Genomic DNA, 113,310 nt, shown 5'->3' with positions numbered 1-113,310 from the left:
TGAACAGGATCGAAAAGATCGTTCACCCCCTCGTCGCCGAGGATCGTAAATCATTCCTCGAGGCGCATCAGGCTGCCGGTTTGGTGGTGCTGGACATCCCCCTGCTTTTCGAGACCGGCGGCGAGGGGATGGTCGACGCCGTGGTCGTGGTCAGCACGGATGAAGCAGAGCAGCGAAGGCGCGTGCTCGACCGCCCCGGCATGACGGCGGAGCAATTCGAGACCATCCTTGCCCGGCAGATCCCGGACGCGGCAAAACGCGCGCGCGCGGATCACGTCATTCGCACCGATACGCTTGAAGACGCCCGCACAGGCGTGGCAGATATTGTGTCGAAATATTCTGGAGACACTAATGCGTGAGATCGTCCTCGACACCGAGACGACCGGCCTTGACCCGTTCGACACCCCCCGCCACCGGATCGTCGAGATCGGGGCCGTCGAATTGTGGAACCAGGTTCCCACGGGGCAGACCTATCACCAGTACATCAACCCTGAACGTGACATGCCGCAGGAAGCCTTCGATGTTCACGGGTTGGGTAATGAATTCCTGTCTGACAAACCGGTTTTCAAGCTGATCGCGCAAGAGTTCCGTGACTTCGTCGGTGATGCGAAGATGGTCATTCACAATGCCAGTTTCGACATGCGTTTTCTGAACGCCGAACTGGAATGGGCGGGTTTGCCGACCCTCCCCTCGGAACAGGCGATCGACACGTTGCTGATCGCGCGCAAACGGTTTCCCGGCTCTCCGGCTTCGCTGGACGCGCTGTGCCGCCGCTTCGGGATCGACAATTCCATGCGTGAAAAGCATGGCGCGCTGCTCGACTCCGAAATCCTGGCTGAAGTGTACCTAGAGCTGACGGGCGGCAAGCAACCTGACTTTGCCCTTGCACCGACCGAGCGCCGCCAAAAGCAAAGCGCCACGGATGAAACGTGGCGCCCGCGCCCGCGTCCGACGCCCCTGCCCTCGAAACTCACCGAGGAAGAGCGCATGGCCCACGCGGAATTTGTCGGGGAACTGGGCGAAGCGGCCATTTGGGCCCGCTTCGCCTAGATCCTGTCGTCAGGCGTCGGCTTTCTGCTGCGCCGCCTGGCGCTGCGCCAGTTGCTGACGGTAGAGCGCCACGAAATCCATCTGGTCGAGGTTCAGCGGCGGGTAACCACCGTCGCGCGTGACGTCGGAGACGATCCGGCGCACGAAGGGGAACAGCATCCGCGGGCATTCGATCAGCAGGAAGGGGTGCAGCTGTTCTTCGGCCACATTCTCGATGCTGAAGATGCCGCCATACTCGATTTCCAGCAGGAAGATCGGCTCGGGCGTGTCGCCCTTTGTCTTGCTTTCGATCTTCAGCTTCATGATGACGTCGTACTGGTTCTCGGTGGAGCGCTTGCGCGCGTCCATGGCGACCTGAACCTGGATGTCGGGCTGAAGCTGCGATTGGGTCGATTTCTGCGCGGCGATGTTCTCGAACGACAGATCGCGCACGAACTGGCCGAGGATCTGCATCTTCGGCAGGGTCGGTTGCTGTTGCGCGCCGTTGCTTTGCGCGGGGGCCGCGCCGGTTTCGTCTTGGGCCATGTCAGCCTCCTTCAACTCATGTTTGGCGCTGATCTATCAGGCGCGAACGAAAGCCTCAATGCTGTGTCCAACCGGATGGCCCGGAGCGTGGCGGAGTATCCTCGACCGTGTAGTCGCCATCGATCACGTCTTCACGGGTCTCTTGCCAACCGCGCTCGGTGCGGACCATCGACTGCACCTCGATCCGTTTGCGCAATTCGCGCAGAACGAGGTTGCGGAACCCCGGGATGAGCAGGGCAAAGCCGACGGCGTCCGTGAAAAACCCCGGCGTCAGCAGAAGTGCGCCGGAAAACAGGATCATCGCGCCATGGGCCAGCGGTTCGGTGGGGTCGCGCAACTCATCGAAGCTGTTGCGCAAACCCTGCAAGGCCTGCGCCCCCTGCGACCGAACCAAAGCCGTCCCGGCAATCGCGGTCAACACCACGATCAACAGGGTCGGTCCCAGCCCGATCAATCCACCGACCTGTATGAACAGGGCGATCTCGATCAGGGGAACCGCAAGGAAGAGTAAAAATAGCCACATTGGTCTTGCTCCGCTCGACTGCGCGTCTTTGACACCCGGTATTCGGGGCCCGAAGATGGACTTGATCCACCCCGTACCTTACATATGTGCTTTGCGATCCTCGATGTAAGACTGCCGACCGCCGCGAAAGGTACCCGAGCATGAACTCCTCTCTCCTGTCCCTGCTGGTTCTCGCAGGAATCGCGATCTTCCTGATCCTGCGTTTGCGCAGTGTTCTGGGCACTCGGGAGGGGTTTGAGAAACCGCCGGCCCGCCCGCAACCTATGGCGCGAGAGCCGCGCCGTGATTTCGAGGTGATCGAAGGCGGCCCTGACAACGACATCATCGACCATGTGGAAGATGGCAGCGATGCCGCCAAGGCACTTGCCGCGATGAAACTGGCCGAGCCGGGGTTCAGCGTGCAGGAATTCCTGCACGGCGCGCGCGGCGCATACGAGATGATCCTGATGGCGTTCGAGCGGGGCGATGTGGACGACCTGCGCCCGTTCCTGGCCGATGATGTTCTTGACACCTTCGAAACCGTAATCCGCCAGCGCGAAGAACAGGGCCTGCACATCGAGGCCGAGTTCGTCGGCGTTCGTGAGTTGACCCTGCAGGATGCGACCTACGATCGCGGCACGCAGGAAGCCGAGATTACCGTGCGGTTCGTGGGTGAACTGACCTCGGTCGTGAAAAACACCGCGGGCGAGACGATCGAAGGCGATCCGGGCGAAATCAAGCGGCAGCGCGACGTCTGGACCTTCGCGCGGACCATGGGCCGGGATGACCCGAACTGGGTTCTGGTGGCCACCGACGGATGACCCATGGGGTGGCGCGGCGGTTTTCTGGCCACGATCTTTGCGCTGGTCCTGTATCCGGGGTCAGCGGTGGCTGACGAACCGGTCCGCTTGCTGCAATTCTCCGATCTCGATGGATGGGCCGAGGATGATCACGCCGCGGCCCTTTCCACGTTCCTGTCCACCTGCCGCGATATCGATGGCGAGGACTGGGCACCGATTTGCGCCATGGCGGAAACGAGCAGCGACGCGCGCACCTTTTTCGAACTGCTGTTCCGCCCGGTTCTGATCGGGGGCGATACGCCCGCACTGTTCACCGGCTATTTCGAGCCGGAGTTGGAAGGATCGATCCGGCGCACGGCGCGGTATCGGTATCCCGTGTATCGCATGCCGCCCGAAGTCACCGGACAATGGCTCAGCCGCGAAGAGATCGAGGAAAGCGGCGTGCTGGAGGGGCGCGGCCTTGAGATCGCGTGGGTCGATGACCCGGTGGAGTTGTTTTTCCTTCAGATCCAGGGCTCGGGTCGTATCCGGATGAGCGATGGCCGCGTGATCCGCGTGGGGTATGGCGGGCGCAACGGGCACGAATACAGGTCCATCGGGCGCGAACTGGTCCGCCGCGGGATTTACGAGGCGCACCAGGTCTCGGCGCAGGTGATCCAGAACTGGGTGCGCCGCAATCCTGCCGCCGGGCGGGAGTTGATGCACCACAACCCATCCTACGTGTTTTTCCGCGAGGTCGAGATCGAAGACCCGTCTCTTGGCCCGTTGGGCGCGTTGAACCGCTCGATCACGCCGCTGAGGACGATCGCGGTCGATCCCCGTTATACGCCGCTTGGCGCGCCGGTCTGGATCGAGAAGGATGGCGAAGGTCCGATGCGTCGCCTGATGATTGCCCAAGATACCGGCGGCGCGATCCGTGGTGCGCAGCGCGCCGATATCTTCTTCGGCTTCGGGGATCAGGCCGGAGAGGCGGCGGGCACGATCCGCGATCCGGGGCGCATGATCGTTCTGCTTCCCATTGAAGAGGCGCATCGCCGCGTCCCAGATGCCTGAGCGATGCGGCGCAAGGGAAAAAAGGGTCTATCCCCCGAGGAGCGAGAGCTTTGGGCACGAGTGGCGCGCACGACAAAGCCGATGCACACGCGCAAGCCGACGGGTGAGCGTTCGGCTGATCCGGACAAGCCCAAGCCGGTGACGACCCCGCAACCCGATGCCGCGTCGCGCCTGCGCGCCTTCATGATCGGGGAAAAGGTTCATACGCCGACCCACGTCACGCATCATCCCGGCGATGACCTGTCGAACCGGATCGCATCGGCCCCCGTGCGAATGGATCATGGAACGCATCGCAAGATGCTGCGCGGCAAGTTGAAGCCCGAGGCGCGCATCGACCTGCACGGCATGACCTTGGCGCAGGCCCATCCGGCGTTGGTTCATTTCATCATCGACAGTTTCGATGCGGGTCACAGGCTGGTGCTGGTGATCACCGGCAAGGGGCGTGGTGGCGAGGGCGATAGCGGCGACGGCCCGATCCCGATCCGGCGTGGTGTCTTGCGGCAGCAGGTTCCCGGCTGGCTCCACGCGCCACCGTTGGGCGCCATGGTTCTCGATATCCGTGAGGCGCACCAACGGCACGGCGGAAGCGGGGCCTATTACGTCTATCTCAAGCGGCGCGGTTAGGGCAGAAGCTCCTGCGGCGCGAGGATGATCTGGGTCGCGTTGCTGACCGTCAGAATCGTTCCCTGGAACAGGTCAAGTTGCTGCGTCGGATCGTTTTCAAGCGACGAATTGACCAAGCTCACCTGGCTGAGCAGTTCCACCATCGCGGGCGAGGATGCTGCGGTGAAATGGTTCATCGTGTCATTCTCGCCACCGCGGAACTGCGACACGTCGATCAGGGTCACGTCGAACTCGGACACGTCGTCGGCGGTGCCCAAGGTGCCCAGGCGATTGCGCTGCCCGGTGATCAGCGCCGACAATTGCAGCGCCCTGTCACGCCGCGAGGTGAAGATGAAGAAGGGTTGCGGCAGGTCCCCGATCCGACGGGCCTGTGTGCGGAACACGTTGATATCCACATCCGGCGACAACAGGATCACGCCCGCGATCCGGTCAAGAACGTCGTGTCGATTGCCGATGCTGAGCTGGCGCAAGACCTCCATCGTCATGCTCGATCCCAGCGAATGCGCAACGAGGACCAGTTCGGCCCCGGGGATGGAGGTGATCTCGGTAATCACCTGTTCCAGACCGTCCCGCGCAAAGAGGACGCTGTCGCGGTCATAGGCATATCCCAGGACGCTCCCGGCGCTGGACCAGGCATAATGTACCGGGACCACGGGAATATCGTAGTCGTGCCGGATCTGGGCCGTGCGATACAGCCCATCGGCAAAGGTCGTGTTGTAGCCGTGAACGAACAGCATGACTTCGCGCTGGTTGGCGGGACGTCGCGAAAGTTCGGCTGCGATGGCCGAGCGGAAATTAGACCGGTTTCCCAACCGATCCGCCGAGGTTGTCAGGAACTCCGTAGCCGGATCGGGCGCGCCACTGCGGCCCGGCTCGACCGCGCCCAGCTCTCGATCAGGTGGAACGCTGACGTCAAAGCGCAGGTAGTCCAGGCCTTCGAGGCGTTGATTGGTAAACTCACCGTCGAGGTATTCGCGGGTGCTGGCGACAAAGACCAGTTCATTCTCCCCGATACCGGCGAATTCGGGCACCAATTGCACGACGGAACGGCCCGCGCACCCGCCCAGGGCCACGCAAAGCGAGATAACGATCAAGAACTGCCGCCGCATGGCCCTACCCTAGCACAAACCTACAACACGTAACGGCTAAGATCGGTACTGCGCGTCAATTCGCCAAGGTTCTCTTCCACGAAATTTGCGTCGACCGTGATCGTCTCGCCACCTCGATCCGGCGCGGTGAAGCTAAGCTCTTCGAAAACGCGTTCCATGACGGTGTAGAGCCGCCGCGCGCCAATGTTTTCGACCGTGTCGTTCACCTGCGCCGCGATCCGGGCGAGCGCCGCGATCCCGTCATCCGAGAAGGTCACGGTAACTTCTTCGGTTTCCATCAGGGCAGAATATTGCCGCGTCAGGGCATTGTCGGTTTCCGTCAGGATGCGCACGAAATCCTCTTCCGTAAGCCCACGCAGATTCACCCGGATCGGCAGACGGCCCTGCAGTTCGGGCAACAGGTCCGAGGGTTTGGCGATGTGGAACGCGCCTGAGGCGATGAAGAGGATATGGTCGGTTTTCACCGGGCCGTGCTTGGTGGACACGGTCGTGCCCTCGATCAGCGGAAGAAGGTCGCGCTGCACGCCTTCGCGGCTGACATCGCCGCCGCGCACGTCTTGGCGGGCCGCGACCTTGTCGATCTCGTCGATGAAGACGATGCCGTTCTGTTCGACGGCGCGCACGGCCTCCTTGGTGACGGCCTCCTGGTCAAGCAGCTTGTCGGCCTCTTCCTCGATCAGGGTGTCGTAGCTGGCGGCGACGGTCATGCGGCGTTTCACGGTCCGGCCACCGAAGGCTTTGCCGAAGAGATCGCCAAGGTTCATCATGCCGCCGGCCCCGCCCATGCCGGGCTGACCGGGGATTTCGAACATCGGCATCGGGTTGGAATTCTCGGCGACCTCCAGTTCGATGATCGTGTCGTCCAACTCGCCGCTGCGCAGCTTCTTGCGGAACATTTCGCGCGTTTGCTCGCGTGCATCCGTCCCGGCCAGTGCCTCGATCACACGGTCTTCGGCGGCCTCGTGGGCCTTGGCCTTGACCTCTTCGCGCATGTGTTCGCGCACCATGATCTGGGCGGCATCCACAAGGTCGCGGATGATCTGTTCCACGTCGCGGCCGACATAACCGACCTCGGTGTATTTCGTGGCCTCGACCTTGATGAAGGGGGCGCGGGCCAGCTTGGCCAGGCGGCGCGAGATCTCGGTCTTGCCGACGCCGGTGGGGCCGATCATCAGGATGTTCTTGGGGTACACCTCGTCGCGCAGGTCATCGCCCAGTTGCTTGCGCCGCCAGCGGTTGCGCAAGGCCACGGCAACGGCGCGCTTGGCGTCCTTCTGGCCGATGATGAAGCGGTCCAGTTCGGACACGATTTCGCGGGGGGTCAGGTCGGTCACGATCTCTGCTCCTCAGGGGTCGGAATGGTCCAGGGTGGGAGGCCGGTCTTGCCCGGAAAGGCGGGAAGGCCGCGCATCAGGGCGCCGCGCAGGGCCTCCCATTGCGCGCCCAGAAAGACGAGGCCGGCACCTAGTAACAGGATGATGAAAAAGGCGTTGCCCTCGATCACCGTGATCGACAGCGCCACGATGTAGCCCACGCCGGACACGAGGAAGGACCGGCGGTCGATGATGACGGCGAAAAGGGCCATGAGCGCAACGAAGGCAACAAGGACAAGCCGCGCCGTAAGGCTTCCCTGTTCGAACAGGGTCAGCGCGACGGTGTTCACGATGGCCGGGGCCGCGATGACATGCAGCCAGAACCCCGAGGCCGCACGCCGGGTGACGCGGTGCGGGTCGCTCATGTCGAACCGCAGGGCGACGATCAGGCCGACGATGCCAAGAAGGATCGTCAGAAGCGCAAAGGGACCATCGGCGGAGAGAAGGAAGATATCCTGCGGCGATGACGGCACCGCGCCGCCCATCGTGGCCAGCCCGAAGGCGACGCCAAAGACGCTGAGCGCGATCAATGCGACTGTGAAGGGAACTCGGAAGAAATAGTAATAGAGCGACAGCATGACGCCCGCACAGGCCGCGGCGATGGTGATGGTGCCCTGAAACTGCGCGTCCATCGCGGCGGCCACGGATAGCCCGAATTGCCCGGCCGAGATGCCGAACATGATCGCCAGCGCGATCGAGGGGGCGACCATGCGGCGCGTAAGCGTGAAGTACCGCGCAAGCAGCGCGATCAGGCCAAAGGCGATCCCGGAATAAAGCATCCCCAGGAGATAGCCGCTGTTGATCGACAGGAGGCTGAGGCCCGTCACCCCCATCCAGCCCGCGAACAGGATGACGAGGCCCACGACGATAAAGATCTCGTTGAAGCCTTTGAACAGTTCGAACGGTTCATCGAGGCCGCTTCGCCGTGCCCGCGCACCCGCGCGTTCCTCGGACAGGACAATCACCCCCGCGGCCTGCGCTTCGGTCAGCATGCCGGACGCCACCGCGGCGCGCAGGTCGTCGCGGGTGATCTCGGTCATTTGCCGATCCGCTCCACGGTCAGGTTGCCGTTGGTGTAGACGCAGATATCGGCGGCGATGCCCATGGCCTTGCGCGCGATGGTTTCGGCGTCGGCATCGGTGTCGATCAGCGCGCGCGCGGCGGCCAGCGCATAGTTGCCGCCCGACCCGATGGCCGCGATCCCGTACTCCGGTTCCAACACGTCGCCCGCGCCGGTGATGACGTACAACTCGCTGCCATCGGTCACGATCAGCATGGCTTCGAGTTTCTGAAGGTACTTGTCGGTGCGCCAGTCCTTGGCGAGTTCCACGCTGGCGCGTTGCAGCTGGCCCGGCGTCGCCTCCAGCTTGGATTCCAGCCGTTCCAGTAGCGTGAAGGCATCGGCGGTCGACCCGGCGAACCCGGCGACAACGTCATAGCCACCGGGGCTGAGGCGGCGCACCTTGCGCGCCGTGCCCTTGATGACCGTCTGTCCAAGGCTGACCTGCCCATCGCCCGCGACGACGACCTCGTCACCCTTGCGGATGCCGACGATGGTGGTGCCATGCCAACCGGGAAACTCATTCTCTGCCATGGGGCCTCCGTTTCTTTGGGCCTATATGGAGAGGGGAACCCCGAGGGACAACCGCAGGCGCCCCGTCAGTTGCCCAGACCGCCGGGCCATCGGCGGCGGCGCGGCACGCGGACGGCCAGCATCGGCATCAGCCAGGGGCCGCGGAACCGGTCGAGGTCCAGCGCCTCGTGCACGCCGATGGTCTCCTCTCCGTTGATTTTCGTTTGCACCGCCGAGCGGTTGTAGAAGGGCGCATCCAGCATCGGCTTGACCTGTCGCGGGGTGTAGCCGTGATCGGCCCGGGTTTCGCGGCGGACCTGCCAGAAGGGGCGGGGCAGGGTGGCCTTGGGCGGCATCTCGATGGGACGGGGCGTGCCGTCCTCGCCAAACCCGATGGCCACGGCCAGATCCGACCCGTCCCGGCGCGTGGCGTCGTAGAAACAGGCCGCGCCGTCGGACAGGGGAAACCGCCCCCAAGTCCAGTAGCTGAAATCGGCCTCCAGCGCGCGGGTTCCGAAATTCGCATCGAAATAGCCATGTCCCGACCATGTCCAGCCGGGCCGGTTCAATTGCACCTCGATATCCGCCTTGGGGGCGAAGGGCCGCCAGATATGCGTGCCGCAATCGGTCAGGGGCAGTTCAACGCTGGTCAGGGCCGAGGGTCGCACGATGACCCGGCCCTGCAATTTCTGGGCGTGGGGCGTCGACAGCTCGTCGATCTCGACGATCAGCTTGTCGCCCTCCCACACCATCGCCGAGGGGCCGATCTGAAGCCGGTCGCGCGACAATCCGAGTGCCTCGGAGCCGCGATCGGTCATCGTCCAGCGTCCGCCGCGCCCATAGGTCACGACATTGAGGCAACAGTGGTTTGCCGGGTCCTTGCGGCCCGACCAGCGATACCAGGGCGAAAAGACCGAGCCTATGAAGCCGATGATCGAGATGGCGCGTTCGCCATCGTCGCTGATCCCGTCGAGATACCACCACGCGTAGCCGTCGCTGGGCACGTCGATGTCGAAGCAAGGTCGCTCAAGATCGCCTCGGCCGCGTGCTTGCCGGAGAGACAGGCCATCGGGATGCCCGCCCCCGGATGCGTTCCGCCCCCGCACAGGTACAGCCCCGGAAGCGTCGTCCGTGCTGTCGGTCGCTGGAATGTGGCCATCATTCCATGCGGGCTCCGCCCGTAGAGGGAACCGTCCGACCCCGGAAAGGCCTTCGCGAAGCGGGCCGGGGTTGTCAGCTTGGACAGGTCGGGCCTCGGGGAAAAGGTCAGACCCATCCTCGCCAAGGTCTCGAACGTATGTGTTCGGCATTGGTGCTCCTCCTCCGCCGTGGCCTGGTGGCCCGCGGGGCCGTTCATGATGATCTCGAACCGTTCCGGTCCGCTTGGGCGGGTATCCCCGCCGCGATCCTGTGCGCAAATGTAGAGTGTCGCATCGCGCGGCATCTGACCCTTGGCGATATCGCCGAATTCGACGCGCGGGTCTTCGCAGAAGAAGATGTTGTGATGGGTCAGCTCCACGCCATAGGGTTCGGCCGCGAAGCCCCAGACAAAGGCCGACAGGCTGCGCGGGCTTGTCGCGGTCGCTGGCAGAAGGTTGCGGACCGCAGGGCCGAGCAACCCGTCGCTTAACGCCTTGGGGTCGCCGTTGAACAGGATCATGTCCGCCGTCAGCTTGCGCCCATCCGACAGGTGGACGGCATGCGCGCGCGACCCCTGTCTCTCGATCCGTTCGGCGCGCACACCGAAGCTGAACCGCGCACCGCGATCCTTCGCAAGGCGATAGACGGCCTGCGCCAGGGCGTTGGTTCCACCCTCGATGCTCCAGACGCCGCGCGCCTCGGAATGCCAGATCAGCCCGAGGACGGCAGGGCTTTGGTAAGGGGAGCCGCCGACATAGGTGGCGTAGCGTCCGAACAACTGCTGCAAGCGCGGGTCGCTGAATTGCAGCGCAAGACTGCGGGCCAGGTTCAGCCCGGGGGCCATCGCGGGGATCAGGCCCGGGTGTTTCATGACATGCGCGGTAAGCGGGCCAAGGCGCGGGGCAGGGGATTCCATGATCGGGGCTTCGAACGCCTCGAACAGGCGGCGGGCCTTTTCGGTGAAGCGCCTGAACTCGCCTTCGGCCTTTGCCCCGGCAAAGCCGCGGACGGCCCTGGCGCTCAGATCCGGGTCGTGATGCAGGTCAAGCGTTGATCCGTCCCGCCACCAATGGCGAGCAAGGATCGTGTCGGACTTCAGCGTGACATGCTGGTCCAGCCGCTCCCCGACGCTTTCGAAAAGCTCTTCGAAAACATGGCGCATCGTCATGACTGTTGGGCCGATGTCGATCGGCCCGGCGACCGAGTCGCGCGTGCGCATTTTGCCGCCGGGACCCTGGCCCATATCGACAAGCTCGACCGCGACGCCCGCATGGGCCAGCAGCAGCGCAGCCGACAGCCCGCCGATGCCGGCGCCGATCACGATGGCGGTTGGAATTCGGTCGGATCGTTCGGCCAAGAAAGCCTCCGAGGAAAGTGTCAGTTATTGTTGACAGCTTGGATGAATATGTCCAGTCTAATTTACACCAGACATGTTCATTATAGAATCGAGCCTTACGGGGGAGCCATGCCGCTGAATCACAGGATCGAGCAGGCCATTACCGCCGCCATCGCCACGGCGCAGGGCGCCGACCGCGCCGCACCTCCGAAACTGGCTTCGGCCCTCGATTACGCCGTCACCCCGGGTGGGGCCCGCATTCGCCCGACGATCTGCCTGTCGGTCGCCATGGCATGCGGCGATGACAAGCCGGCCTTGTCCGACGCCGCCGCGACCGCGATCGAACTCATCCACTGCGCCAGCCTCGTCCATGACGACATGCCGTCTTTCGACAATGCCGCGACACGCCGGGGCAAGCCGACCGTCCATCTCGCCTATTCCGAGCCGCTGGCGCTATTGACCGGCGATTCGCTGATCATCGCGGCCTTCGACGTTCTGGCCCGCGCCGCCGACACCGACCCCGTCCGCGCCATCAAGCTGATCCGCATCCTTGCCGAGTCGACCGGCATGCCCGGTGGCATCTGCGCCGGCCAGGGCTGGGAGAGCGAGGACAAGATCGACCTTTCCGCCTATCACAAGGCCAAGACCGGTGCGCTGTTCACCGCCGCGACCCGCATGGGCGCCGCCGCCGCCGGGGAAGAGCATGACGCCTGGACCGAGCTTGGCGCCCGGATCGGCGAAGCGTTCCAGGTGGCCGACGATTTGCGTGACGCGCTCTACGATGAAGAGACGCTCGGCAAGCCCGCGATGCAGGACGAGATCAATGGCCGTCCGAACGCGGTGTCCGAGCTTGGCGTCAGGGGTGCGATCCGGCGGTTGGAAGATATCCTGTCCGGGGCCATCGCCTCGATCCCGTCCTGTCCCGGCGAAGCGGCGTTGTGCGAAATGGTGCGCAAGACGGCCGAACGCCTGACCCCGGTCGTGCCCGCCCGACAAACGGTGTGAGACCATGGCAGCCGCGGACCAGACGAACCTGTCGCGGCCACGCCTGAGCGACCGCGTCTACGGCTGGCGCATGGCGCTGCTGCGTTCCCGGAAATTCCACAAATGGGCGGCCCGAACGCCCTTGGCCGCGCGGGTCGCGCGCAAGGATGGCGAGGCGTTGTTCGACCTCGTGGCCGGGTTCATTCACGCGCAGGTCCTGCAGGCTTTCGTGGCACTTGAGCTCCCCGCGCATTTGGCCGCCGCGCCGCGGACGGTCGAAGATCTCGCCCTGCGGACCGAGGTGCCGGTCGAACGTATGCGCGTGCTGTGCCAGGCGGCGACGTCACTCGGCCTGATGAAGCGCACGCGGAATGGCCGCTACGCGCTGGGCCGGTTGGGTGCGGCCCTGCCGGGCATTCCGGGGCTGGCGCAGATGATCCTGCACCATGACGTTCTCTACCGCGATCTAGCTGACCCGGTTGCGTTTTTCCGCGACGGATCGACGACCGAGTTGGCAGATTTCTGGCCTTACGTCTTCGGCGCCACCGGCCCGCTCGACCCCGATACGGCGCAGACCTATTCCGACCTTATGGCCGAAAGCCAGACCCTCGTCGCGGAAGAGGCGTTGCGCCATCTCGATCTGTCAGACGTGGATACGCTTCTGGATGTCGGCGGCGGAACGGGGGCGTTTCTTACGGCCGTGGGCCTCGCCTATCCCAAGCTCAACCTTCATCTGTTCGATCTGTCGGTCGTCGCCGAGGGGGCGCGCAGCCGGTTCGAGCAAAATGGTCTGACCGGTCGCACGCAGATCACGGGCGGCAGCTTTCGCTCCGATCCGCTTCCGCAGGGCGCGGATGCCATCAGCCTGATCCGTGTTCTGTACGATCATTCCGACGAAACCGTCCGAAACCTTCTTGGAAAAGTGCACGAGAACCTGCCGGAGGGCGGGCGTGTCATCGTCGCAGAGCCGATGTCAGGCGGCGCGCAGCCCGAACGCGCGGGCGACGCCTATTTCGCGATCTATTGCATGGCGATGCGCACCGGCCGCGCCCGGAGCGCACGGGAAATCGTGCAACTACTTGAGAATGCAGGATTTTCAGAAGTCAAACCGCATCGGACATCGCGTCCGTTCATCACCGGGCTTGTCACGGCCAGGAAGCTGTAAAGAAAGCCTGACGCCCATGTCCATTCTCATTGACAAAACAAAGTGTCAGGTTAAACTTACACCTACCAAATCATTAGCTCGGGGATTCTCTGTCCGCATGCTGGTGAACGACCAAAGGGGAATGCAGAGTTGAACACCACCGCCGTCATTCTCGAAGGTCCAAAGACCCTCGGACTCGGTCAGGTCACGTTGACCGACCCGGGTGTTGACGATCTGGTGGTCGACGTGCGCCACTCGGGCATCTCCACCGGAACCGAGAAGCTTTTCTGGTCCGGGCAGATGCCGCCGTTCCCCGGCATGGGATACCCTCTCGTCCCCGGCTACGAGGCCGCCGGCGAAGTGGTCGAGGCAGGCGCAAACACGAATTTCAAACCCGGCGACACCGTCTTCGTCCCCGGCGCCAATTGCTACGGCGATGTGCGCGGGCTGTTCGGTGGCGCATCGAACCGGCTGGTGACGCCTGCAGAGCGCGTTGTGAAGATCGACGCCGACATGGGCCCGGAAGGTGCGCTGCTTGCGCTTGCCGCCACGGCGCGCCACGCGGTGGCCGGTCTCGATACGACGCTGCCCGACCTGATCGTGGGTCATGGTGTTTTCGGACGTCTGCTTGCGCGGCTGACCTTGGCCGCAGGCGGCAAGGCGCCGACCGTCTGGGAAATCGACGCCGACCGCGCCAAGGGCGCAGCCGGCTACCAGGTCATCCACCCCGACGAGGATGAGCGCCGCGACTACCGTTGCATCTATGATGCGTCGGGCGTGTCCAGCCTGCTCGACACGTTGGTCGGTCGTCTCGCCAAGGGCGGCGAGATCGTCCTGGCCGGGTTCTACCCCGAGCCGCTGCAATTCTCTTTCCCGCCCGCGTTCCTGCGCGAGGCGCGGTTCCGCATCGCCGCCGAATGGACGCGCGATGACCTTGTCGCCACGCGCGACCTCATTACCCACGGGGCCCTGAGCCTTTCGGATCTTATCACGCATTCCGTGCCCGCGAGTGAGGCCGAGAACGCTTACCAGACGGCGTTCGAAGACCCGGCCTGCCTCAAGATGATCCTCAACTGGGAGAACGCCGCATGACCCTCGATGTACCCAACCTCAAAGACTATGACGCGAGGCTGAAGGACGAGGCGGCGGAACCCACGCTGGAGGTCCCGCAATCCGAGCCGACGAAGAAGACCCAGATCATCGCGATCTACGGCAAGGGCGGCATCGGCAAGTCTTTCACGCTCGCCAATCTCAGCCACATGATGGCCGAACAGGGCAAGCGCGTTCTGCTGATCGGCTGCGACCCGAAATCGGACACGACCAGCCTGCTGTTCGGCGGCAAGGCCTGTCCGACGATTATCGAAACCTCGACGCAAAAGAAGCTGGCGGGCGAGGAAGTGCAGATCGGCGATGTCTGCTTCAAGCGCGGCGGTGTTTTCGCGATGGAGCTTGGCGGACCCGAGGTTGGCCGCGGCTGCGGCGGCCGGGGCATCATCCACGGCTTTGAGCTGTTGGAAAAGCTGGGCTTCCACGATTGGGATTTCGACTACGTCCTGCTCGACTTCCTGGGCGACGTGGTCTGCGGCGGTTTCGGTCTGCCGATCGCGCGCGACATGGCGCAGAAGGTGATCCTGGTCGGCTCGAACGACCTGCAATCGCTGTATGTGGCCAACAATGTCTGCTCGGCGGTGGAATACTTCCGCAAGCTGGGCGGCAATGTCGGCGTCGCGGGCCTGGTCATCAACAAGGATGACGGCTCGGGCGAGGCGCAGGCCTTTGCCAAGGCCGTGGACATCCCCGTGCTGGCGTCGATCCCGCAGGATGACGACCTGCGCAAGAAATCCGCGAATTACCAGATCGTCGGCACCGCCGAGAGCCATTGGGGCGACCTGTTCGCCGCGCTGGGCGAAAACGTCGCCAAGGCGCCGCCGATGCGCCCGACCGCGCTTAGCCAGGACGAACTTCTGGCCCTGTTCGACGGGTCGGACACCGGTGCCGGTGTCGTTCTGGAACCCGCCACCGACGAAGACATGCGCGGCAAGGATGCCACGCCGAAGAAATCCCTCGAAGTCGTTTACGACGAGGCCTGAGACCATGACGGACGAGATCAGATACGACGACGCCGACACGGCCGAGATCATCCGGGGCGAATCCCGCGATGACCGTGCCGATGCGGCCGTCCCGTCTCTGCCTCAGGGGGACGGGATGGGCTGCCACGCCGGTGCGGCCGAAATGGAAAAAGCCGCCCGCATGGCCGGCAAATCCGAAATTCTCGATCAGTATGCCGCCGACTATCCGCAAGGCCCGCATGACAAGCCGCAGTCGATGTGCCCGGCTTTCGGCAGCCTGCGCGTCGGTCTGCGGATGCGCCGTGTGGCGACGATCCTGTCCGGGTCGGCCTGCTGCGTCTACGGGCTGACCTTCGTGTCGCATTTCTACGGGGCCCGCCGCTCGGTCGGCTACGTGCCGTTCAATTCCGAAACGCTGGTCACCGGGAAACTCTTCGAAGACATCCGCGATGCCGTGCACGAGATGGCCGACCCCGAGCGTTACGACGCCATCGTGATCACCAATCTTTGCGTGCCCACCGCATCGGGGGTGCCGCTCCGGCTGTTGCCGGACGAGATCAACGGGGTTCGGATCGTCGGTATCGACGTTCCGGGCTTTGGGGTGCCGACCCATGCCGAGGCCAAGGATGTCCTCGCTGGATCGATGCTCAACTATGCCCGACAGGAGGTGGAGGCCGGCCCAGTGCAAGCCCCTGTCTCGGGTAAATCAGACCGTCCGACAGTCACGCTGTTGGGCGAAATGTTCCCTGCGGATCCGATAGGAGTCGGAGGGATGCTCGCGCCACTCGGTCTGGCGGCAGGTCCGGTCGTTCCCTGCCGTGAGTGGCGCGAGCTCTATGCCGCGCTGGATAGCGAGGTGGTGGCCGCGATCCACCCCTTCTACACCAGCGCAATTCGCGAGTTTCAGGCCGCGGGCCGCACCATCGTGGGCTCTGCCCCGGTCGGGCATGACGGCACCGCAGCCTGGCTTGCCGCGATCGGGGAGGCCTATGGCGTCGCCGCCGACAAGGTGGCCGCCGCGCAAAACGCCTTCCTGCCCGCGATCAAGGGCGCGCTCTCTGCCGCGCCGATCAAAGGCACGATCACGCTCTCGGGTTACGAGGGCAGCGAATTGCTGGTCGCGCGTCTGTTGATCGAAAGCGGCGCCGAGGTGCCTTACGTCGGAACCGCCTGCCCGAAAACGCCGTGGTCCGCGCCGGATGTCGAATGGCTCGAGTCCAGGGGCGTCAAGATCAAGTTCCGCGCCAGCCTCGAAGACGACTGCGCCGCGATGGAGGCGATCCAGCCGGACCTTGCCATCGGCACGACCCCCGTCGTCCAGAAGGGCAAGGAGCTGGGTATTCCCAGCCTCTACTTCACCAACCTGATTTCCGCCCGTCCGCTGATGGGTCCGGCCGGTGCCGGGTCTCTGGGGCAGGTCGTGAACGCCGCCATGGCGAACAAGGCGCGCATGGATCACATGCGCGAATTCTTTGAGGGCGTGGGCGAGGGTGACACCGCCGGGATCTGGGAAGGCTCCCCGAACCTGCGGCCCGACTACCGCGCCCAGCATCAGAAGAAGCTGGATAAACTCGCCCGTGCGGCCAAAGCGCAGGAGATGATCTGATGCTCATTCAAGATCATGATCGCGCAGGTGGCTACTGGGGCTCGGTCTATGCCTTTACGGCGGTGAAGGGCCTTCAGGTTATCATCGACGGCCCGGTCGGCTGCGAAAACCTGCCGGTGACGAGTGTTCTGCACTACACCGACGGTCTGCCGCCGCATGAGCTGCCCATCGTGACCACCGGCCTGGGCGAGGAAGAGCTTGGCCGTGATGGCACCGAGGGCGCCATGAAGCGCGCCTGGGACGTTCTGGACCCCGCGCTTCCGAGCGTGGTTGTTACCGGGTCGATTGCCGAAATGATCGGCGGTGGCGTCACGCCCATGGGCACGAACATCCAACGGTTCCTGCCGCGCACCATCGACGAAGACCAATGGGAAAGCGCCGACCGCGCGATGACCTGGATCTTCACCGAGTTCGGCATGACCAAGGGCCGGATGCCCCCGGAAAAGAAACGCGAAGAGGGGGCCGCCCCGCGCGTGAACATCCTCGGGCCGATGTACGGCACGTTCAACATGCCGTCCGACCTGCACGAGATCCGCCGCCTGGTCGAAGGGATCGGCTGCGAGGTGAACATGGTGATGCCGCTGGGCAGCCACCTGGCCGAAATGCGGAACCTCGTGAATGCCGACGTCAACATCGTGATGTATCGCGAGTTCGGTCGCGGCTTGGCCGAGGTTCTCGGCAAGCCCTACCTGCAAGCGCCCATCGGCGTGGACAGCACGACCAAGTTCCTGCGCAAGCTGGGCGAGTTGACGGGCCTCGACCCCGAGCCCTTCATCGAGCGCGAGAAGCACTCGACGATCAAGCCGATCTGGGATCTGTGGCGCTCGGTCACGCAGGACTTCTTCGCCACGGCCAGCTTCGGCATTGTCGCGAACGAAACCTACGCGCGCGGCGTGCGCAACTTCCTCGAAAACGACATGGGCCTGCCTTGTGCCTTCGCCGTGGCGCGTTGCGCCGGGAAGAAGACCGACAACGAGCAGGTCCGCGCCATGATCAGCCAAAAGCGCCCATTGGTGCTGATGGGGTCGATCAACGAGAAAATGTATCTCGCCGAAATGAGCGCGGGGCATGGGCCGAAACCGGCCTTCATTCCCGCCAGCTTCCCCGGCGCCGCGATCCGCAGGGCCACCGGCACGCCCTTCATGGGCTACGCGGGCGCGACCTACCTGATCCAGGAGGTCTGCAACGGCCTGTTCGACGCGCTTTTCCACATCCTGCCTCTGGGCAGCGAGATGGACAGCGCCGAGGCGACGCCGACGACACTCCGCCGCGATTTCCCATGGGACGAGGACGCGCAGACGCTTCTCGACCGGATCGTGGCCGAACACCCCATTCTGACACGCATTTCCGCGGCCAAGACGCTGCGCGATGCGGCCGAGAAGGCCGCACTGGCCAGCGGTGCCGAGCGTGTCCAACGCAATACGGTCGAGGCGCTTGCGCCCGCCGGCTTCGAGTTTACCGAGGGAGACCACAATGACTGACATGACCTCGAACACTCCCGGTACGCGGCACAAGCCGCCCAAAACGGAGTTCATGATCTACTTCGCGATCATCTTCGTTGCGACGTTGCCGCTTGCGCTCCTGACTTGGGCGCTGGCCGCGATCCGCACCGGAAGCATGACCGAAAAGGGGCCGATCAAACGCGCTTGGAGCCAGGCGCGGATCATCACACCGATGATCTTCACGGCCTGAAGAATACTGCCGAACCTGCCGTTCAGAGCCGCTTCAGACCCGGCTGGCAGAGCAAGGCACCACGAGATACTCGGCGTGACGACCGGAGCCGAGACTGAGTTCATTCGAGACGTAGCCACGCTGCGGTTCGGATGGAATGCCGGCAGGGCAATGAGGCCTTGTCGGGGCCCGGCCGCGGGGTTCGCGGCATCAGTCTAACGTTCCGGAGGAAAGTTTATGGCTGACAATACCGACCTGTCCTTCACGGGTCTGACCGACGAGCAGGCCCAGGAGCTGCATTCGGTGTATATGAGCGGGCTCTGGCTGTTTGCGGCCGTTGCCGTCGTCGCCCATATCGCCACGTACATCTGGGCCCCCTGGTTCTAAGGAAGGAGCGACAACATGGCTAAGTTCTACAAGATCTGGCTCATCTTCGACCCGCGCCGCGTTTTCGTGGCCCAGGGTGTGTTCCTGTTCCTTCTGGCTGTGATGATTCACCTCGCGGTGCTCTCGTCCGGCCTGAACTGGATGGAAAATGCCGCCGCATCGGCGGGCTTCGGCGGCTGATCGCCGGACCCGTCCCGTGTTTGCGGGAGTCTGACAAATGCCGCGGGCGGGTTTACGCCCGCCCGTGGCGATCCGACGAAAAAACTGACGGCTGACCGTAACGGGGACACGCCGCCACACGCGGAGACAGACGCATGGCTTTGCTAAGCTTCGAGAAAAAGTATCGCGTCCGCGGAGGGACGCTGATCGGCGGCGATCTGTTCGACTTCTGGGTGGGCCCTTTCTACGTGGGCTTCTTTGGGGTGACGACAGCATTTTTCGCCGTTCTGGGAACGGTTCTGATCTTATGGGGGGCGGCCATGCAAGGCACGTTCAACCCCTGGACGATCAATATCGCACCCCCTGACCTGAGTTATGGTCTCGGGATGGCGCCTTTGATGGAAGGCGGCCTGTGGCAGATCATCACGATCTGCGCCACCGGCGCGTTCATCAGCTGGGCCCTTCGCGAGGTCGAAATCTGCCGCAAGCTGGGGATCGGGTATCACGTACCCTTTGCCTTCGCTTTCGCCATCCTTGCCTATGTGACGCTGGTGATCTTCCGCCCGCTTCTGATGGGCGCCTGGGGCCACGGATTCCCGTACGGGATCTTCAGTCACCTCGATTGGGTGTCGAATGTCGGCTACGCCTATCTGCACTTCCACTACAACCCGGCTCACATGCTGGCAGTGACGTTGTTCTTCACCACCACGCTGGCGCTCGCGCTGCACGGTGGCCTCATCCTGTCGGCAGCCAACCCCGAAAAGGGTGAGGAGATGAAGACGCCGGATCACGAAGACACCTTCTTCCGTGATTTCATCGGCTATTCGATCGGCACGCTGGGTATCCACCGTCTCGGTCTTCTCCTGGCCATTGCGGCGGTGTTCTGGAGTGCGGTCTGCATCATCATTTCCGGCCCGGTCTGGACGTCCGGCTGGCCCGAGTGGTGGAACTGGTGGCTCGACCTGCCGATCTGGCCCGAACCGAGTGTCGTCTATGACAGCACCGGCATGGCCACCATCGGCACCGAAGCCTCCGCCACCGTGATTGGGGGAGAATGAATCATGGCCTACTTCGAATACCAGAACATCTTCACCCAGGTGCAGGTTCAGGGCGAGCCCGAGATGGGCATGGAGCTCAAGGAGAACGTGCTGGGTGGGGGCCGCACCAGCGGTGCGACACATTCGAGCCTGCTCGGCTGGTTGGGCAATGCACAGCTTGGCCCGATCTACCTGGGCTGGGCCGGCATCACCAGCCTCGCCACCGGCTTTGCGTGGTTCTTCATCGTTGGCTTCAACATGCTGGCGCAGGTGGGATGGTCCATCCCCGAGTTCCTGCGGCAACTGTTCTGGCTGGCGCTGGAACCGCCGGGGCCGGAATGGGGCCTCAGCTTCCCGCCGCTCAATGACGGGGGCTGGTACATCATCGCGAGCTTCTTCCTGCTCGTGTCGGTGATGGCCTGGTGGGTGCGCACCTATCTGCTGGCTGTCCAGCACAAGATGGGCAAGCACATCGCATGGGCCTTCCTGGCCGCGATCTGGCTGTTCCTCGTCCTTGGCCTGTTCCGTCCCATCCTGATGGGATCCTGGAGCGAGGCGGTGCCCTATGGCATCTTCCCGCACCTCGACTGGACCACGGCCTTCTCGATCCGCTACGGGAACCTCTACTACAACCCGTTCCACGCGCTTTCGATCGCGTTCCTCTATGGCTCTGTCCTGCTCTTCGCGATGCATGGCGGCACCATCATGGCCGTGACCCGCTTCGGCGGCGACCGGGAGTTGGAGCAGATCGTGGACCGTGGCACGGCCTCCGAGCGGGCGGCGCTGTTCTGGCGCTGGACGATGGGCTTCAATGCCACGATGGAAGGCATTCACCGTTGGGCCTGGTGGTTCGCGGTCCTGACCCCCATCACGGGTGGTATTGGCATCCTTCTCACCGGGACCGTCGTGGACAACTGGTTCATCTGGGCCCAGGAACACAACTTCGCCCCCGAACATCTGGGCGCCTATGGCTACGAAGCCTACGGGTCGTACAGTGACTTCGGCGGCATCGCCCCGACAGGAGAGTGAGCCATGTTACCCAAGTGGTTTAGCAACTGGGACCGGGAGAATCCCACCAATATCTTCGGCCCCGCCATCGCGGTCGGTGTCGCAGGATCGGCGGTGTTCGTGGCGGCGATGCTCGTCACCTGGGGTCAACCCTTCGCAACAGACAGCATGCAGACCGGCCCCCGTGGGTCCGGTATGCACGTGGCCGAATTCCTCACGGATCTGGAGGCCGGCGATCCTACGGTGGCGGGGTTCTTTACCTCGGAACCGGTGGTCCCGACCGAAGGCGCCGAGACGGCCGGTGCTGCCATTGATGGGGCCGAACCGTTGTTGGCCGATCTTTCGGTCGATAACTACAACCGGCTGATCGAAGCCATGCGGAGCTGGACGGGTATTCCCGATCTGTTGGAGCCGGGTCTGGAGAACTACCAGACCACGGTCGCCCGGCGGATGATCCAGATGACCCAGAACATCAACCAGAACTGGGCGGCACACGTTCAGGTGAACGCTGAGGTGGGTGTGACCTGTTACACCTGCCACCGCGGGCAGCCAGTGCCGAACAACATCTGGTACCGGGTCAGCCCCGTGAACGAAAGCGTCGCGGGCTGGAGTGCCAACCAGAACCGCGTGACGATGGTGTCGAACTTCACGTCGTTGCCCTCCGACTATCTCGAGCACTACCTGCTTGAGAATGACGAAGGCAGCTACAACATCATCGCCATCCACGATCTGGCCAGCCGTGTGCAGCAGCAGCCGGGCGACCCGCTGATCCAGCAGGCCGAACGGACCTACGGGTTCATGAACTACATCGCGAACTCGTTGGGTGTGAACTGTACCTTCTGCCATAACACGCGGGCGTTCTACGATGCCGCGCAGGTGACCCCGCAATGGGCCACCGCGACGCTCGGTATCGCCATGGTTCAGGAAATCATCGCGGATTACCTGCTGCCCTTGCAGGAGGTTCTGCCGGAAGAGCGCCTTGGCCCGGTCTATGCCGACATGCCGCTGGCGGCCTGCCGCACCTGTCACCAGGGCGAACAGCAGCCGCTCAATGGCCTGAACGTGATCCGCAACTGGCCCGAGCTGGCCGTCGTCGACGGCGAGCCGGACTACTCGGCCTTCGAGTGAGCCATGCGGGCCGCGGCCCATAGCAGGATTGACCGCGGGCGGGATGCCCCGCCCGCGGATCGCAAGGACCCTTACGTCCCTTCGTGAGGTTAACTGGACCGCGGGCGGGATTCAGACCCTGTCCGCGGCTTTTTCGTCTCTGACGAGCAGGTTCGGGAGGACCTGAAGAATGACCGACAGACCGCAAACCCCCGTTCTCGACCGAGTGACCTATCCCGCCGATCTGCGGCGGCTGAGCGACCCCGAATTGAAACAATGCGCCGACGAGTTGCGGGCCGAGGTGATCTCGGCCGTGTCGGAAACCGGCGGGCACCTTGGATCGTCCCTTGGCGTTGTCGAACTGACCGTGGCGATCCACGCGGTGTTCAACACGCCCTATGACAAACTGATCTGGGACGTTGGCCATCAGTGTTATCCGCACAAGATCGTCACCGGACGCCGCGACCGGATTCGGACCCTGCGCCAGAAGAACGGCCTGTCCGGCTTCACGAAGCGGGCCGAAAGCGACTACGACCCGTTCGGCGCGGCCCATAGTTCCACCAGCATTTCCGCCGCCCTGGGTTTCACCATGGCGCGGGAGCTGGGCGAGGCGACGGGCGACGCGATCGCGGTGATCGGCGATGGCTCGATCAGTGCCGGCATGGCCTACGAGGCGCTCAATAACGCGGGCGATTACGGTCGCCGCCTGTTCGTGATCCTGAACGACAACGAGATGTCGATCGCCCCGCCAACCGGTGCGATGTCGCGCTACCTGTCGAATCTCGCGACCAATTCGCCCTTGGCGGCGTTGAAAGACATCGCAGACGGCGTGGCCCAACACCTGCCGGAGCCGCTGCGCCAAGGGGCGGAACGGGCGCGCGAGTTGGTGACGGGCCATTCGAAATCCGCCACGCTCTTCGAGCACCTGGGCTTCACTTATCTGGGGCCGGTGAACGGGCATGACATGGGCGAGTTGTTGTCCGTGCTGCGCGCCGCAAAGGCGCGGGCCACCGGGCCGGTTCTGATCCACGCGGTGACGGTGAAGGGCAAAGGCTACGCGCCCGCCGAAGGGGCCGACGATTGCTACCACGGGGTCGCGAAATTCGATGTCGCCACGGGCGCGCAGAAAAAGTCGAAACCCAACGCCCCCAGCTACACAGGCGTCTTTGGACAGACCCTGACACGCATGGCAGAGACTGATTCACGCATCGTGGGCGTGACGGCAGCCATGCCGGGTGGCACGGGCCTCAACGTCTTGCAAAAGGCGATGCCCGGGCGTGTGTTCGATGTGGGGATCGCTGAACAGCACGCCGTGACCTTCTGCGGCGGTCTGGCGGCTGGCGGTCTGAAACCGTTCTGCGCGATCTATTCCAGCTTCCTGCAGCGCGGGTATGACCAGATCGTGCACGATGTGGCGCTGCAGAACCTGCCGGTGCGCTTCATGATCGACCGGGCGGGATTGGTGGGGGCCGATGGCCCGACCCATGCCGGCGCGTTCGACATCAGCTTTCTCGCCGCCCTGCCCAACATGACGGTCATGGCCTGCGCCGACGAGGCGGAACTGGTCCACATGATGGCGACGGCTGCGGCGCATGATGACGGGCCGATTGCCCTGCGGTATCCGCGCGGCGAGGGCGTGGGTGTGGACATGCCCGAGACTGGCGAAGTCCTGGAAATCGGCAAGGGTCGCATCATTCAGGAAGGCCACGATGTCGCGATCCTGTCCTTTGGCGCGCACCTGTCCGAGGCGCGCGAAGCCGCCAAGGAACTGGAGGCCAAGGGCCTGTCCGTGACGGTTGCCGACGCACGCTTCGCCAAGCCGCTGGACACCGACCTGATCGACCGGCTGGTGGCTGGCCATACGGCGCTGGTGACCGTGGAGCAGGGCTCGGCACTCGGGTTCGGCGGGCTGGTTCTGCATCATCTGGCCGCGACAGGGCAACTCGATGGACGGTGCCAGGTACGAACCATGCACCTGCCCGATCGCTTCATCGACCAGGCGAGCCCCGGCGACATGTATGCCGATGCGGGGCTTACGGCGGCGGATATCGCGGGCACGGCCCTGCAGGCGATGGGTGTGTCAGTCGCAAACTTCGCGGGACAAGCCTCGGCCTGAGTGCGCCGTTTCGAGATATGAAAAAGGCCGCCCAAGGCGGCCTTTTTTGTTGGATCAATAAGGGGTTTCAGACCGGGTCGGCCGCAGTGAAGATCTTGGTCGCGTGATCCCGCAGGTAGATCTGCAACCACGGGGTAAAGCCCTCGGGCTTGCGCGTGACCTCTTCGGCCAGCGTGTCCAGTGGGTGCCAGATCGTGTCCATCACCTCGTCGGGGTTGGGCTTGGGCTCTACGCCACTGGGCAGTTCGCCCACGAAAATATCGACGACCTCATGCTCGATCAGGCCCCCGCCAACATCGGCCCGGTATTCGACGGTATCGCGATATTCCAGCGTCACGTCGGTCAGGCCAAGTTCCTCGGCCAAACGACGACCGGCGCAATCGAGGCTGTCTTCGCCCCAGAACGGATGTGTGCAACAGGTATTCGCCCAGAGCCCGGGCGTGTGATATTTGCCCATAGCGCGACGTTGCAGGAGCACGCGACCCTCGCGCATCAGGAAGACCGAAATCGCCTTGTGCCGAAGGCCCTTCACATGGGCTTCGAGCTTTTCGACGGGGGTCAGGCGGCCATCCACCCAGGTGGGGATTTCGATTGTCATATGCGTGTCGCCGGGACAATGCCGGCCAGATGAGACAGGTTCTTGAGCCCGATCTTGATATGCGCCATCGGCCGGGCCTTGACCAATTCCTTGTTCATATAGGCTTCGAAGGTCAATTGTTGAACATCGATGTCGTGGCACAGGCTGACGAAACGTTCGCGCCGCTCGTCGGATTTGTAATAGGCGTCCTGCATCGCGCCGAGCACCTTGAAGACGTTCTTATGCTCGCGCATGAACAGCTTTCGGGCCAGTTTCAGGTCGCGGATCAAGCCGGTTTGCAGCTTGGCGGCGGCGGCTGTTGCGGCGCAGCGCCCACCCGCCATCGCGTAGTAGATCCCTTCGCCTGACGAGGGGGCGACAACGCCGGCGGCATCGCCGGCCAGGACCACGTCACGCCCGTTGTCCCACTCATCCAGCGGCTTGAGCGGAATCGGTGCGCCCTCGCGCCGGATGGTCTTGCAATCCTGCAGGCCAGCAGCCACGCGCAGGTCCGCGGTGGCCTTTTTGACGTCGACGGATTTCACCATCGAGCCCATGCCGACGCTGGCGGACTTCCCGTGCGGAAAGACCCAGCCGTAAAAATCCGGGCTGATGCGCCCGTCATAGATCACGTCGCAGCGGGCCGGGTCGTAGTCGCCGACAGGGCCGGGGGCTTCGATGATCTCGTGATAGGCGATCACGTAGGGGATCTTGTCGCCGCCCTTGACCTCGGTACGGGCGACATTGGACCGTGCGCCATCGGCGCCGATTACGATCTTGCAGGTCAGGGCCCGATCCTCGCCCGTGGCCTTGTCGCGGTAATGGACATGGGTGCCATCGGCATCGCGCGTGATGCGGGTGTAGGTCCCGGTGACGCGCTCCGCCCCGGCCTCGGCGGCGCGGACGCGCAGGAACTCGTCGAAATGCTCGCGATCCACCATGCCGACAAAGCCGTTCTCGATGGGAATATCGACCTTGCGACCCGACGGAGAGATCATGCGCGCCGTGGTGATCTTGGCGACGAGCTGCTCGTCGGGAATGTGGAAATCGCGGATCAGGCGCGGGGGAATCGCCCCGCCACAGGGTTTGATCCGTCCATCCCGGTCGAGAAGGGCCACCTTGTGCCCCGAACGCGCCAGATCTTCCGCGGCGGTCGCGCCAGACGGCCCGCCCCCCACAACGACAACATCGTAGAGCATGGTCACTCTCCCGGAACGGCGACCCCGTTCGGGGTCATGGCAGGATGACGCTCCATCACGCGCAGGGCCATGTAGGCCGAGGCGATGTAGAGGAGCGCTTCGAAAAGGAATACGGCGCCGAAGGCGGTGGGGTCGGCCATGAAACCGCGCATGACATCGACCATCGCAGCCCCGGCCAATCCGCCAAAGCCTGCGGCGATGGCCTGTGCCGCACCCCAAAGCCCCATGCGGGTGCCTTCGCGGGCGCTGCGGCCCTCACCGGCCAGCGCCATCATCGAGCCGATGGCCGCCACGGCGAACATGCCGTTGAAAAAGCCCATCAGGACGACGGCAGGCATCAACGGCGCCTCCGGCCCGATCTGGCCCAGCATGGTGATCAAGCCAAGCGCGCCGGCCGAGCCGATGCAGCCAGCGATCACCCAGGCCTTGAGCGAGCCGAAGCGCAGCGCGGTGCCCGCGACGCCGACAAGAACCATGCCAAGGAACACGCCGCCATTCTGCGCACCCGAAAGCGAGGTGGATTGGCCGGGCGTGAACTCGAAAACGAGGCCGGAATAGGGTTCGAGGATCAACTCCTGCATGAAATAGGCGGTCATGCTGAGGAAGACGAAAATGGTGAAATGGCGGGCCTTCCGTTCGGCCCAGATCTCTTTCATGCCCTCGATGAACGGAGCGGCCTCGGCCTCGGCCCGTGCGACGACGGTCCGTTCGATGCCCCAGACGGCCAGGCAGGTGACGACAAAGGCCAGCCCGGTCACGGTGGCGACCACCTGCATCAGGCGCATCGGCGTGTAAGGGTCGAGGAACTGGCCCGAGACACCGGCAGTCACGGCGATGCCCACGATCATCATCAGCCAGGTAATCGTGGCAGCCGCCGGGCGGCGGTGATCGGCGGTCGCGGTCGCCAAAAGCGCCAGAAGCGATGTGCCCGAGGCGCCGACGCCAACGCCGATCGCAGCATAGGCGAGGATCGACGTGATCAGCCCGAGGGTGAAATTGCTGTCCATCAGAACGACGCCATAGGCCGCCGACAGGCCGCCAAGCGCCAGGATTCCCATGCCACCGATGATCCAACGCGTGCGATGTCCGCCCGTGTCGGACTTGTAACCCCACTGCGGTCGCGTGATCTGGATGCTGTAATGCAGTGCCACCAGCAGGCCGGGCAGAACGGCGGGCAGCGCCAGTTCAACCACCATCAGCCGGTTCAGGGTCGATGTTGTAAGAACGACAATGGCCCCGAGCGCCATCTGCACGAGGCCAAGCCGCACAATCTGCAACCAGGACAGCGTCATGGCCAGGCCTCAAGGCTTCTGATGGCGAAGGCCGTGATCATCATGCCGGAGACGTAAAGCGTGACACCGGTGCCGTTATACCACGGGGCTTTGCCCTTCGGGTCCTTCAGGAGAACCCGCATGGCGTAGAATTGCAGAAGCAGCGAAACGATGATCGCAACCGCATACCACGGGCGGTCCCACGAGAAGAGGAGCGCGATGACGATCATCTGCGGCACGGCCATGACGACGCAGGCCAGCTTCGCCGCACGCTCGGGGCCCATCGTCACGGGCAGCGAGTTGACGCCCATCTGACGGTCGCCTTCAAGCGCCTTGAAATCGTTGAGTGTCATGATGCCATGCGCGCCGATCCCATAGAGCAGCGCGACGATCACCACGGGCCATGCAGGAGCCCCCGCAGACAGAACCGCGGCGCCGGTGAACCAGGGCAGCGACTCGTAGGACAGGCCGACAAGGCCCGGTCCCCACCAGCCGGATTTCTTGAGGCGGACAGGCTCGGCTGAATAGGCCCAGGCGGCGAGGACGGCGACGACCGTCGCGCCCCATCCCCACGGGCCAAGGGCCAAGCCAATGACCAGGGCCAGGGCCGACATGAATAGCGCGATCCAAAGGCCCCAACGGCCGGGAATGCGGCCCGATGGGATCGGACGGTGAGGTTCGTTGATCGCGTCCACGTGGCGGTCGCACCAGTCATTCGCGGCCTGGCTCATGCCGCAGACGACGGGACCGGCCAGAAAGACGCCCAGGCCAAGGGCCAACCAATGCCCCGAGGGGGCAACACCCGCACTGATCGCGCCGCACAGGTAGGCCCACATGGGTGGGAACCACGTGATGGGTTTCAGCAGGGTGAGAACCGCCTTCGGCTCCGGCAGTTTTCGCGGCTGAGTCTGGCTGAGGTCGGTCGTTACACTCATGACTGTCAGGATAAGTTGACAGTATGCGACTCGGCAAGTGTAAAATGAACTAGACGCACTATGTCTCAGTCATGGCCGATGCGGTGCCGGTCGGGGCACTCGAAGTCGCAGCTTTCAAGCTCCAGCGTGACGTGGCGAATGCCGAAACGGTGCTGCATGGTCAGCTTCACCTCGTTTCGGATCGACTCGGACCGCGCCCAATCCCGTTCGGACAGGACAAGGTGCGCCTGCAAGGCGGGCCTGTGTTCGTCCATCTGCCACAGATGGGCATGGTGTACGTCGGTGACGCCGTCGGTTGCGGCGAGGGCGTCCAGCACGTCTTCGGTATCGAGATCGGGCGGCGTGCCAAGCATCAGAACGCGGATGACGCCCCCGATTTCGCGGAAAGCAAGCCAAAGGATCGACCCGGCGATCAGCAGGGTCACGATCGGGTCGATGATCCACCAATCGAAGGTGAGGATGCCGACGCCGGCCACGATCACGCCGATCGATCCCGCCGCATCTGCAAGGTTGTGCAGAAAGGCCGCACGAATGTTCTGGCTGTCGCGCGCCATGGCAAAGGTCAAACCCGCCGTGACCAGGTCGACGACAAGGGCGATGCCGGCAATGATCACGACCGTCCAACCGGCAACGGGCTGCGGATCGAGCAGGCGCATAATCGCCTCGGAACAGAGGTAAAGCCCCAGCACGATCAAGGTGGTGTAGTTGATGAGCGCGGCGACGGTCTCCGCCCTCGCGTATCCGAAGGTCATACCGGCATCCGCCGGTTTCCGCGCCACCCGCCGCGCCAGCGCCGCGATGACGAGCGACAGGGCATCGGACAGGTTGTGAAGGGCATCGGCAACCAGCGCGAGCGACCCGGACAGGATGCCGCCGATCACTTGTGCGACGGTCAGCCCAAGGTTGACGGCAATCGCAAGCACAAGGTTGCGATCCCCCTTGGGGCCGTCCAGAGCGACGTGGTGGTGATGGTGGTCATGCGGCACGCGCACATGTATCTCAGCCTGAAAAGGCTACATCAATGCGTTTAATTGCCGTTCTTGTGCAGCAGACCGTATTTCCGCAGCTTCACGTAAAGCGACTGCCGTGACAGGCCCAGCATCTCGGCTGCGGCGACGCGGTTGTTGTCCGTCAGCTCCACAGCCGTTTCGATGCACATCTTCTCAACCACATCCGTGGTGGCCGCGACGATATCCTTCAACGGGGCAGAGCCCACCAGATCCATCACGTTGCGCATCGCGTCATCGGACATGGGCGCAGGGCCTGACGGCGCGGGTGCGCCGGGCTCGCGGATCACCTCCATGCGCGAGGTGTCACGGATCACGAAGGCGAACCCGGTCATACCGGCGCCGGCCAGATGCGTCGCGGACATCTCGATGGACAACTGGCTGCCATAGGCCCCTTCGAACCGCGTCGAATAGAGGCGCATGGTGCCGTTCCGGGCAGCATTGTCGATCAGAACCTTCAGGTCGACACTGCCCCGCGCAAGGTAGTCGCCAAGCGACCGGCCCTTCACGTCCCCAAGGTTCCCTGCATCGCACAGCCCGAGGAACGCTTCGTTCGCCGACCGGATCACGCCATGGCTGTCGGTGACCACCACCGCATCGGGACCGTCGCGATAGAGGCTTGTCAGCGTCTGCGACAACTCGGCGGCCACGGATTCCTGGCTTCCAGCGGCCTCAAGCCGGCAGAGCAACGTCTTGTCGCCAGCCGCGCGGAAGACGGTCGGGTAGATCTCGACCTCGGCTTTGCCGCGCCGCGTGGTTACCGTGACGGCGGCGGCGGCTTCGTCACCGGCCGTCAGAACCAGCCCTTCGAGGAACTCGCCCCGCCGCTTGCCCTCGAATTCCTGCGTGAAGGCAGAGCCCGTCAAGGCATCCGCCTCGGCCCCGAGGATCTGGGCAGCGGCCTCGTTCAGGTCGAGAATTCGACCCGATTCGACATCGACCAGCACGAGGGCATCGCGCACAGCCTCCATGATCACCCGGTAGCGGGTCTCGTAATCACGGTGGCTTTCATAATCCTTCTCAAGCGCAAGCTGCGCCTTCACGAGACGATGCTGTAGCTCTGCAATCGGGCGAAGATCGCGCCCCAACATCAGGATGATGTCGGGATTGCCCGTCTTGTGCATCGTGTAGCGGATCGGGAATTCCCAATTCGCATTGTCGTAATGGTTGACCTCGATCGCGTCGACCTTGGTCTCCTGGCCCTCGCGATAGGCGGCAAGCTGAGTTTCAAGCTTACCGAGGCTGTCCTCGGCCATGAATTCGCGAATGTCGCGGTCTTTCCAATGGTCGAGACGCCCCAATGTGGGGTTCAAAGGGTTGGTGATGACCGATTTGACGGTGCCCTGTGTATCAAGAACGATGGCAAGATCTGCCGCCGTGGTGACGATCTCGTTGAAGTGCTCCGGGCCGATGGGCGGCGTCGAAGGCTGATCCCAGAACTCTGATCCACGTGTGTTCATCAGCATTTTCTATCCCGACACGGAGGAAAACCGCTCATCTGCCTGTGTCTGCATCCACTTCTAAAAGGGTGCAGTTCCCTTTCGTTTCAAGTCCACAAAGACCCAAGGCCGTCACCATATCCGGTGCGACATGGTCCACACCCGTGAGGGACCTCAGGTCGAAATCGGCTTCCAAGATCGAGCCGCCAAGAACAATCGGGATCACGCGCATCGTATTAGACCGAACTCTGTCTACGATTTCTCTTGTCGTTGCAAGCGTTCTGCGCCCGGCAGCCGTGATTCCCAGCATGGCATAGCGCCCGAAACGCACACTGTCGGCGATCTGGCGCGGATGCTTGTCGAGGGCGATATCGACCATGTAGCCCAAGCGCCGCAACTGATCCGCGGCGACGAATATCCCAAGCGTATGATGTTCCGGGCTGGGAACAACCAACAGAATGCGCGGCGCCCGAGCCCCTGGAATCCTGGGCCGCTGATCTTCACCGGCGCGGCCGCCTTTTGCATAGATCACGTTTTGCCAGGCCTGGTCCTTGGCGCCGAGGGCGCGCACGGTTTCCTGCAAGCGGGCTGACCCGATGGTGACCTCGGCGAAACTGATGTCGTCATCGGCCCAACGCTGACCAAGGCAGCGGGCGATATCGGGCACGATGCGGTCGATGATGTCGCGCAAGCCTACCCCGCTCTGCCTCAGGCGCATGAGCACGAGGTGGCGCGCGTCGTCATGCTCATCGAGAAACGCGTCGCACAGAACGCGCAACCGTTGGGCCGACAGGTCGCTGGGGGCGCTGTTGCGGGATGCCATGAGGCGGATGGCCTGGCGGGCGAGACTGCGGACTCCGACCTCCTGCACGCTGCGACGGTCATGCAGGCGCAGATCATGCGTCATCCCGGTGGTTTTCCGGGACGGCATATTGCCATGGTCATCCATCATGATTTCACCAGCCACGGCGCGCATTGGCACCAATCCGGGCACTCGGAAACGCGGACATCCGCGAATTGACTACCCCGGAAAGTTTCCAACATCGCAAGCCACCTGTCAAAGGAAATTGACACAGCAACCCGCTTAGCGATCACCCTTGCCGCTTTCTCATTCTCAATCGGGCAAAGAAATCAATAAAACAAGGCAGATGCTTTGTCGGCTGCTGGCTTTTGCCGCATGGGAAAACCCGTCTCGAAAGTGTAAGTTTTGATTGACACTATCGGGCTTACAGCCCTACCTTTCCCAGACAGACCAAGGGAATCGACGGGAAATGCCGAGCGACACGTTCACCCATGCTCCGTCAAGGCAGCTTTACACACCAGAAGAACGCGCGCGACGCGATGCCACGGTATGGACGACCGTGCAGGGCGTGCTCGCGCCCCTGCAATTCCTGGTGTTCCTGGTGTCATTGGCGCTTGTTATCCGCTTCATGATCACGGGGGCGGGGTATGACCTCGCGACGGCGTCGATCGTTTTGAAAACCCTTGTTCTGCTGACCATCATGGTGACCGGCGCGATCTGGGAAAAGGTCGTGTTCGGTCGATACCTCTTTGCGCCGGCGTTCTTCTGGGAGGACGTCTTCAGCCTTGCGGTGATCGCGCTGCACCTGACCTATGTCTGGTCGCTCTTCGCGGGCTGGCCCCATGACACCCAGATGTGGATCGCATTGGCCGCCTATGCCGCCTACGTCGTGAACGCCGCGCAGTTCCTGTGGAAGCTCCGCATGGCGCGGCTGGAGTCGGAGGGTCGCCTGTGAACCAACCGACCAACATTTCTGGCGCCACCTGCCGCGACGCCCCCATTCTGAAGGAGCGTGGTCAGCGCGAGGTGTTCTGCGGCCTGACCGGGATCATCTGGCTGCATCGCAAGATGCAGGATGCCTTCTTCCTTGTCGTCGGCAGCCGCACCTGCGCGCACCTTCTGCAATCGGCCGCTGGCGTCATGATTTTCGCCGAGCCGCGATTCGGCACCGCCGTTCTGGAAGAGGGCGACCTTGCCGGGATGGCCGACGCGCATGAGGAACTGGATCGCGAGGTCGATCGCCTTCTGTCGCGCCGCCCTGACATCAAGCAGCTTTTCCTCGTCGGCTCTTGCCCGTCCGAGGTGATCAAGCTGGACCTGCACCGGGCGGCCGAACGGCTGACGGTCAAGCATGCGCCGCATGTGCGGGTGCTGAACTACTCCGGCAGCGGGATCGAGACGACCTTCACCCAAGGCGAAGATGCCTGTCTTGCCTCGATGGTGCCGGTCCTGCCCGAGACGGACGAGCGTGAACTGCTGCTGGTCGGCGCGCTGCCCGACGTGGTCGAGGATCAGGCCGTCGATCTGCTGAACAAGATGGGCATCGGCCCGATCCGTGTCCTGCCCGCGCACCGCTCGGCCGAAGCGCCCGGTGTCGGCCCGAACACGGTCTATGCCTGCCTCCAGCCGTTCCTCGGCGATACGTCCGCCGAATTGGATCGCCGCGGTGCGCGGATGATCCAGGCCCCGTTCCCCTTCGGCGAAGAAGGCACGACGCTGTGGCTTCGTGCGATTGCCGACGAATTCGGCGTCGATGACGAAACCTTTGCCCGCGTCACGGATGCGCCGCGCGCCCGCGCCCGCACCGCCATCGCCAACGCCGCCAAGGCGCTGCAAGGCAAGACCATCTTCTTCATGCCCGACAGCCAGCTGGAAATTCCGCTGGCCCGGTTCCTGACCCGCGAATGCGGGATGGAGGCGATCGAGATCGGCCAGCCCTACATCCACAAGGGCCTTGTCGGCCCCGACATGGACCTGATCCCGGCCGGCCCCACGATTTCCGAAGGGCAGGACGTGGACAAGCAACTCGACCGCGTGCGCGCCGCGCGGCCCGACCTGACGGTCTGTGGTCTCGGCCTCGCCAATCCGCTGGAGGCCGAGGGCCTGACGACCAAGTGGGCCATCGAGCTGGTCTTCACGCCGGTGCATTTCTACGAGCAGGCAGGCGATCTGGCCGGTCTGTTCAGCCGCCCCGTGCGGCGCCGTGAGCTTCTGAAACTGGAGGCGGCAAGCGCTTCCAAAGAGACGCGCGAGGTCGCGCGATGAAGCTGACCGTCTGGACATACGAAGGCCCGCCGCATGTTGGCGCTATGCGCGTCGCTACCGCGATGAAGGGTTTGCATTACGTGCTGCACGCGCCGCAGGGCGACACCTATGCCGACCTGCTGTTCACCATGATCGAGCGGCGCAACCACCGCCCGCCGGTCAGCTACACGACCTTTGAAGGGCGCGACCTCGGCACCGACACGGCCAGCATCTTCCGCAATACCTGCCGCAATGCCTATGACCGGTATAAGCCGCAAGCGATGATCGTCGGCGCATCCTGCACCGCCGAACTGATTCAGGATGACCCGGGTGGCCTTGCCGAGGCGATGGATATTCCCGTCCCGGTCGTCGCGCTGGAACTGCCCAGCTACCAGCGCAAGGAAAACTTCGGTTCGGACGAAACCTTCTACCAGATCGTGCGCGCCCTGGCGCAGCCGATGGAGCGCACGCAGGAGATCACCGCGAACCTCATCGGGCCGCTCGCGCTGGGCTTCCGCCACCGCGACGATATCGAAGAGGTGAAAGGCCTGCTTTACGAAATGGGGATCGGCGTGAATGTCGTGGCCCCGTTCGATGCCACGCCCGAGGATATCGCCAAGCTGGGGCAGGCGCATTTCAACGTTCTGATGTATCCCGAGCACGCGGAAACCGCCGCGCGGCATCTCGAACGCACCTGCGGCCAGCCCTATACCAAGACGGTTCCGATCGGTGTCGGCGCGACCCATGAGTTCGTGGCTGAAGTGGCCCAGATCTGCGGTGTAGAGCCGAAAAAAGATCTCAGCCGCCTGCGCCAGCCGTGGTGGTCCAAGTCGGTCGACTCGACCTACCTGACCGGCAAGCGCGTGTTCCTGTTCGGCGACGCGACCCATGTGAAGACCGCCGCCCGCATCGCGCGGGACGAAATGGGCTTTGAGGTGGTGGGCCTGGGTTGCTACAACCGCGAGTTCGCGCGCGATATCCGCAAACTGGCCAAGGATTACGGCGTCGAGGCGCTGATCACCGACGATTACCTCGAGGTCGAGAAGGCCATCGAGGATCTGGCCCCCGAGATGATCCTCGGCACGCAGATGGAACGCCATATCGGCAAGCGGTTGGGTATTCCCTGCGCCGTGATCTCGGCCCCGGTTCACGTGCAGGATTTCCCCGCGCGCTACTCGCCCCAGATGGGCTGGGAAGGCGCGAACGTGATCTTCGACACCTGGATCCACCCGCTGGTGATGGGTCTGGAAGAACATCTGCTGCACATGTTCCGCGAGGATTTCGAATTCCACGACGAGGCGGGGGCCAGCCACCATGGCGGCCACGCGCCCAAGCCGATCGCCGAGGTGCCCGCGCCCGAGCCCGTTGCGACCCAGCCCGAGGCCCCGGCGGAAACCGGGAGCGACGTGATGGTCTGGCTCGCCGACGCGGAACGCGAGTTGAAGAAAATCCCCTTCTTCGTGCGCGGCAAGGCCAAGCGCAACACCGAGAAATTCGCCGCCGAACGCGGTGTCTCGGAGATCAGTATCGACACTTTGTATGAGGCTAAGGCACACTTTGCGCGGTGACAGTGACAATATCCCCGGCTACCGGGTCGTGATCGTCACGCTGGATGCCCACGCGGCTGGCCCCGCTGCCCGTGTGAGCGAACGCTTGGGTAAGGAATTCCCGGGCCTCAACGTCTCGGTCCACGCCAGCGCCGAATGGGCGGAAAACCCCGAAGCGCTGGAAGAGGCGAAGATCGCCATCAAGCATGGCGATATCATCGTCGCCAACCTGCTCTTCATCGAGGAACATATCCGCGCGATTCTGCCGGACCTCGAAGCGCGCCGCGATCATTGCGACGCCATGATCGGCATCATCTCGGCCAAGGAAATCGTCCAGCTGACCCGGATGGGCGACCTGGACATGACCAAGCCCGCCAGCGGGCCGATGAAGCTGTTGAAAAAGCTGCGCGGCTCCAAGGAAGGCAGCAACGGCGCGCCAAGCGGGTCGGGCGAAAAGCAGATGAAAATGCTGCGCCGCCTGCCGAAGATCCTGAAATTCATTCCAGGCAAGGCGCAGGACGTACGGGCCTGGTTCCTGACCATGCAGTATTGGTTGGGCGGATCGGACGACAACGTCGAACAGATGGTGCGCTTCCTTGTCGGGCGCTACGCCACCGACCGCGCCTTTGCCGGGGCCGAGGCCGCTGCGCCCATCGATTACCCCGAGGTTGGTCTTTACCACCCCGATCTGCCGGGGCATCGCATCACGACCGACCCGGCCGACCTGCCGCAGCCGGAGAACCCGGTGGGCACCGTCGGTTTGCTGATGATGCGCTCCTACATCCTGGCCAGTGACACGGCGCATTACGATGCCGTGATCCGCAAGATGCAGAAAGCGGGTCTTGCCGTGCTTCCGGCTTTCGCCGGCGGTCTCGACGGACGCCCCGCGATTTCCGCCTATTTCGACAAGGGCCGGATCGACGCCCTGGTGTCCCTGACCGGGTTCAGCCTGATCGGCGGTCCCGCCTATAACGATAGCGAGGCGGCGGTCGCAGTTCTGAAAGAGCTCGACGTGCCCTACATCGCCGCGCACCCCATCGAGTTCCAGACGCTGGGCCAGTGGTCGTCGTCGAATGGCGGTCTTGGCCCGGTCGAGACCACGATGCTGGTGGCCCTGCCCGAGATTGACGGCGCGACCAACCCCACCGTGTTCGGCGGGCGGCATGGCGTGGATGGCTGCCAAGGCTGTTCGATTGCCTGTGTGTGCAAGTCCGACACAAGGGCGATGGCCCCTTGCACCGAGCGGATCACCTCGCTGGTCGAAAAAACACGCCGCCTGGCCGTGCTGCGCCGCAAGGAAAACGCCGAGAAGAAGGTCGGCATCGTCCTGTTCGGGTTCCCGCCGAATGCCGGGGCCATCGGCACCGCCGCTTACCTCAGCGTCTTTGAAAGCCTGCACAACACGCTCAAGCAGATGAAAGCCGACGGTTACGACGTGGAGGTTCCCGCCACCGTCGATGACCTGCGTCGCGCGGTCCTGGAAGGCAACGCCAAGCAATACGGGCAGGAGGCGAATGTCGCCGCCCATGTCGATGCCGACACCATCGTCCGCAACACGCCCCCGCTGAAAGCCATCGAGAGCGTCTGGGGCCCCGCCCCGGGCAAGATCCAGTCGGACGGGCGCGGCGTTTTCGTTCTTGGCGCACAGCTTGGCAAGGTTTTCGTGGGTGTTCAGCCGACCTTCGGCTACGAGGGCGACCCGATGCGCCTGTTGTTCGAACATGGTTTCGCGCCGACCCATGCCTTCACCACCTTCTACCTGTGGCTTCGGAATACGTTTGGTGCGGATGTCCTGCTGCATTTCGGCATGCATGGCGCGCTGGAATTCATGCCGGGCAAGCAAGCCGGTCTTGGCGCACGCGACTGGCCCGACCGCCTGATCGGCGAAATGCCGAACGTCTATCTTTACGCCTCGAACAACCCGTCCGAGGCGACGCTGGCCAAGCGCCGCTCGAACGCGGTGACGATCACGCACCTGACCCCGCCGCTGGCGGCCTCGGGCCTCTACAAGGGCCTTTCGGAACTGAAAGACAGCCTGACGCGCTGGCGCGCGCTGTCGCCCGATGCGCATGAGCGTGCCGAATTGGCCGAGTTGATCGAAGCGCAGGCCGAGGCCGTGGACCTGACGGAACGCGACCCGGACAAGCTGTGGCTGACGCTGCTGGAAACCGAGGATGCGCTGATCCCCGATGGCCTGCATGTCGTGGGTCAACCCATCGCCGAGGCCGAGTTGCAGGAGCACCTGCGCGTCATGGCTGAAACAGACCCTGAAACGCGGAAAAGGGTCGAACATCTGCTCCGGCAGGAGACCGAGCTGCGTGCCCTGATGCGGGCGCTGTCGGGACGCTATATCGAGCCTGTTCCGGGTGGCGACCTGATCCGCTCGCCCGAGGTGCTGCCCACGGGCCGCAACATCCACGCCTTCGACCCGTTCCGCATGCCCACTGCCTTTGCCTTGCAGGATGGCGCGAAACAGGCGCAGCGCCTGATCGAGGCGGCGGGCGAGATGCCCCGCTCGGTCGCGCTGGTTCTGTGGGGGTCCGACAACATCAAGTCCGATGGCGGGCCGATCAGCCAGGCCTTGGCCCTGATGGGCGCGAAACCGCGGTTTGATGGCTATGGCCGCCTGTGTGGTGCCGACCTGATCCCGCTCGAAGAGCTGGGTCGCCCTCGCATTGACGTTGTGATGACCCTGTCGGGCATCTTCCGTGACCTGCTGCCCTTGCAGACCCGGATGCTGGCCGAAGCCGCCTACAAGGCCGCCACGGCCGAAGAACCGATCGAGATGAACTTCGTGCGCGCCCATGCGCTCGATTACATGCAGAAGATGGGCGTCGGCATCGAAGAGGCCGCGCTGCGCGTCTTCTCCAACGCCGAGGGTGCCTATGGCTCCAACGTCAACGCGCTGATCGATAGCGGCGCCTGGGGCGAGGAAGACGAACTTGCCGATGCCTACGAGGCGCGCAAGAGCTTCGCTTACGGCATGGACGGCAAGGCGCGGAAGAACGCGGGCTTGCTTCAGACCGCGCTGAAAGACGTCGATCTGGCCTATCAGAACCTTGAATCGGTCGAATTGGGCGTCACCACGGTGGACCACTATTTCGACACGCTCGGCGGCATTTCCCGCGCGGTGAAACGCGCCAAGGGGGGGGCCGAGGCCCCGGTCTTCATCGGCGACCAGACCCGTGGCGAGGGCAAGGTGCGCACGCTGCAGGATCAGGTGGCGCTCGAAACCCGCTCGCGCAGCCTGAACCCCAAGTGGTTCGAAGGTCTGCTGAAGCACGGCCACGAAGGTGTCCGCCAGATCGAGGCGCAGGTGACGAACACGCTGGGCTGGTCGGCGACCACGGGCCAGGTCGATCCCTGGGTCTATCAGCGCCTCAGCGAAACCTTCGTGCTCGACGAAGAGATGCGCCGCCGCTTGGCGGAACTGAACCCTCAGGCCTCGGTCCGCATGGCGAACCGCCTGCTTGAAGCGTTCGAACGCAATTACTGGCAACCCGACGAGGCTACGCTCGCCGCCCTTCAGGCCGGTGCGGACGAGCTCGAGGATACCCTCGAAGGCCTCACCCCCGGAATGGCCGCGGAATGAAAGAGGAGACGACCGGATGAGCCCCCTCGATACAAAGAACCCCCCCGCCGCTCGCGCCAATGCGCGCGAGGCAGAGGGTCTTGCCAAACGCGGCCTTGGCGCGCCGCCCGTCCTGAACAAGGGCGAAGATGGCGAAGGCTCGGTGCAGGTGCACCAGGACGCCAGCATGAAGATCGAGGGCGCAACCGTGTTCTCGGTCTACGGCAAGGGCGGGATCGGCAAATCGACGACCAGTTCCAACCTGTCTGCGGCGTTCTCCAAGCTGGGCAAGCGCGTTCTGCAGATCGGCTGCGACCCCAAGCATGACAGCACCTTCACCCTGACGGGCCATTTGCAGCCCACGGTGATCGACATCCTGAAAGAGGTCGATTTCCACGCCGAGGAACTGCGCCCCGAGGATTTCATGACCGAGGGCTATAACGGCGTCATGTGCATCGAGGCCGGTGGCCCGCCCGCCGGCACCGGCTGTGGCGGTTATGTCGTGGGGCAGACCGTCAAGCTGCTGAAGCAACACCACCTGCTGGAAGATACCGACGTGGTGATCTTCGACGTTCTGGGCGACGTGGTCTGCGGTGGCTTCGCCGCGCCGCTGCAACACGCTGACCGCGCCGTGATCGTCACCGCCAACGATTTCGACAGCATCTACGCCATGAACCGGATCATCGCCGCCGTTCAGGCCAAGTCGAAGAACTACAACGTGCGCCTGGCCGGTTGCGTCGCCAACCGCTCGCGCGAGACGGACGAGGTTGACCGCTACTGCAACGAGGTCGGCTTCAAGCGCATCGCGCATATGCCCGATGTCGATGCCATCCGTCGGTCGCGCCTCAAGAAGAAGACGCTGTTCGAAATGCCCGACGACGAGGACATCGTGCAGTGCCGCGCCGAATACATCCGTCTGGCCGAACTGCTGTACGCGGGCACCGACCCGCTTGCGCCTGCCCCGATGGAAGATCGCGATATCTTCGAGTTGCTGGGGTTCGATTGATGGTTGCGACGCCGACATATGGCGCCACGCGCGACCGGGTCGAACACTATTTCGACCGCACCGCGACCCAGACATGGGAGCGGTTGACCTCTGACGCGCCGGTCTCCGGCATCCGTCAGACGGTGCGCGAAGGGCGCGACCGGATGCGCGCGATCATGCTGTCGCGCCTGCCCGCCGATCTGACCGGCAAGCGCGTCCTCGATGCCGGCTGCGGCACCGGGGCCATGACCGAGGAACTGGCCCGTCGCGGGGCCGAGGTGGTCGCCATCGACATCTCGCCCGCACTCGTCGAAATCGCGGCCAAGCGCCTGCCGGCAGACCTGGCCGGCCAGGTGACGTTCACGTCCGGCGACATGCTGTCGGCCGATCTGGGGTCCTTCGACCATGTCATGGCGATGGACTCGATGATCTACTACACCGCCGACGATCTGGGGCAGGCGCTGGCCAGCCTGTGTCCGCGGGTTCGCTCCTCGATCGTCTTCACGGTCGCACCGCGCACCCCGTTCCTGATGGCGTTCTTTGGCGTTGGAAAACTCTTCCCGCGGTCCGACCGGTCGCCCACCATGATCCCCCACGCGCCCGCCAAGCTGGCGCGCATGGCGTCCAAGCATGGCGCGTCGGGCACCATGACCGAGGTCGAGCGCGTCAGCCGCGGCTTCTACATTTCCACCTGCCTGGAGTATGCAAGATGAGTGCGCTGAAACGCATATCCATCAAGTATCTCCCCTTCGCGGATGCCGCGTCGGACGACCTGCCGCTGAGCCAGCTCTTGCGGCTTTCGTTGTTCCAGGTGTCGGTCGGCATGGCGGGCGTGATGCTGCTGGGCACACTCAACCGCGTCATGATCGTCGAATTGCAGGTGCCTGCCTTCCTCGTGGCAATCATGGTGGCGCTGCCGGTGCTGATCGCACCGTTCCGGGCGCTGCTTGGGTTCAAGTCGGACACCTACAAATCCGCCATCGGGTGGAAGCGCATCCCCTATCTCTGGTTCGGAACGCTTTGGCAGTTCGGCGGCCTTGCCGTCATGCCTGCCGCGTTGCTGGTCCTGTCGGGCGATACGGCGAATGTCGCCTATGACATCCCGTGGGCTGGCGAGATCCTTGCCGGGATCGCCTTTGTCATGACCGGCCTCGGCATGCACATGACCCAGACGGCCGGTCTGGCACTGGCCGCCGACCGGGCGACGGATGAGACGCGCCCGCGCGTCGTGGCACTCCTGTACGTGATGCTGCTGGCGGGCATGGCCGTGTCCTCCATCGTTATCGGTTTCATGCTGCGCGACTTCAACGGTCTCGAACTGATCCAGGTGGTGCAGGGCACGGCCGTTGCCACGCTTGTTCTGAACGTGATCGCCCTTTGGAAGCAGGAGCGCGTGCGCCCCATGACCAAGGCCGAGCGCGCGGCGCAAGGTCCGACCTTCCGCGATGCCTGGGCCGATTACGCATCGGGCGGCAGCGCGGGGCGGCTTCTGGCCGTGGTCTTCATCGGCACGATGGCCTTCAACATGCAGGACGTTCTTCTGGAGCCCTACGGGGGCCAGATCCTCGGCCTTTCGGTTTCTTCAACCACGCTGCTGACCGCAACCTGGGCCATTGGGGCGCTTGTCGGATTCGCGCTGGCGGCCAAATGGCTGGCCGACGGCATCAACCCCTACCGCATGGCCGGACGCGGTGTGCTGGCCGGTGTTGCGGCCTTCACCGCCGTCATTTTCGCGAACCCGATGGGATCGACGGGGCTGTTCTTCTTCGGGGCCAGCCTGATCGGTTTCGGCGGCGGCCTGTTCTCGGTCGCGACCCTGACCGCCGCCATGACCATGCCCACCTCGGGCACGGCCGGGCGCGGCCTTGCGCTGGGCGCCTGGGGGGCCGCGCAGGCCACCGCCGCCGGCATTTCGACCGCCATTGGCGGCGGGGTGCGCGACACGATCAACCAGATCGCCACCACCGGCGGCCTGGGCGAGGCGCTCAACGACCCGGCGACCGGTTACTCGGTCGTCTACCACTTCGAGATTCTAATGCTTTTCGCAACGCTCGTGGCGCTTGGACCGCTGGTTCGGACCGTCACGAATACCGCCCGCGGGGAGGCCGGCAAGATCGGGCTCGCCGACCTGCCCACTTGAACCGCCGAAAGGAAAGGAAAGTCCAATGGAAGCTGTATTCTTCGGCAACTTCGATCTGGCGAGCCTGTCGATCTGGCTCTTCTGGATCTTCTTCGCTCTGCTGATCTATTACCTGCAGACGGAAAACATGCGCGAGGGCTACCCCCTCGAAAACGAGGACGGCACCGCCGCCCCCAACCAGGGGCCGTTCCCGGTTCCCAATGCAAAGACCTACGTCCTGCCGCATGGCCGCGGCGAGGTCGTGATGCCGTCGCCCGAGAACGAGGCGGCCCACCGTCGCGAGAACCTCGCGATGGAGCGGACCGCAGTGGCCAATGGCTTCCCGTACGAACCCACCGGCGACCCGATGGTCGATGGGGTCGGACCGGCAGCCTGGGCCCCGCGCGCCGACGTGCCGGAACTCGACGGGCATGGTCATCCCAAGATCGTCCCGATGGGGCAGACCGAGTCCTACCGCGTGTCGGCCGGGTTCGATCCGCGCGGCCTGCCGCTTGTGGCCGGTGATGGCGAAACCGTCGGCACCGTCACCGATTTGTGGGTCGACGCGCCCGAGAGCGTCGTTCGTTACCTCGAAATCGAGCTCGACGAAGCCCATGGCGGCGGCAACCGCCTGATCCCGATCCAGTTCTGCCGGATCTGGCCGAGCAAGGTGAAGGTCTACGCCGTCTACGGCAAACACTTCGCCAATGTGCCCGTCACCAAGTCGCCCAACCAGGTGACCAAGCTCGAGGAAGAGAAGATCTCGACCTACTATGGCGGCGGGACCCTCTACGCCTCGCAAGACCGGGTCGATCCGCTGCTCTGACGCGGCGGACGACATCCAACGACCGGAAGGAGAATATCCCATGTCCCACGACGACTTTCAGACCGAGCCCGTCCGTGGTCTTCCCGAGAACCTGCCCGAGGGGGAACGCATCCTCTGGCAGGGCCAACCCGACTGGTGGGCGCTGACGAAAGAGTCCCTCAGCTTCTGGTGGGTCGCGGGGTATTTCTTCTTCCTGTTCGCCTGGCGTACCATCAGCGGGGCCGCCACCGAAAGCTGGATCGACAGCGCAACGGCGGCCTCGTTCTTCCTGGTCCTGGGCGGGTTTGTCTGCCTGCTCCTGATCATCATGGGCCTGATCCAGGCCAAGACGACCATGTACACGGTCACCAACAAGCGCGTGGCGATGCGTATCGGCGCTGCTTTGACCGTGACGCTGAACCTGCCCTTCCGCCAGGTCGTGAACGCGAGTCTCGGACTGCGCCGCGATGGCACCGGCACGATCGCGCTGGAACTGACCGAAGAGAGCGGGTTCCGCCCCTCCTATCTGAACACATGGCCCCATGTTCGTCCGTGGAAAATGAAGAACACGCAGCCCGCGCTGCGCTGTATTCCCGAGGCGAAGAAGGTGGCCGAGATCCTGTCCGAGGCCGCTGCCACGGCAGTGTCCCACCCGGTGGTCGAGGTGACCTCGAACACCCAGCATGCGGCGGGCCACGGCCCTGTCGCGGCCGAGTAAGGGGGACTGATCCATGGCAACGACCCAAGCCCGTGAAGAAGGCAAACTCGTCAAGCGCGACAAGGAGATGGTGCCCACCATCCTGGTGCGCGCGATGTTCATCCTCTGTCTGTGCGTATTGCTGATCGTCACCTACGCGCGGCTGACCGATCGCCCGCTGGAGGCGACACCGCCGCCTGTCAGCGAAGTGCCGGTCGTGCAGGAGCGCGTCATCCGCATCTTCGGACAGATGGACGGGTCCGCGCGCGTGCTGGACGGGGACGGCAATGTCATTGCCAGCCTGAGCGCCGAAGAAGGGGGCTTTGTCGCTGGTATCTATCGCGTGCTGGAACGCGAACGCGGGGCCGTTGGCCTCAATGCATCCGAGCCGATCCGGCTGGTGCGCTTTTCAGACGGGCGCATCGGGCTTCGTGATGACTACACCGATTTCCGGGCCGAACTTGTCGGTTTCGGAGCGGATAACGAGGCGGTCTTTGCCCGCCTCCTGGAGGAATGACCGATGGGCCTCTTGACCCGAGACTATGAGACCGTGCCCTGCGTGGTCGAAGTCAGCCACTGCTTCGACAGCCTGCATGCGCATGTGAAGTTCCTGAACGGCGCCACGATCAATCCGGGCGACGAGGTGCAAGTCAAGGGCCCGCCCGTGATGGCCCCCTATGGCGAAGTCGTTCGTGAAGAGCGCATGGCCCGCATCACCCGCGCGTCGAAACTCGAACAGCTCTGGACCCGCGCCACCGGCGATTTCGAGTTCATGGAGCTGTGTGAATTCAGCTTTTCCGAAGAGGTGACGGTATGAAGGATCTCGCTCATTCCGCTGACGCCTCGACCGTCGAAGAGGCCATGGCCGCTCAGAACTATGAAAAGGCCATCGTCGATAGCGAGGGCGCGACCGCGCTGGCGATGCAGAACACCCTTCTGACGCCGCGGTTCTACACCACCGATTTCGACGAACTGGATGCGATCGACGTCTCGCCCGTCCGCGAGGATTGGGACAAGCTGATCGACCAGATGCAATCGGACCCGAACAAGGGCCATTTCAAGAAGAACGAGGACTGGGACCATATCGACTGGGACGGGATGGAGCCCAAGCTGAAGGCCGAGTTCATCGATTTTCTGGTCTCGTCCTGCACGGCCGAGTTTTCGGGCTGCGTCCTCTACAAGGAGATGAAGCGCCGCGGCAACAACGAGGACATCGTCACGCTGTTCCAGCTGATGGCCCGCGACGAGGCGCGCCATGCCGGCTTCATCAACGATGCGCTGCGCGAGGCGGGGATCGCCGTGAACCTCGGCTTCCTGACGCAGAAGAAGAAGTACACCTACTTCCGGCCCAAGTTCATCTACTACGCCACCTACCTGTCGGAAAAGATCGGCTACGCCCGCTACATCACGATCTACCGCCACCTTGAGGCGAACCCAGAGCATCGGTTCCACCCGATCTTCAAGTGGTTCAAGGAGTGGTGCAACGACGAGTTCAGCCATGGCGAGGCTTTCGCCCTGCTGATGAAGACTGACCCCAAGCTGACCAGTGGCATCAATGTGCTGTGGATCAAGTTCTTCCTGACGGCGGTCTATTCCACCATGTATGTCCGCGACCACCAGCGTCCGGCCTTCCACAAGGCATTGGGGGTCGACCCGGACTGGTACGCACATGAGGTCTTCACCAAGACTTCGGAGATCTCCAAGCAGGTCTTCCCGATCACTCTGGATATCGAGCATCCGCGCTGGGAAAAGGGCCTGAAGGCGCTGCAACGGGCCAATGTGAATATCGCCGAGGCCAAGGAAAGCGGCAACATCTTCAAGCGCGTGGGCGCAATGGCTCGCGCGGCGGCCGCCTTTGTCAGCCTCTACACCATTCCGGCGATCCAGCACCGCGTGCCGGAATCCACCCGTCTGGAGCCCGCATACTGATGCTCAGCTCTCCCTGGATCGCGGGCCTTGTTGCCCTGTTCCTCTGGTGGTTCTCCACCGGGGTGATCCTGCTCGCGGTCCGGCGCGCGGACCGCGAGGGCGCGCATGCGCGGCTCTGGTGTGTTCTGATGAACCTGCCTTTCCTCGTCCTGGGCGGGGCGGGCTACATCGACACGCTGAACGATTCCAGTGTTGCCGGGGTCTACGTGGCCTTTCTGGCCGCACTGGCGCTTTGGGGCTGGGTGGAACTGGCCTTCCTGACCGGGGTGATCACCGGCCCGGTGCGCGTGCCGATGCAAGACGGTCTGCCGGAATGGGAGCGGTTTATCCGCGCCTGGGGTACGATCGCCTATCACGAGATGCTGCTTGCGGCGCTGTTCGTGGCGATGATCGTGCTGTCCTTCGGGGCCGAGAACCAGTTCGGCCTCTGGACCTTTGGCGTTCTCTTCTTCGCCCGGATCAGTGCGAAACTGAACCTCTACCTGGGCGTGCGCAAGATCAACGTCGAGTTCATTCCCGAACCTTTGAACCATCTTCCCAGCCATTTCCGTACCGCGCGGATGAACTGGCTGTTCCCGATCTCGATCACGGGCCTGAGCTTTGCCGCGGCCTGCTGGCTGGAGCGGATCTGGGCCTCGGACGGGGCGGCCGACATCGTCGGTTTCGCCCTGCTGACCGCCCTGACGGTCCTGGCGCTCCTTGAACATTGGTTCATGGTCCTGCCTTTGCCGGACGAGAAACTTTGGCGCTGGATGCTTCCCGAGCGCCCAACACCAACCCAAGCGATACTACAGAGCGAGGACGCCCGATGAGTTTTGATGCACTTTTCCAGGCCCAGCTGGAGCAACTGAAAGATGAGGGCAACTACCGCATCTTCGCCGAGCTTGAGCGCCAATGCGGAACCTTTCCCAAGGTCGTGAACCACCACGACGAGGGCAAGCGCGACGTGACGGTCTGGTGTTCGAACGACTATCTCGGCATGGGCCAGAACCCAAAGGTGGTGCAGGCCATGGTCGATGCGGTGCGCAGCTGCGGCACCGGCGCCGGCGGCACGCGCAACATCTCGGGCAATGCCTGGCATCACAAGCGTCTGGAAGAAGAGTTGGCCGACCTCCACAACAAGGAAGCCGCCCTGCTCTTCACCTCTGGTTACGTGTCGAACTGGGCCGCCTTGTCGACCCTCGGCTCGCGCCTGCCCAACGCGGTGATCCTGTCGGACGAGTTGAACCACGCGTCAATGATCGAAGGCATCCGCCATTCCCGCGCCCAAAAGGGCATCTGGAAGCATAACGACCCCGAAGACCTGGACCGCAAGCTGGCCGCGCTGCCCGCGAACGCGACCAAGATCGTCGCCTTCGAGTCGGTCTATTCGATGGATGGCGACATCGCACCCATCGCCGAGATCCTCGACGTCTGCGAAAAGCACGGCGCAATGAGCTATATCGACGAGGTTCACGCCGTCGGCATGTACGGCCCGCGCGGCGGCGGTGTGGCGGAACGCGAAGGCCTGATGGATCGCATCACCCTGATCGAAGGCACGCTTGGCAAGGCTTATGGCTGCGTCGGCGGTTACATCACCGGCAGCCACGCGCTGGTGGATTTCATCCGCTCTTTCGCCAGCGGCTTCATCTTCACGACGGCCCTTCCGCCCGCCGTCGCGGCCGCCGCAACGGCGTCGATCCGGCATCTCAAGGAAAGCTCCTACGAGCGCGACATGCAGAAACGCCAGGTCTCCCGCCTGCGCGCCCGGCTGGATGCCGAGGGCATTCCGCATGTGGACAATCCCAGCCACATCATCCCGGTGATGGTGAAGGACCCGGTCAAGTGCCGCATGCTGTCGGACATCCTGATGGACCAGTTCGGAATCTACGTGCAGCCGATCAACTACCCGACCGTGCCCAAGGGAACCGAGCGCCTGCGCTTCACGCCGGGTCCGCTCCATACCGACGAGGATATCGAATACCTCGTCATGGCGCTGAAAACCCTCTGGAAGCAGTGCGCCATCTCCCACGCGGTTGCTTGACGCAGCCAAGAGTCACGGAAACTTGACGAAAAGGGCTGGACCCTAGTGGTCCAGTCCTAGTTATATGCCCCGGGACCGTTTCAGAAGGGAGACCTAAATGACCCGCAAGATTCTCCTCGCCGCAGCCGTGACCATGCTGACCGCACCGGTGGCTTTCGCCGAAGCTCACGGCGCATCGGGCGATCCGGAAGCCGGCGAAGCCGCTTTCCGTCAGTGTGTCGCCTGCCATGTCGTGGTGAATGACGAAGGCGAAACCCTGGCCGGCCGTAACGCCCGCGTCGGGCCGAACCTCTACGGCGTGCCCGGTGAGACCTTTGGTGAAGTCGAAGGCTTTCGCTGGTCGCCCGGTTTCGTGGCCTTGAATGAAGCCGGCATCATGGTGACCGAAGAAAACTTCGTCGCCTATGTGATGGACCCGACCGGTTTCATTCGTGAGACAATGGGTGACAACAGCTTGCGTGGCGCGATGACTTACCGTGTCCGCACCGAGGAAGATGCGCTCAACCTGTACGCATACCTTGCGTCGCTTTCGCCCAGCGAAGAATAATCACGCTGAGCAAGATATTTTGAAAGGGGCGGTCCTGTTCGGGCCGCCCCTTTGTTTTTTGCCTGTTAATCGACCGCTGCGGGTTCCGCGAAGGTCAGGATTTCCCTTGCAACAGCCTCGGGCGCTTCTTCCTGCGCGATATGGCCAACGTCCGACAAGACGTGCAGTTTGGCGTGGGGCATGGCGCGTGCGGCGCGTTCGGCGACGGTGACCGACACCGCCTGATCATCCTCGCCATGGACGAACAGGGTCGGGCACTGGATCTGGCCCAGTGACCGGCTCAATTCATCCAGCGACCATTGCGCCATCATGGCCATGGTCCCATCGACATGAGAGCGGCGTTTTATCAGGCGTTGATAATGGGCAAGCGCCTCATCATCCAGCTCGGTTCCGGTCGCGCCGATCAGGCCCCGAACTTGCGATGGCGACCCGCTGCTAAGCAGAAAGCCGGTCAGCGGGTTCAGCGCCATGACCCGGGCCATGATCGGGAACAACCAACTCGCCGGACCGCGGAAGTTTTCCAGCGCACCGTTCACGACAACCACTCTGTCGGGCTTGGCGATGCCGAGGCGAACCATTTCCAGCGCGATGGCGCCCCCGGCGGAGTGTCCAACGATGATCCTGGGGGTCGCGCCGAGGTGATCCAGTAGCGCGCCAAGATCGCGGGCCACATCGGGAAGGCGCGCCCGCCCGCGCGGGCTGCGGGTAAAGCCGTGACCGGGCAGATCAGGCACGATCATGCGGAATCCCGACTGTAGGAAGGGCACGATACGATGCCAACTATGGGCAGATGCACCCGCCCCGTGCAGGAAAAGCGCGTCCTGGCCGGTTCCGAAATCCTGCACATGCCACCGATGCGGAGAGACGGGCACGATGCTGCTGGCCTCGTGAAAAGGCCAGTCGGTCGGCGGGTAGTCTGCGGTCATGCCGGATCCAGCGCGGTCTCGACAGCGGCGGACACGGCCTTGGCGTCGGCGCGGGGCAGGGGCAGGTAGGGCACGCCCATGTCAAGCGCGAGGGCATCGAGGCCGCGCGTTGGCCGCAAACCGGTGTCGATGACAAGGCCCGGCATGCCCCTTGCGCGCAGGGCGCGGGCCATCAGCGTCGCGTCCTCGGACGCCTGCGCGCGGTTGGCGGTCCCGGTCAGGTCAACGTTGGCGCGGCCGTCGGTCAGCAGCGCAACCGAGGGTGTCAGGCCCTTGCTGCGCGCCAGTTCCGCAAGATCGAGTGCGGCCTTGAGACCCGAGGCGAGCGGCGTGCCACCCCCGCCGGGCAGCTGCGCCAGCCTGCGCTTGGTTTGAACCAGAGACCGGGTCGGAGGCAGCAAAACCTCGGCCCCGTCCCCGCGGAAGGCGACAAGGGCGACGTGATCGCGCCGCGAATAGGCCTCGGCCAACAAGAGCTCGATCGCGCCCTTGGTTTCGGCAAGTCGTGCCAGAGCGGACGACCCCGATGCGTCGACGACGAAGATGATCGCGCGGTCGGATTTTTCCTCGAACTGGCGGATACGGATATCGGACATCCGTACATGAATGCGATCGGGAATCCCCGTCGCCCGACGGCGCAGGGGCTGCCAGGGCGCCGCAGCCCGGAGTGTCGCCACGAGATCCACCCGCGCCTCGCCGCCCATGCGACCAGCACGCGATGGCATGGGCCGCCCGCGCCGGTTGCCCTTTTTCGATGCGCCAGAGCCACTGGCCCCCGGCGCGTTGCGCGCCGCGCGACCGGCTTCCAACCGGGCAAGCAGGTCCGATGGCAGCATGGCCTTCGCCGCCTCCAACAGGATTTCGGTTGGAAGGGGCGGGGTTTCGTCCTCGTCGCTGGCTTCGTCCGGTGCGTCGTCTGGCGTGTCTGGTTCGGGTGGGTCTTCGGGCTCCTCGGCCTCCTCCGGCGGCGCTTCGGGGAACTGCGTCGCGCGCGGGGCGAGGACCAATTCAATGGCCGTGATTAGGTCGGGTTCGTCCACCTCGGTTTCGCCGGACAAGGCGGCCGAGGCGCGCGCCACGGCCAGCGCCTGCAACGGCGCCCTCAGGGACAAAACACCAAGCCGCATGGCCACCTCGGCCAGTTCCGAGATCGCCGTTTCGGGAACGGTCACGTCGGGCAGAAGGCGCCGTGCTTCGACAAGGGCATCCGTGTCGATGGCGAGATCGGGCGCATCGGACAGTCTCTGTTCCGACAGATCGAGATGAATCGCGAGCCGATCCGCCAGCGCGTGTGGGATGCGTTCTTCGGGGCCGGCCCCCTCATCGAGGGCAACCAAAGACAACCCGCGCCTGTCGTCCAATGCCCCGGCAAGCCGGGCGGCCAGACCCGATTTCGCGCGTTCGGCCATGGGCAGGATCAACAGCCCCGGTTCTTCGAGCAAACCGCGTGTTTTCGTCAGCGTGCCGCTATCCAGCGTTGCGGCGAGGTCGACACTCCCGAACAGCGCATCGTCCCCGATATTGGGATGCAGGCGGCGTGTGTTTCGACCCCGCACCGCAAGGTCGAGACCTTGCATGAACCGGTCGCGAACAGGCCCGACACGGGCGCGTAGCCAGATCCCGCCCAATGCAGCAGGGTCGAGCGCAAAGCAGGCCAGCGCAAGGTTGGCCCGTTGCCAGCGCTCTTCGCCGGCGCTCACGCCAGCACCTCCTCCACCGTGCGGGTGACCCGCGTGGTGGTCCCGGCCTCGTCCAGCGGATCGCGGCGCAACCGGTGGCGCAGGGCGCTGGGCGCCACACGGCGCACATGGTCACGGGTCACGGCCGGATCGCCCTCGAACGCGGCGAGGGCGCGGGCGGCACGCAGCAAGGTCAACTCACCCCGCAACCCGTCCGAGCCAAGCGCGATGCAAAGCTCGGCGCAATCGCGCAGGATGCTGTCATCGGCATCGACGCGGGCCAGCGCGTCGCGGGCGGTGACGATCCGGGCGCGCAGGGTCATGTCGGCGTCATGCCAATCGGCAAGGAAGGCCGCCTGATCGCGGTCATAGGCGTCGCGGCGGCGGATCACGTCGATGCGCGTGTCGATATCCTTGGGGCTTTCGACCTCGACCGACAGGCCGAAACGATCGAGAAGCTGCGGCCGCAGCTCTCCCTCTTCGGGGTTGCCCGAGCCGACGAGGACGAAGCGCGCCGCGTGGCGGATCGACAGACCTTCGCGTTCGACAACGTTCTGGCCGGATTGCGCCACGTCCAGAAGCAGGTCGACAAGGTGATCCTCCAGCAGGTTGACCTCGTCAATATAGAGATACCCGCGGTTGGCCTTGGCCAGCAGGCCGGGTTCGAACGCCTTTTCGCCCTGTGTCAGGGCCTTTTCGATGTCGAGCGCGCCGACGACCCGGTCCTCGGTCGCGCCGAGGGGCAGGTCGACAACCGGCGTCGGCTTTTCGACGATGGAATGGTCATGCACCTGTGCCCAGTCGGGCACGTCCCCCTCGGCGGCAGAATTCACCGGGCACCCGGCCACCGCCTTGATCGGCGGAAGCAGGGCGGCTAGGCCCCGCACGGCGGTCGATTTGCCAGTGCCACGGTCCCCGAAGACGAGGACACCGCCGATACCGGGGTCGATTGCTGTGAGGATCATGGCCAGTTTCATGTCGTCCTGGCCAACGATGGCGGAGAACGGGAAAGGTCCCGTCGTCGCGGGTTGGGTCATTCTGCGGCTACCTCGATCGGGTCTGGTGTGGCGGTTTTCGGTTTCTCGGTCAGGGAAGGGGTCTGTCCCTCCCACTCGCCTTCTACGGCATCGACACGGAACCGGGCGTAAAGTTCTTCCTTGAACCATTGGCCGTCGCGGACGGCCTTGATGGCGCGGGCGTGCGGCCCGTCATGGCGGGCAAATTCGGCCATGGTCTTTTTATCGGGCCAGATCGAGAACGTGACCTGTTGCACCCAGGGCACCTCGCCGATGCCGATCTTGAACATGACGTTCGGATCCTTGCCGACGACCTTGGAAATATCGGGCACCTGACCCCAGAACTTGAGGGCGACCTTGGGTTTCACGGTCGCGCGGGTCAGGGCGGCGATGGGTTCGCCGACCTCGATATCCTGCGGCTGGAACGGTTCCTTTCCGCCCCATTTCCCGCGCGCGCTGGCGGGGGTCAGGAAGATGGTCATCGTCTCATCCGCCATCTCGCGATAGCGGCGGAAGACCTGCTGTCCGTGCATGGCGCGCCGTGCGGTGTCGTGATCCGGCCATGTCGCCAGGATCGCGTAGACGGCGGTGTTGGGAATCGGGGTAAACCCCTCTCCCGAGCCGGAGCCGCAGAGCTTGAAGGTTTGAATTTCCGGGATCGCTTTCAACGCGAATCTGGCAGTGGCCATCTGACCAAAAGCCCATAGCCGCGCTGCGACGGACCCGAAGCGAAAAAGGCTCAACGTTACGGATTGCATGGCCGATCTCTCCATGTGTCAACTTATCCTGACACATATGCCGCGGCATGAAAAGAATATTCAATTGCCCGAAGCCTTGGCAAATCCGCGCAGTATCGCATATTGTAAATCTGACTAGACAGTATGAGGCCGAGGCCATGAGCGACCACTCTTCTCCCTCCGTCCCGTCGCGGGCCATTGTCATTGGTGCCGGTTTGGGTGGCCTTTCGGCCGCGATGCGGCTGGGTGCCAAGGGCTATGAAGTCACCGTAGTCGACCGGTTGGATCGGCCCGGGGGGCGCGGCTCCTCCATCACTCAGAACGGGCATCGATTCGACCTTGGCCCGACCATCGTGACCGTGCCGCAGGTGTTCCGCCAGCTTTGGCAGGAATGCGGGCGCGACTTCGACAAGGATGTCGATCTGCGCCCCGTCGATCCCTACTACGAGATCCGTTGGGATGACGGCAGCCACTTCGCCGTGCGCCAGGACGAAGAGGCCATGATCGAAGAGGTGCGTCGCCTCTCTCCCTCCGACGTGCCGGGCTACGAGAAGTTCCTCAAGGATAGCGAGGCGCGGTACCTGTTCGGGTTCGAAGGGCTGGGCCGGCGCCCCATGAACAAGCTGATGGACCTGATCAAGGAGCTTCCGGGTTTCGTCCGGCTTCGTGCAGACCGCTCCGTCTATGGCCATGCCGCCGCCCGCGTGCGCGATCCGCGCTTGCGCATGGCGCTGAGTTTTCATCCGCTTTTCATCGGCGGTAATCCGGTCAACGTGACGTCGATGTATATTCTTGTCAGCCACCTCGAAAAGGAATTCGGGGTGCACTACGCCATGGGCGGCGTGCAGGCGATGGCCGACGCGATGGCGAACGTGATCCGCGACCAGGGCGGCCAAATCCTGCAAGAGGCCGAGGTGGACGAAATCACGACTCAGGGCGACCGCGCCACGGGTGTGATCCTGAAAGACGGGCGCGCCCTCACGGCGGATATCGTGGTGTCGAACGCCGATCCCGGCACGACCTACGAGAAACTTCTGCGCAAACGCACCAAGAAACGCTGGACGCCCATGCGTCTGAACCGCTCGCGTTGGTCGATGGGCCTGTTCGTCTGGTATTTCGGCACGCGCGGCACGCGCGAGATGTGGCCCGATATCGGCCATCACACCATCCTCAACAGCCCGCGCTACAAGGGCCTGCTGCACGACATCTTCATCAAGGAGAAGCTGGCCGATGACATGTCGGTCTACCTGCACCGGCCCACGGTCACCGACCCGAGTGCCGCACCCGACGGCGATGACACCTTCTACCTGCTGTCGCCCGTGCCGAACCTGCACGGTGAGAACGCGGTGAACTGGGAAGAGACCTGCGAATCCTATCGCCAGAACGTTGCAAGCGTGCTCGACCGCAAACTGATCCCCGGCTTCGAAGAGCGTCTTTCGGCAAGCGAAATCTTTACTCCCGAAACCTTTGGCACGCGCTACCTGGCGCCGCACGGATCGGGGTTCAGCCTTGAACCGCGCATCTTCCAATCGGCATGGTTCCGTCCGCACAACATCTCGGAAGAGTTGGAAAACCTCTTCCTCGTGGGCGCGGGCACCCATCCCGGTGCCGGTATTCCGTCGGTTGTGACATCGTCCGAGGTGCTGACGCAGTTGGTGCCGGATGCGCCACGGCCCATCAGCCGTCCCTTGAAGGTCGCGGCCGAATGATCGATCCGGCCGATCTCGACCATTGCCGAGAGGCGATCCGCGAAGGGTCCTACTCCTTCCATGCCGCGTCCAAGCTTTTGCCGGCCTCGGTGCGCGATCCGGCCCTGGCGCTTTACGCCTTCTGCCGTCTCGCCGATGACGAGGTCGATTTCGGCGAGCACAAGCCTGCCGCCGTGCTGGACCTTCGCGACCGTCTCGATCTGGCCTATGCGGGCACGCCCCGGAATGCGCCGGCCGATCGGGCCTTTGCGGCTATCATCGAAGAATTCGACATGCCCCGCGCCTTGCCCGAGGCGCTTCTCGAAGGGTTGGCATGGGACGGGATCGAGCGGCGCTATGCCACCCTGTCCGAGGTGCGGAGCTATTCCGCCCGCGTCGCCGCCGCTGTGGGGGCGATGATGTGCGTCCTGATGCGGGTGCGGGATGAACACGCACTGTCGCGGGCCTGCGATCTTGGCGTTGCGATGCAACTGACGAATATCGCCCGCGATGTCGGCGAGGACGCGCGCGCAGGCCGCCTGTATCTTCCGACCGAATGGCTGGATGAGATCGGTCTGGATGAGGACGCCTTCTTTGCCGACCCGCGGCCCACGCCGCAAATCCGGTCCATGGTCAAGCGCCTGCTGGCCGAGGCCAACCGCCTCTATCACCGCTCCGAGCCCGGGATACGCCGCCTGCCTTTGGCCTCACGCCCCGGCATATTCGCCGCGCGCCACTGCTACGACGCGATTGGCCGCAAGCTTGCCCGGCGCGGCTACGACTCGATCTCTCAAAGGGTCTGCACGACGGGGCGCCACAAGATGGGCCTGCTGGGCCTGTCCGTCATGCGCGCAGCCTGGGTGTCGGTCATGCCGGAAAGCGCCGTGGTCTATGCCAAACCCTTGCCCGAGGTTGCATTTCTTGTTGATGCAGCAGCCCATCCCGACCCGCGCCCGATAGTGCGTGGTGAAGGAATCCTGAGTGTTTTCCGACAGTTGGAGGCTCGCGACCGCGCTGAGCAGGAAGCAGAACGTTTGACGCGCGCGACCGCCTGACCGAGCAATTCGTCGTTCCATACTGGAACGCATCATCGTGAAAGCCTAAGTGAAGCCCATGGATTGGTCTGTCTTCATTCTGTTTCTCGCCGCGTGTTGCGCGGCTGCCGCGACCGGGTCGATGTTTCCGCCGGGCCGTTGGTATCGCGACCTGTCCAAGCCCGACTGGACGCCGCCCAACTGGCTGTTCCCGATCGCCTGGACGTTGCTCTATCTTGGGTCGGCCTATGCCGCGACGCGCATTGCGGTGATGGAAAACAACGCCCATGCCATGGGGTTCTGGGCGATGCAGATCGCGCTCAACACGCTTTGGACGCCGGTCTTTTTCGGACTGCGCCGGTTGAAGGCGGGCGCCGTGGTCATCGCGATGTTGTGGGGGGCCGTGGTGGGCACCATGGTCAGTTTCTTCATGATGGACTGGATCGCGGGGCTTCTTTTCGTGCCCTACGTGATCTGGGTCAGCTACGCGGGCGTCCTGAACCTGTCGATCGTGCTCCGGAACCCGAATACCGTTCCAGCCGCCTGACCACAGGACCATATCAAAAGAAAAGGGCGCCTGTCTGGGCGCCCTCTTTGTTTCTGCGATAGGCCGCGATCAGGCGAGCGTGCGCTCCACCTCTTCGCGTTCGAAGATCTCGATGACGTCGCCGGGGCGGATGTCGTCGTAGTTCTCGAAGGCCATGCCGCATTCCTGGCCGGACTGGACTTCCTTGACCTCGTCCTTGAAGCGCTTGAGCGTCTTCAGCGTGCCTTCGTGGATCACCACGTCGTCGCGCAGCAGGCGCACACCGGCAGAGCGGCGCGCCACGCCCTCGGTCACCAGACAGCCGGCGACATTGCCGACGCCCGAGACGCGGAACACTTCCTTGATCTGGGCATACCCGATGAAGTTCTCGCGGATCTCGGCACCGAGCAGGCCGGAAGCGGCGGCTTTGACGTCGTCCACGAGGTCGTAGATCACCGAGTAGTAGCGGATCTCGACGCCCTTCTGGTTGGCGGCACTGCGCGCCGGTGCATTGGCCCGGACGTTGAAACCGATAACCGGCGTTCCCGACGCTTCGGCCAAGCCGATGTCGCTTTCGGTGATCGCGCCCACACCGTAGTGGATGACGCGCACCCGGACCTCGTCGTTGCCGATCTTTTCCAGCGCCTGAACGATGGCCTCGGCCGAACCTTGCACGTCGGCCTTCACCACGATGGGCAGCTCGGCCACGTTCTCGTCGGCCTTGGCCTTGGCCAAGAGCTGATCCAGCGTGGTCGCAGCACCGGCGGCGGCGCGTTTGTCCTTGGCGGCCTGCTCGCGATACTCGGCGATTTCGCGGGCCTGTGCCTCGGTCTCGACGACGTTGAGAACGTCACCGGCCTCGGGCGTGCCATTGAGGCCCAGGACCTCGACCGGCACCGACGGGCCAGCTTCGGACACGCGGTCGCCCTTGTCGTTCATCAGCGCGCGCACCTTGCCCCACTGTTCGCCGACGACGAAGACGTCGCCCTGGCGCAGCGTGCCTTTCTGCACGAGGACGGTCGCGACGGGGCCGCGGCCCACGTCGAGCTGCGCCTCAATCACTGCACCTTCGGCCGGGCGGTCGGGGTTGGCTTTCAGTTCCAGGATCTCGGCCTGGAGCGCGATGGCTTCGAGCAGTTCCGGCAGGCCTTGGCCCGTCATGGCCGAAACCTCGACATCCTGCACGTCACCGGAAAGCGCCTCGACGATCACCTCATGCTGGAGGAGGTCGGTACGCACCTTCTGCACATCGGCAGCCGGCTTATCGACCTTGTTGATCGCCACGATCATCGGAACGTTGGCGGCCTTGGCGTGATTGATGGCCTCGACCGTCTGCGGCATGACCTGGTCATCTGCCGCGACAACCAGCACGACGATATCCGTCACCTGCGCACCACGGGCCCGCATGGACGTAAACGCGGCGTGGCCCGGCGTATCGAGGAAGGTCAGCACGGCACCCGATTCGGTCGTCACCTGGTAGGCGCCGATATGCTGGGTGATGCCCCCGGCCTCGCCCGAGACGACATTGGCCTGACGGATCTTGTCGAGGAGCGAGGTCTTGCCGTGGTCGACATGGCCCATGATCGTGATGACCGGCGGACGCGACTGAAGATCTTCTTCCTTGTCCTCGACCTGGTCGATCACGTCCTCGACGTCGGCGTCCGAAACGCGAACGATCTTGTGGCCGAACTCTTCGACGATCAGTTCCGCCGTGTCGGCGTCGATCGACTGGTTCTGCGTGACCATCATGCCCATCTGCATGAGCGATTTCACGACATCCGCAGCGCGTTCTGCCATCCGGTTGGCCAGTTCCGACACCACGATGGTTTCGGGCACCTGCACGTCACGCACGATCTTCTCGCGCGGCTCCGACCCGCCCATTGCCTTTTGGCGAGCGCGTTCCTGCTTGCGCTTCATGGCGGCAAGGCTGCGCTGACGGCCGCCTTCGCCACCCGAAAGGGCCTGGTTTACCGTAAGCTTGCCAGAGCGGCGGCCACCACGGTCGCCACCTTTGCCACGGCCACTGCGGTCGTCATCTTCCTTGCGACGCGCGGGCTGCGGGGCGGGCTTGCTGGCACCGCGCGGCTGTTTGTCAGCCTGCGGGGCCTCGGCCGGCGAGGGCGCGGCGGGTTCGGCCGGGGCGTTCTTGCGGGCCTCGGCCTCTTCGCGGCGGCGCTTTTCTTCTTCTTCCTTGGCGCGGATGGCTTCTTCGCGTTCCCGTTCCTCACGTTCCTTGGCCTCGGCCTCGGCGCGGCGGCGGGCGCGCTCTTCCTCGCGCTCTTTCTCTTGCTGCTTGCGGCGCTCTTCTTCCTCGGCCTCGCGGGCCTTGGCGGCCTGCAAGGCCCTCAGGCGGCGCTCAAGCTCGGCGTCGTTAACCGTCTTGCTGCCCTTGTTCCCCTCGGCGTTCTGCGCTGCGGCGCTCTGCTGCCCGGGCTTGGGCATGACCACGCGCTTGCGCTTGGTCTCGACGACCACGCTCTTCGTGCGCCCGCGCGAGAAGCTCTGGTTCACGCGGCCCGAGCGTGCACCGCCCGAAAGTCCAAGGGGTTTTTTTCCGTCCTGATCGCTCATGCGTTCCGTTCGTCCTTCTCGGCGGTCACTCCGCCGTCTGCCTTGCGCAGTCCCTGTAGTTTCGCGGCACCCTCTACTACACGAGGAGCCAGACCACCAGCGGCAAGCGCGCCATGTATCACACTTTGGCGTCCGAATGCCAAACCCAATTCCCGGGCGGTCAGGACGCTGAAATACCGGGCGCCCGTGGGCGTCCAGAGTTTGCTTTTTCCACGCTCCGAGCCATCGCTGGCCTGAAGCAGAACGGCGACCTTTTTCGTGGCCAGCCAGTCCTTCACCTTCTCGAAACCGGCGACCGCCTCGCCGGCCTTGCGGCTGAGTGCGACAAGGTCGGTCAGGCGGCGGGCAAGGCCCGCTTCGATGCCGTCGATCAGCCCGTCCGGCACATTCACTTGCTGCCGTGCAGCACGCGAGAACAGGTTTTTCGCCACGGCCTTTTCCAGGGCCGCGCGATCGGCGCTGACCCAGATGCCCCGCCCCGGCAGCTTTTCCAGCAGGTCTGGGGCCAGTTGACCGTCGGGTCCGACGACAAAGCGGATCAGGCCGTGTTTCGGCGCCACCTCTCCGGTGACGATGCAGCGCCGTTCCGGCCCGTCCGTTTCCTTTTTTCGGCCACCGCGAGACATCCGCGCGACCTCCGGTCCGGGCCCTTAGGCCCGGGCCTCCTCGGTTTCGGCGTCACCCTCGGCTTCGGCGGCCTCGGCGGCGGCCTGTGCCTCCAGCTCTTCGATGGTGACCCAGCCAAGTTGCAGGCGGGCGGTCATCACCATGTTCTGGGCTTCTTCAAGGGACACGTCGAAGGCCTCGAGCAGACCCTCGTCCTTGACGCGTTCGCCATTGATGGTGGTCCAGCCGCCGGCAAGTTCCCAGTCGGCGCAGGTGGCGAAATCTTCCAGCGTCTTCACGCCGTCTTCGCCAAGTGCAACCAGCATTTGGGGTGTCAGGCCGTCGAATTCAACAAGGCTGTCCTCGACACCCAGTTCACGGGCCTTTTCGAGGGCTTTCTTGTTCTGCTCTTCGAGGTAGTCGCGGGCGCGGGCCTGAAGTTCCTCGGCGGTTGCCTCGTCGACACCGTCGATGACCAGGAGTTCATCCAACTCGACATAGGCAACCTCTTCCAGCGAGGTGAAGCCTTCGGCAACCAGCAGCTGCGCGAAGAATTCGTCGAGGTCGAGCGTGTCCATGAACAGCTTGGTGCGTTCCTCGAACTCGGCCTGACGACGCTTGGATTCTTCTTCCTCGGTCAGGATGTCGATGTCGAGCCCGGTCAGTTGCGAGGCAAGGCGCACGTTCTGACCGCGGCGGCCAATGGCCAGCGACAGCTGTTCGTCGGGCACCACGACCTCGATACGCTCTGCATCCTCGTCGAGGACGACCTTGGTCACCTCGGCCGGTTGCAGCGCGTTCACGAGGAAGGTCGGCATGTCCTCGGACCAGGGGATGATGTCGATCTTCTCGCCCTGAAGCTCGTTCACGACGGCCTGCACGCGGCTGCCGCGCATACCGACGCAGGCGCCGACCGGGTCGATGCCGTTGTCATAGGAGATGACGGCGATCTTGGCGCGCGAACCGGGGTCACGGGCCACGGCCTTGATCTCGATGATGCCGTCGTAGATTTCCGGCACTTCCATCTTGAACAGTTCGGCCATGAATTCCGGCGCCGTGCGGCTGAGGAAGACCTGCGGGCCGCGCGTCTCGCGGCGGACATCCTTGATGTAGCAGCGGATGCGGTCGCCGTTGCGATAGGCCTCGCGGCCGATCTTCTCGTTGCGGCGCAGGATGCCTTCGCCACGGCCGATATCGACGATGACGTTGCCGTATTCCTCGCGCTTGACGGTGCCGTTGATGATCGTGCCGGCGCGGTCCTTGAATTCCTCGTACTGGCGGTCGCGTTCGGCTTCGCGGACCTTTTGCAGGATGACCTGCTTGGCCGATTGCGCGGCGATCCGGCCCATCTCGACCGGCGGCACCTCGTCGACGATGACGTCGCCGACCTTGGGATCGTCGAGATAGGGTTTCGCCTGTTCGACGGTCAGCTCGGCCTTTTCGTTCTCGACCTCGTCATCCTCGACCACGGTGCGGACGCGGGTGAAGGTGGCCTTGCCGGTCTTGCGGTCGATCGACACGCGGATATCCAGATCGGCGCCGTAGCGCGACTTGGCGGCGCGAGCGAGGCTTTCTTCCATCGCCTCGATCACGAGGCTGGGGTCGATCATCTTTTCGCGCGCGACGGCCTCGGCCGTTTGCAAAAGTTCAAGCTGGTTTGCCGAAGTAATGGCCATGGGTCTCAGTCCTCCGCCTTGGAAGCCCCTTCGCCGGGCTCTTCCACGATCTCGTCAAATTGGGTTTCGTCGATGATGCCGGCCTCTTTACGGCTCTTCAGCATCTCCTTGATCAGGTCATCGGTCAGCACGAGCTTGGCGTCCGACAGCCAGTCGTAATGCAGGCCGATGGTGACGGGCTCGGCATTCTTTCCCTCGCCGTCGATATTGATGAGCACCTCGTCGCCCTCGACCCCGGCCAGCACGCCTTTGAAGCGTCGGCGTCCGTCGATCATGTCGGTCGTCTCGATCTTGGCCTCGTACCCCTCGAAGGTCTCGAAATCCCTGAGGCGGGTCAGGGGCCGGTCGATGCCGGGCGAGGAGACTTCGAGCGTGTAGGCGTCTTCCAGCGGGTCCTCGACATCGAGAACGGCGGAGATCGCGTTGGAAATCTCGGCGCAATCATCGACCTCGATGCCGCCTTCGGGGCGTTCGGCCATGATCTGAAGCGTCTTGGTGTTTCCGCCCTGCAGGCGGATGCGCACGACCTCGAAGCCGAGCCCCTCGATCACGGGGATCAGGATTTCGGCCATGCGGCGGTCGATTGCGGTTTTGGCGATAAGGTCGGTCATGCCGTCCATGGTAGGTTTCAAACACAAAAAAACGGGCGCGCGGCCCGTTGCTCTTTCCCGGTGGAGCCTGCCGGTTTGGACCCGACGGCACCGCTGTTGAAGGCCATATAGGCGGAATCTCCGGGGCGCGCAAGATGGATGCGCGCCGGGCCGGTCAGCCGCAGGAAATCCGCATGATCATGCCGTCCGGTCCGTAGACGAAATTGATACGGTTCGGCAGGTGATCCATCGTGATCATGGCATTGAAGGCGTGGATGCGCACCGGCCCCTCGAATTCCAGGGCCTCGGCTTCCTGGTAGGGCTGGCCGAGCAGGTACTCGTATTGGGCGGCGCCGCACGTATCAGGACCTTGGTCCCGGCTGGGGCGTTCGGTCATTCCGTCGCTTCCTCCGTTGGCGAAGGCCATGACGGGCATGCAGACCGCGAGGGCGATAGCGAGGGGACGAGTCATGGTTTCCTCCGTTGATTCAATTGTCAGATTGGCACAAGGTCGGGACAAAACAACCCCAAGGGAGGGAGTGGACCATGCGCACACGCGCCGCCGTCGCACTGGAAGCGGGAAAGCCGCTGGAAATCATGGACGTGAACCTCGAAGGCCCCAAGGCGGGCGAGGTTCTGGTTGAAATCAAGGCGACAGGCCTGTGCCACACCGACGATTTCACCCTGTCCGGCGCGGACCCCGAGGGGTTGTTCCCGGCGATCCTCGGCCATGAAGGCGCCGGCGTCGTGCTGGAGGTGGGCGAGGGCGTGACCAGCGTGAAGCCGGGCGATCACGTCATCCCGCTTTACACGCCGGAATGCCGGGAATGCGAGTACTGCCTGAACCCCAAGACGAACCTCTGCCAGGCGATCCGGTCGACCCAAGGCCGGGGTCTGATGCCGGACGGGACCAGCCGGTTCTCGATGCTCGATGGCACGCCGATCCTGCATTACATGGGCTGTTCGACCTTTTCCAACCACACGGTCCTGCCCGAGATCGCGGTTGCCAAGATCCATCCCGACGCGCCCTTCGACAAGGTCTGCTACATTGGGTGCGGGGTGACGACGGGGATCGGGGCAGTGATCAACACAGCCAAGGTGGAAATCGGCAGCCGCGCGATCGTCTTCGGCCTTGGCGGGATCGGGTTGAACGTGATCCAGGGCCTGCGGATGGCCGGTGCCGACCAGATCGTCGGCGTGGACCTGAACCCGGACAAGGCAGTGATGGCCAAGCGTTTCGGCATGACCGATTTCGTGAACCCGACCGAGGTCGAGGGCGACCTGGTCGCCTACCTTGTCGACCTGACCAAGGGCGGGGCGGATTATACCTTCGACGCGACCGGCAACGTGCAGGTGATGCGCGCGGCGCTTGAGTCGGCGCACAAGGGCTGGGGCGAGTCGATCATCATCGGCGTGGCCCCGGCGGGCGCCGAGATCAGCACGCGCCCCTTCCAGCTTGTCACCGGCCGCAGCTGGCGCGGCACGGCATTCGGCGGTGCGCGCGGTCGCACGGACGTGCCGAAAATCGTCGACTGGTACATGGAAGGGAAGATCGAGATCGACCCGATGATTACCCACACCATGCCATTGGAAGATATCAACAAGGGTTTCGAACTGATGCACTCGGGCGAGTCGATCCGCTCGGTCGTGATTTATTAAGGGAAGAATTCCCCGGTCCGGTCGAACCGGGCCCCAACAGGAGGACTGACAAGATGAATTTCAGGAAGATGGCGGCAGCGGGGGCACTGGTGATCGGGGCAACCGGCATGGCCCAAGCCGAAGGGTGGACCGTGACCGATTTCTCGTCGCTGCCGGACCGCGAAACCTGCATGAACTACGCCGAGACCACGATCGGCACCTACCGGTCGCGCTATGGCGCTGACGGGTTCACCGGCCGGTCGGATTGGACCTTGGGTGGCTATGACCTGCGCGGCGAAGTGATCGACGCGCTGTTCATCTGCGCCGACGAATCCGGCCTCGTGGCACCGTTCCTCGTTGTCTACAACGTCGATGACGACTCGAACGCGCGGGAAACCATCGCGGATCGTCTGGGCGATATCTGGGACGAGGTCGTGGTCGGGAACGGTGTTCCGTCGGGCAGCACGGGCGGCACGATCGGCGGCGGTGGTACGAAGTAATCCAAAATGACAAGTGCGCTTCGAATTCGCCGCGCCACCCCAGACGCCAATGAACAGGACAGGTCGGCCTTGGTTGACCTCCTCCTGCCCGTATTCCGGGCCGGCGATACCTACACGGTCGACCCGGAGATTGACGCGGATGGTGCCGTTGCCCTCTGGTGCGCGCCGGAAAAGACGGTGTTCCTTGTCGAGGATGACGCCGGGACCGTTCTGGGGACCTACTATATCCGCCCCAACCATCCGGGCCGGGGCGCGCATGTCTGCAACTGTGGCTATGTCACGGCCAGGCAATCGCAGGGCAAGGGCGTGGCGCGGACGATGCTCTCCCATTCCATCGAGACAGCGCGCGAGATGGGCTACCGCGCGATGCAGTACAATTTCGTCGTGTCCACCAATGCCCGCGCGATCAAGACGTGGCAGCACGCTGGCTTCGAGGTGGTCGGGCGATTGCCGGGTGCGTTCCATCATCCGACCGAGGGCTATGTCGATGCCCTGGTCATGATGCTGGACCTGACCGATGGAGACTGAGGGTCCCTTTTCGATCGTTGGCGAGGCGTTCAGCGCGATCGGGGTACTTCTTTCGGGGGAAATGTGCCGCCCGCGCCACCGGACCTTTTGTTGGAGACACCGCCGGCTGCAGTGCGCCCCCTGCGGCTGGCCGTGCCGGGCATCCTGATCGACATTGCGCCCGAGCAATTGCTGACTGTGCGGGTGAACACAGCCGATGACCAGGTCCCCGGCGCCTTCATCGCGCTGGGCCCCGAGGCATCGGCCTGGTTAGCCGAGACCGCGACAGCGCATCTGGGCGAGGAAATGGCCGTCTCCGTATGTGGGCAGGTCCACGTCCGACGAAGCCGAAGAATCGGCGCGCCTGATCGCCGGTCAGACCCCGTGCCCCGAAGACACCGCTGCCACCGGCGAGGCCAGGTAGCCACGCCATGCCCATGGCAACCAACCTCGCGGAAGGCGGGTGGCCCGCCGGATGCATCCGTGCGAGGCTGGGCATGAAAAACAGGAGACGACATGGCCAATGACACCCCGCTTCTTGCGGTCCTGATCGATGCCGACAACACCAGCCACAAGCACGCCAAGGCGATCTTCGACGAGATCGCCGGGTTCGGCGAGGCAAGCGTGCGGCGCATCTATGGCGACTTCAGCTCGTCACACATGAAGGGCTGGTCGAATGTGCAGGCCGAGTTCGGGATTGTGCCGCATCACCAGCCGGCCAATACCGTGGGCAAGAACGCAAGCGACATCGCGCTGGTCATCGACGCGATGGACCTGATGCATTCTGGCCGGTTCGACGGGTTTGTTCTCGTCAGTTCCGACAGCGATTTCACGCGACTGGCCAGCCGGATCCGCGAGCAGGGGCTGGATGTCTTTGGCATTGGCCAGAAGAAAACGCCCGACGCGTTCCGCAAAGCCTGCAAGCGGTTCATCTTTGTCGAGAACATCCTCGGGTCGGAGGGGGGCGATCCGAAAGCAGACGACAAGCAAGCGGGCGACAAGCGCCCGATCAGCGAGGCGCGGGATCTGATCCACCGGGCGATGGAGGGGATCGGGCAGGAAGACGACTGGTATTCGCTGGGACAGCTTGGCCAGTACATGACCAGCGCCAACCCGGATTTCGACACGCGGACCTATGGAAAGCGCAAGCTGAGCGACCTTGTCGAAGCGATCAGGACGCTGGAGGTCAAGCGCGGACAGGGCAACCAGTTGCTGGTACGCCGGATCGACTAATCCGCGATCTCGCCGAAGGCCCCGCCGGGGTTGCCGGGCTCCATCCGGATCAGGCGCGACTCCGCGACGGCGGCCTGCCTATGGCGCACTGCCTTTCGATAGGCGGCGTCGCGCAGCATCGACACGAAGGCGTCGACGCCGGGGTATTCGGCGATGAAGGCAAGGTCCCAGAGCTTGTCCTGCGGCCCGATCAACATCAGCTCGGGGCGACCGATCCAGACTTGCCGTCCGCCCAGTCGTTGAAAGATGGGCGCGCTTTCCCTGGCATAGGCACGATAGGCTTCGGCCCCTGAACACTCGGTTCCATCATCATAGGCGGCGCGCTCGCGGAACTTGAGCAGGTTCAGCATGTGAACCGGCCCTTCGCGCTGCATTTCGCGGAAGGTGGCGAAACTCTCGCGTGTCGGGTCGATATACCGGGCCATGCCTAGCGACGCTGATATCGGGCGAGAAAGGTCTTGCAGGCCTCGTTCGCGATGAAATCGACATCGGCTTCGGTGACATCGGTTTGCACCCCGAAAACCCTTTTCAGCATCAGGTCCGTGCGGCACAGCTGCGCCAACTGGTCGGCGGCAAGCAGGCTGTCGTCGATATCCAACATCTTCTGTGCGGCCGGGCTTTCGAGATATTGCGCTATTTTTCGATTCCAGCGCCTCGGCCCGCTTTCGTAGAAGACACGCCCGAGTTCGGGAAAGCGCTGGGCTTCGGCCACGCAGATCCGGAAAATATCCTGCCCGACATCGGACAAGACAAAGCCCACCAACGTCTTGCAGATCAGGCGCAAGGCCTCGGGCACCGGAATATCGCAGCCGGCGATGGCAAACTCGATCTCCGATTGCTGGTCGCATTCGGCCTGTAGCACGGCGATGAATAGCTGCTGCTTGTCCGGAAAATAACTGTAGAGCGTGGCTTTGGAGACGCCGGCATCGCGGGCGATGGCGTCGACGCTGGCCCCTTCGAAGCCTTCGCGCATGAAGACGGTGCGGGCGCCTTCGACGACCTGATCGAACTTGCGGCCCTTCTTGACCTTCAGGTCAGCGTTCATGCTGGCGCCCCGTCCCCAATCCTTCCGCGTCCCCGAAGACAAGCGTAAACCAGTCAGTTCAGTTCAGGCAAGGATGACGGCGTGCGACGGACGCCGCGCACCATGTCATCTGGTCAACCGTCATTGGCGCGGCGGATCGCTTCGGCCACAGGGATTGTCCCGCGCTGATCGACCGGGATTTCGGCACGCCGCTCCAACCGGGTGACGCTTGGGGACGCGTCATGGCCAATGTCCTTGTCGGGATGCGCGGACCACTGTGAATCCCACAAAATGATCAAACGGTTCAGTTTGAAAACTCCTCCTCTGTCGCATCGCTGGACAGTCCGCGCGGCGTGGCGTAGCCGAAAAGGCATGGTTGAGATCTTCCTCAAGACATTGCCGTTCTTCGCCCTGATCGGATTGGGGTTTCAGGCCTGTCGCACCGGGTTCTTCACGGCCGAGGCGGCGGCTTACCTGACCAAGTTCGTGTTCTACTTCGCCTTGTCGGCGATGCTGTTCCGCTTTGCGGCGAATCTCTCGCTCGCCGAGATTTTCGACTGGTGGTTCGTGGCGGCCTACCTGTGGGGGTGTTTCATCGTCTACCTGTTGGCCACGGCGGTCGCGATGCTCAGGCGCAGGCCGATCACCGAAGCGGCCGTCGAGGCACAATGCGCGGTGATCGGGAATACCGGTTTTCTGGGCGTGCCGATGCTGGTCGTCCTGATGGGCGAGGCGGCGGCGGGGCCCGTTTTGATGGTGTTGACGCTGGACCTCGTGGTGTTTTCCAGCCTGATCGTCATTCTTGTTACCGGCAGCCGCGAGGGCCGCGTGCGCTTGTCGACGCTGAAGTCGGTCGGGATGGGCCTGCTGAAAAACCCGATGATCGTGTCCATCGTGCTGGGGCTGGCCTGGTCGTCGAGCGGATGGGATGTGCCCGGTCCCGTGAACGAGTTTCTCGGCATTCTTGGCGCGGCGGCGACCCCCGGGGCGCTTTTTGCAATCGGGGCTTCTCTGGCCGGGAAATCGGCCGAGCGCCTGTCGGTCGCCGGGTGGCTCAGCTTCTGCAAACTTGTCCTGCACCCGGCCGCTGTCGCGTTCGCCGCGTTGGTCCTGTTCCCGGTCGCAACCTTCGACGCGGCGGTGATGATTGCAGCGGCGTCGCTGCCGGTCGCCGGGAACGTCTACATTCTGGCACAGCATTACGGTGTCGCGCCGCAGCGGGTGTCGACGGCCATTCTGGTGTCAACGGCGATCTCGATCCTGACGGTCTCGGTCATCATCGGTTGGGTGTCGCAGATGGCGGGGATCACCTTGGGCGGTTGAGCAGGCAGGCCACCCGCGCTACGCCTTGGCGCAAGCAAAGCATGAAAGGGGTGCCCCTGATGGAGACGATCTCGGAAAATCGCTGTTTCGGAGGTACGCAGGGCGTTTACAGCCATGCGTCGGATTCCACCGGCACTGATATGACATTCGGGCTGTTCATGCCGGCCGAGGCCGAAGATGGCCCGGTGCCGGTGCTCTGGTTCCTGTCGGGCCTGACCTGCACCCACGAGAACGCGATGACGAAGGCGGGCGCGCAGATGTGGGCAGCCGAACAGGGGATCGCGCTGGTCTTTCCAGATACGTCGCCCCGCGGCGCGGGCGTACCGAATGACGAAGCGTACGACCTCGGGCAAGGCGCCGGGTTCTACGTCAACGCCACGCAGGACCCGTGGGCCGAGCATTTCCAGATGTGGGACTACGTGACCGAGGAGCTTCCGCGCGCCCTGTTCGATCGCTTTGCCCTGGACGAAGCGCGGCAGGGCATCACCGGGCACTCGATGGGCGGGCACGGTGCCCTGACCATCGCGATGAGTTTCCCGGAGCGTTTCGCCAGCGTCTCGGCCTTCGCTCCGATCTGCAACCCGATGGAAAGCGATTGGGGCCGCAAGCAGTTCACCGCGTATCTGGGCGAGAATACCGCCCTGTGGGAGGCGCATGACGCCACTGTCCTGATGCGCGAAAAGGGGTTCCCCGGTCCGGTCCTGATCGATACCGGCACGGCGGACCAGTTCGGCGACCTGCTCAAGACCGAGGCCCTCGCCGAGGCCCTCGCAGCGCGTCGGCAGCACGCGACCCTGCGGCTTCAGCCGGGCTATGACCACAGCTATTTCTTCATTTCGACCTTCATGGAGGATCACGTCGCCTTCCATGCCGAGGCGCTTTACGGGGTGACCGAATGAAACCCGAAGCCGTGATTTTCGACATCGGCAACGTGCTGATAGAATGGCAACCCGAACGGTATTACGACCGGGTCTACGGTGAAGACCGTCGAAAGGCCCTGTTCAACGAGGTCGATCTGCACTGGATGAATGAACGGGTGGATCGGGGAGAGCCGTTTCGCGACGTGATCTATGAAACGGCCGAGACCTATCCCCATTGGCGGGCCGAGATCCGGGATTGGCACGACAACTGGATCATGCTGGCCACGCCGGTCATCGACCATTCCGTCACCCTGATGCGGCGGCTGCGGGCGAAGGGCGTGCCGGTCCACTGCCTGACGAATTTCGGGGTGGAAAGCTACGCCTACGCGCAAACCCAGTTCGATTTCCTCAACGAGTTCGATATCGAATTTGTCTCGGGCCGGATGCAGGTGACGAAACCTGACCCGCGGATCTACGAGTTGGTGGAAGAAGGTGTTGGCGTCGCGCCCGGTGCCATTCTTTTCGCCGATGACCGCGATGCAAATATCGCCGCCGCCGAGGCGCGCGGATGGCAGGCGCATCTGTTCGATGGGCCGTCGGGCTGGGCCGACAGGCTGGTCGCCGCCGGCCTGCTGACCGAGGAGGAGGCCAAGCCATGAGCATCGCGATGATCGGGCCGGAGGCCGAGGATAAGCTCGACTGGATCGCCCTGACCGACGCGATCGAGGCGGGGCATGCCCTGCCCAGAGCCGAGATCGGGGATACGTTCCTCTATCGCGGCAAGGACACGCTGCTGAGCCGCGCGGCCTGGATCGACGGGTTGGGAAGTCTTGTCAAAACGGCGACGATCCATCCGGGCAATCCGGCGCGCGGCAAGCCGATGGTGAACGGCGGGGTGAACCTTTACGACGACGAAACCGGCGAGTTGTCGGCGATCGTGGATTTCCACCTCGTCACCAAGTGGAAAACGGCGGGTGACAGCCTGCTGGCCGCGCGCAAGCTGGCGCGAAAGGATAGCGAGACGATCCTGATCGTCGGTGCGGGAACGGTGGGCCGATCCCTGCGCGAGGCCTATGGCGCGCTGTTTCCCAAGGCGTCCTTCCTGGTCTGGAACCGCTCGCCCGAGCCTGCGGCGCAACTGGCCGAGCATTATGGGCATACGACCCCGATGACCGATCTGCGCGCCGCCGTGGCCGAGGCGGATATCGTCACCTGCGCCACGATGACGGACCGCCCCCTGATCGAGGGGGCATGGCTGAAACCGGGCCAACACCTGGACCTGATCGGCGCCTACCGCCCTGACATGCGTGAAGCCGATGACGAGGTGCTGAAGCGTGCGCGGATCTTCCTCGACAGCCGCGATACCGTTCTGGGCCATATCGGTGAATTGAAGATCCCGCTGGAGCAGGGCGTCATTTCGGAAACGGACGTTGTGGCCGACTACTACGATCTGCCGGGTGGGGAATTTGCACGGCAGGGCGAAGACGAGATCACGCTGTTCAAGAACGGTGGCGGCGCGCATCTGGACCTGATGGTCGCGCGCTACATCCTGAACGCGGTGCAAGGCCGCTGAGCGGTTTCGCCTGCTGACGCAGGCGACCCGTGCGAGGGGGTTTCACCCCCTCGCGCTCCCCCAGCATATTTTCAGGATAAAGATTTGGGTCAGGTGGACACGGCGACGCGTTTGCGGTCGTGAAGCGGCGTTTCGCGGATCGGCAGGTGGACAATCGCGCTCAGCGCCCCGACGGCCACGCCAATCCACCAGACTGCGGTGTAGTCGCCGTAGAGGTCATACATCCAGCCACCCAGCCAGACACCGAGGAAGCCGCCAAGCTGGTGGCTGAAAAAGACGATGCCATAGAGCGTTCCCATGTAACGCAGCCCGTAGATATGGGCGACGAGCCCCGAGGTCAGCGGAACGGTGGCCAGCCACAGCGCCCCCATGACGATGGAAAAGACGATGACCGTTGCAGGCGTTATGGGGAGCAGGATGAAGATGCCGGCCGCCAGAGTGCGCCCCAAATAGATCAGGGTCAGGAGGTACTTCCTTGGAAAGCGGTTGCCGAGCCAGCCGGCGGTGATCGTGCCGACGATATTCGCCACCCCGATCAGCGCAATCGCAAGCGCGCCAAGGCCCGATGTCGTCGTCACGCCGAGACCCGCCAGGATGCCGGTCGGGTCGATCGGGCCGCAAAGCTCGGTCACGAAGGCGGGGAAGTGGGCGGTGATGAAGGCCAGTTGATAGCCGCAGGAAAAGAAGCCGACGAAGATGAGCGTGAAGGATGGGTCCCGGAAAGCCTTGCCGAGGATGTCGCCCATGCTCTCCTCCAACTCGGCCTTCGAGGCGGCCTCGGGTGCGCGCAACAGCGGCAGGGCAAAGAGCGACGCGAGTACCATTCCCGCGAAGATGAGGAAGACCGTCTGCCAGGGGAAAAGGCCCAACAGGGTTTCGGCGAGCGGGGCGCTCACGATCTGGCCGGCCGAACCTGCGGCCGTGGCGATGCCAAGCGCCACGGAGCGGTGCTCGTCCGAGGCGGCCCGTCCGACAACGGCCAGGATGACGCCGAAGCCTGTTCCGGCGATGCCGAACCCCACAAGAATTTCCAGAAGCTGGTGCTGTCCGGGCGTGACGGCCATGGACGACAGGACCAGGCCCACGGCATAGGTCAAGGCGCCGAGGATGATCGCCCGACGGTCGCCGAACCGTTCCGCGATGGCCCCGAAGATCGGCTGGCCGATACCCCAGGCAAGGTTCTGGATCGCGATGGCGAGGCTGAACTCGGCCCTCAACCAGCCGAATTCATCGGCGATCGGGATCTGGAACACCCCGAAACTGGCACGGATGGCAAAGCTGATCAGGATGATGATCGAGCCGCCGATAAGCACGGGGGTGAAAAGCGGGGATTTGGTCATCAATCCTGTCCTTGTTCGCGGGGTGCAAGATTGAGTGCGCGGCATGCACCGTCAATCAACAAAGCGTGCTGGTGCGCATCAGCATCGGTGATCGCACCGCTGGCGCCGGACGACATCGCGCGCTAGGAACCGACACATGGGACAACACCTGCAAGCGATCTACGATACGCGCGTCGCCGAAGGGCTTCTGCGCCCCGATCCGGCACAGCGCGCGGCGCTGCTGCGGCTTGAGGAACTGCGCGAGCGGCTGGAGGCCCCGCAACGCAAAGGGTTTCTGTCACGCTTCAAACGGGCCGAACCTGCCGGGAAACAGGGCCTGTACCTTTGGGGCGGGGTTGGCCGTGGCAAGTCCATGCTGATGGACCTGTTCTACGCGCATGTCGGCATCAGGGAACGCCGCCGGGTGCATTTCCATGCCTTTATGCAAGAGGTGCAGGCCGCCCTGCACGAAGCGCGCAAGACCGGCGTGGACGATGCGATCAAGCCGGTCGCCGACGCGATTGCCAAGGATCTTCGCCTGCTGTGTTTCGACGAGATGCAGATCACGGATATCGCGGATGCGATGATCGTTGGACGGTTATTTGAAAAGCTGTTCGATGCTGGCGTCGTGGTGGTGACCACGTCGAACAGGCATCCGAGCGACCTCTACAAGGATGGGTTGAACCGGCAGTTGTTCCTGCCCTTCATCGAGTTGCTTCAATCCCGTCTCGAGGTCGACCAATTGGAGGCAATGGCCGATTACCGGCAGGATCGGCTTTCTGGTGAGCCCGTCTATTTCTGCCCGCTGGGCACCGCGGCCAAGAAAAAGGTCGATGCAATCTGGCGCGACCTGACCGGGGGGCGCGAGGAAGAGCTCTGCCTTGAGGTGAAGGGGCGGGAGGTGCATGTGCCCCGGTACTGGGCGGGCATGGCGCGGGCCTCGTTCTGGGATCTGTGCGGTCAGCCATTGGGCCCGGCGGATTACCTGGCACTCGTGGGCGCGGTAAAGCTGTTGGTGCTGGAAGGCATTCCGCGCTTGGACGCCAGCAAGTTCAACGAGGCAAAGCGCTTCGTCACCCTTATCGATGCGCTCTACGAAGGGCATGTCCGGCTGATCGCGACGGCCGAGGACGAGCCGGAGCGCCTGTATCTCGAAGGGGCGGGAAGTTTCGAGTTCGAACGCACCGCCAGCCGCTTGCGCGAAATGCAGGGCGCCGATTGGGGCACCGGGCGCGATCAGCCCTGAAACTTACGCAGGTGGCGTTCCGTTTCTTGTGCATGATCTGTTGACCCGGGTCAGGCGCTTGCTACCCTTTCGACAACCTTTTTGCAGGAGTTTTCCGATGCCGAGCTTTTCCCCGCAGTCCCGTGCCGCCCTCCTTGCGCTTCCCCTGATGCTTCTGGCCGCGCAGGCGGGCGCTCATACCGGAGAGGGGATCAATACCGGCTTTGCCAGCGGCTTCTGGCACCCGATCCTCGGCTGGGATCATGTCGTTGCCATGGTCGCCGTTGGCCTGTGGGGGGCGTTCCTGGGATCGCCGTCCATCTGGATCCTTCCGGTCGTCTTCCCGCTGGTGATGGCCGTGGGTGGCGCGATGGGTGTGGTGGGCATGCCCCTGCCTGCCGTCGAAACGGGTATCGCGCTGTCGGGTGTCATCCTCGGCCTTCTGATCGCCTTTGCCGTGCGCGCGCCGATCTGGGTGGCAGCCGTCATCGTCGGCGTCTTTGCAATCTTCCACGGCCACGCGCATGGGACCGAGTTGCCAGAGGCCTTCAGCCCCTACGGCTACGCCGTCGGCTTCGTCGTCGGAACGGGCCTGCTGCACATGATCGGCATCGCATTCGGCTTTCTCACCAAGTCCGAGATCGGCAAGGCCGCTGTGCGAGGTGCCGGCGGTGTGATCGCCCTGGTCGGCGCGGCGTTTCTGTTCGGACTTGCCTGAGGGCGCGTCTTGAAACGGATCGGGATTGCGGCGACCGCGCTGATCGGCGCGGGTCCTGCCGCCGCGCACAGCTTTGATACCGGGGCGGATGCCTACAACCAGATGGTCGAGGGCACCGGCGTTGTCCTGACGGATCCGGGCTTGCTTATCCCGATCCTCGCGCTGGGCATATTGCTCAGCCTCTGGGACGCGGAGGGTTTGCCGCGTGCATGGCCATTCTACCTGCTAGGGCAGATCGCGGGCGTGATCGTGGCCTCTGTCGTTGGCCCATGGATCACGACCGTGTTCATCGCGCTGGGCATCGTGATCGCGGCACTCGCAGCCCTGCTGCCGCGCCCGACCAAGTCCTTGGCAATCGGCCTCGCGGCATTGACCGGGGTGGGGGCCCTGGCCGTGGGCCTCGAAGGGCATGGCTTGTTCGAGCTGTCGGTTTTCATCCATCTCGGGCTGATCCTTGGGGTCAACATCGCCGTGGCCTTGCCCGCCGGGGCAGCCCGCGTCGCGCTCGACAAGGTTGCTGCCCCTTGGATGCGGATCGGCTGGAGGGTGGCGTCCTCGTGGCTTGGGGCGATCCTGGTCCTGTATCTCGCCTTCGAGATGACCGGCGGCCTTAGCTGAGCGGGACGACCGACTGGCAGGACATCTCGGTGTCCATACCGAAGACAGGCAAGGGCGTATCGGGATCGATGGAACTGGCCGCGATCCAGACATTGTCGATACAGACATCTTGCGCCCAGTTGCCGCCGTTGAAGCCGAACCCGTTCGGCCCGCAATCGTTCACCTCGCCATTGGCGTTCCACGCCTGATAACTTTGTTCGAGGAAGTGACCGCCCATCGGGAATTCGAGATTTGTGGTGTCGAAGAACAGGGTCCAGGTCGTCTCGGTCGTGCGCTGGCGCATGTTCCAAGCGCCGATTGGCACCCCGTCATGATAGCCTTGTATGAAGAAGGCGCTGACATCCTGTTCGGTGATGATCCCGGTGTTCAGCAGGTTGCCCGGTACCTCGATAATCCCTTCCATCGTATAGCCCGAGTTTCCGACCCAGCAGAACTGGAACCGGGCGGCGTGGGCTGGAAGGGCGACCAATGCGATGGCAAGGGCGGTGAATGTCGTTCGGCGCATGGATGCAGAGTGTGGACCCGCCGCGCGAATGGTCAAGGGGCGGCGGATGCCGCCGCCGATAAGGTCGCGCGTTCGTGTTCGTCCGCGTTGACTGACGGTTTGGGAGGGTCTTCGTCGCAAGGGCGGAACGGAGGCACAGCCAAAGCACCGCGACCCCGGCCCAACGACCGCTAACCGTTCTCTTTCAACACGTTTCCAGCAAGGTAAAGAGAACCGCAGATCAAGATGCGCGCTTCGGGCGTTTCGCCTGTGATGGCGGCCAGCGCGTCTTCGACAGACGCGGCCTCGACCGCCGTAAGACCCGCCTCTCGTGCGGCGGCGGCAGTCTCTTCGGCCGAAAGCGTTGCGGTTGCATCGGGGATCGGCACGGCCTGAAGCTCTGCCACCTGTCCCTTGAAATGTTCCAGGTAGCCCGCCGGGTCCTTGGTGTTGAGCATGCCGCAGATCAGGTAGGTGGGCCGATCTGGCAACGTGGCCAAATGCGCCGCGACGGCGCGGCCTGCATGCGGGTTGTGCCCGCCGTCCAGCCACAGTTCTGCCTGCTGCGCCGCATGGACCAGCGGGCCATGCCGCAGGCGCTGCATCCGCGCGGGCCACGTCACGGTGCGCATTGCCGCCTCGCAGGCACCCTCGTCCATGCCGAGTGCGCGCAGGGCAGCCAGCGCGATGCCCGCGTTCTCGATCTGATGTGCGCCGGGAAGCGCGGGAAGCGGCAGGTCCAGCAGGCCGGTTTCGTCCTGGAACACCAGCCGCCCGCGTTCCTCCCAGACATGCCAGTGCTGTCCATGCGCCAGGATGGGGGCACCAAGGCGCGCGGCGCGATCCTCGATCACCTCCAGCGCGTCATCCTGCTGCCGTCCGACGATGCACGGTACACCGCGCTTGATGATGCCCGCCTTTTCCGCAGCGATCTCGGCCAGGGTTTCGCCAAGAAACTGCTGATGATCCATATCCACGGGCGTGATGACGGTCAGGCGCGGCGCGTCGATCACGTTGGTCGCATCGAGCCGCCCGCCAAGGCCGACCTCCAGCAAGGTGTAGTCGGCCGGTGTGCGCGCGAAGGCGAGGAGCGCGGCTGCGGTGGTGATCTCGAAATAGGTTATCGGGTCCGGGCCGTTGGCAACCAGGCATTCGTCGAGGATCGCCGAGAGCGCATCTTCCTCGATCAGATCGCCGGCCAGCCGAATGCGTTCGTGAAACCGCGCCAGATGCGGCGAGGTATAGGCGTGGACAATCTTGCCAGCCCCTTCGAGGCCTGCGCGGATCATGGCCTGGGTCGATCCCTTGCCGTTCGTTCCCGCGATATGGATCACCGGCGGCATGTCACGCTCGGGGTGACCGAGCGCGGCAAGGATGCGCCACATCCGGTCGAGCGTGAGGTCGATCACCTTGGGGTGGAGCGACATCATCCGGTCAAGGAGGATGTCGGATGTCGCGCCGCTCACGAGGTCTGTTCGCTGTCCTGATCCGGCGTCGGCGCCGGTGTGGGCGGTTCGGGTGACACCTCGGGCGGCGGCGGCAGATCCGCCAGGATCGCGGGCGGCAAGCCCATCAGCATCCGGGTGATGGTGATGAGTTCGTCACGCATTTCCTTGCGCGGGGTCACGCGGTCCAGCATGCCGTGATCCAGCAGATATTCCGCCCGCTGGAACCCCTCGGGGAGTTTCTCGCGGATCGTCTGTTCGATCACGCGTGGCCCGGCAAAGCAGATCAGCGCGTTGGGCTCGGCGATATGAACGTCACCCAGCATGGCGTAGCTTGCGGTCACCCCACCCGTCGTCGGATGCGTCAGCACCACGATATAGGGCAGGTTGTTTTCCTTGAGCATCTGCACGGCGACCGTGGTGCGCGGCATCTGCATCAGCGACAGGATGCCCTCCTGCATGCGCGCGCCCCCGGCGGCAGAGAACAGGATCAGCGGACGTTTCAGCATCACGGCGCGTTCGGCGGCGGCGATGATGGCATTGCCCACATACATGCCCATGGACCCGCCCATGAAGCTGAAATCCTGCGCGGCCGCGACGATAGGGGTGCGCCCGATCTCGCCCTCGGCGACCAGCATCGCCTCGGCCTCGCCCGTCTGTTTCTGGGCCGCCTTCAAACGGTCGGGATACTTTTTCTGATCGCGGAACTTGAGCGGATCGTCGATGGGCTGCGGCACCTCGACCTCGGTGAAGATGCCCGCGTCGAACAGCGCCGTGAACCGGTCGCGCGGCGTGAGCGCCATGTGATGCCCGCAATTCGTGCAGACGTTCAGGTTGTCGCTCAACTCGCGATGAAACAGCATCGTGCCGCATTCATCGCATTTGGACCACAGGTTCTCGGGCATCTCGCGACGCGAGAAGATCGAATTGATCCGGGGGCGGACGTAGTTGGTGATCCAGTTCATGCGCGCTCTCAGGACGGGTCTGACGGTTCGCGCCCGAGATAGGCCTCGCAGGCGGGAAATGCAATCATGCGCGGTGACGCCCCGTCAGGCGCGGACGCGCTTCACGACCAGCCGGATGACCAGCCAGATTGCGACCGTGATGCCGATATCCAGAAGGATCAGGGGCGCCATGGCAGGTGAGGCCGGATCGACCGGCATCGTGTAAAGCGCAAGGCCTGACAGTGGCCCGTCGCTGGCCACGAACAGGATCGCGGCACAGTTATTGGCGAAATGAAGCCCCCACGCGGCCCCGATATTCCCGGTCACGGCGGTCAGATCGGCGGCAAGCAAGGCGAACACGCCAGTGGCCGCCACGATGAACCACGTGTTCTCGCCCATCAGGTCGGGTTGGTAATGCGCCAAACCAAAGAGAACGGCCGGCAAGGCCATCCAGATCACGGGCGAGCGGAAGCGCGCGGCCAGTTGTTGCTGAACATAGCCGCGAAAAAGCAACTCCTCGGCCCCGGTTTGCACGAACACGCCCACCAAGGCGAGCGGCAGGAAACTGGCCCAGAGTGACAGGTCGAGATTTGGCGTGGGTGTTGCGCCCTCGGGGCTGGGGATCAGAAGGGTCGCACCATAGACAACGGCACAGACCACGGCCCCGATCGCGAAATGGGTAGAGAGCCGCGCAAATGGCCCGCCGAACAGGGACAGGGCCGGGCGTTTGTGAAGCAGTTTCGCCGCTGCCATCGGCCCCAGGGCCATCCCGATGAAGGTCGCCAGCAACAGAAGCGTGCTGGTCGGGCCGTTCGCCAGGGACATCGAGGCCATCCAGTGTTGCGCACCCTCCGGGCCGCTCGTGATCAGCAGGATCCCGAAAATCAGCAGGATCCCGGCAAAATAGATTGCCCCGGCCAAGAGCAGGCCGACGAACAATCGCCATAGCTGGGGACGCGCCCGTGCGGGCGCCACGAATTCCACGTGGGCGGGATACTGCATCGGCCTGCCTGCCTTTTGTTGTTGCAAACATCCTACTCCGCATCGGGGGGCGCGGCAATCATGCGTAGGCCATGTTGGCCTAACGTTCTTGTGTCGCCGCAGGCCGCCGTCTATTCCGGAGCAAAGCCCGGCCAACCCTCGCCGGGACGCAAGCCTGTAAGCGGAAGGGAGCCAGCGATGTTGAATGGCAAGGTGGACAAGTCGAAATTGCCAAGCCGCCACGTGACGGAAGGTCCGTCGCGCGCGCCGCACCGGTCGTATTTCTATGCAATGGGCATCTCCGAGGAAGAGATTCACCAGCCTTTCGTCGGCGTCGCGACCTGCTGGAACGAGGCCGCGCCCTGTAACATCGCGCTGAACCGACAGGCACAGTCGGTGAAGCTGGGCGTGAAGCATGCCAACGGCACGCCGCGCGAATTCACGACGATCACCGTCACCGACGGCATCGCCATGGGCCATGAAGGGATGCGCTCGTCGCTTGCCTCGCGCGATGCCATCGCCGACACGGTCGAACTGACCATGCGTGGTCATTGCTACGACGCCATTGTCGGCCTTGCCGGGTGCGACAAGTCGCTGCCGGGCATGATGATGGCGATGGTGCGCCTGAACGTGCCATCGGTCTTTATCTACGGCGGGTCCATCCTTCCGGGCCGTCTGGAAGGCAAGGACGTGACCGTGCAGGACGTGTTCGAAGCCGTCGGTCAGCACCAGGCGGGCAACATGTCGGACGAGATGCTGGCCGTGATCGAGCGCGTCGCCTGCCCCAGCGCGGGCGCCTGCGGCGGCCAGTTCACCGCCAACACCATGGCCTGCGTCTCCGAGGCGATTGGCCTTGCGCTGCCGAACTCGTCAGGCGCACCGGCCCCGTATGAAAGCCGCGATCAGTATGGCGTGGCCTCGGGCGAGGCGGTGATGAAGCTGCTGGAAAAAGGTATCCGTGCCCGTGACATCGTCACCCGCAAATCGCTGGAAAACGCCGCGCGCGTCGTGGCCTGCACCGGCGGGTCGACCAATGCCGGCCTGCACCTGCCCGCCATCGCGCATGAGGCCGGGATCGACTTCGACCTGTTCGACGTCTGCGAGATCTTCAAGGACACCCCGTATTTTGTCGATATGAAGCCGGGCGGCCAATACGTCGCCAAGGACCTCTACGAGGCGGGCGGCGTGCCCGTCGTCATGAAGGAACTGCGCAAGGCGGGCCTCATCCACGAGGATTGCATCACCGCCACCGGCCGCAGCATGGGCGAGGAACTCGACCTCATCACCCGTGAAGCCGACGGCAAGGTGATCTACTCGGCTGCAACGCCGATCACGCCCACCGGTGGCGTCGTGGGCCTGAAAGGCAACCTCGCCCCCGAAGGCGCCATCGTGAAGGTCGCTGGCATGGCCGCAGAGAACCAGGTGTTCACCGGTCCCGCCCGCGTCTTCGAGTGTGAAGAAGACGCCTTCGAAGCCGTGAAGGCGCGCAACTACAAGGAAGGCGAGGTCATCGTCATCCGCAACGAAGGGCCCAAGGGTGGCCCCGGTATGCGTGAAATGCTGGCCACGACCGCTGCTCTCTCGGGCCAGGGTATGGGCAAGAAGGTTGCTCTGATCACCGATGGCCGTTTCTCGGGCGCAACGCGTGGCTTCTGCGTGGGCCATGTCGGCCCCGAGGCCGCCGTGGGTGGGCCGATCGGCCTGCTTCAGGATGGCGACATGATCACGATCGACGCGATCAATGGCGAGCTTTCCGTCGCTCTGTCCGACGAGGAGCTGGAGGAGCGCCGCGCCAACTGGTCCGGCCCGCGTGAAACGATCTACGCCACCGGCGCGCTTTGGAAATACGCCCAGTTGGTCGGGAATGCCCGTCTCGGCGCAGTCACCCATCCCGGTGGCAAAGAAGAGAAGCATGTCTACGCCGATCTTTGATCAGTGGCTTCGCCCCGCCGCGCTTGGCTTGTTCTGCCTTGCGCTGGCGGGGTGCGCCGGCGGCTTGGGGGCCTCGGCCCCGCGCGAGGCGATCGTCACCCAATCGGCGATTATCGTCACCGGCCCCGAGGGGTTTTGCGTCGATGAAACGGCGACGCGCGATGATGGCGCGACGGCCTTCGTCCTTTTGGGCAACTGCGCAGCGATCTCGAGCTCCCGCCGCGCGGATCAACCATCGGTCCCGGCGGTTCTGACGGCGGCTATCTCCGCGCCGTCCGACGAGGGCGCGATTGCCGACAGCCTCGGGGAACTCGACGCTTTCTTCCGGTCCGAACAGGGGCTCGCGCTGCTCAGCCGGTCGCAAGACCCTGAAACGGTCACGATTCTCGACACCCGGATCGAGGGGGACATGTTCCTGCTGCACGCAAGCGACGTCAGCGCCGGATCGGTCGTGGGTGTGCAGCACGATTACTGGCGTGCCTATCTCGACCTCGGTCAGCGGATTACCACGCTTTCCGTTCTGGCGCTTGAGGATCGTGAGGTCAGCGAGGCGGAAAGCCTTGCAACCTTGCGCGCCTTTGCCGGCGCGGTGCAGGCGGCCAATGCCGGCCTGGGTGACACCGCCCCCATTGTCGCGCCTGCCGCCCCGGTCGAGGCGGTCGAGCCGCCCCCAAGCGGTGGCCTGTTCAATGTTGGCCTGTTCCGGCGCATATTCGGTTAACGTCTTTTCAAGTTCGCCGTTATATTCCACGCCGACGGGACAGTGTAAGGTTTGAGGAACGAGTGTTCATGGGGGATCAAAAACCAGGCATTCTGGAACGGTTTGGCCGGAGTGATCGGCTGAAACGATGGCAGCGCGCGATGGACGCGCCCCGTGGTGTGTCCGGTTCCACCCTTGCCGAGATGAATGTCGAGATGCGCGAAATGCGCGACAGGTTGGACACTCTTTCATCGCGTGCGCGGAGTGAGTTGTTGTCGCGGGTTTTGCCCAGTGACGGGATCGAACAGTCTGACCAGTGCGATTGGGTCATGCGCCCCGCCCCCTGGCGTGTCGAAATGCGCCCGCGCGGCCTGGTCGGCGTGCCGTCTCCGACGCATCTGCCGGGTGACGTGACCCTGTTCCATGACGCGGCGAATTCGGACCTCAGCTTACGGCAAGACCGCGCGCCAGCCTGGGTTGACGGCGCCATTTTCGGTCTCGTGCTGGAGGTCTACCGGTTTGACGGATCCTTCGTGTCGCTGGTTCATGATCTTCCCGGTGAAGCGGTCGAGGGGTTGACCCTGAACCATTTCATCTCGGTCGATCTTCGGATCGAACGGGAACAACCTGTCGAACTCTATGCCCGGCTGAATGTGCAGCACGGTCCGAATGTCGAACAACTGGTGCGGCAGATCGAGATCCGCGACGGGCGCGGACAGGCCGAATTCGATCTCGCCTATTCCAAGATCAACGAGCAACGAATCGAGAAAGCGTGGCTCGATCTCATTATCGAAAGTCCCGAGATGACGCGGATCGCGCTGTGGGACATGGTGGTTTTGCGCGCGCCGCGCGCCGATGTCTAAGTCGTCCCTCACCGGGGCAGAAGGGTGAAGACAGTGCGGGAAAGACTGCAGCAGGTTCGGATCACGTCGGGTGTTTACGAAGGGATTTTCGAAGGGCCGTTGGAGACAGGGATCGAAGCTGTCCATAACGGCAAGGTTGTCGGCCTTGCCCGCATGGTCGCTGTGCCGGACCAACCCGGGGCCACCCGCGTCACGATAGATCTGCCCTCAGACGTCCTGTCGGACGGCGTGCAGGTGGTTGCCTTGCGCAGCACCACCAGCGGCGAGGTTCTCGACCGGATAACGCTCATGGCAGGCACTGGCCTCGATGAAGATATCCGTGGCGAAGTGGCCCTGCTGCGCGACGAGATCGAGCTTTTGAAAACGGCGTTCCGGCGCCATGTGTCCGCGGCACAGGATTGACCTTGTCTTTGGGCCGGTCTTAGGCTGGCCCATTTCACGGATTGGACCTGCCCGTTGGAAAACGGAGCCTCAAGATGACCGACTCTCACGAAAACGAACACGCCGCCGAGCGCACGCGCCGCCGGCCGCCCTTTTCCGGACGCGCGGCGGCGCTCTTCGGCGTGTCGCTTTCCGTTCTTGTGGCCGCGCTTAGCGGCATCGCGATGTACATCGCGCCGCAAGGTCGGCTGGCAAGCGCAATCGACTGGCATTGGGTGGGCCTGACGCGCGGGCAATGGGAAACCCTGCATACCACGACCAGCCTGTTGTTCGTCGGCTTCGTGGTCTGGCACTTCTGGGTTCACATCGCGGTGTACAAAACGCTCCTCTTCGGCTCGGCTACGCGCAAGGGGCACACGGTCGAAGTCCTGATCGCGGTCGCCGCGGTCGCCATTGTCGTGGTCACCTCCGTTCTCGATTTGCCGCCTGCATCCTGGATCGAAGCCGTTGGCGGGATGTTCAAGCGCGAGTTCTGGGGAGAGGCGATCGGCTCTCATTAAAAGGCCCGGATGCCGGTGACGCCGCGTAGGGGATGACAGACGGCTATCCGCGCGATTACCTGCCGGGCGGGAGGAACCGCCAATGCCTGAAACGCTTTATCCGCACATGCTGGCCCCGCTCGATCTGGGTTTTGTCACCCTGAAGAATCGCGTGCTCATGGGGTCCATGCACACGGGCCTTGAAGAGACGAAGGATTGGCCGCGCGTGGCCACGTTCTACGCGGAACGGGCGCGCGGCGGGGCTGGCCTGATCGTGACGGGCGGCATGGCACCAAACAAGGAAGGCGGCGTGTTTCCCGGCGCGGCGGGGCTGTTCACAGATCAGGACATCGTGAACCATCGGATCGTGACCGATGCCGTGCATGACGCTGGCGGGCGTATCGCGATGCAGATCCTGCATGCGGGGCGTTATGCCTATTCGCCCGATTGCGTGGCCCCCAGCGCGATCAAATCGCCGATTTCACCCTTTCCGCCGAAGGAGTTGGACGAAGAGGGCATCGAGAAACAGATCGCCGATATCGTCACGGCCGCCGTCCGCGCGCGCGAGGCTGGATATGACGGGGTCGAGATCATGGGCTCCGAAGGGTATTTCCTCAACCAGTTCCTCGTCACCCATACCAACAAACGGACCGACCGATGGGGTGGGTCTTACGAGAACCGGATGCGCTTGCCGGTCGAGGTGGTGCGCCGCGCGCGCGAGGCGGTTGGCCCGGATTTCATCATCATCTTCCGCCTGAGCATGATCGACCTTGTCCCCGGCGGATCGACTCACGCCGAGGTCGTTCAACTTGCCAAAGCGATCGAAGAGGCAGGCGCCACGATCCTGAATACGGGCATCGGCTGGCACGAGGCGCGCATTCCCACCATCGCGACAAGCGTGCCGCGCAAGGCCTTCGCCTGGGTGACGAAAAAGCTGATGGGCAAGGTTGGTATCCCGATCATCACCTCCAACCGCATCAACATGCCGGATGTCGCGGAGGAGGTGCTGGCCGAGGGCTGCGCCGACATGGTGTCGATGGCGCGCCCGTTCCTCGCCGATCCCGATTTTGTGGCCAAGGCCGCCGCAGGCCGCGCGAATGAAATCGCGCCCTGCATCGCCTGCAACCAGGCGTGCCTGGATCATACCTTCTCGGGCAAGTTGACGTCCTGCCTCGTGAACCCGCGCGCCTGTCATGAAGCGGAGTTGCAGATCCGCGCGACAGATGCGCCCAAAAGAGTGGCGATTGTCGGGGCCGGGGCAGCCGGTGTCGCGGCGGCCCTGACCGCGGCCGAGCGCGGCCATGCGGTGACCCTGTTCGACAAGGCCGACCGGGTGGGTGGGCAACTGAACATGGCCCGTGAAATCCCGGGCAAGGAAGAATTTCACGGCCTCGTCGACTGGTTTGAAACGATGATCGACCGTCGTGGCATCGACCTGCGCTTGTCGACGGCACCGTCGCCCGATGACCTGCGTGGCTTCGACGAGGTGATCGTGGCGACCGGGGTCAACCCGCGTGACCCGGAGATTCCCGGCCAGGACGGGCCGAATGTTCTGTCCTATATCGATGTCTTGGCGGGCAAGGCACCCGTCGGGACGCGCGTGGCCATCATCGGTGCCGGTGGGATCGGGTTTGACGTAGCCGAGTACCTTGTCGAGGGCGATGAAAGCCCGACCGAGAACCCCGAGTTGTGGCGCAAGGAATGGGGGGTGACGGACCCCGAGGAGCATCGCGGCGGCCTCGCCCCGGATGGTCCGCATCCCGCGCCAGCGGCGCGACAGGTCGTGCTTCTGCAAAGAAAACCGGAAAAGCCTGGAAAGAGGTTAGGCAAGACAACTGGCTGGATCCATCGCGCCAGCCTCAAGATGAAGAACGTCAAGATGATGCCGGGCGTAAATTACGAAAAGATAGATGCGGACGGCTTGCATGTCAGCTTTGGCCCAGACCACGCGGACCCGACCCTGATCGAGGTCGATACCATCGTGCTCTGCGCCGGGCAGGTCGTCGAGCGCAGCCTTGCCGATGCGCTGGAGGCAGAAGGGATCGCCTGCCATGTCATCGGTGGGGCCGATGTGGCGGCCGAACTCGATGCCAAGCGCGCCATCGATCAGGGCACACGCCTCGCCGCCTCGCTTTGATTTTTTTCGGCGGACGTGAAACTCCGGCCGCGCCTCCCTCGTGGTTCCTGTCAGCTCGGCCAAACAAGGCCGGGAAAACAGTCCAAGTCTGGAGGCTATCATGTTCAAGAAAATCCTGATGATCGGCGCACTGCCGGCGATTCCTTTCCTGTTCACGCAGGCGGTTTACGCCGAAGCGCATGCGATGGCGCCGGCTGTCATGGCGTCCGATCAGGACGCGTCGAACGGAATCGTCAGCGCCGAGTCCATCGTGGCGCCCGCCAATGGCTGGTTGGTCGTTCACCGCACCGACGCTGACATGGCCCCCGGTCCGGTCATCGGCCATGCGCCGATCCGCGAAGGGGAAACCGCTGATGTGGCCGCGATTTTGACCGAAGATGTCGCGCCGGGTGACATGTTGATGCTGATGGTCCACGGCGAAGACGGCGGCGAGCGGACCGGCATCTTCGAATACACGTTGGGTGCGACCGAGGATGGTCCGATCCGACTGGATGGCGACCTGGTGATGACCGTCATCACCGCGCAGTAAATTTGGGTTTCGGGGGGCGGTGCTTCTGTGCGCCGCCCTTCGCCCCCCTGCCTCAGCGGGCCAAGAGCTTGCCGAGGCCCATGGCGACGCCCATGTCGCCCGACACTTTCAGCTTTCCCATCATGACGCCCGTCATCGGGTTCAGCTTGCCGCCGAGCAATTTCACCAGGTTATCCTGGCTCAGGCGAATTGTGCAGTCCGTGTCCCGATCATCGGTCGATGCAGAGCCATCGGCCAAAACGATCACGCCATCATCGCCGCAATCGAACTTTAGCGATCCGTCAAAGCTTTTGCCGTTCAGGCCTTCGCGGATCTGGGCGGCAAGATCAGTTAAACCCATTGAAATCGAACCCCTATCAAGGGCCGCAACGAAAACGGCCCACCATAGGCTTAGGCGGGCCGTGAGAACGGGACAATCGCGACGTAGCGGCGCTTATCCTTTCAGGCGCCGGTTCCGCGCGGCCAGGAGCTTCAGGCGAAGCGCGTTGAGCTGGATGAAGCCCTGCGCGTCCTTCTGGTCATAGGCACCGGCGTCTTCCTCGAAGGTCACATGCGCTTCGGAATACAGGCTGTGATCCGACCAGCGCGCCACGGTGCGCGCGGAGCCCTTGAACAGCATCAGCTTGACCGTGCCGGCGACGTGTTCCTGGCTCTTGTCGATCAGGGCCTGGAGCATTTCGCGCTCGGGGCTGAACCAGAAGCCGTTATAGATCAGCTCCGCGTAGCGCGGCATGATAGAGTCTTTCAGGTGGCCCGCGCCGCTATCGAGCGTGATCTGCTCGATCCCGCGATGCGCCTCCAAAAGGATATCGCCACCCGGTGTTTCGTAGATGCCGCGTGATTTCATGCCAACAAACCGGTTTTCGACGAAATCCAGTCGCCCGATGCCATGCTTCTTGCCGTAGGCGTTCAGCGTGGTCAGGATCGTCGCGGGCGACATCGCCTCGCCATTGATCGCGACCGCGTCACCCTTCTCGAAGCTGATCTCGATGTATTCCGGCTCGTCCGGGGCGGTCACCGGATCATCCGTGCGCTGGTAGACGTAATTCGGTGCCATCTCGGCCGGGTCTTCCAGCACTTTGCCCTCGGACGAGGTGTGCAGAAGATTCGCATCGACCGAGAAGGGCGCTTCCCCGCGCTTATCCTTGGCGATCGGGATCTGGTTCTTCTCGGCAAAGTCCAGCAGGCGCGTGCGGCTGGTCAGATCCCATTCGCGCCAAGGGGCGATCACCTTGATCTCGGGGTTCAACGCATAGGCCGCCAGTTCGAACCGGACCTGGTCATTGCCCTTGCCGGTCGCGCCGTGGCTGACGGCATCCGCGCCGGTTTCCTCGGCGATCTCGACCAGCCGCTTGGAGATCAGCGGTCGCGCGATCGAGGTGCCCAGCAGGTACAGCCCCTCGTAGACCGCGTTTGCCCGGAACATGGGGAAGACGAAATCGCGGACGAATTCCTCGCGCAGGTCTTCGATATAAATCTCGCTGACGCCCAGCATCTCGGCTTTCTTGCGCGCCGGCTCAAGCTCTTCGCCCTGGCCGAGGTCGGCGGTGAAGGTCACCACCTCGCAGCCATACTCGGTTTGCAACCACTTCAGGATGATCGAGGTGTCGAGACCGCCGGAATAGGCAAGCACGACCTTCTTGGGTGCGGACATGGGAGGGCTCCGTCAGGCTTTCGTCATTGACCGACGGGGCGATACCGGGTTTTCAGGGGCGGGGCAAGGTGAGTGGAGGTCGAGATGGACTATGGGTATCAGTTGCTGCGCCACGCAGTGCGGCAGGTTTTCGGCAATCTCGGGCAGGCTGCGCGGTTGACGCTGCTGTTGGCGATGGCCCCCACGATCTTTCTGGCCGTGACGAACACCGACCTGATGACAGGCGGGCCCGGTTTCGACCCCTCCAACCCGAATGCCCAGCAAATGCCCGAGGTCAATTGGCTGCTGGTGCTGATCGGCGCGATCCTGAGCGTCGTCGCCTGGGTCTGGGCGGCGGTGGCATGGCACCGGTTCGTCTTGCTCGAGGAATATGCGAGCGGCCCCATCCCGTCGTGGCGCGGCTCCAGCAACGGGCGTTATTTCATCCGTGCGTTGCAGGTGGGCCTGATCCTTGTGGGGGCTATGATCGCGATGACGATCATCATTGGCCTCGTCGTGATGATCCTGCCCGGTTTCGGGGTTGGTTTGATCCTTGGAATCGGTCTGATCATCGGGATCAGCTGGGTGGGCACGCGCGTGGGCCTTGTCCTGCCGGCCGCGGCCATCGACGCACCGCTGTCCATCGGCGAAAGCTGGCAGGTGACGGGGCCTGTTTCGGGCCAGATCCTGTTGCCGATCATCGTAATCGCGCTCGTTGGCGGGTTGTTGTCGCAGGCGGTGCTGGTTCTCTTCGGGGTCGGGATCGTGGCCGTTCTCGTGTCGGCCGTGATTTCGTGGCTGCAACTTCTCGTGAACCTTGCCTTGATGACAACGCTTTACGGCAACCTCGTCGAGGGTCGTCAGCTACACTGAGTCTGGACAGCGCGCCCGCGTTGGGGCACGCCCGTGTCATGACCCAGTTTTCCGATGCCGCCCGCGCCGCCACCGAGGCCCTGCGCGACCTGTTTCCGCCCACGCCGCTTCAGCGCAACGCGCATCTGAGCGAGCGTTTCGGGGCCGATATCTGGCTCAAGCGCGAGGATCTGAGCCCCGTCCGATCCTACAAGATCCGGGGCGCGTTCAACGCCATGCGCAAGGTGTTGGCCGCGACGCCCGAGAAACGCAAATTCGTGTGTGCCAGCGCGGGCAACCATGCGCAGGGCGTCGCGTTTGTCTGTGCGCATTTCGGGGTCGAAGGCACGATCTTCATGCCGGTGACGACGCCCGAGCAGAAGATCATGAAGACCCGGCGTTTCGGCGGGGATGCCGTCACCATCGAGTTGGTCGGCGATTTCTTCGACGACACGCTGGCGGCGGCCAAGGCCCATTGCGAGTCGACCGGCGCGCATTTCCTGTCGCCCTTCGATGACCCCGACGTGATCGAGGGGCAGGCATCTGTCGCCGTTGAATTGCTGGACGACATGGGGGACGCGCCGGACCGGTTGATCCTGCCTGTGGGCGGGGGGGGCCTGTCTGCCGGGATGATTTCGTATTTCAACGCGGTTGGCGCCCAGACGAAGTTCACGCTGGTCGAGCCGGTGGGAGGACCAAGCCTGACGGCAGCCTTGCGCATTGGCGCGCCGCAGACCATCCCGATCACCGATACGTTCGTGGACGGGGCCGCCGTCGCGCGCATCGGGGACCGCACGTTCGACGTTTTGAAATCGGTTGCGCCCGCCGATGTCCTTTTGGCGCCCGAGAACCGTATCTGCGTGACGATACAAGAGATGCTGAACGGCGAAGGGATCGTGCTGGAGCCCGCCGGCGCACTGGCCATCGATGTGTTGGATGATGTGCGCGACCAGATCGCCGGGCAGACGGTCGTCTGCGTGACCTCGGGCGGCAATTTCGATTTCGAGCGCCTCCCCGAGGTCAAGGAACGCGCCATGAATTGGCAGGGCGTGAAGAAATACTTCATCCTGCGCCTGCCGCAGCGGCCCGGCGCGTTGCGCGATTTCCTCGACCTTCTTGGAGCCGACGACAACATCACCCGGTTCGAATATCTCAAGAAGAACAGCCGCAATTTCGGCTCGGTCCTGATTGGCATCGAAACCGGCGACGCAACCAACTTTCCCGCCTTGTTTGAAAGGGTAAACGCCCGCGGATTCGCTTTCCGCGATGTTACAGATGACGAGGTTCTGGCCGATTTCCTGATTTGAAGCGGCTACGCCGCCTCGATCTGTGCCGGCATTCGGGTTTCAAGTTCTGCCAGCGATTGACGAAAGACGGCTTTGACGTCTTCGATATCCGCTGCGAATCCGGCGTTGCAAGTTTCCTCGGCGCGGGCGCAGGCCTCGACCATCGCGACGAGGCCCATGTTCGCAGCGCTTCCCTTCAGGAAGTGGAAATCCGCCGCCGTCTCCGAGCCTCGGGTAAAACGATCGAGGGTGTCTCGCATCTCGGTGACGAACATCATTACGATGTCATCGAAGCTTTCCGGACCGATATCTTCACGCAGGGTCGCGAGGCGGCCCCAATCTATCAAATTCATCAATATCTCCTTCCCCACGCTTGGGACAGTGTCAGGCGTAGGTTGAAGAACTCTTAAACGCGGGCGCCGCGATGTTTCGATTTCGAGCATTTACCGGGCCTTAAGATCACCCGGCCTAGCATTGGTCTACGCCTGCCAGTCGGGCGCACGAGTGAGGTGCGATGTATCCCGAGACTTCGGACCGGACCTATGCCAATGCCTTTCCCGTCCCGCCCCTGGCGGACGGGGTAGGCGGCACGATTCTTGTTCTGGACGACAGCGCCGCGCAAAGGGGAATGCTTTGTGCCTTGCTGAGGCGGTGGGGCATGGAGCCTTGGTCATCGGGCGATCCGGCCGAGGCGTTGGAGCTTGCCCGCGACGCGCGCGTCGGATTGGTCATTTGCGACTGGATGATGCCTGGCATGACGGGTCCGGAATTTTGCCGCCGCCTGCGGGCTTCCGGGCGCGAGGGCTATGCCTATGTCATCCTGCTGACGTCGAAATCGGCCGAGGATGCCTTGGCCGAGGGTTTGGCCGCGGGCGCCGATGATTTCCTCAGCAAACCTCTCCACCCTTCCGAATTGCGCGCGCGTCTGAATGCCGGTGCGAGAATCGTCGCGATGCAGCGCGCCCTTGTGGACAAGAACCATCAACTCGGCCGCGCCTTGTCCGAGATTCGGACGCTCTACGACGCCATCGATGTCGACCTCGAGGAAGCGCGCCGCTTGCAGCTTTCTTTTCTGCCGGACGCGACGCGAAGCTTGCCGGGTGTGGACTTGTCGCTTTGGCTGGAGTCGTCAGGCCATGTCGGCGGCGACATGGTTGGTTGGTTCGAGGCATCTCGTGGCATGATCGGTGTCCACAGCATCGACGTGTCCGGTCACGGCGTGGCCTCCGCGATGATCGGGGCACGGGTTGCCGGTATGCTCTCGGGGCGGGCCCCCGAGCAGAATATCGCGTTGTCCGGCTTGGGCGGCGGCGTGTTTCGCGCCCTTCCACCGGATTTCGTTGCAACGCGTCTCAACGCGCTGATGCTCGAGGAACTGACCGGCGATCGCTATCTCACGCTGGTTCTGGGGATGCTGGATGTGATGACCGGGCAGTTCAGTTTCGTGCAGGCCGGTCATCCCCACCCGATCCTCATGCGCACCGACGGCAGCGTCGAGACATTGGGCAAAGGCGGTCTGCCGATCGGTCTGGTGCAAGACGCAACCTATCAGGTCTATCGCGCGCGCCTGATGCCGGGCGATCGGCTGATATTCTACACCGATGGCCTGACCGAATGCAGCGCGCCCGATGGGACCATGCTGGGCGAAGAGGGGCTTATCGAGCTGAGCCGCAAGTACCACAGGGCAACAGGCGCGGAATTCCTGGAACGTCTCAAATCGGATCTGCGGGCCTTTGCCACGGCGCCCGGGTTCGAGGATGACGCCTCTGCGCTCGTGCTCGACTATCACGGTCCGCCGACCTAGCGGCGTTGACCACGGATTTGCAGCCATTGCGCTACGAAATACCGATCGCCGGAAACGTCCAGTTCGGACAGGGCGACAGTCCACGGCAGGAACACCGCGCTGTGCCCGGGTTCGGTCGGCGGCGAATGCCTACGCCCCAGTCGGGCGACATAGACATGGCACTGCTTGTGCGCGTGGTAGCCGTATTCCGGCATGAAAGTGTACCGGTGGAACATCCCCAACCGACGCGGTGCGGCAATGGAATACCCGGTTTCTTCACGCACTTCCCGTGCAAGAGCGACCAAGGGCGCCTCGCCAGGATCGATCCCACCGCCGGGCAATTGCAATTCCGCGCGCGGTTCTTCCTGGAACGTGGCCAGAAGTCCGTCGCCGGCATCAATGATGGCATAAACACCAGGGCGCGGCGCAAAGCGGATCGCCCGGTCAGGGACAGGTCCGAATCGACGGTTCATGGGGGTCCTCCTGTGTCATGCGTCTTCTTGCCAGCCCGGACGCATCAGCGAAAGTACCACCCTCGCCAAGCCTGTTCGCTTGGGCTATGGGACGCCCATGAAACAGGATGTCTCCGACATGATCCGCGCCACCGCTCGGCGCGTTTTGCAGACCGAGGGTCGCGCCGTCACCGCGATGGCCGAGAGCCTTCCAGAAGATTTCGCCGATGCGGTGCAGGCCGTGCTCGATACGAAGGGGCGCGTCATCCTATCGGGTATTGGGAAATCCGGTCACATCGCCCGGAAAATCAGCTCGACCTTCGCGTCAACGGGCACACCATCTGCCTTCGTCCACCCCGCCGAGGCCAGCCACGGCGATCTGGGAATGGTCACACCGGGGGATCTGGCGATCCTCATCTCGAATTCGGGCGAAACCTCGGAGCTGCGGGATATCGTGGCCCATGTCACCCGCTTTTCCATCCCGCTGATCGCGATTTCAGGCCGGTCCGGGTCCACGCTCATGCAGGCAGCGGATTTCAAATTGCTTTTGCCGCCCGAGCCCGAAGCTTGCAGCCTCGGCATGGCGCCCACCACATCGACCACCCTGACGCTGGCCCTTGGCGATGCTCTGGCCGTTGCCGTTATGGAGCGCCGCGGTTTTCTTGCCGAGCAATTCCATACCTTTCATCCCGGCGGAAAGCTGGGCGCGCAATTGGCGAAGGTTTCGCAGTTGATGCACGGGACCGAACGTCTGCCGCTTGTTCCGGAGACCGAGTCCATGGCCGAAACGCTGGTGGTGATGAGCGAGAAGGGCTTCGGGATTGCTGGCGTGACCGAGTCCGAAAAACTGGTCGGTGTCATTTCGGACGGTGACCTTCGGCGCAACATCGCCAATCTCATGGATCGGTCCGCCGGTGAGGTCGCAACGCACAACCCGCGCTGCATCGGGCCTGATATGCTTGCCTCCGAAGCCTTGGCCATGATGTCGGAAAACAAGATCACGGCCCTTTTCGTTGTCGATTCCGACAGGCGCCCCCTCGGTATCCTCCACCTCCACGACTGCCTGCGCGCCGGATTGCTTTGAAGACATGGCCTTGGCTGCGGCAGACAAAACGCCCCGCCTGAAAGACAGGCGAGGCGTTTGCGGAAGCGTTAGATTAGCACCACGGATTTAGTTGTCGGCTTCGGCGCGGATGCGAGCGATCGTGTCGGCTGCATAGGCGGGTTCGCTCGGGAACACCGTAACAGTGTCGGTGCTGATACGGTCAGAGGGCGTGTCCGCGCTGCTGTTCGCGATTTCAACGGCGGTAGCAAGTGCACTGTTTTCGCCAATCTTGACCTGCGTGCCAAGTTGAACGTTGTTGATGCGCTCGGCGTTGGTGTCCACGCTTTCGTTGTAGATCTCGATGGCGGTCGAGAGAGCTTCGCTTTGGTCTTGCGCGAAGGCCGGAGCGGCGACGGCGGCGGCGATGGCGGTAGCGATGACGGTGCGTTTCATTTTCAATCTCCTTTGCAACGGGCCTCGTCGATCAAGACCGCGTTTCTCACGTTGGTGACGGTATCGTCCGTCGGTGGAGATGAATTGATGGCTTCCCGACCCTGTTTCAACACACGCCAGAACGAACCATTCGTTATTTTGGTGCAAAAATGAACATATTGGGCGAGCCCGTGCACCAAGCACACGGCCGCGTGTAAATCAGTCGCGCGGCCGTGATTACACGTTCAATTTTTCGTTTGGTTACGGAACGTTATCTTCCGACGCCCACATAGGCTTCGAACCCGGCGCGCTTGGCGTCGCGCGGGGAATAGATGTTTCTCAGGTCCGCCATGCGGGCGGTGGTCATCTTCTTGGCCATCTTCTTAAGATCGAGGGCGCGGAACTCGTTCCACTCGGTCAGCAGGACCACGACATCGGCCTTGTTCACCGCCTTGTAGGGGTCGTCCATCCACTGCACACCGGGAAGCAGGTCTTCGCCTTCGCGCTGACCCTGGGGATCTACCACACGAACCTTGGCCCCGCCGCCAACCAGGGACGGCACAATCGTCAGGCTGGGGGCTTCGCGCATGTCGTCGGTGTTGGGTTTGAAGGTGACGCCCAAGATCGCAATCGTCTTGCCGTTGAACGACCCGTCACACAGGTCGCGCAGCTTCTCGATCATCCGGTGCTTCACGTCCTCGTTCACACGAATGACCGTCTCGGTGATCTGCATCGGAACGGAATGATCCTGCCCGATCCGGGCCAGTGCGCTGGTGTCCTTGGGGAAACACGACCCGCCATAGCCCGGCCCGGCATGGAGGAACTTGTTGCCGATCCGATTGTCGAGGCCCATGCCCTTGGACACTTCCTTGACGTCCGCGCCGACACGTTCGCACAGGGCGGCGATTTCGTTGATGAAGGTGATCTTCGTCGCGAGGAAGGCATTGGCGGCGTATTTGATCATCTCTGCGGATTCGAGGTCGGTCGTGATGATCGGGAATTCACGCAGGAACAGCGGGCGGTAGATCTCGGCCATGACCTCGCTGGCGCGGTCGCTCTGCACCCCGACCACGACACGGTCAGGGCGCATGAAGTCGTCGATGGCCGCCCCTTCGCGGAGGAATTCGGGGTTCGAGGCGACGTCGAATTCTGCCGCGGGGTTGGCCTTGGCGACGACTTGCTTGACCTTGCGGTTCGTGCCGACGGGAACGGTCGACTTCGTCACGATCACCGCATAGCCGGTCAGGGCCTTGGCGACCTCTTCGGCGGCAGCCATCACGTAGCTCAGGTCGGCATGGCCATCCCCGCGCCGCGTAGGCGTGCCCACGGCGATGAACACGGCATCGGCCCCGTCCACGGCAGTGGCCAGATCGGTGGTGAAGGAGAGGCGCCCGGCCTCGACGTTCTTCTCCATCAAGGCGTCCAGACCCGGCTCGAAGATCGGGACCTGGCCCGCATTCAGCATCTCGATCTTGCGCGGATCCTTGTCGACGCAGATCACGTCATGCCCGAAATCCGAAAAACAAACACCAGAAACGAGCCCAACGTAGCCCGTGCCGATCATGGTGATCTTCATGAAATCCTCCTACCGATTTCCAAGTCCGGTTGCCCCGTGGTCAAACCGATCCACGAAAAGCGATGCCTTGTTCAGGGGGTGAAATCTACCAGTTGCAGAGTGTCCTAAGCGGCTCGATCGCCGTCTCGAGGCCTTCGATGGAGAAGCTCGCATTGAGGGTTCTTCCGGTGAAGGATGTGGCGCTGACCAACAGCCTTTCATGTTCGAACAGGCCGCGGATCAGCGGGATGGCCTCGGCCCCGGTGAAAAGACCAAGCGCACGGTTGTTCGCGGATACGTCGGCCTCGAGCGATACCGGCGCTTGGTCATCGACCTTGTAAATCAGCGTGCCGTAGTCGCCGACATCGGACATGAAATTTTCGCCGAATCTCACTTCGAACTGGGTCGTGTTCTCAAGACAGGACAGGACCAGTTCGGCCGGCGCAGAGCGTGCGAAGATGCCGGGCAGATCCTGGAAGGATGGCGACGACATGACCAAGGCGTTCTGGCTGCCTACCGGCGGAACGACCTCGACGATCTCCCATGGGCCGGCCTCCGAGAAGGTCTCGATGCATTCGACGCCGATCGTACCTTCGTCGCAGAAGGGTAAGTCATCGTAGGCAAACGCGGCGGCGGGGAGGGTGACCAAAGTCGCAAGAAGGAAAGAGATTGATAAAAAACTACGCATAATCATCGGTCTCCGCATGGAAGCTCTTGTCCAAATCTATTGGTACGCTGGATACACCACGGCAACTTGCCGGAACAGAAAAACATGCGCCCACCGCCGGCCAATCGGGTCTTTTCAATAAACGCGGCCCAACCACGGACCAAGGTCGCGGCCCATGCCAGACACGTCACGCGATTCGGGCCTCAAGCGACTCCATTCTGGGCAAAATTTGGGCGCTCGGTGGGAAAAATGGCAGAAACTAGGCATATCTTGGGCCGCATTTGCCGGTCAACACCAATGATAGGTTGTGTTTTCCGGCATGTTGCGATGGTCGTATGCTATGCCATAGTGGGGGCAAGTTTTTAAATCGTTCATTTTCTCGGGAAGGCACACCATTCAGTCGCACTTTCCGATGCTGCGAGGCTGCCATGAAATATTCTAATGAAGTCAGTAACTTTTCTAGTATCGGTGGCCGTGCCGATATCGGTATGGCCGGAGATGGGGTGCTGCGTCAGAGGGTGTTGAGCCCGTCAGAGCGCCGTCACCATCCCATCCACCTGCCGCGAAACGACCTGGGGTACCGTGTTCTGTCGAGATCGTTCGATCTGCTCGTCGGAACGGTTGCGCTTGTCTTGCTTTTGCCACTTTTCGCCGTTTTTTCGGTGCTCATCAAGCTGAGCAGCCCGGGCCCGGTCTTTTTCCGGCAGGATCGCTACGGGTTGAACGGTGACCTGTTCAAAATCTACAAGTTCCGCACGATGCGCACCGACCAGTGCGATGTCAGCGGGGTTGCACAGACAACCAAGAACGATCCGAGGGTGACGAAGGTCGGGCGGTTGTTGCGGAAAACCAGCTTCGATGAGTTGCCGCAGATCTTCAACATCCTGAAGGGTGAGATGTCGGTTGTCGGTCCGCGCCCGCATGTTCCCGGGATGCTTGCCAACGGAATGCTCTACGAGGAGTTCGATCCGCGCTACATGGCCCGTCATGTGGTCAAGCCGGGCCTTACGGGTCTTGCCCAGGTGAACGGGTTCAGGGGGGAAACCTCGACCGCGCACGCTGCGCGCAAGCGGCTCGACTACGATTTGGAGTACATCCAGCGGCAGTCCCTGCTTCTGGATGTGAAGATCACTGCGCAAACTTTCTGGAAAGAGTTTTTCCGGGGATCGGGATACTGATCCGGCTTTCAGAGGTTTGCAACACAGGTGACGGATACCGGTCGAAACGGGTGTTTTCGGGGGGGTCAGGTAATGGCCGACAACACGAAGTAGATGGCGCCGCAGCTGATCACGACGGAACTCCAGAACATAAGGTTTCGCGCGATGAGCACCGAGCGGTCGGGTCCCTTCCAACCGGGACGCTTTGACCCCGAATCGTCGTTGAACAGCTCTGCTTCGATTATGTTTTGGTTCTCATACATCTTCTGTTCTTTCCCCTACCCTTTTCGCACCTCGTACATCCTCTTGGTAGCGCCCCCGAGTTAACGAAAGGTTGATTAGGAGGATGCTATAGATGGAAAACGGCAGCAATGTGGCATCTTGGATGAGGCTGATACGTGATGCTTTAGCAGTGAAAACCACCTAATTACAATGCCTTGTCACCTATTCTGAAAGGCAAGAAATCGCCGGTTTGCCCATTCCTGACGCCAATGAAGATGCCCAAATGCCCGTATTGATGACTGTTTCCGCTACGGAAACAATAGCGCTCCTTCAGGATTTTAACGCCGATTCGCAAACAGTAGGCGCCCAAAATCTCGCGCCCGAGTCCTTTCAGCTCAGGCATTACAATTCTTGGGTTTTGACCATTTCCAGATGCGAAACACTATTTTCCCAACTTTGCGACGCCTTGTTCCCGCCTGCCGATTGCGCGACGCTTCACCAGTGGCCGTCCCCATCCGGCGATGACGCGCTGACAACGGAAGGAAACCCCAAATGAAGGTCTGCGTCGTCGGTTTGCGTGGTATTCCGGACGTATCCGGCGGGATCGAGACGCATTGCGAAAACCTCTACGATCGGATGAAGCGCGAACGCCCCGATCTGGACATCGTCGTTTTCGGACGAAAGCCCTATATCGGCGACATTCCTTATTGCACCAGCGTGGGAATCGAGGTTGTTCCGGCCTATGCCATGCGCAACACCTATCTGGAAACGCTGTCGAATAGCCTTGTGGCAATCCTGCGCGCCCGGTTCTCGCAAAATGCGGACTGCGTCCACATTCATGCGATCGGTCCGGGCCTTTTGGCGCCGTTGGCCCGTCTCCTTGGGATGCCGGTCATCCTGACGCATCACGGTGACGATTTCCGACGGGACAAGTGGAACGCCTTTGCCCGGTCGGTTTTGCGCCTGGGCGAACGCATCGGCGTCGCAAGTGCCTGTCGGACAATCGCGGTGTCGCCAACTCTGGCCGAGCGTTTGCGCCGCGATTATCCCGCGAAGGCGGAACAGATCGACTATGTCCCCAATGGTGCCGATCACATCGTCGGTCGTGCCTTGGCCGCTAACGGCCCCTCGACCCTGAGCGAATTCGGATTGGAACCCGAAGGCTACATGATGACGGTTGGTCGCCTGGTGCCGGAGAAAGGCTTTGCCGATCTGATCCGCGCGCACAAGAAATCGGGCATACGCACGCCACTGGTGATCGTGGGCGGCCACAGCAATTCGGATCACGACCGGATGTTGAGCGAAATGGCGCATCCCGAGGTCATTCTCACCGGCGCTTTGCCCCAGGCCAAGGTGGCGCAGCTTCTGGCCAATGCGAAGATGTTTGTCCTTCCGTCTCATCACGAGGGGCTGCCCATCGCGGCGCTTGAGGCCTGGGCCCTTGGTGCACCCCTGTTGCTGAGCGATATTCAACCCAATCTCGATCTCGGCCTATCGCCCGAGCATTATTTCCCGGTCAGAGATGTTGATGCGTTGGCATCGCGCTTGGCGGATGATGCAGATGACATTCCCGCGCAGCCGCTGGATCCTGCGTTCAACTGGACGTCAATTGCCCATCAAACCGTCGAGATTTACAATCAGTCCCATGAAAACGACCGTGTCCAGCTCGACACCCCGTGATGCCTTGGGCGCAGGGGTAGGGGCGGTTTTGAACCGCCGCACGGTGCTGTTCGGTCTTATGGCCTCTGCGGCTGCGCTGCCTGGGCCGGTGCGGGCCCAGCCCACTGACGACGCGGTGCATGTGTCGTTGAGGGCAAGCGGGGATGCAGATGGCCGCGACTGGAACAACGCCCTGCCATTGTCCCGCCTGAACCGGTTGGCGGCATCGGCGCGTCCGGGGCAATCCATTTTCGTCGGCTTGCCCGAGGGGGAAACCCCACACCCATGGTCGGGACAGCACCTGCGTTGGGCAGTGTCCGGAACGCCGACCGAGGCCGTGTCGCTTCACTTCGGCGTGTTGCGCGAGGGAGAGACGTTTCACCAGCCCGACCATGCCGGTGAGGCCCCGGTCTTTCAGATGATCGGCAACGAGACCGAACCGGGAGAGCGACCGGACGTGGGCGGCGCGCCCTTTATCGTTTTTCAGGAGAACAGCTCGAACCTCCACATCTCCGGGCCGTCCTACCTCCGGTCCGGCGGAAACGGTTTCTTCAATCTCGACACCGGCGGCGAGATCCAAAACCTTTCCTTTGCCGATATTCACGCGGTCAATGTGGGCCGCGTCATCGAGACCGAGCAGGGAACATCGGTGCGTGACCTCTTGGTCGAGCGCTGCTCCGCGCTCGGCATGATCCGCGGGTTTGCCCGTTTTCATGATCTGTTCGAGGCCGAGTTCCGTGATCTCGATCTGGATGCCGACTTCGTTGACGGTGGTGGTGGTGCCGTCTGTCAGATCATCAGCGTCAAAAGCGGTGCCGACCTGTCCTTCCGGAACCTGCGCCTTGAAAAGGCAATCAACAGCCTTGCGGCTGAGGAGCGGGGTTCGAGGTATATCCAGGGGGATGGCCTTGTCCTTGAGGAAGAGACCCGCAATGTCCGCATCGAGGATTGCTATGCGGCGGACATGGGCGACGGCGGGTTCGACCTGAAATCCGAGCATGTCTACATGGCGAACTGCCGGACAGAGCGTTGCAAGCTCGGCATCCGTATCTGGAGCCATCATCCAGGCAATCTGATCGAGAATTGCGTGATGTCCGAACCGGTCACACGCCCCCATAACGATGGATCGTGCCTTTGGCTTGCCGGCAATCTGACGGCCCGGAACTGTTCGCTGATTTCGGCGGGGGATATGTCACCGATCCGGTTCGGCGGCGGGGCCGATGGAACGCCGGATTCTCATCTCAGGATCGAAGGTGGCGAGATTTCCTATGACGAGCGTGAAAGTCTTGTCACCGGGACGGCCGGGACCCTCGAACTGGAGAACGTTCTGGTGAACGGCGTGGAAACCAGCGGGCGGTTTCATTGGACGGGACGGCGATTGCGCCGTCGTTGGTAAAGACGCCTACAGCGACTGCCAGCTTTCTTTGTCATATCCAAATTTTTCGAAGTCCGTCTCGTAGAAGCGGTAGATTTTTTCCGCTGCGTCCTCGGATATCGTTGTGACGGATTTGATCGAGGGGTTCTTTCTTGGAACTTCTGCATCCAATGCGATCCCGGTCAGTTCAGCCAGTTTCGCACGCAGGGTATCGAGACCGTCCTCCAGCTTGAAAACCTCTGTTCCGTCGATCAGGAACTCGTGCTGGGGCCGGATGTGGTTGGAATGCATGTAAGGGTCCCGGGCGAAACCGGCGAAGGCCGTGCTGAGCCACCGATCGAAGGACGGCTTCGGAAGGATCCGATTTTTCAGCTTCGGCCGGGTGATGCGATAATTGTATTCACTCAGGATGCGCGCATACGGGTTGCGCGTGACGCAAAAGCTGTAGTCGAAGAATCCCGGAGCGAACAACGTGTCCAGCAGGGCCCCATGGAAGTGTTGCGGAACGCAAGGAAACGCTTTCGGGCGGTGTTTCTGATACAGGCTCTGTTCGGACAGGGAGGTCAACCACGCGTTGATGGATGTCCCCCCAGATTTGGGTATGTGGATAAAGAGGATGCGTTTCTCACCAATGTGGAATGCGGGCATCGCGGTCTTCCTCAGTTTTTCGCGCGGCGACGACGAATTCGGTTGAGAACCTGCTCTTTCAAGATCTCCCCCTCACGGCCAAACATCTTTGGCGCGAAGGTGAACAGCAAAAGATAAACGACGAAGAACTCGGCAAACAGGATCACGAGCATCAGGAGGTTCCCCAACCCGACAGGCGCAAGAACCATCTTCGACGCGACAAGCAATGCTGCGAAAGCAAGTCCGAGGATGATGTAGCCAAACAAGCGCCGAAGGCTGTCGCGGCTGCTGACGTTGATGAAATGCCTGACAAGGAAAAGGCCGGAGAAGTAACAAAAGGCGATGGCCAGGGACACGCCCACGGCAACGCCTTCAAGGTCGAACTGTTGCCCGATCAAGGCACCTAGAATGACGGCGAGTGCGTGGCTCCATTGCCAAAGCGCGGCGATGTAGACCCTTCCCGCGGCCCGCAATATGGAGCCGACGAACTTGTACCCGGTTCTGAACAGCAGCACCGAGATCAGGATCTGAAAGGGCAGCACCGCACGTTCCCATTGCGGCCCCAGAAGAGTCAGGACGATTTCGGGGCCGGCCACGACCAAAAGCGCAGTCAGGGGGATCTGCGTCATCGCCGTCAACGCGAGCGCCCGGTTCAGCGCGCGCTCAAGCCGTGAACGGTCGTCCTGAATGGTTGCAAGGGTTGGAAAAAGAACCTGGTCGCCCATGCGGCCCACCAGTTGGGCGCCTTGCTGAAGCAACAGGTACGATCTGGAGTAATACCCAAGCGCCTCGGCCCCGAGCCAGCGGCCGACAACGAAAAAGTCGGCGTTCTGTGAAACGTAATTGCCGATCTGGGTCAGCGTGACGCCGAGACCGAAGCGGATCATGGTCACGAAGGTCGACCACTTGAAGCCAATGGCGATCCCGTCCCAGGCAAGGCGCAGATATAGCACGGTCGACAGGAGCGTCTGGGCAAGTTGTGCCCAAACAAGCGCCCATGGGCCGAAATCCAGCATCGCCAGCACAATCGCCACAATGGCGTAGCCGAACAGGTAACTGGACAAGCGTATGACGGCCAGTTCGGGGAACCGCATTTTGCGCTGCAGTAGCGCTTCGCTGACAAGCCCGGCCCCCTTGATAACGAACAGAAGGGAAAACACCTGAACGATGATCTTCAGGTCGGGCATCCGGTAAAGATCGGCGATCTGACCGGCGAGGAAAAAGAACGCGACCGTCATCAGGATGCCGGAGGCCAGGGTCGTGGTGAACCCGGTCGCAACATGATCGTCGGTCAGGGTCTTGACCTGAATGATCGAGGGGGCAACGCCGATCCGCCCCATGACCTCGGCAAGGGCGACCACCGTCAAGGCGGCACTGACAACGCCGAACTCCTCCGGAAGAAGCAGCCGCGCGAGGATCAGCACCACGACGATTTTGAGGACCGCTTCCGCGCTGCCGCCCGCGAACATCCAAAAGAAATTCTTGAGGGTGCGGCCCGTCAATTCCTCTTTTGGCGGCTTTGGCGGCGACCCCTGAGAGCGCGGCAAATCTTCCTCCGATCTGCTCATCGGTCGCGCTCCATGGTCACCGTTTGGAATTGATCGGCGGTGAAAAATATTTCATAAACAATCAATTGCTGTCCTGCAGCATACTCGGATAGTTTTGCGTTGCGTCCTGCATCAAGTCAACAAATCCTCGCCCGTTCTAACCGTGCTGTGCCCACACGCGCGCATCGCTGCGATCGCGGCTGATTTCACCAAAAGCGCGACCTGTCCGACCTCGGCGTCGAGGCGCATCAATGGTCGGTCTGCGCAGCCGTCCAATGCAGCCCGTAAGCCTGGCCGCTGGTATAACCGACCTATCGCGCCTTCTGTACGTCGGACAGGGGGCTTTGGCTTTGAAACGCCGCCCAGTCCGCTGTCAGGGCGGGCGAAAACGACGTGGCTTGCGCCCTGATCTCAGCCCGTTCTTCTGCAAGCGACTCCCCGCGAGAGTAGAGCCATTTCTTGATCGGGGTGTGCTTCAGGATTGATACGATGCGGTGCGCACCGTGACGCCGCAGGCGCGTCACGGTGCCCTGAACCGTACGCGCCAGGAAAAGGTTGCGCGGCACCTTGGCCGCATTGACCTGCTGATTGGTCAGAGACGCCGGGGGCGCGCGGTATTCAAGATCGAGGATCTCGCAGAGCTCGCGACAAAAGCCTTCAGGATCGTCACGCAACAGCTTGTAAGACATCAGATGAAAGCGGTCTGCCCCAAACGCCGTTTCCCAGCGCGGGGCGTGTTTGGCGTAAAGACCAGCTTCGATCACGTCAGGATAGGTTTCTGCCATATCTGTCAAAGTCGTCCGCGGGGCACCCCGTTGCCGATAGTGAAAATAATGGGATACAGCGCGATCAAACGGGTCGCGTACCGTGCAGATAATCTTGGCATCGGGCACATGCGTTTTGGCGCGCTCGCAGGCCACGGGTTTGTAAAACAGCGAAGGGGCCACTTCGACGCGCAGTCGTGTGTCGGTCTCGGGCGGAAACAACCCCGCGTACCAGTCAAACCCGCGCTCGTAGACCTTGTCGAAAAAGAAGGTCTCCTTCGTCGCTGACGGCATAGCGACGTCGCCGCGCCATTCGAGATATGCGTGTATCCACGTTGTGCCCGACTTCGTCGGCCCAACGAACAACGCGAAAGGTGGGGTGATGGCCATATCAGCCGATCCTTCTTACCTGTTCGGTGTCACACAGCGGTTTCGTATTCATCCAACTCTTGCTGCGAGACCCCATTCAACAGGGTTCCCAAGAGCTTCGGTGGGAAGATGGCCGCGCGTCGCAACTCCTTGGCGAGGGAGTCCGATCGCGTGACACCCCAGTCGGCAATGGCCACGTAGCCAAGCACCACATCGCTGAAACCCGCAGCATCGGACGAGTGAGCCAGCGGGGATATGTCGAGGACCACGTTGTCGAACTTGTCGGTCAGTGCATGCAGCAGCGACTTGAGCCTCGCTTGGTCGAACACACCCGGATCGACGGTGGCTTCCTTGTCCATCGAACGGTTGGGCATGAAATAGAGCGATGTCCGCTCGTCGTACCAGAAGGCTTCGTTCGACTCGATCAATGACGTGGCAGCGGTGAGTTCCGCCAGACCGAAATGCGCCGCGGGGCTAATGCATTCCGTCAGATAAAGACCGGTCCAGTCCATGTCGATCAGCAGCGTGCGCCCGCCACCGACCGCGAGCATTTCGGCGTAGTTTGCGGCTGCAACGGACCGGCCTTGGCTTGGGCGGTCGGAAATGAAACCGATACACTTCGGGTAAAGCGTTTTGTCACCTGCCAGAAGGGAGCGCATGTTTTCGGCTTCGACATTCACGCGGCGGATCGCTTCGGAATACGCCGAGAGAGGTGACGAGATCGTTGCATAGATCTGGGGCGCGGTTTTGGTGAGCGAAACCCTGTTTTCCGGAAGCGCAATCACTTCGTGGGTGTAGTTTACCCGTCGGTTGGGCACGCTGATTGCCGGCAAACGCCGTTGCGCACCGTTCTCCTGGTCCTCGTCTTCATCGGACATGGCGGCTGGCAAGAGACCCAGGACCGGCGCACGCGCGCTCTTGGAAAGTTGCGAAGTGGTGCGGATACTTCCATCCATCGACTCGCGCAGGAACGCCCCGCCGGCCCCGAGCGATATCCCCACGAGGAACGCAAGCAGGCTCAGTTCTCTGAGGCTGGCGCCGTCAGGGTACTCTGGCGGGAGCGCGGTTTCGATGATGGTCGCCTCGGTCGAAGGGAAGCTCTGCTGTTGAACGACTTCCAGGTAGCTTTGAAGATACCGTTCATTGAGTTCCCGGTAGATCCGCGCCTCGCCCTCAAGCGAGCGTAATTCGACGTCGATCGCGTTCGTGACGCTCCCGCCGCTCGAGTCGCGTGCTTCGTCAAAGATGGCTTGCGCGGTTTGTACATTCGTCTCGGCCTCGGTCGCGCGGGCCTCTGCGTTTTGCAGCAAACCGTTCAGGACCGCTGCGCCCGCGGCCTCGAGCGACTCGATCCGGTCGGTCAGGCTCTCGACCTGCGCGCGGTCGGTTGGCGACGCCTGAAGCGCCAGGGCAAGCTCGGCCCGCACCGCGTCCGCCTCTTCGATGAGGGTTTGCAACGCGTCTGACTCGAAGCTCGACGGCACACCCCTCAGCCCGCGGCCACTCTCGACCAATGCCCGGAGTCGCATGACGTCCGTCTGGGCGCGCGCGCGTTCTGCGAGCGCGTTCTGCAACTCTTGCCGGGCCCGCTGCAAGCTGGCGGCCGTTTCCGAGGCGTCCAGCGCATCGCCACCGCCGCCGCTCATCCGTTCCATGCGTTGCTCGACTTCCAGCGCCCGGACGTTCAGCTCGGCCATGCGCTCGTCGAACCACTCGGCTGCCCGCTGCGCGGTTTCCTGGCGCACACCAAGGCGGTTGTCGATGTAAGTCTGCGCGACTGCGTTCACGATCTCGGCCGCCAGTTCCGGGGAACTGGCCGTGTATTGAAGCCGGATGACCAGGGTCTGCGCGTTGCGCGTGACGCGAAGGTTGTCGCCCAGCCTTTCCACGGCCATTTGAAACCGCTCGGCCGGTGTGGTTTCAGGCGGCTCTTCAGCGAGCATCGGGAACACGCGGTCCCTTAGCCGTCGAATGCTTTGGGCGAGGTCGGTGGTGGCGGGTGCCATGAACTCTTCGTTCTCGCCGAGTTCCAGTCGATCCACCGCGCGCGACAGCAGGTAAGGCGATCGCATGACCTGCATCTGGCTTTCCACGGCAGGGTTGCTGAGGCTCAGGTCGGAGAAAATCTCATCCCGGCCAAAAGGGTTGATGACCTGTTCGTCCAGCAGGATGCGTGTTGAGGCCGAGTAGACGGTCGGCGTCAGGCGATCCAGGACCACGGTGGCGGCGATGCAGATCGCACATACGATGGCAATGAAAAACCGATGCCGACGCAGCAGCCGCCGTACCGATCTGAAATCGAAGAGGGGCGCAGACGAAGCGCGGCCAAATTCGCGCCCGTCATCACCGCCAATCATAAGCGTCGGAACCTGGCGAAAACCACTTTGTTTCGCGCCAGAATTATTATTGTTCATTCAACCTCTCCTTGGGGCCAGGCATGGCTCGGCCGGCCCCGGAAACATCAATGTCAGAAAATCGCGACATGAATACGAATACCAATACAGTTTACCTGAAGTGGAACTACTGCCCCAAGCGTGCAAAGCCCCTTTCAGTTTCGGAGACTAACATTCACGACATCGCCGGGTAAAAGCAGGGTTTCCGGCCGTGCCTCGATCTCTTGGGATTGCCCACCGATTTGGCGGAAAATGATGATGCGCGGAACGGTCGTGGGCGTTTCGTCAAGACCCAGTGTGGTTGGAACCGCCGAGCTCAGCTCGATCCGGACCCGCAACTGAGCGACTTGTTGAGACAGCTCCTGCAAGCGCGCCTGGATTTCAAGCGCGCGCTCACGCATGGCCTGGTTCCGTTCAAGGACCAGCTCACGCCGCGAGGCTTCCGCTTCCAATCGCTCGGCCTGCACATCTCCTAGCCGCTCGATCGCTTGCAGATACAGGCGGCGCGTCGTTGTCAGCAACTCACTCGACACGATGCGCCGAGCCACGAGCCCTTCGACACGCTCAACCTCGGCGGCCTCGGTTTCCGCGATTTCGGTCATGGTCTCTTCATGACGAAGCGCCGCGATGACGCGCGCTTCCGCCTCTTGCACGGAGGTGTCGAGAAAGGTGATTTCTTCGCTCAGGATGTCTCCTGACGTCTGGACTTGGCTACGCGCAAGCGCGATCGCCTCCTCGATCAGATCGGCAGGCGCATTGAGCGCCTCGAGGTCGGACAGATCCAACTCATCGCTACCGGCGAGTATGGCTTCGTGCACCGCCATTTCCGCAAGCAGTCCGATTAGATCGGCCATCAGAACCCTTGGGTGGTTCCGCAGTTCTGATCCTGAAATCGACCCCTGATCTGCAATCGCAAGCCCGGCTGCCGCGGCAATCCCCTGGCGCACCGTCATGCCAATCTGGAAAGACTGTTGCCCGGGGCTGTTGATCGCACCGTCGAAATAGACGGGACGATACTCCACGACGTCGATCAGCACTTCCTCGGGTTCGATCGAGACCAAGAGGTATTCACCGTTCACGCGTTCTCGATACACCGCGCCGGTCATCAAGCTGGGGATCTGTTCCCGCAATTCGTTGATGGTTTGGCCGCCCACATTGAGTTCCCCGAGAAGCGGAAGATGAACGGCACCATCAATGCCGACCTGTACTTGCCTGTCATATGTGGGGTTGGCCAAGAAACTGACGCTCAGCCTGTCGCCGGGGCCGATAAGATAGCGCTCCTGCGCCATTGCGACCGTGCCAACCAAGAGCCACATGGCGACGCCTGCGTAAAGTCCTCGAGCCATCGTACGGGCTAGTGTCATAGTCCTACGTCCTTAAATTACATCAAGAGACCGTTGCATGATTCGGTCGTTATCTTAACGGAGAAATCCTAGTCTATCGCGCGGCAGGCCTCTCCTGTCATGGAAGCGATCAGGCCGAGATAGGCCTTGGTGACGGCGTCATGCCCGAAATCTGCGGCTCGGGCCGATGCCTTCGAGGCGTAGTGCTCCCGCATCGCAGTGTCCCCCAGCAGGGTGATCGCCTCAGCCATGGCTGTGCGATCCTCCATCGGCACCAGTAATCCGTATGCCTCGTCGGGCCAGGGGGCATGGCGCGCTGGCACGCTGTCCAGGACTTCTGCCGGGCCTGAGGGGCAATCCGTCGCGACCACGGGGCATCCGACAGACATCGCTTCGATAAGAGTGTTCGGGAAGCCCTCGGCGCGCGAGGCGGAGACCAGCGCCCGTGCGCGGGCCATGATCGGATAGGGATTTTCTACGAAACCCGCAAAAAGCACCCGGTCCGCAACCCCGAGCTGCGTGGCCTTCTTCTTCAGTTCCTCAAGCTCCGGTCCCTGGCCGAGAAGCACCAGAGACGACACTGTTCCCGACTGCGCGAATGCATCAATGAGCAGGCTGAAATTCTTGTTGGGCACCAGCCGGCCAACGCCAAGAAAATAGTCCTCGGGCAGATCGATTGCCGGCGGCTGTTGGGCCAGGGTCTTCAGGCGTTCGGCATCAATCGGATTCCCGATAACCGACATGCGCGTTCTTGGTACATCGAAGCGTCCGGCCAGATCGTCCGCAACGCCGCCGCTGACCGGTATGACATGGTCGGCTTTCGAATAGGTGCGCTTCGTGATCCAAGCCAACAGGGGCTCTGCGCGGGACCCGGCAATATGGCTGGATGTGTTCACGCGCTCGCTGATGATGGTCTTGTGGCCGAAACGGTAGGCAAGCAGGACATTGATGACATTGGCACGCGCAAGGAAGCTGATGCAGACCTCCGGGTGCGGACCTTTTGACGACCAATAGCGATGAAGCTGGAACAGGCTGCGTGCCATCTTCTTCCTGCCATCCAGGGTGGTGATCTTGAGCCCGTCGGGCAGCGTTTGCTTCCGGGGAAGATCGTCCAGCAGGATCAGTTCGATTTCGCAATCATCCAAGTGCGGCAGCAAATGCCCAAGCAGGTTTGCCATCGCTCGCTCGGCGCCCCCGCCCTCCATCGAATTGATGAGGAATGCCACGCGCGTGCCAGGCGCGATGCGCGGCATCGCAGAGGTTTCGGCTCCAAGACTACGATCAGTTCTCATGCACGTTCGATCGATAAATCATGGAAGGGTAGCGCGAGGGGTAAGGGTAGGGGTGTGTCGCAAACCGATGTGTCAGAAGCTCTCCATCCGGTGCGTCGCGCAGCTTTGCAAATGCCGCGACCAGAAGCACCCAATAGATGCTGTTGTGCTCCAGGAGGAATGAGCCGGCCACGTTCCCGATCAGGGAAAAGAGGACCAAGGTCAGCGCAAGTGCGGAAAGTTCAGGTTTGGCGTCGCGCATCAGGTTTCCGAACGCCTTGGCCCCCAGCCATGCCATGAAAAACAGTGTCAGGCCGACGCCGATATAGCCCACATCGACCAACAGATCGAGAAAGCCGTTGTGCGCGTGCCCGACATCTGCCCCGGTCAAGGCTGTGAGCCGCGGGCCGATGATGATCCAACCGGCGCCGTATCCCCCGCCCGCGACACTTGTGCCGCCAAGGGCGACGATGACCCCCTCCCAAATGACCGTTCGGCCCGTGAGGGTCGCGTCCCGCCCAAGGAGGTGCAGCGTATATTCAAAGATGAGTTGAGCCGAAACCGCCGACGTCACCGCGACGGGGAGGGCCATCAGAATCAACAGCGAACGTCCCGCGGGCGACATGCGCCGCATGGCGAGAAGCAGCGCGATGCCAACGGGAACCGTCGCGGCGAGCAGGACCGCCTGCGATGAGTTCGATCGCAACACCATCAGTCCCGCGATTGCAAATATTGGCAGTATGAGCCAACGGCCATATCGGCCGCCGGTGCCGAAAACGAACCCCAAGATCAGGATCGACGCGGTCAGCGAGATCACGCGGCCAAAATCGTTCTTGTGACCGAAAAGCCCCCGCCAACTGCCGGCATGATGTGCCGCCAATTCGTCGTAGGCTTGATGGATGCCCTTTGCCGGGTTGAGCAGGATGTTGGCAAAATTGGCCAGCACGATCACCGCCGATGCCATGACCACAAGGTGAAACAGTTGTTTCGGCGAAAAGCGGAAGGCGAGCCAGAACGCAAAGGCCGTGGTCAGCCCGAGGCTGCCGACACGGCGCAAGGTCAGGTCCGGGGCAGCCGTCCAGGCCAGGGTGGCAAGTGCGAACAACACGGGCAGTATCGACGCCCAGTAGACAGTGAAAATGCGCGCGATTGATCCCTTGATGGTCAGCAGGGCGATGCCACCGAAAAGGCCGAGCGACGCACCAAGGATCTGCACCATCGGGGCCGTTTCCGAGCCTTCCGGTGTCAGGGTCGACGTCAGCGACCCGGACATGAAGAACAATCCGAACATCGCGATGGCGTATTCCATGGTGCGCAAGGGGTTCTTCATTCCCAAGCTCTCGCTAGAAAGGCGTCAGCAACCTCGGACATCTGGTATCGTTTGGCAATGCGCGCGATCCGTTCGGATTGCAGTTCACGAGAGGCAGCGTCTTGGGCGTCGATCACCATGCGAATGGCCTTTGCCATGGCCGCGGGGTCCCCAATCGGTGTGAGGCGGTCAGGAAATTCCCGGCCGAGGATCTCCCGCGCGCCGCCGCCGAGGCAATCGGTTGAGATCGAAGGGATGCCCGCCGCGACCGCTTCGATCAAGGCATTCGGGAAGCCCTCGGTCACGGAACTCATGAGGAAGAGATCGGCGGCCACGAGATAGCTGAACCGATCCATGCGGAACCCGAGGAAATCGACGCGATCTTCTATGCCCAGCTCTCTGGCCAGGTGTTCGAGGTTCTGGCGTTCCGGACCTTCGCCAAGAATAACAAGGCGCAGATCGTCGCCGGACTGTGCAACGGCACGGAGCATTGTTGCGTAGTCCTTTTGTGGCATCAAACGTCCGATGGCGATGGCCGTGGGCTTGCCATCGTGAAACCAGGGGTGGTCGGGCGGCGCGGCGCGCGCGTCGTCCAACTGCGCCGGGTCAGGAGCCGCATTATGGATGACGCCGGTCGCCTCCGCCGATAGGCCAGCGACCTCGGCTATATCTCGGGTCACCAGATCGGTGTTTCCGATCACGGCATGTGCTTTGGGATACAGCTTCCGAACAAGTGCGTTCATCGCGACGCGCCGCAGCGGGTCCATCTGGCGCAGCAATGCAGTGTACTGGTTCCGCTCGCACACGATGACCCGCGTTTCCGTTCGCGCAACACGGGCGGCGATCAAGGCCGCGATGTTCGTGCGGGTCAACGCCGAGATCAGGGCCGGCGCCCGCGTCGCCTTCAGGTACGCGACCAGCTTTGGCAGACAGAGAATGGCCTTGCGACCGCCAAGGACATGGAGGTCCACTTCCTTCGAAAGCAGCTCTTTGACCGGCCCGTTGTCATTGTTCACGACAAGGTGGACCGGAATACCCCGCGATGCGATGTGGTTCGCCAGTCGGACAAAAAACCGCTCGGCCCCGCCACCCTCGAACGAGGGCAGGTAGAAATGGATTGCCCGGCTCTCAACTTCCCGAGCAGCACGATGCATCCTGGTTTCAGACAGAGGCATGTGGGCCTTGTTCATGTGTCCCCGAAGTATTTTTCATCAAATCGTCAGGTGTCTTGCGACGCTGTTTTCCCTCATGACAGCAAGGTGCAGCAGAATGGGGCCATCCGTCCATCCATCGACCTGCAAGATCATCGAATTGCGTCGGCCAGACCTGGCGTGATGGTATTCTGGGCACTTCTTGACCGTTGTGCCGAAAACTCTCGTGCGGACGCGCTGGGCAGGTGGGAACGGCGGGAAGAGAACGCGTAATAAAGGTGGTTTGGCTATGGTGGTTTTCAGGTCATCGTTTGACAATCTTTTTCACCCTGACACGAGCGCGTATTGGTGGCCGTTGTAAAGTCACAAGTCGTTGCCACCAATCTCACGTGCCCTCGCATGCGGCTTTGTCCAACGCGATTATTCTGGCAATGCCTCGTCTGGTGGGACTGTTGACGCGACCGGTCAAGCCAACCCCAATCGGTATGCGTCGCGGCCCCTTTGATGCATCCGTGACCCAAGCCTCGTGATCCAGGCGTTGGAAGGCGAACAACTTGGGGAAGGCGCTTTTCGACAGTCTGGTGACGCCAGATCTCCCCCTGACCCAAAAGGACCGCTTCGGAAAACACCTTGGAGACCTGTCGGCCCGGGTCCGTTATCCGACCGCGGCTTTCGTCAGCGGCTGGTCACACTCTGCTTCGGCATTCTCGCTTACGGGTTTGGGCACGCGCCAAGCCGATGTGTCGAACCCGTAAGCATCGTCGAGCTTCGAAAAATCCTCGAAGAACAGGTCGTAGAAATAAGTGTTTGCCTCCTCTCGGATGCGCTCCCGCTTTTCTTTGGCCGGAGGCGGGCCGTAGACAGCGCGTCTGACTGCTGGCTGCCGCACCGCGTTGACCAACCAATGAACCCCGGCAAGGCGCAGGGTGCGCGCGCTGCGCCGGGCGATTTTGGCGAGGAACCGCACCCGGGGGTCGCCATCCTCGTTGATCCGGGCATAGAGAACGTCGTCACTTGGTTGAACTTCTGGCAGATTCAGCACTTTGCAGATGCTGGACACGTAGCCCGACGGGCTGTCGTTCAGATCGTGATAATTGAGCAGTTTGATCTGATCGCGCCCCAGCGCTTCGGCCCACCAGTTCAGGTTGCGATAGTACAATCCATTTTCGATCATGGCCGGGTGGTGCTCGGCCATCCAGCGAAAGCCTCGGTCGGGCTCACCGCCTTTGAGGTAGTGGAAGTAGTGCGCGATGGCCCGATCAATCGGATTGCGCAGGGTCGCGATAATGGTCACGTCGGGGATATCCTTGGCGACCCGTTCGATCGCCTCCGGTTTGTCCAAAAGCGACGGCGCGACTTCGACACAGATCTTGTGATCGCTCGAACGCTCACCGAAGGTGCCCGAGTACCAGTCCCAGCCCTTGTGGTAGAGTTTGTCGAAGAAAAAGGTCTCCTTGCCGAGCGCCACCGGAAGTTGCACATCGCCACGGCTTCGCAGGTAGTTGTCGATCCAGGTGGTGCCGCTTTTATGCGGGCCTACGAAGATGAAATCAGGTTTCAAATCGGGGTCTCCAAATGCTTGTCCGAGGAAAAATAGCGTTCCTCGCAGCGAGCGTCACAAAACTTTAATAAAAAATTCACATTTCGTCTACTTTGGTGTCATGTTGGGCGAGTCGCGTCCCACGGTTGAGGCGTGGACTCAGCGAATCGGATGGTTTGACGAGATCCGGGGAACGACCGGGTCTGGCAACGCATGTTGCGACCAAGGCCGCGCCGCGACGGGGGGGCACGGTCGCGCTTACGGGTGCGGCATCCAACCCGTCTTGGCATGGGCTGCGCGGCACAAGAGTGCTGATCCGACGGAAATTCAGCCACCCAACGCCTGATGGTTGCGTTGTGAGTTCATCGCCTCGATAAATACCGCGCTGTTATAGACCAAGAATTCCGTTCACCATCTCGAAATGGATTGTTTTCATTATGGAAACAAAAAATTACCATCGAGTTAATGGAATGACTTTTTCCAACGCGGAAACAGGGCGGTAGCTGCGGCCTCTCAGGCCAGAGTTCTTTTTGTTTTCTATACAGTTGCTTGCGCCGTTTTCATTCGAGGCGCTTTTTTCCTGCGAGTCATCTTGGGGAAAGCCATGTCCCACAAAGGAATCGGAATGTTTCACGAATCATGTAACGGTTAACGCATTATTAACGGAGCGCCCTTTGATGACGAAAAAAGTTACCAAAGCAATTTTCCCGGTGGCTGGCTTGGGAACGCGTTTCCTGCCAGCCACCAAATCCATTCCCAAGGAAATCATGACCCTCGTCGATCGGCCGTTGATCCAGTATGCCATCGACGAAGCGCGCGCCGCCGGTATCGAGGAGTTCATCTTCGTGACCAGCCGCGGCAAGAGTGCGCTTGAGGATTACTTCGACCACTCGCCCGAGCTTGCCCAGACGCTCCGCAAGAAAGGCAAGACCGAGCTGCTGGAAACGCTCAAGTCGACCAACATGGATTCGGGTGCGATTGCCTATATCCGGCAGCACCAGGCCAAGGGGCTGGGCCATGCCGTTTGGTGTGCCCGCAGGCTCCTCTCCGACGAGCCATTCGCGGTCATCCTGCCCGATGACATCATCCGCGGCGAGACGCCTTGCCTCAAGGAGATGATCGAAGCGCATCGGGAAACTGGCGGGTCGATCGTTGCGGCGATGGAAGTGCCGCCTGAAAAGACATCGTCCTATGGCGTGCTCGATATCCAGGAGGACATGGGACATGTCGTGTCCGTGAAAGGGCTTGTCGAAAAACCCGACGCGTCTGTGGCGCCGTCGAACCTTGCCGTGATCGGGCGCTATGTCCTGTCGCCCGACGTGATGAAGAACCTCGGGAAGACATCGACCGGCGTCGGGGGCGAGATTCAGTTGACCGATGCCATCGCCCACGAGATCGACGAGGGCCGCCCGGTCTATGGCTACCGCTTCCGCGGGACGCGGTTCGACTGTGGCTCCAAGATCGGGTTTCTCATGGCCACGGTGGCCGTTGCGTTGGAGCGCGATGACCTCTCGGGGGAATTCACCGAATTCCTCGAGGGCCTCATGCAGATGTCGCTTGACCTGCCTCGGGTGAAAGCAAGCTGATCTCGCCGGGCGCGTCCTGTGCTTCGGCGCACAGCGCGCCCCCCGAAGGGAAGATCGGGTCGCCCCCCCCCGGCCCTGTTGTCTGCTCGGGCCGACGAGGGCTGTTCGCGGCGGGCAGGTCACTGGGTTTGTTGGAACAAGCTCAAGAACCCTCGGAGCAGGCCATTTGCGGCGCGCGCCAACGGTTACCCTTGCAGGCGCGTTTCGAAGTCGACCCGCTCAGGCACCCTGCGACTTACTCCCGGTGGGCAAACCGCGCGTAGCAGGGAGCACATCTTAGTTGGAATCATGGTCCGCCTAAATGTCGGGCAGGTGACACCGGTTGCAGATCAAGGGGATGCTGCGCCCGTCGATGGCCGCTCAAGGTCCAAAGTGGTTCGGGAATCGCTTTCGCCATTGTAGGGTGGCGAAAGATTTTTCTTAAGCCATTTTCTGGTGGGTGCATATGGCTGGCGCTTCAAGGGATATGCGTGATGTGCAGGCATCCCTGCGATGGTGGGCGATCTACACCTCGGTCACCGTTGCCGTGTGGTACACGGCACTCTCCATGCCTCGTCCGGCCTCTTCTGAGCTCTTCTTCACTACGATCGGAATCGTTGCCAGTTGGCGCTACGCCTGGTGGACCATCCACCAGGTCCGCTCGCGCATTTTTCTCAAGCGCGTCTTTCCGAGGTTGAGGGCGGATGCAGAGCAATACGCG

General features: G+C 62.9%; 113 protein-coding genes (2 of these 113 running past the window's edge). 63 read left to right on the top strand and 50 right to left on the bottom strand.

The window, feature by feature from the left end; all coding sequences use genetic code 11:
• Both coaE and dnaQ read left to right on the top strand, forming a co-directional pair.
• A protein-coding gene (coaE, locus tag ABD923_RS12555; RefSeq protein ID WP_259548583.1) for a dephospho-CoA kinase crosses the window boundary here: on the top strand, positions 1-359 show its 3' portion. It extends 235 nt beyond the left edge of the window; only the last 359 of its 594 coding nucleotides appear in the window; its start codon lies off the left edge, out of view; the stop codon is at positions 357-359.
• The gene (dnaQ, locus tag ABD923_RS12550; RefSeq protein WP_259548584.1) at positions 352-1,050 is read left to right on the top strand and encodes a DNA polymerase III subunit epsilon; all 699 of its coding nucleotides are present in this window, start codon (positions 352-354) and stop codon (positions 1,048-1,050) included. Before coaE ends, dnaQ begins: the two co-directional genes overlap by 8 nt.
• 9 nt (positions 1,051-1,059) lie before the next feature.
• Here dnaQ and secB read toward each other — a convergent pair whose 3' ends face one another.
• A complete protein-coding gene (gene secB, locus ABD923_RS12545) occupies positions 1,060-1,575 on the bottom strand; it encodes a protein-export chaperone SecB (RefSeq protein ID WP_259548586.1) in 516 nt (171 codons plus the stop codon).
• 55 nt (positions 1,576-1,630) lie between these two features.
• A complete protein-coding gene (locus tag ABD923_RS12540; protein WP_259548587.1) occupies positions 1,631-2,098 on the bottom strand; it encodes an FxsA family protein in 468 nt (155 codons plus the stop codon).
• A 140-nt stretch (positions 2,099-2,238) separates the two neighbouring features.
• Here ABD923_RS12540 and ABD923_RS12535 point away from each other — a divergent pair, with 140 nt between their 5' ends.
• The 3 genes from ABD923_RS12535 to ABD923_RS12525 are packed head-to-tail and all read left to right on the top strand — an operon-like array spanning position 2,239 to position 4,554.
• Positions 2,239-2,898 (top strand): Tim44/TimA family putative adaptor protein, encoded by a 660-nt coding sequence (locus tag ABD923_RS12535; RefSeq protein WP_259548588.1) that lies wholly within the window; start codon positions 2,239-2,241, stop codon positions 2,896-2,898.
• 3 nt (positions 2,899-2,901) lie between these two features.
• Positions 2,902-3,930 carry a murein transglycosylase A gene (gene mltA / locus ABD923_RS12530; protein WP_259548589.1) on the top strand — a complete coding sequence of 343 codons (1,029 nt, stop codon included), beginning with the start codon at positions 2,902-2,904 and terminating at the stop codon, positions 3,928-3,930.
• A 3-nt stretch (positions 3,931-3,933) separates the two neighbouring features.
• Positions 3,934-4,554 carry a Smr/MutS family protein gene (locus ABD923_RS12525; RefSeq protein ID WP_259548590.1) on the top strand — a complete coding sequence of 207 codons (621 nt, stop codon included), beginning with the start codon at positions 3,934-3,936 and terminating at the stop codon, positions 4,552-4,554.
• Here the strand turns inward: ABD923_RS12525 and ABD923_RS12520 are convergent.
• From ABD923_RS12520 to crtD, 6 genes are all read right to left on the bottom strand, one after another.
• Positions 4,551-5,663 (bottom strand): alpha/beta hydrolase, encoded by a 1,113-nt coding sequence (locus tag ABD923_RS12520; RefSeq protein ID WP_259548592.1) that lies wholly within the window; start codon positions 5,661-5,663, stop codon positions 4,551-4,553. The two genes, ABD923_RS12525 and ABD923_RS12520, sit on opposite strands and share 4 nt — an antisense overlap.
• A gap of 20 nt (positions 5,664-5,683) precedes the next feature.
• Positions 5,684-6,997: an ATP-dependent protease ATPase subunit HslU gene (hslU, locus tag ABD923_RS12515; RefSeq protein WP_259548593.1), complete on the bottom strand. Its 1,314-nt coding sequence runs from the start codon at positions 6,995-6,997 to the stop codon at positions 5,684-5,686.
• Positions 6,994-8,076 carry a hypothetical protein gene (locus tag ABD923_RS12510; protein ID WP_259548594.1) on the bottom strand — a complete coding sequence of 361 codons (1,083 nt, stop codon included), beginning with the start codon at positions 8,074-8,076 and terminating at the stop codon, positions 6,994-6,996. Before ABD923_RS12510 ends, hslU begins: the two co-directional genes overlap by 4 nt.
• Positions 8,073-8,630, bottom strand: a complete 558-nt coding sequence (hslV, locus tag ABD923_RS12505) for an ATP-dependent protease subunit HslV (RefSeq protein WP_222189943.1) — start codon at positions 8,628-8,630, stop codon at positions 8,073-8,075. Before hslV ends, ABD923_RS12510 begins: the two co-directional genes overlap by 4 nt.
• Before the next feature lie 65 nt (positions 8,631-8,695).
• Entirely contained in the window at positions 8,696-9,574 is an 879-nt protein-coding gene (crtC, locus tag ABD923_RS12500) for a carotenoid 1,2-hydratase (protein ID WP_310796401.1), read from the bottom strand.
• Positions 9,529-11,106, bottom strand: a complete 1,578-nt coding sequence (gene crtD, locus ABD923_RS12495; protein ID WP_259548597.1) for a 1-hydroxycarotenoid 3,4-desaturase CrtD — start codon at positions 11,104-11,106, stop codon at positions 9,529-9,531. Before crtD ends, crtC begins: the two co-directional genes overlap by 46 nt.
• 108 nt (positions 11,107-11,214) lie before the next feature.
• On the opposite strand from crtD, the gene ABD923_RS12490 reads away from it, so the two are divergent.
• The 13 genes from ABD923_RS12490 to dxs all read left to right on the top strand — a co-directional run bounded on the left by ABD923_RS12490 (position 11,215) and on the right by dxs (position 24,373).
• Positions 11,215-12,090, top strand: a complete 876-nt coding sequence (locus ABD923_RS12490; RefSeq protein WP_259548599.1) for a polyprenyl synthetase family protein — start codon at positions 11,215-11,217, stop codon at positions 12,088-12,090.
• 4 nt (positions 12,091-12,094) lie between these two features.
• Positions 12,095-13,234 carry a methyltransferase gene (locus ABD923_RS12485; protein WP_259548605.1) on the top strand — a complete coding sequence of 380 codons (1,140 nt, stop codon included), beginning with the start codon at positions 12,095-12,097 and terminating at the stop codon, positions 13,232-13,234.
• Between the two features lie 129 nt (positions 13,235-13,363).
• Positions 13,364-14,305, top strand: coding sequence for a chlorophyll synthesis pathway protein BchC (bchC, locus tag ABD923_RS12480; protein ID WP_259548607.1), 942 nt, complete (start codon positions 13,364-13,366; stop codon positions 14,303-14,305).
• Positions 14,302-15,303, top strand: a complete 1,002-nt coding sequence (locus ABD923_RS12475) for a chlorophyllide a reductase iron protein subunit X (RefSeq protein ID WP_222189952.1) — start codon at positions 14,302-14,304, stop codon at positions 15,301-15,303. Before bchC ends, ABD923_RS12475 begins: the two co-directional genes overlap by 4 nt.
• Positions 15,304-15,307: 4 nt before the next feature.
• Complete coding sequence (gene bchY / locus ABD923_RS12470) at positions 15,308-16,888, top strand: chlorophyllide a reductase subunit Y (RefSeq protein WP_259548609.1); 1,581 nt, start codon at positions 15,308-15,310, stop codon at positions 16,886-16,888.
• Positions 16,888-18,369 carry a chlorophyllide a reductase subunit Z gene (gene bchZ / locus ABD923_RS12465; RefSeq protein ID WP_259548619.1) on the top strand — a complete coding sequence of 494 codons (1,482 nt, stop codon included), beginning with the start codon at positions 16,888-16,890 and terminating at the stop codon, positions 18,367-18,369. Before bchY ends, bchZ begins: the two co-directional genes overlap by 1 nt.
• Positions 18,362-18,580 carry a cytochrome PufQ gene (pufQ, locus tag ABD923_RS12460; RefSeq protein WP_259548621.1) on the top strand — a complete coding sequence of 73 codons (219 nt, stop codon included), beginning with the start codon at positions 18,362-18,364 and terminating at the stop codon, positions 18,578-18,580. The genes bchZ and pufQ overlap by 8 nt, the downstream gene beginning before the upstream one ends.
• A 216-nt stretch (positions 18,581-18,796) precedes the next feature.
• Complete coding sequence (pufB, locus tag ABD923_RS12455; RefSeq protein WP_222189968.1) at positions 18,797-18,946, top strand: light-harvesting antenna LH1, beta subunit; 150 nt, start codon at positions 18,797-18,799, stop codon at positions 18,944-18,946.
• Positions 18,947-18,961: 15 nt separating this feature from the next.
• Complete coding sequence (pufA, locus tag ABD923_RS12450) at positions 18,962-19,126, top strand: light-harvesting antenna LH1, alpha subunit (RefSeq protein WP_222189970.1); 165 nt, start codon at positions 18,962-18,964, stop codon at positions 19,124-19,126.
• 134 nt (positions 19,127-19,260) lie between these two features.
• Positions 19,261-20,163 (top strand): photosynthetic reaction center subunit L, encoded by a 903-nt coding sequence (pufL, locus tag ABD923_RS12445; RefSeq protein ID WP_222189972.1) that lies wholly within the window; start codon positions 19,261-19,263, stop codon positions 20,161-20,163.
• A gap of 3 nt (positions 20,164-20,166) precedes the next feature.
• A complete protein-coding gene (gene pufM, locus ABD923_RS12440) occupies positions 20,167-21,171 on the top strand; it encodes a photosynthetic reaction center subunit M (RefSeq protein ID WP_259548625.1) in 1,005 nt (334 codons plus the stop codon).
• Positions 21,172-21,174: 3 nt separating this feature from the next.
• Positions 21,175-22,278: a photosynthetic reaction center cytochrome PufC gene (gene pufC, locus ABD923_RS12435; RefSeq protein WP_259548626.1), complete on the top strand. Its 1,104-nt coding sequence runs from the start codon at positions 21,175-21,177 to the stop codon at positions 22,276-22,278.
• Between the two features lie 169 nt (positions 22,279-22,447).
• Entirely contained in the window at positions 22,448-24,373 is a 1,926-nt protein-coding gene (gene dxs, locus ABD923_RS12430) for a 1-deoxy-D-xylulose-5-phosphate synthase (RefSeq protein WP_259548627.1), read from the top strand.
• Positions 24,374-24,440: 67 nt separating this feature from the next.
• Here dxs and idi read toward each other — a convergent pair whose 3' ends face one another.
• From idi to ABD923_RS12395, 7 genes are all read right to left on the bottom strand, one after another.
• The gene (gene idi, locus ABD923_RS12425; protein ID WP_222189979.1) at positions 24,441-24,971 is read right to left on the bottom strand and encodes an isopentenyl-diphosphate Delta-isomerase; all 531 of its coding nucleotides are present in this window, start codon (positions 24,969-24,971) and stop codon (positions 24,441-24,443) included.
• Positions 24,968-26,149: a geranylgeranyl diphosphate reductase gene (locus tag ABD923_RS12420; RefSeq protein ID WP_259548629.1), complete on the bottom strand. Its 1,182-nt coding sequence runs from the start codon at positions 26,147-26,149 to the stop codon at positions 24,968-24,970. The genes idi and ABD923_RS12420 overlap by 4 nt, the downstream gene beginning before the upstream one ends.
• Before the next feature lie 2 nt (positions 26,150-26,151).
• Complete coding sequence (locus tag ABD923_RS12415) at positions 26,152-27,441, bottom strand: BCD family MFS transporter (protein WP_259548631.1); 1,290 nt, start codon at positions 27,439-27,441, stop codon at positions 26,152-26,154.
• Positions 27,438-28,355 (bottom strand): chlorophyll synthase ChlG, encoded by a 918-nt coding sequence (gene chlG / locus ABD923_RS12410; RefSeq protein WP_259548633.1) that lies wholly within the window; start codon positions 28,353-28,355, stop codon positions 27,438-27,440. The genes ABD923_RS12415 and chlG overlap by 4 nt, the downstream gene beginning before the upstream one ends.
• Before the next feature lie 65 nt (positions 28,356-28,420).
• Complete coding sequence (locus ABD923_RS12405) at positions 28,421-29,341, bottom strand: cation diffusion facilitator family transporter (RefSeq protein ID WP_259548634.1); 921 nt, start codon at positions 29,339-29,341, stop codon at positions 28,421-28,423.
• A gap of 41 nt (positions 29,342-29,382) precedes the next feature.
• Entirely contained in the window at positions 29,383-30,822 is a 1,440-nt protein-coding gene (gene ppsR / locus ABD923_RS12400) for a transcriptional regulator PpsR (RefSeq protein ID WP_259548638.1), read from the bottom strand.
• Between the two features lie 34 nt (positions 30,823-30,856).
• On the bottom strand, positions 30,857-31,777 hold the full coding sequence (locus tag ABD923_RS12395) for a cobalamin B12-binding domain-containing protein (protein ID WP_259548639.1): 921 nt from the start codon (positions 31,775-31,777) through the stop codon (positions 30,857-30,859).
• Between the two features lie 295 nt (positions 31,778-32,072).
• Here ABD923_RS12395 and bchF point away from each other — a divergent pair, with 295 nt between their 5' ends.
• The 15 genes from bchF (at position 32,073) to ABD923_RS12320 (ending at position 48,070) form a co-directional block, all read left to right on the top strand.
• Entirely contained in the window at positions 32,073-32,558 is a 486-nt protein-coding gene (bchF, locus tag ABD923_RS12390; protein WP_259548644.1) for a 2-vinyl bacteriochlorophyllide hydratase, read from the top strand.
• Complete coding sequence (locus tag ABD923_RS12385) at positions 32,555-33,868, top strand: ferredoxin:protochlorophyllide reductase (ATP-dependent) subunit N (RefSeq protein ID WP_259548646.1); 1,314 nt, start codon at positions 32,555-32,557, stop codon at positions 33,866-33,868. The genes bchF and ABD923_RS12385 overlap by 4 nt, the downstream gene beginning before the upstream one ends.
• A complete protein-coding gene (bchB, locus tag ABD923_RS12380) occupies positions 33,865-35,415 on the top strand; it encodes a ferredoxin:protochlorophyllide reductase (ATP-dependent) subunit B (RefSeq protein ID WP_259548648.1) in 1,551 nt (516 codons plus the stop codon). Before ABD923_RS12385 ends, bchB begins: the two co-directional genes overlap by 4 nt.
• A complete protein-coding gene (locus ABD923_RS12375; protein ID WP_345229497.1) occupies positions 35,405-38,986 on the top strand; it encodes a magnesium chelatase subunit H in 3,582 nt (1,193 codons plus the stop codon). Before bchB ends, ABD923_RS12375 begins: the two co-directional genes overlap by 11 nt.
• A 166-nt stretch (positions 38,987-39,152) precedes the next feature.
• Positions 39,153-39,971, top strand: coding sequence for a ferredoxin:protochlorophyllide reductase (ATP-dependent) iron-sulfur ATP-binding protein (gene bchL / locus ABD923_RS12370; protein WP_259549145.1), 819 nt, complete (start codon positions 39,153-39,155; stop codon positions 39,969-39,971).
• Positions 39,971-40,663 (top strand): magnesium protoporphyrin IX methyltransferase, encoded by a 693-nt coding sequence (bchM, locus tag ABD923_RS12365; RefSeq protein WP_259548657.1) that lies wholly within the window; start codon positions 39,971-39,973, stop codon positions 40,661-40,663. The genes bchL and bchM overlap by 1 nt, the downstream gene beginning before the upstream one ends.
• Positions 40,660-42,090 (top strand): PucC family protein, encoded by a 1,431-nt coding sequence (locus ABD923_RS12360; protein WP_259548659.1) that lies wholly within the window; start codon positions 40,660-40,662, stop codon positions 42,088-42,090. Before bchM ends, ABD923_RS12360 begins: the two co-directional genes overlap by 4 nt.
• 25 nt (positions 42,091-42,115) lie before the next feature.
• Positions 42,116-42,895 carry a photosynthetic reaction center subunit H gene (gene puhA / locus ABD923_RS12355; RefSeq protein ID WP_259548660.1) on the top strand — a complete coding sequence of 260 codons (780 nt, stop codon included), beginning with the start codon at positions 42,116-42,118 and terminating at the stop codon, positions 42,893-42,895.
• 40 nt (positions 42,896-42,935) lie between these two features.
• Positions 42,936-43,592, top strand: a complete 657-nt coding sequence (gene puhB, locus ABD923_RS12350; protein WP_259548661.1) for a photosynthetic complex putative assembly protein PuhB — start codon at positions 42,936-42,938, stop codon at positions 43,590-43,592.
• A gap of 13 nt (positions 43,593-43,605) precedes the next feature.
• Positions 43,606-44,088: a photosynthetic complex assembly protein PuhC gene (puhC, locus tag ABD923_RS12345; protein WP_259548665.1), complete on the top strand. Its 483-nt coding sequence runs from the start codon at positions 43,606-43,608 to the stop codon at positions 44,086-44,088.
• A gap of 3 nt (positions 44,089-44,091) precedes the next feature.
• Positions 44,092-44,388 carry a hypothetical protein gene (locus tag ABD923_RS12340; protein WP_025311371.1) on the top strand — a complete coding sequence of 99 codons (297 nt, stop codon included), beginning with the start codon at positions 44,092-44,094 and terminating at the stop codon, positions 44,386-44,388.
• A complete protein-coding gene (gene acsF / locus ABD923_RS12335) occupies positions 44,385-45,500 on the top strand; it encodes a magnesium-protoporphyrin IX monomethyl ester (oxidative) cyclase (protein ID WP_259548667.1) in 1,116 nt (371 codons plus the stop codon). The genes ABD923_RS12340 and acsF overlap by 4 nt, the downstream gene beginning before the upstream one ends.
• A complete protein-coding gene (gene puhE, locus ABD923_RS12330; protein ID WP_259548668.1) occupies positions 45,500-46,312 on the top strand; it encodes a putative photosynthetic complex assembly protein PuhE in 813 nt (270 codons plus the stop codon). Before acsF ends, puhE begins: the two co-directional genes overlap by 1 nt.
• Complete coding sequence (hemA, locus tag ABD923_RS12325) at positions 46,309-47,523, top strand: 5-aminolevulinate synthase (RefSeq protein ID WP_259548669.1); 1,215 nt, start codon at positions 46,309-46,311, stop codon at positions 47,521-47,523. The genes puhE and hemA overlap by 4 nt, the downstream gene beginning before the upstream one ends.
• Before the next feature lie 97 nt (positions 47,524-47,620).
• Positions 47,621-48,070 (top strand): c-type cytochrome, encoded by a 450-nt coding sequence (locus ABD923_RS12320; RefSeq protein WP_259548670.1) that lies wholly within the window; start codon positions 47,621-47,623, stop codon positions 48,068-48,070.
• A gap of 65 nt (positions 48,071-48,135) precedes the next feature.
• Here the strand turns inward: ABD923_RS12320 and bchO are convergent, their stop codons facing one another.
• Genes bchO through crtA form a run of 4 tightly spaced genes read right to left on the bottom strand, consistent with a single transcriptional unit; the run spans position 48,136 to position 52,449 of the window.
• Positions 48,136-48,996 (bottom strand): alpha/beta fold hydrolase BchO, encoded by an 861-nt coding sequence (gene bchO, locus ABD923_RS12315; RefSeq protein ID WP_259548671.1) that lies wholly within the window; start codon positions 48,994-48,996, stop codon positions 48,136-48,138.
• Positions 48,993-50,696, bottom strand: a complete 1,704-nt coding sequence (locus ABD923_RS12310; RefSeq protein ID WP_259548673.1) for a magnesium chelatase subunit D — start codon at positions 50,694-50,696, stop codon at positions 48,993-48,995. Before ABD923_RS12310 ends, bchO begins: the two co-directional genes overlap by 4 nt.
• Positions 50,693-51,712 (bottom strand): magnesium chelatase ATPase subunit I, encoded by a 1,020-nt coding sequence (gene bchI / locus ABD923_RS12305; RefSeq protein WP_259548675.1) that lies wholly within the window; start codon positions 51,710-51,712, stop codon positions 50,693-50,695. The genes ABD923_RS12310 and bchI overlap by 4 nt, the downstream gene beginning before the upstream one ends.
• Positions 51,709-52,449 carry a spheroidene monooxygenase gene (crtA, locus tag ABD923_RS12300; protein WP_259548677.1) on the bottom strand — a complete coding sequence of 247 codons (741 nt, stop codon included), beginning with the start codon at positions 52,447-52,449 and terminating at the stop codon, positions 51,709-51,711. Before crtA ends, bchI begins: the two co-directional genes overlap by 4 nt.
• A 137-nt stretch (positions 52,450-52,586) precedes the next feature.
• Between crtA and ABD923_RS12295 the strand changes: the two genes are divergently transcribed.
• From ABD923_RS12295 to tspO, 3 genes are read left to right on the top strand one after another with little or no spacing between them, the layout of a single operon-like run.
• Entirely contained in the window at positions 52,587-54,137 is a 1,551-nt protein-coding gene (locus ABD923_RS12295) for a phytoene desaturase (protein ID WP_259548678.1), read from the top strand.
• Entirely contained in the window at positions 54,134-55,171 is a 1,038-nt protein-coding gene (crtB, locus tag ABD923_RS12290) for a 15-cis-phytoene synthase (RefSeq protein WP_259548681.1), read from the top strand. Before ABD923_RS12295 ends, crtB begins: the two co-directional genes overlap by 4 nt.
• Before the next feature lie 58 nt (positions 55,172-55,229).
• The gene (tspO, locus tag ABD923_RS12285) at positions 55,230-55,697 is read left to right on the top strand and encodes a tryptophan-rich sensory protein TspO (protein WP_222190022.1); all 468 of its coding nucleotides are present in this window, start codon (positions 55,230-55,232) and stop codon (positions 55,695-55,697) included.
• 69 nt (positions 55,698-55,766) lie between these two features.
• Here tspO and infB read toward each other — a convergent pair whose 3' ends face one another.
• The 5 genes from infB to ABD923_RS12260 form a co-directional block, all read right to left on the bottom strand.
• Complete coding sequence (gene infB, locus ABD923_RS12280) at positions 55,767-58,247, bottom strand: translation initiation factor IF-2 (RefSeq protein ID WP_259548683.1); 2,481 nt, start codon at positions 58,245-58,247, stop codon at positions 55,767-55,769.
• The gene (locus tag ABD923_RS12275) at positions 58,244-58,873 is read right to left on the bottom strand and encodes an RNA-binding protein (RefSeq protein ID WP_259548685.1); all 630 of its coding nucleotides are present in this window, start codon (positions 58,871-58,873) and stop codon (positions 58,244-58,246) included. The genes infB and ABD923_RS12275 overlap by 4 nt, the downstream gene beginning before the upstream one ends.
• 24 nt (positions 58,874-58,897) lie before the next feature.
• A complete protein-coding gene (nusA, locus tag ABD923_RS12270) occupies positions 58,898-60,529 on the bottom strand; it encodes a transcription termination factor NusA (RefSeq protein ID WP_259548690.1) in 1,632 nt (543 codons plus the stop codon).
• A gap of 5 nt (positions 60,530-60,534) precedes the next feature.
• Positions 60,535-61,140 carry a ribosome maturation factor RimP gene (rimP, locus tag ABD923_RS12265; RefSeq protein ID WP_259548692.1) on the bottom strand — a complete coding sequence of 202 codons (606 nt, stop codon included), beginning with the start codon at positions 61,138-61,140 and terminating at the stop codon, positions 60,535-60,537.
• Positions 61,141-61,294: 154 nt separating this feature from the next.
• Positions 61,295-61,591: an I78 family peptidase inhibitor gene (locus tag ABD923_RS12260; protein ID WP_222190032.1), complete on the bottom strand. Its 297-nt coding sequence runs from the start codon at positions 61,589-61,591 to the stop codon at positions 61,295-61,297.
• 74 nt (positions 61,592-61,665) lie between these two features.
• Between ABD923_RS12260 and ABD923_RS12255 the strand changes: the two genes are divergently transcribed.
• From ABD923_RS12255 to ABD923_RS12240, 4 genes are all read left to right on the top strand, one after another.
• Entirely contained in the window at positions 61,666-62,778 is a 1,113-nt protein-coding gene (locus tag ABD923_RS12255; protein WP_259548695.1) for an S-(hydroxymethyl)glutathione dehydrogenase/class III alcohol dehydrogenase, read from the top strand.
• 53 nt (positions 62,779-62,831) lie between these two features.
• The gene (locus tag ABD923_RS12250; protein WP_259548698.1) at positions 62,832-63,257 is read left to right on the top strand and encodes a hypothetical protein; all 426 of its coding nucleotides are present in this window, start codon (positions 62,832-62,834) and stop codon (positions 63,255-63,257) included.
• A gap of 69 nt (positions 63,258-63,326) precedes the next feature.
• Complete coding sequence (locus ABD923_RS12245; protein ID WP_310796398.1) at positions 63,327-63,785, top strand: GNAT family N-acetyltransferase; 459 nt, start codon at positions 63,327-63,329, stop codon at positions 63,783-63,785.
• 495 nt (positions 63,786-64,280) lie between these two features.
• Positions 64,281-64,997, top strand: coding sequence for an NYN domain-containing protein (locus tag ABD923_RS12240; RefSeq protein ID WP_259548702.1), 717 nt, complete (start codon positions 64,281-64,283; stop codon positions 64,995-64,997).
• On the opposite strand, the gene ABD923_RS12235 is transcribed toward ABD923_RS12240, so the two are convergent.
• The 3 genes from ABD923_RS12235 to ABD923_RS12225 all read right to left on the bottom strand — a co-directional run bounded on the left by ABD923_RS12235 (position 64,994) and on the right by ABD923_RS12225 (position 66,311).
• Positions 64,994-65,422, bottom strand: coding sequence for a DUF1330 domain-containing protein (locus ABD923_RS12235; protein ID WP_259548704.1), 429 nt, complete (start codon positions 65,420-65,422; stop codon positions 64,994-64,996). The genes ABD923_RS12240 and ABD923_RS12235 overlap by 4 nt on opposite strands.
• 2 nt (positions 65,423-65,424) lie before the next feature.
• The gene (locus tag ABD923_RS12230) at positions 65,425-66,042 is read right to left on the bottom strand and encodes a TetR/AcrR family transcriptional regulator (RefSeq protein WP_259548706.1); all 618 of its coding nucleotides are present in this window, start codon (positions 66,040-66,042) and stop codon (positions 65,425-65,427) included.
• A gap of 113 nt (positions 66,043-66,155) precedes the next feature.
• Complete coding sequence (locus tag ABD923_RS12225; protein ID WP_345229495.1) at positions 66,156-66,311, bottom strand: hypothetical protein; 156 nt, start codon at positions 66,309-66,311, stop codon at positions 66,156-66,158.
• An 82-nt stretch (positions 66,312-66,393) separates the two neighbouring features.
• Between ABD923_RS12225 and ABD923_RS12220 the strand changes: the two genes are divergently transcribed.
• The 4 genes from ABD923_RS12220 to ABD923_RS12205 are packed head-to-tail and all read left to right on the top strand — an operon-like array spanning position 66,394 to position 69,777.
• Positions 66,394-67,344, top strand: coding sequence for an AEC family transporter (locus ABD923_RS12220; protein WP_259548707.1), 951 nt, complete (start codon positions 66,394-66,396; stop codon positions 67,342-67,344).
• 59 nt (positions 67,345-67,403) lie between these two features.
• Positions 67,404-68,243: an S-formylglutathione hydrolase gene (gene fghA, locus ABD923_RS12215; RefSeq protein ID WP_259549147.1), complete on the top strand. Its 840-nt coding sequence runs from the start codon at positions 67,404-67,406 to the stop codon at positions 68,241-68,243.
• Positions 68,240-68,863, top strand: coding sequence for an HAD family hydrolase (locus tag ABD923_RS12210; RefSeq protein ID WP_259548708.1), 624 nt, complete (start codon positions 68,240-68,242; stop codon positions 68,861-68,863). The genes fghA and ABD923_RS12210 overlap by 4 nt, the downstream gene beginning before the upstream one ends.
• Positions 68,860-69,777 carry an ornithine cyclodeaminase family protein gene (locus tag ABD923_RS12205; RefSeq protein ID WP_259548710.1) on the top strand — a complete coding sequence of 306 codons (918 nt, stop codon included), beginning with the start codon at positions 68,860-68,862 and terminating at the stop codon, positions 69,775-69,777. Before ABD923_RS12210 ends, ABD923_RS12205 begins: the two co-directional genes overlap by 4 nt.
• Positions 69,778-69,866: 89 nt before the next feature.
• Here the strand turns inward: ABD923_RS12205 and ABD923_RS12200 are convergent, their stop codons facing one another.
• On the bottom strand, positions 69,867-71,117 hold the full coding sequence (locus ABD923_RS12200) for an MFS transporter (protein ID WP_259548712.1): 1,251 nt from the start codon (positions 71,115-71,117) through the stop codon (positions 69,867-69,869).
• A 136-nt stretch (positions 71,118-71,253) separates the two neighbouring features.
• Between ABD923_RS12200 and zapE the strand changes: the two genes are divergently transcribed.
• From zapE to ABD923_RS12185, 3 genes are all read left to right on the top strand, one after another.
• Complete coding sequence (zapE, locus tag ABD923_RS12195) at positions 71,254-72,342, top strand: cell division protein ZapE (protein WP_259548714.1); 1,089 nt, start codon at positions 71,254-71,256, stop codon at positions 72,340-72,342.
• A gap of 97 nt (positions 72,343-72,439) precedes the next feature.
• On the top strand, positions 72,440-73,039 hold the full coding sequence (locus ABD923_RS12190) for a HupE/UreJ family protein (RefSeq protein WP_259548715.1): 600 nt from the start codon (positions 72,440-72,442) through the stop codon (positions 73,037-73,039).
• Positions 73,040-73,048: 9 nt separating this feature from the next.
• Positions 73,049-73,657: a hypothetical protein gene (locus tag ABD923_RS12185; RefSeq protein WP_259548716.1), complete on the top strand. Its 609-nt coding sequence runs from the start codon at positions 73,049-73,051 to the stop codon at positions 73,655-73,657.
• Here ABD923_RS12185 and ABD923_RS12180 read toward each other — a convergent pair.
• From ABD923_RS12180 to ABD923_RS12165, 4 genes are all read right to left on the bottom strand, one after another.
• Complete coding sequence (locus tag ABD923_RS12180; protein ID WP_259548718.1) at positions 73,650-74,162, bottom strand: hypothetical protein; 513 nt, start codon at positions 74,160-74,162, stop codon at positions 73,650-73,652. The two genes, ABD923_RS12185 and ABD923_RS12180, sit on opposite strands and share 8 nt — an antisense overlap.
• A 170-nt stretch (positions 74,163-74,332) precedes the next feature.
• Positions 74,333-75,607: a bifunctional folylpolyglutamate synthase/dihydrofolate synthase gene (locus ABD923_RS12175; RefSeq protein WP_259548719.1), complete on the bottom strand. Its 1,275-nt coding sequence runs from the start codon at positions 75,605-75,607 to the stop codon at positions 74,333-74,335.
• Positions 75,604-76,551, bottom strand: coding sequence for an acetyl-CoA carboxylase, carboxyltransferase subunit beta (gene accD / locus ABD923_RS12170; RefSeq protein WP_259548721.1), 948 nt, complete (start codon positions 76,549-76,551; stop codon positions 75,604-75,606). Before accD ends, ABD923_RS12175 begins: the two co-directional genes overlap by 4 nt.
• Positions 76,552-76,635: 84 nt before the next feature.
• On the bottom strand, positions 76,636-77,532 hold the full coding sequence (locus ABD923_RS12165) for a CPBP family intramembrane glutamic endopeptidase (RefSeq protein WP_259548723.1): 897 nt from the start codon (positions 77,530-77,532) through the stop codon (positions 76,636-76,638).
• 177 nt (positions 77,533-77,709) lie between these two features.
• Between ABD923_RS12165 and ilvD the strand changes: the two genes are divergently transcribed.
• The 7 genes from ilvD (at position 77,710) to ABD923_RS12130 (ending at position 84,592) form a co-directional block, all read left to right on the top strand.
• A complete protein-coding gene (gene ilvD, locus ABD923_RS12160; RefSeq protein WP_259548725.1) occupies positions 77,710-79,443 on the top strand; it encodes a dihydroxy-acid dehydratase in 1,734 nt (577 codons plus the stop codon).
• Positions 79,424-80,164, top strand: coding sequence for a hypothetical protein (locus ABD923_RS12155; RefSeq protein WP_259548729.1), 741 nt, complete (start codon positions 79,424-79,426; stop codon positions 80,162-80,164). The genes ilvD and ABD923_RS12155 overlap by 20 nt, the downstream gene beginning before the upstream one ends.
• 68 nt (positions 80,165-80,232) lie before the next feature.
• Positions 80,233-81,006 (top strand): DUF6478 family protein, encoded by a 774-nt coding sequence (locus ABD923_RS12150; RefSeq protein WP_259549149.1) that lies wholly within the window; start codon positions 80,233-80,235, stop codon positions 81,004-81,006.
• 33 nt (positions 81,007-81,039) lie between these two features.
• Complete coding sequence (locus tag ABD923_RS12145) at positions 81,040-81,408, top strand: hypothetical protein (protein ID WP_345229494.1); 369 nt, start codon at positions 81,040-81,042, stop codon at positions 81,406-81,408.
• A gap of 74 nt (positions 81,409-81,482) precedes the next feature.
• Positions 81,483-81,947, top strand: a complete 465-nt coding sequence (locus ABD923_RS12140) for a DUF4405 domain-containing protein (RefSeq protein ID WP_345229493.1) — start codon at positions 81,483-81,485, stop codon at positions 81,945-81,947.
• An 82-nt stretch (positions 81,948-82,029) separates the two neighbouring features.
• Positions 82,030-84,063 (top strand): NADPH-dependent 2,4-dienoyl-CoA reductase, encoded by a 2,034-nt coding sequence (locus ABD923_RS12135; RefSeq protein ID WP_259548736.1) that lies wholly within the window; start codon positions 82,030-82,032, stop codon positions 84,061-84,063.
• 118 nt (positions 84,064-84,181) lie between these two features.
• The gene (locus ABD923_RS12130) at positions 84,182-84,592 is read left to right on the top strand and encodes a DUF7282 domain-containing protein (RefSeq protein ID WP_425584031.1); all 411 of its coding nucleotides are present in this window, start codon (positions 84,182-84,184) and stop codon (positions 84,590-84,592) included.
• A 52-nt stretch (positions 84,593-84,644) separates the two neighbouring features.
• On the opposite strand, the gene ABD923_RS12125 is transcribed toward ABD923_RS12130, so the two are convergent.
• Together ABD923_RS12125 and ABD923_RS12120 are read right to left on the bottom strand one after the other, a co-directional pair.
• Positions 84,645-84,932, bottom strand: a complete 288-nt coding sequence (locus ABD923_RS12125; RefSeq protein ID WP_259548738.1) for an SCP2 sterol-binding domain-containing protein — start codon at positions 84,930-84,932, stop codon at positions 84,645-84,647.
• A 93-nt stretch (positions 84,933-85,025) separates the two neighbouring features.
• Positions 85,026-86,246, bottom strand: coding sequence for an argininosuccinate synthase (locus tag ABD923_RS12120; RefSeq protein ID WP_259548740.1), 1,221 nt, complete (start codon positions 86,244-86,246; stop codon positions 85,026-85,028).
• Positions 86,247-86,330: 84 nt separating this feature from the next.
• On the opposite strand from ABD923_RS12120, the gene ABD923_RS12115 reads away from it, so the two are divergent.
• Positions 86,331-87,098, top strand: coding sequence for a hypothetical protein (locus ABD923_RS12115; RefSeq protein WP_259548742.1), 768 nt, complete (start codon positions 86,331-86,333; stop codon positions 87,096-87,098).
• Between the two features lie 38 nt (positions 87,099-87,136).
• Positions 87,137-88,384 (top strand): threonine ammonia-lyase IlvA, encoded by a 1,248-nt coding sequence (gene ilvA, locus ABD923_RS12110; RefSeq protein ID WP_259548764.1) that lies wholly within the window; start codon positions 87,137-87,139, stop codon positions 88,382-88,384.
• Between the two features lie 5 nt (positions 88,385-88,389).
• On the opposite strand, the gene ABD923_RS12105 is transcribed toward ilvA, so the two are convergent.
• Positions 88,390-88,806 carry an Hpt domain-containing protein gene (locus tag ABD923_RS12105; RefSeq protein WP_259548765.1) on the bottom strand — a complete coding sequence of 139 codons (417 nt, stop codon included), beginning with the start codon at positions 88,804-88,806 and terminating at the stop codon, positions 88,390-88,392.
• A gap of 71 nt (positions 88,807-88,877) precedes the next feature.
• Between ABD923_RS12105 and ABD923_RS12100 the strand changes: the two genes are divergently transcribed.
• Entirely contained in the window at positions 88,878-90,167 is a 1,290-nt protein-coding gene (locus ABD923_RS12100; RefSeq protein WP_259548767.1) for a PP2C family protein-serine/threonine phosphatase, read from the top strand.
• On the opposite strand, the gene ABD923_RS12095 is transcribed toward ABD923_RS12100, so the two are convergent.
• Positions 90,164-90,619 carry an NUDIX hydrolase gene (locus tag ABD923_RS12095; RefSeq protein ID WP_259548768.1) on the bottom strand — a complete coding sequence of 152 codons (456 nt, stop codon included), beginning with the start codon at positions 90,617-90,619 and terminating at the stop codon, positions 90,164-90,166. The two genes, ABD923_RS12100 and ABD923_RS12095, sit on opposite strands and share 4 nt — an antisense overlap.
• A gap of 97 nt (positions 90,620-90,716) precedes the next feature.
• Between ABD923_RS12095 and ABD923_RS12090 the strand changes: the two genes are divergently transcribed.
• Positions 90,717-91,682, top strand: a complete 966-nt coding sequence (locus tag ABD923_RS12090; protein WP_259548769.1) for a KpsF/GutQ family sugar-phosphate isomerase — start codon at positions 90,717-90,719, stop codon at positions 91,680-91,682.
• Positions 91,683-91,769: 87 nt separating this feature from the next.
• Here ABD923_RS12090 and ABD923_RS12085 read toward each other — a convergent pair whose 3' ends face one another.
• The 3 genes from ABD923_RS12085 to ABD923_RS12075 all read right to left on the bottom strand — a co-directional run bounded on the left by ABD923_RS12085 (position 91,770) and on the right by ABD923_RS12075 (position 94,279).
• Positions 91,770-92,096, bottom strand: a complete 327-nt coding sequence (locus ABD923_RS12085; RefSeq protein WP_259548771.1) for a hypothetical protein — start codon at positions 92,094-92,096, stop codon at positions 91,770-91,772.
• Positions 92,097-92,346: 250 nt separating this feature from the next.
• The gene (locus ABD923_RS12080; protein WP_259548772.1) at positions 92,347-93,651 is read right to left on the bottom strand and encodes a UDP-glucose dehydrogenase family protein; all 1,305 of its coding nucleotides are present in this window, start codon (positions 93,649-93,651) and stop codon (positions 92,347-92,349) included.
• Positions 93,652-93,736: 85 nt separating this feature from the next.
• Entirely contained in the window at positions 93,737-94,279 is a 543-nt protein-coding gene (locus ABD923_RS12075; protein WP_345229492.1) for a type VI secretion system-associated protein TagO, read from the bottom strand.
• Between the two features lie 446 nt (positions 94,280-94,725).
• Between ABD923_RS12075 and ABD923_RS12070 the strand changes: the two genes are divergently transcribed.
• Positions 94,726-95,475, top strand: coding sequence for a sugar transferase (locus tag ABD923_RS12070; RefSeq protein WP_259548776.1), 750 nt, complete (start codon positions 94,726-94,728; stop codon positions 95,473-95,475).
• A gap of 65 nt (positions 95,476-95,540) precedes the next feature.
• Here ABD923_RS12070 and ABD923_RS12065 read toward each other — a convergent pair whose 3' ends face one another.
• Both ABD923_RS12065 and ABD923_RS12060 read right to left on the bottom strand, forming a co-directional pair.
• Positions 95,541-95,717, bottom strand: coding sequence for a hypothetical protein (locus tag ABD923_RS12065; RefSeq protein ID WP_259548780.1), 177 nt, complete (start codon positions 95,715-95,717; stop codon positions 95,541-95,543).
• Positions 95,718-95,881: 164 nt separating this feature from the next.
• Complete coding sequence (locus ABD923_RS12060) at positions 95,882-96,079, bottom strand: hypothetical protein (protein ID WP_345229491.1); 198 nt, start codon at positions 96,077-96,079, stop codon at positions 95,882-95,884.
• Between the two features lie 149 nt (positions 96,080-96,228).
• Between ABD923_RS12060 and ABD923_RS12055 the strand changes: the two genes are divergently transcribed.
• Complete coding sequence (locus tag ABD923_RS12055) at positions 96,229-97,356, top strand: glycosyltransferase family 4 protein (protein ID WP_259548782.1); 1,128 nt, start codon at positions 96,229-96,231, stop codon at positions 97,354-97,356.
• A complete protein-coding gene (locus tag ABD923_RS12050; RefSeq protein WP_259548784.1) occupies positions 97,322-98,731 on the top strand; it encodes a right-handed parallel beta-helix repeat-containing protein in 1,410 nt (469 codons plus the stop codon). The genes ABD923_RS12055 and ABD923_RS12050 overlap by 35 nt, the downstream gene beginning before the upstream one ends.
• 6 nt (positions 98,732-98,737) lie before the next feature.
• Here the strand turns inward: ABD923_RS12050 and ABD923_RS12045 are convergent, their stop codons facing one another.
• The 9 genes from ABD923_RS12045 to ABD923_RS12005 form a co-directional block, all read right to left on the bottom strand.
• Positions 98,738-99,358, bottom strand: coding sequence for a sulfotransferase family 2 domain-containing protein (locus ABD923_RS12045; RefSeq protein ID WP_259548786.1), 621 nt, complete (start codon positions 99,356-99,358; stop codon positions 98,738-98,740).
• An 11-nt stretch (positions 99,359-99,369) separates the two neighbouring features.
• Entirely contained in the window at positions 99,370-100,806 is a 1,437-nt protein-coding gene (locus ABD923_RS12040) for a lipopolysaccharide biosynthesis protein (RefSeq protein ID WP_345229505.1), read from the bottom strand.
• 389 nt (positions 100,807-101,195) lie between these two features.
• Entirely contained in the window at positions 101,196-102,038 is an 843-nt protein-coding gene (locus ABD923_RS12035; protein WP_259548789.1) for a sulfotransferase domain-containing protein, read from the bottom strand.
• 29 nt (positions 102,039-102,067) lie between these two features.
• Complete coding sequence (locus ABD923_RS12030) at positions 102,068-104,431, bottom strand: exopolysaccharide transport family protein (protein WP_259548793.1); 2,364 nt, start codon at positions 104,429-104,431, stop codon at positions 102,068-102,070.
• Positions 104,432-104,565: 134 nt separating this feature from the next.
• Positions 104,566-105,726 (bottom strand): polysaccharide biosynthesis/export family protein, encoded by a 1,161-nt coding sequence (locus ABD923_RS12025; RefSeq protein ID WP_345229490.1) that lies wholly within the window; start codon positions 105,724-105,726, stop codon positions 104,566-104,568.
• 116 nt (positions 105,727-105,842) lie between these two features.
• A complete protein-coding gene (locus ABD923_RS12020; RefSeq protein WP_259548799.1) occupies positions 105,843-107,006 on the bottom strand; it encodes a glycosyltransferase in 1,164 nt (387 codons plus the stop codon).
• Between the two features lie 28 nt (positions 107,007-107,034).
• Positions 107,035-108,243: an O-antigen ligase family protein gene (locus tag ABD923_RS12015; protein ID WP_345229489.1), complete on the bottom strand. Its 1,209-nt coding sequence runs from the start codon at positions 108,241-108,243 to the stop codon at positions 107,035-107,037.
• Positions 108,244-108,350: 107 nt separating this feature from the next.
• A complete protein-coding gene (locus ABD923_RS12010) occupies positions 108,351-109,487 on the bottom strand; it encodes a glycosyltransferase (RefSeq protein WP_345229488.1) in 1,137 nt (378 codons plus the stop codon).
• 652 nt (positions 109,488-110,139) lie between these two features.
• Positions 110,140-111,045: a sulfotransferase family protein gene (locus ABD923_RS12005; protein ID WP_259548810.1), complete on the bottom strand. Its 906-nt coding sequence runs from the start codon at positions 111,043-111,045 to the stop codon at positions 110,140-110,142.
• 656 nt (positions 111,046-111,701) lie between these two features.
• On the opposite strand from ABD923_RS12005, the gene galU reads away from it, so the two are divergent.
• Complete coding sequence (gene galU, locus ABD923_RS12000) at positions 111,702-112,610, top strand: UTP--glucose-1-phosphate uridylyltransferase GalU (protein ID WP_259549153.1); 909 nt, start codon at positions 111,702-111,704, stop codon at positions 112,608-112,610.
• Between the two features lie 475 nt (positions 112,611-113,085).
• On the top strand, positions 113,086-113,310 hold the start of the coding sequence (locus tag ABD923_RS11995; RefSeq protein WP_345229487.1) for a glycosyltransferase. 1,329 nt of this gene lie beyond the right edge of the window; only the first 225 of its 1,554 coding nucleotides appear in the window; the start codon lies at positions 113,086-113,088; its stop codon lies off the right edge, out of view.

The sequence above is a fragment of the [Roseibacterium] beibuensis genome (assembly GCF_039542305.1).
GTDB classification, from domain to species: domain Bacteria; phylum Pseudomonadota; class Alphaproteobacteria; order Rhodobacterales; family Rhodobacteraceae; genus Roseibacterium; species Roseibacterium beibuensis.
The sequence above is the reverse complement of the archived record's forward strand: the minus strand, read 5'-3'. Positions and strand labels throughout refer to the sequence as shown.

Bases quoted from the DNA above. Each gene is read 5' to 3' on its own strand.
- accD (WP_259548721.1), bottom strand. From the start codon at position 76,551: ATGAACTGGATCACCAACTACGTCCGCCCCCGGATCAATTCGATCTTC.
- ppsR (WP_259548638.1), bottom strand. From the start codon at position 30,822: ATGAACACACGTGGATCAGAGTTCTGGGATCAGCCTTCGACGCCGCCC.
- ABD923_RS12540 (WP_259548587.1), bottom strand. From the start codon at position 2,098: ATGTGGCTATTTTTACTCTTCCTTGCGGTTCCCCTGATCGAGATCGCC.
- ABD923_RS12525 (WP_259548590.1), top strand. From the start codon at position 3,934: ATGCGGCGCAAGGGAAAAAAGGGTCTATCCCCCGAGGAGCGAGAGCTT.
- pufM (WP_259548625.1), top strand. From the start codon at position 20,167: ATGGCCTACTTCGAATACCAGAACATCTTCACCCAGGTGCAGGTTCAG.
- ABD923_RS12015 (WP_345229489.1), bottom strand. From the start codon at position 108,243: ATGGTGCAGATCCTTGGTGCGTCGCTCGGCCTTTTCGGTGGCATCGCC.
- ABD923_RS12125 (WP_259548738.1), bottom strand. From the start codon at position 84,932: ATGGGTTTAACTGATCTTGCCGCCCAGATCCGCGAAGGCCTGAACGGC.
- bchO (WP_259548671.1), bottom strand. From the start codon at position 48,996: ATGACCGCAGACTACCCGCCGACCGACTGGCCTTTTCACGAGGCCAGC.
- ABD923_RS12085 (WP_259548771.1), bottom strand. From the start codon at position 92,096: ATGAAACGCACCGTCATCGCTACCGCCATCGCCGCCGCCGTCGCCGCT.
- crtA (WP_259548677.1), bottom strand. From the start codon at position 52,449: ATGCAATCCGTAACGTTGAGCCTTTTTCGCTTCGGGTCCGTCGCAGCG.
- ABD923_RS12080 (WP_259548772.1), bottom strand. From the start codon at position 93,651: ATGAAGATCACCATGATCGGCACGGGCTACGTTGGGCTCGTTTCTGGT.
- bchF (WP_259548644.1), top strand. From the start codon at position 32,073: ATGCCGAGCGACACGTTCACCCATGCTCCGTCAAGGCAGCTTTACACA.
- ABD923_RS12475 (WP_222189952.1), top strand. From the start codon at position 14,302: ATGACCCTCGATGTACCCAACCTCAAAGACTATGACGCGAGGCTGAAG.
- ABD923_RS12090 (WP_259548769.1), top strand. From the start codon at position 90,717: ATGAAACAGGATGTCTCCGACATGATCCGCGCCACCGCTCGGCGCGTT.
- crtB (WP_259548681.1), top strand. From the start codon at position 54,134: ATGATCGATCCGGCCGATCTCGACCATTGCCGAGAGGCGATCCGCGAA.
- ABD923_RS12130 (WP_425584031.1), top strand. From the start codon at position 84,182: ATGATCGGCGCACTGCCGGCGATTCCTTTCCTGTTCACGCAGGCGGTT.
- bchB (WP_259548648.1), top strand. From the start codon at position 33,865: ATGAAGCTGACCGTCTGGACATACGAAGGCCCGCCGCATGTTGGCGCT.
- bchZ (WP_259548619.1), top strand. From the start codon at position 16,888: ATGCTCATTCAAGATCATGATCGCGCAGGTGGCTACTGGGGCTCGGTC.
- ABD923_RS12240 (WP_259548702.1), top strand. From the start codon at position 64,281: ATGGCCAATGACACCCCGCTTCTTGCGGTCCTGATCGATGCCGACAAC.
- pufC (WP_259548626.1), top strand. From the start codon at position 21,175: ATGTTACCCAAGTGGTTTAGCAACTGGGACCGGGAGAATCCCACCAAT.
- pufQ (WP_259548621.1), top strand. From the start codon at position 18,362: ATGACTGACATGACCTCGAACACTCCCGGTACGCGGCACAAGCCGCCC.
- ABD923_RS12180 (WP_259548718.1), bottom strand. From the start codon at position 74,162: ATGCGCCGAACGACATTCACCGCCCTTGCCATCGCATTGGTCGCCCTT.
- bchL (WP_259549145.1), top strand. From the start codon at position 39,153: ATGAAGATCGAGGGCGCAACCGTGTTCTCGGTCTACGGCAAGGGCGGG.
- pufL (WP_222189972.1), top strand. From the start codon at position 19,261: ATGGCTTTGCTAAGCTTCGAGAAAAAGTATCGCGTCCGCGGAGGGACG.
- ABD923_RS12510 (WP_259548594.1), bottom strand. From the start codon at position 8,076: ATGACCGAGATCACCCGCGACGACCTGCGCGCCGCGGTGGCGTCCGGC.
- ABD923_RS12395 (WP_259548639.1), bottom strand. From the start codon at position 31,777: ATGCGCGCCGTGGCTGGTGAAATCATGATGGATGACCATGGCAATATG.
- fghA (WP_259549147.1), top strand. From the start codon at position 67,404: ATGGAGACGATCTCGGAAAATCGCTGTTTCGGAGGTACGCAGGGCGTT.
- ABD923_RS12135 (WP_259548736.1), top strand. From the start codon at position 82,030: ATGCCTGAAACGCTTTATCCGCACATGCTGGCCCCGCTCGATCTGGGT.
- ABD923_RS12060 (WP_345229491.1), bottom strand. From the start codon at position 96,079: ATGCCTGAGCTGAAAGGACTCGGGCGCGAGATTTTGGGCGCCTACTGT.
- ABD923_RS12210 (WP_259548708.1), top strand. From the start codon at position 68,240: ATGAAACCCGAAGCCGTGATTTTCGACATCGGCAACGTGCTGATAGAA.
- ABD923_RS12025 (WP_345229490.1), bottom strand. From the start codon at position 105,726: ATGTGGCTCTTGGTTGGCACGGTCGCAATGGCGCAGGAGCGCTATCTT.
- hslV (WP_222189943.1), bottom strand. From the start codon at position 8,630: ATGGCAGAGAATGAGTTTCCCGGTTGGCATGGCACCACCATCGTCGGC.
- ABD923_RS12140 (WP_345229493.1), top strand. From the start codon at position 81,483: ATGACCGACTCTCACGAAAACGAACACGCCGCCGAGCGCACGCGCCGC.
- pufA (WP_222189970.1), top strand. From the start codon at position 18,962: ATGGCTAAGTTCTACAAGATCTGGCTCATCTTCGACCCGCGCCGCGTT.
- bchI (WP_259548675.1), bottom strand. From the start codon at position 51,712: ATGACCCAACCCGCGACGACGGGACCTTTCCCGTTCTCCGCCATCGTT.
- acsF (WP_259548667.1), top strand. From the start codon at position 44,385: ATGAAGGATCTCGCTCATTCCGCTGACGCCTCGACCGTCGAAGAGGCC.
- ABD923_RS12200 (WP_259548712.1), bottom strand. From the start codon at position 71,117: ATGACCAAATCCCCGCTTTTCACCCCCGTGCTTATCGGCGGCTCGATC.
- ABD923_RS12275 (WP_259548685.1), bottom strand. From the start codon at position 58,873: ATGTCTCGCGGTGGCCGAAAAAAGGAAACGGACGGGCCGGAACGGCGC.
- hemA (WP_259548669.1), top strand. From the start codon at position 46,309: ATGAGTTTTGATGCACTTTTCCAGGCCCAGCTGGAGCAACTGAAAGAT.
- ABD923_RS12220 (WP_259548707.1), top strand. From the start codon at position 66,394: ATGGTTGAGATCTTCCTCAAGACATTGCCGTTCTTCGCCCTGATCGGA.
- ABD923_RS12030 (WP_259548793.1), bottom strand. From the start codon at position 104,431: ATGAACAATAATAATTCTGGCGCGAAACAAAGTGGTTTTCGCCAGGTT.
- bchM (WP_259548657.1), top strand. From the start codon at position 39,971: ATGGTTGCGACGCCGACATATGGCGCCACGCGCGACCGGGTCGAACAC.
- ABD923_RS12045 (WP_259548786.1), bottom strand. From the start codon at position 99,358: ATGCCCGCATTCCACATTGGTGAGAAACGCATCCTCTTTATCCACATA.
- infB (WP_259548683.1), bottom strand. From the start codon at position 58,247: ATGAGCGATCAGGACGGAAAAAAACCCCTTGGACTTTCGGGCGGTGCA.
- ABD923_RS12010 (WP_345229488.1), bottom strand. From the start codon at position 109,487: ATGCATCGTGCTGCTCGGGAAGTTGAGAGCCGGGCAATCCATTTCTAC.
- ABD923_RS12070 (WP_259548776.1), top strand. From the start codon at position 94,726: ATGAAATATTCTAATGAAGTCAGTAACTTTTCTAGTATCGGTGGCCGT.
- nusA (WP_259548690.1), bottom strand. From the start codon at position 60,529: ATGGCCATTACTTCGGCAAACCAGCTTGAACTTTTGCAAACGGCCGAG.
- tspO (WP_222190022.1), top strand. From the start codon at position 55,230: ATGGATTGGTCTGTCTTCATTCTGTTTCTCGCCGCGTGTTGCGCGGCT.
- ABD923_RS12490 (WP_259548599.1), top strand. From the start codon at position 11,215: ATGCCGCTGAATCACAGGATCGAGCAGGCCATTACCGCCGCCATCGCC.
- ABD923_RS12255 (WP_259548695.1), top strand. From the start codon at position 61,666: ATGCGCACACGCGCCGCCGTCGCACTGGAAGCGGGAAAGCCGCTGGAA.
- ABD923_RS12065 (WP_259548780.1), bottom strand. From the start codon at position 95,717: ATGTATGAGAACCAAAACATAATCGAAGCAGAGCTGTTCAACGACGAT.
- ABD923_RS12155 (WP_259548729.1), top strand. From the start codon at position 79,424: ATGTCTACGCCGATCTTTGATCAGTGGCTTCGCCCCGCCGCGCTTGGC.
- ABD923_RS12520 (WP_259548592.1), bottom strand. From the start codon at position 5,663: ATGCGGCGGCAGTTCTTGATCGTTATCTCGCTTTGCGTGGCCCTGGGC.
- ABD923_RS12055 (WP_259548782.1), top strand. From the start codon at position 96,229: ATGAAGGTCTGCGTCGTCGGTTTGCGTGGTATTCCGGACGTATCCGGC.
- ABD923_RS12340 (WP_025311371.1), top strand. From the start codon at position 44,092: ATGGGCCTCTTGACCCGAGACTATGAGACCGTGCCCTGCGTGGTCGAA.
- idi (WP_222189979.1), bottom strand. From the start codon at position 24,971: ATGACAATCGAAATCCCCACCTGGGTGGATGGCCGCCTGACCCCCGTC.
- ABD923_RS12230 (WP_259548706.1), bottom strand. From the start codon at position 66,042: ATGAACGCTGACCTGAAGGTCAAGAAGGGCCGCAAGTTCGATCAGGTC.
- puhA (WP_259548660.1), top strand. From the start codon at position 42,116: ATGGAAGCTGTATTCTTCGGCAACTTCGATCTGGCGAGCCTGTCGATC.
- ABD923_RS12040 (WP_345229505.1), bottom strand. From the start codon at position 100,806: ATGTTCGCGGGCGGCAGCGCGGAAGCGGTCCTCAAAATCGTCGTGGTG.
- ABD923_RS12100 (WP_259548767.1), top strand. From the start codon at position 88,878: ATGTATCCCGAGACTTCGGACCGGACCTATGCCAATGCCTTTCCCGTC.
- ilvD (WP_259548725.1), top strand. From the start codon at position 77,710: ATGTTGAATGGCAAGGTGGACAAGTCGAAATTGCCAAGCCGCCACGTG.
- ABD923_RS12035 (WP_259548789.1), bottom strand. From the start codon at position 102,038: ATGGCCATCACCCCACCTTTCGCGTTGTTCGTTGGGCCGACGAAGTCG.
- zapE (WP_259548714.1), top strand. From the start codon at position 71,254: ATGGGACAACACCTGCAAGCGATCTACGATACGCGCGTCGCCGAAGGG.
- ABD923_RS12115 (WP_259548742.1), top strand. From the start codon at position 86,331: ATGGACTATGGGTATCAGTTGCTGCGCCACGCAGTGCGGCAGGTTTTC.
- ABD923_RS12295 (WP_259548678.1), top strand. From the start codon at position 52,587: ATGAGCGACCACTCTTCTCCCTCCGTCCCGTCGCGGGCCATTGTCATT.
- dxs (WP_259548627.1), top strand. From the start codon at position 22,448: ATGACCGACAGACCGCAAACCCCCGTTCTCGACCGAGTGACCTATCCC.
- galU (WP_259549153.1), top strand. From the start codon at position 111,702: ATGACGAAAAAAGTTACCAAAGCAATTTTCCCGGTGGCTGGCTTGGGA.
- chlG (WP_259548633.1), bottom strand. From the start codon at position 28,355: ATGAGTGTAACGACCGACCTCAGCCAGACTCAGCCGCGAAAACTGCCG.
- ABD923_RS12165 (WP_259548723.1), bottom strand. From the start codon at position 77,532: ATGCAGTATCCCGCCCACGTGGAATTCGTGGCGCCCGCACGGGCGCGT.
- ABD923_RS12205 (WP_259548710.1), top strand. From the start codon at position 68,860: ATGAGCATCGCGATGATCGGGCCGGAGGCCGAGGATAAGCTCGACTGG.
- ABD923_RS12420 (WP_259548629.1), bottom strand. From the start codon at position 26,149: ATGCTCTACGATGTTGTCGTTGTGGGGGGCGGGCCGTCTGGCGCGACC.
- ABD923_RS12260 (WP_222190032.1), bottom strand. From the start codon at position 61,591: ATGACTCGTCCCCTCGCTATCGCCCTCGCGGTCTGCATGCCCGTCATG.
- pufB (WP_222189968.1), top strand. From the start codon at position 18,797: ATGGCTGACAATACCGACCTGTCCTTCACGGGTCTGACCGACGAGCAG.
- ilvA (WP_259548764.1), top strand. From the start codon at position 87,137: ATGACCCAGTTTTCCGATGCCGCCCGCGCCGCCACCGAGGCCCTGCGC.
- ABD923_RS12190 (WP_259548715.1), top strand. From the start codon at position 72,440: ATGCCGAGCTTTTCCCCGCAGTCCCGTGCCGCCCTCCTTGCGCTTCCC.
- ABD923_RS12250 (WP_259548698.1), top strand. From the start codon at position 62,832: ATGAATTTCAGGAAGATGGCGGCAGCGGGGGCACTGGTGATCGGGGCA.
- ABD923_RS12150 (WP_259549149.1), top strand. From the start codon at position 80,233: ATGGGGGATCAAAAACCAGGCATTCTGGAACGGTTTGGCCGGAGTGAT.
- mltA (WP_259548589.1), top strand. From the start codon at position 2,902: ATGGGGTGGCGCGGCGGTTTTCTGGCCACGATCTTTGCGCTGGTCCTG.
- rimP (WP_259548692.1), bottom strand. From the start codon at position 61,140: ATGACCGACCTTATCGCCAAAACCGCAATCGACCGCCGCATGGCCGAA.
- puhB (WP_259548661.1), top strand. From the start codon at position 42,936: ATGTCCCACGACGACTTTCAGACCGAGCCCGTCCGTGGTCTTCCCGAG.
- ABD923_RS12120 (WP_259548740.1), bottom strand. From the start codon at position 86,246: ATGTCCGCACCCAAGAAGGTCGTGCTTGCCTATTCCGGCGGTCTCGAC.
- ABD923_RS12535 (WP_259548588.1), top strand. From the start codon at position 2,239: ATGAACTCCTCTCTCCTGTCCCTGCTGGTTCTCGCAGGAATCGCGATC.
- ABD923_RS12320 (WP_259548670.1), top strand. From the start codon at position 47,621: ATGACCCGCAAGATTCTCCTCGCCGCAGCCGTGACCATGCTGACCGCA.
- ABD923_RS12235 (WP_259548704.1), bottom strand. From the start codon at position 65,422: ATGGCCCGGTATATCGACCCGACACGCGAGAGTTTCGCCACCTTCCGC.
- ABD923_RS12095 (WP_259548768.1), bottom strand. From the start codon at position 90,619: ATGAACCGTCGATTCGGACCTGTCCCTGACCGGGCGATCCGCTTTGCG.
- ABD923_RS12020 (WP_259548799.1), bottom strand. From the start codon at position 107,006: ATGCCGCGCATCGCGCCTGGCACGCGCGTGGCATTCCTCATCAATTCG.
- ABD923_RS12105 (WP_259548765.1), bottom strand. From the start codon at position 88,806: ATGCTCGAAATCGAAACATCGCGGCGCCCGCGTTTAAGAGTTCTTCAA.
- ABD923_RS12485 (WP_259548605.1), top strand. From the start codon at position 12,095: ATGGCAGCCGCGGACCAGACGAACCTGTCGCGGCCACGCCTGAGCGAC.
- ABD923_RS12360 (WP_259548659.1), top strand. From the start codon at position 40,660: ATGAGTGCGCTGAAACGCATATCCATCAAGTATCTCCCCTTCGCGGAT.
- puhE (WP_259548668.1), top strand. From the start codon at position 45,500: ATGCTCAGCTCTCCCTGGATCGCGGGCCTTGTTGCCCTGTTCCTCTGG.
- ABD923_RS12050 (WP_259548784.1), top strand. From the start codon at position 97,322: ATGAAAACGACCGTGTCCAGCTCGACACCCCGTGATGCCTTGGGCGCA.
- bchY (WP_259548609.1), top strand. From the start codon at position 15,308: ATGACGGACGAGATCAGATACGACGACGCCGACACGGCCGAGATCATC.
- ABD923_RS12415 (WP_259548631.1), bottom strand. From the start codon at position 27,441: ATGACGCTGTCCTGGTTGCAGATTGTGCGGCTTGGCCTCGTGCAGATG.
- puhC (WP_259548665.1), top strand. From the start codon at position 43,606: ATGGCAACGACCCAAGCCCGTGAAGAAGGCAAACTCGTCAAGCGCGAC.
- dnaQ (WP_259548584.1), top strand. From the start codon at position 352: ATGCGTGAGATCGTCCTCGACACCGAGACGACCGGCCTTGACCCGTTC.
- secB (WP_259548586.1), bottom strand. From the start codon at position 1,575: ATGGCCCAAGACGAAACCGGCGCGGCCCCCGCGCAAAGCAACGGCGCG.